This is a genomic window from Acidihalobacter sp. (assembly GCF_037381185.1).
Lineage (GTDB): Bacteria > Pseudomonadota > Gammaproteobacteria > DSM-5130 > Acidihalobacteraceae > Acidihalobacter_A.
In genome coordinates this window covers 1-88772 of record NZ_JARRQY010000031.1, presented here as the reverse complement: position 1 = coordinate 88772, position 88772 = coordinate 1, and the positions used below count along the sequence as shown (strand labels likewise).

At 63.7% G+C, this 88772-nt stretch carries 87 protein-coding genes, 1 tRNA gene and 1 pseudogene; 42 read left to right on the top strand and 47 right to left on the bottom strand.

The annotated features are described in order from the left end of the window. Nucleotides 1–386 precede the first annotated feature (386 nt). The 25 genes from P8014_RS11935 to rpoE form a co-directional block, all read right to left on the bottom strand. On the bottom strand, nt 387–602 hold the full coding sequence (locus P8014_RS11935) for a hypothetical protein (protein ID WP_337817554.1): 216 nt from the start codon (nt 600–602) through the stop codon (nt 387–389). Nucleotides 603–770: 168 nt separating this feature from the next. Continuing rightward, a complete protein-coding gene (locus P8014_RS11930; protein ID WP_337817553.1) occupies nt 771–2123 on the bottom strand; it encodes a TrpB-like pyridoxal phosphate-dependent enzyme in 1353 nt (450 codons plus the stop codon). After that, on the bottom strand, nt 2120–2518 hold the full coding sequence (locus P8014_RS11925; protein ID WP_337817552.1) for a DnaJ family domain-containing protein: 399 nt from the start codon (nt 2516–2518) through the stop codon (nt 2120–2122). The genes P8014_RS11930 and P8014_RS11925 overlap by 4 nt, the downstream gene beginning before the upstream one ends. A 136-nt stretch (nt 2519–2654) precedes the next feature. After that, nucleotides 2655–3107, bottom strand: a complete 453-nt coding sequence (locus tag P8014_RS11920) for a GNAT family N-acetyltransferase (RefSeq protein ID WP_337817551.1) — start codon at nt 3105–3107, stop codon at nt 2655–2657. Nucleotide 3108: 1 nt separating this feature from the next. Further along, nucleotides 3109–3756, bottom strand: coding sequence for a methyltransferase domain-containing protein (locus P8014_RS11915; RefSeq protein WP_337817550.1), 648 nt, complete (start codon nt 3754–3756; stop codon nt 3109–3111). 73 nt (nt 3757–3829) lie between these two features. After that, nucleotides 3830–4234 (bottom strand): LysR substrate-binding domain-containing protein, encoded by a 405-nt coding sequence (locus tag P8014_RS11910; protein ID WP_337817549.1) that lies wholly within the window; start codon nt 4232–4234, stop codon nt 3830–3832. Between the two features lie 159 nt (nt 4235–4393). After that, nucleotides 4394–5557, bottom strand: a complete 1164-nt coding sequence (locus tag P8014_RS11905; protein WP_337817548.1) for an MFS transporter — start codon at nt 5555–5557, stop codon at nt 4394–4396. Then, nucleotides 5554–5895 carry a hypothetical protein gene (locus tag P8014_RS11900; protein ID WP_337817547.1) on the bottom strand — a complete coding sequence of 114 codons (342 nt, stop codon included), beginning with the start codon at nt 5893–5895 and terminating at the stop codon, nt 5554–5556. The genes P8014_RS11905 and P8014_RS11900 overlap by 4 nt, the downstream gene beginning before the upstream one ends. Nucleotides 5896–5925: 30 nt before the next feature. Continuing rightward, nucleotides 5926–6795 (bottom strand): GNAT family N-acetyltransferase, encoded by an 870-nt coding sequence (locus P8014_RS11895; RefSeq protein WP_337817546.1) that lies wholly within the window; start codon nt 6793–6795, stop codon nt 5926–5928. Nucleotides 6796–6871: 76 nt separating this feature from the next. Beyond that, the gene (gene rlmD / locus P8014_RS11890; protein ID WP_337817545.1) at nt 6872–8200 is read right to left on the bottom strand and encodes a 23S rRNA (uracil(1939)-C(5))-methyltransferase RlmD; all 1329 of its coding nucleotides are present in this window, start codon (nt 8198–8200) and stop codon (nt 6872–6874) included. A 3-nt stretch (nt 8201–8203) separates the two neighbouring features. Next, on the bottom strand, nt 8204–8983 hold the full coding sequence (locus P8014_RS11885) for a 3'-5' exonuclease (RefSeq protein ID WP_337817544.1): 780 nt from the start codon (nt 8981–8983) through the stop codon (nt 8204–8206). Next, entirely contained in the window at nt 8980–9861 is an 882-nt protein-coding gene (cysM, locus tag P8014_RS11880; RefSeq protein WP_337817543.1) for a cysteine synthase CysM, read from the bottom strand. The genes P8014_RS11885 and cysM overlap by 4 nt, the downstream gene beginning before the upstream one ends. A gap of 102 nt (nt 9862–9963) precedes the next feature. Then, nucleotides 9964–10329 (bottom strand): SH3 domain-containing protein, encoded by a 366-nt coding sequence (locus tag P8014_RS11875; RefSeq protein ID WP_337817542.1) that lies wholly within the window; start codon nt 10327–10329, stop codon nt 9964–9966. 23 nt (nt 10330–10352) lie between these two features. Next, nucleotides 10353–10736, bottom strand: coding sequence for a holo-ACP synthase (gene acpS / locus P8014_RS11870; RefSeq protein ID WP_337817541.1), 384 nt, complete (start codon nt 10734–10736; stop codon nt 10353–10355). Beyond that, entirely contained in the window at nt 10733–11458 is a 726-nt protein-coding gene (locus P8014_RS11865; RefSeq protein ID WP_337817540.1) for a pyridoxine 5'-phosphate synthase, read from the bottom strand. The genes acpS and P8014_RS11865 overlap by 4 nt, the downstream gene beginning before the upstream one ends. A 12-nt stretch (nt 11459–11470) precedes the next feature. Then, nucleotides 11471–12205: a DNA repair protein RecO gene (recO, locus tag P8014_RS11860; protein WP_337817539.1), complete on the bottom strand. Its 735-nt coding sequence runs from the start codon at nt 12203–12205 to the stop codon at nt 11471–11473. Further along, nucleotides 12202–13113: a GTPase Era gene (gene era / locus P8014_RS11855; protein ID WP_337817538.1), complete on the bottom strand. Its 912-nt coding sequence runs from the start codon at nt 13111–13113 to the stop codon at nt 12202–12204. The genes recO and era overlap by 4 nt, the downstream gene beginning before the upstream one ends. Next, a complete protein-coding gene (gene rnc, locus P8014_RS11850) occupies nt 13113–13796 on the bottom strand; it encodes a ribonuclease III (protein WP_337817537.1) in 684 nt (227 codons plus the stop codon). The genes era and rnc overlap by 1 nt, the downstream gene beginning before the upstream one ends. Nucleotides 13797–13838: 42 nt before the next feature. Continuing rightward, nucleotides 13839–14225 (bottom strand): DUF4845 domain-containing protein, encoded by a 387-nt coding sequence (locus P8014_RS11845; RefSeq protein WP_337817536.1) that lies wholly within the window; start codon nt 14223–14225, stop codon nt 13839–13841. Between the two features lie 67 nt (nt 14226–14292). Then, nucleotides 14293–15132, bottom strand: coding sequence for a signal peptidase I (gene lepB, locus P8014_RS11840; protein ID WP_337817535.1), 840 nt, complete (start codon nt 15130–15132; stop codon nt 14293–14295). A gap of 37 nt (nt 15133–15169) precedes the next feature. Further along, nucleotides 15170–16972, bottom strand: coding sequence for a translation elongation factor 4 (gene lepA / locus P8014_RS11835; RefSeq protein ID WP_337817534.1), 1803 nt, complete (start codon nt 16970–16972; stop codon nt 15170–15172). Beyond that, nucleotides 16965–17204 carry a glutaredoxin family protein gene (locus P8014_RS11830; protein WP_337817533.1) on the bottom strand — a complete coding sequence of 80 codons (240 nt, stop codon included), beginning with the start codon at nt 17202–17204 and terminating at the stop codon, nt 16965–16967. Before P8014_RS11830 ends, lepA begins: the two co-directional genes overlap by 8 nt. A 135-nt stretch (nt 17205–17339) precedes the next feature. After that, the gene (locus P8014_RS11825) at nt 17340–18296 is read right to left on the bottom strand and encodes a MucB/RseB C-terminal domain-containing protein (protein ID WP_337817532.1); all 957 of its coding nucleotides are present in this window, start codon (nt 18294–18296) and stop codon (nt 17340–17342) included. Nucleotides 18297–18314: 18 nt separating this feature from the next. Continuing rightward, complete coding sequence (locus P8014_RS11820) at nt 18315–18863, bottom strand: sigma-E factor negative regulatory protein (RefSeq protein WP_337817531.1); 549 nt, start codon at nt 18861–18863, stop codon at nt 18315–18317. Nucleotides 18864–18925: 62 nt separating this feature from the next. After that, nucleotides 18926–19501 (bottom strand): RNA polymerase sigma factor RpoE, encoded by a 576-nt coding sequence (rpoE, locus tag P8014_RS11815; RefSeq protein WP_337817530.1) that lies wholly within the window; start codon nt 19499–19501, stop codon nt 18926–18928. Nucleotides 19502–19667: 166 nt separating this feature from the next. Between rpoE and nadB the strand changes: the two genes are divergently transcribed. From nadB to P8014_RS11800, 3 genes are read left to right on the top strand one after another with little or no spacing between them, the layout of a single operon-like run. Beyond that, complete coding sequence (nadB, locus tag P8014_RS11810) at nt 19668–21374, top strand: L-aspartate oxidase (protein ID WP_337817529.1); 1707 nt, start codon at nt 19668–19670, stop codon at nt 21372–21374. After that, on the top strand, nt 21346–22167 hold the full coding sequence (locus P8014_RS11805; protein ID WP_337817528.1) for a sulfurtransferase: 822 nt from the start codon (nt 21346–21348) through the stop codon (nt 22165–22167). Before nadB ends, P8014_RS11805 begins: the two co-directional genes overlap by 29 nt. Nucleotides 22168–22195: 28 nt before the next feature. After that, complete coding sequence (locus tag P8014_RS11800; RefSeq protein WP_337817527.1) at nt 22196–22495, top strand: hypothetical protein; 300 nt, start codon at nt 22196–22198, stop codon at nt 22493–22495. A 68-nt stretch (nt 22496–22563) separates the two neighbouring features. Here P8014_RS11800 and P8014_RS11795 read toward each other — a convergent pair whose 3' ends face one another. From P8014_RS11795 to P8014_RS11775, 5 genes are read right to left on the bottom strand one after another with little or no spacing between them, the layout of a single operon-like run. Continuing rightward, nucleotides 22564–23028, bottom strand: coding sequence for a hydrogenase maturation protease (locus P8014_RS11795; RefSeq protein ID WP_337817526.1), 465 nt, complete (start codon nt 23026–23028; stop codon nt 22564–22566). Further along, the gene (locus P8014_RS11790; RefSeq protein ID WP_337817525.1) at nt 23019–24323 is read right to left on the bottom strand and encodes a Ni/Fe hydrogenase subunit alpha; all 1305 of its coding nucleotides are present in this window, start codon (nt 24321–24323) and stop codon (nt 23019–23021) included. Before P8014_RS11790 ends, P8014_RS11795 begins: the two co-directional genes overlap by 10 nt. Then, entirely contained in the window at nt 24316–25128 is an 813-nt protein-coding gene (locus tag P8014_RS11785; RefSeq protein WP_337817524.1) for a sulfhydrogenase subunit delta, read from the bottom strand. Before P8014_RS11785 ends, P8014_RS11790 begins: the two co-directional genes overlap by 8 nt. Beyond that, nucleotides 25128–25973: an FAD/NAD(P)-binding protein gene (locus P8014_RS11780; RefSeq protein ID WP_337817523.1), complete on the bottom strand. Its 846-nt coding sequence runs from the start codon at nt 25971–25973 to the stop codon at nt 25128–25130. The genes P8014_RS11785 and P8014_RS11780 overlap by 1 nt, the downstream gene beginning before the upstream one ends. Further along, entirely contained in the window at nt 25970–27076 is a 1107-nt protein-coding gene (locus tag P8014_RS11775; protein ID WP_337817522.1) for a 4Fe-4S dicluster domain-containing protein, read from the bottom strand. Before P8014_RS11775 ends, P8014_RS11780 begins: the two co-directional genes overlap by 4 nt. Nucleotides 27077–27320: 244 nt before the next feature. Between P8014_RS11775 and P8014_RS11770 the strand changes: the two genes are divergently transcribed. The 28 genes and pseudogenes from P8014_RS11770 to P8014_RS11635 all read left to right on the top strand — a co-directional run bounded on the left by P8014_RS11770 (nt 27321) and on the right by P8014_RS11635 (nt 54781). After that, nucleotides 27321–28640 carry an ATP-binding protein gene (locus tag P8014_RS11770; RefSeq protein WP_337817521.1) on the top strand — a complete coding sequence of 440 codons (1320 nt, stop codon included), beginning with the start codon at nt 27321–27323 and terminating at the stop codon, nt 28638–28640. A gap of 37 nt (nt 28641–28677) precedes the next feature. Further along, nucleotides 28678–29679 (top strand): HupU protein, encoded by a 1002-nt coding sequence (locus P8014_RS11765; RefSeq protein ID WP_337817520.1) that lies wholly within the window; start codon nt 28678–28680, stop codon nt 29677–29679. A gap of 5 nt (nt 29680–29684) precedes the next feature. Next, nucleotides 29685–31136 (top strand): nickel-dependent hydrogenase large subunit, encoded by a 1452-nt coding sequence (locus P8014_RS11760; RefSeq protein WP_337817519.1) that lies wholly within the window; start codon nt 29685–29687, stop codon nt 31134–31136. Between the two features lie 247 nt (nt 31137–31383). Then, complete coding sequence (locus P8014_RS11755) at nt 31384–32490, top strand: hydrogenase small subunit (protein WP_337817518.1); 1107 nt, start codon at nt 31384–31386, stop codon at nt 32488–32490. Then, the gene (locus tag P8014_RS11750; RefSeq protein ID WP_337817517.1) at nt 32487–34283 is read left to right on the top strand and encodes a nickel-dependent hydrogenase large subunit; all 1797 of its coding nucleotides are present in this window, start codon (nt 32487–32489) and stop codon (nt 34281–34283) included. The genes P8014_RS11755 and P8014_RS11750 overlap by 4 nt, the downstream gene beginning before the upstream one ends. A gap of 56 nt (nt 34284–34339) precedes the next feature. Further along, nucleotides 34340–35029 (top strand): Ni/Fe-hydrogenase, b-type cytochrome subunit, encoded by a 690-nt coding sequence (gene cybH / locus P8014_RS11745; protein ID WP_337817516.1) that lies wholly within the window; start codon nt 34340–34342, stop codon nt 35027–35029. Between the two features lie 19 nt (nt 35030–35048). Beyond that, nucleotides 35049–35684 (top strand): HyaD/HybD family hydrogenase maturation endopeptidase, encoded by a 636-nt coding sequence (locus P8014_RS11740; RefSeq protein ID WP_337817515.1) that lies wholly within the window; start codon nt 35049–35051, stop codon nt 35682–35684. 10 nt (nt 35685–35694) lie between these two features. Further along, on the top strand, nt 35695–36060 hold the full coding sequence (hypC, locus tag P8014_RS11735) for a HypC/HybG/HupF family hydrogenase formation chaperone (protein ID WP_337817514.1): 366 nt from the start codon (nt 35695–35697) through the stop codon (nt 36058–36060). Continuing rightward, on the top strand, nt 36045–36479 hold the full coding sequence (locus P8014_RS11730) for a hypothetical protein (RefSeq protein WP_337817513.1): 435 nt from the start codon (nt 36045–36047) through the stop codon (nt 36477–36479). Before hypC ends, P8014_RS11730 begins: the two co-directional genes overlap by 16 nt. Then, on the top strand, nt 36476–37321 hold the full coding sequence (locus P8014_RS11725) for a hydrogenase expression/formation protein (protein WP_337817512.1): 846 nt from the start codon (nt 36476–36478) through the stop codon (nt 37319–37321). Before P8014_RS11730 ends, P8014_RS11725 begins: the two co-directional genes overlap by 4 nt. Then, nucleotides 37318–37548 (top strand): rubredoxin, encoded by a 231-nt coding sequence (locus P8014_RS11720; protein ID WP_337817511.1) that lies wholly within the window; start codon nt 37318–37320, stop codon nt 37546–37548. The genes P8014_RS11725 and P8014_RS11720 overlap by 4 nt, the downstream gene beginning before the upstream one ends. Beyond that, on the top strand, nt 37548–38027 hold the full coding sequence (gene hybE, locus P8014_RS11715) for a [NiFe]-hydrogenase assembly chaperone HybE (RefSeq protein WP_337817510.1): 480 nt from the start codon (nt 37548–37550) through the stop codon (nt 38025–38027). The genes P8014_RS11720 and hybE overlap by 1 nt, the downstream gene beginning before the upstream one ends. Continuing rightward, complete coding sequence (locus tag P8014_RS11710; RefSeq protein ID WP_337817509.1) at nt 38024–39172, top strand: nickel-dependent hydrogenase large subunit; 1149 nt, start codon at nt 38024–38026, stop codon at nt 39170–39172. The genes hybE and P8014_RS11710 overlap by 4 nt, the downstream gene beginning before the upstream one ends. Continuing rightward, nucleotides 39165–39506 (top strand): hydrogenase maturation nickel metallochaperone HypA, encoded by a 342-nt coding sequence (gene hypA / locus P8014_RS11705; protein WP_337817508.1) that lies wholly within the window; start codon nt 39165–39167, stop codon nt 39504–39506. The genes P8014_RS11710 and hypA overlap by 8 nt, the downstream gene beginning before the upstream one ends. 1 nt (nt 39507) lies before the next feature. After that, complete coding sequence (gene hypB / locus P8014_RS11700) at nt 39508–40404, top strand: hydrogenase nickel incorporation protein HypB (protein WP_337817507.1); 897 nt, start codon at nt 39508–39510, stop codon at nt 40402–40404. After that, nucleotides 40404–41873, top strand: coding sequence for a sigma-54 dependent transcriptional regulator (locus P8014_RS11695; RefSeq protein ID WP_337817506.1), 1470 nt, complete (start codon nt 40404–40406; stop codon nt 41871–41873). Before hypB ends, P8014_RS11695 begins: the two co-directional genes overlap by 1 nt. Before the next feature lie 17 nt (nt 41874–41890). After that, nucleotides 41891–42949, top strand: a complete 1059-nt coding sequence (locus P8014_RS11690; protein ID WP_337817505.1) for a HoxN/HupN/NixA family nickel/cobalt transporter — start codon at nt 41891–41893, stop codon at nt 42947–42949. A gap of 23 nt (nt 42950–42972) precedes the next feature. Beyond that, nucleotides 42973–43209 carry a HypC/HybG/HupF family hydrogenase formation chaperone gene (locus tag P8014_RS11685; protein WP_337817504.1) on the top strand — a complete coding sequence of 79 codons (237 nt, stop codon included), beginning with the start codon at nt 42973–42975 and terminating at the stop codon, nt 43207–43209. An 18-nt stretch (nt 43210–43227) separates the two neighbouring features. Continuing rightward, entirely contained in the window at nt 43228–44328 is a 1101-nt protein-coding gene (gene hypD, locus P8014_RS11680; protein WP_337817503.1) for a hydrogenase formation protein HypD, read from the top strand. Nucleotides 44329–44335: 7 nt separating this feature from the next. After that, a complete protein-coding gene (gene hypF, locus P8014_RS11675) occupies nt 44336–46588 on the top strand; it encodes a carbamoyltransferase HypF (protein ID WP_337817502.1) in 2253 nt (750 codons plus the stop codon). Nucleotides 46589–46671: 83 nt separating this feature from the next. Then, on the top strand, nt 46672–47679 hold the full coding sequence (hypE, locus tag P8014_RS11670; protein ID WP_337817501.1) for a hydrogenase expression/formation protein HypE: 1008 nt from the start codon (nt 46672–46674) through the stop codon (nt 47677–47679). Nucleotides 47680–47707: 28 nt separating this feature from the next. Next, on the top strand, nt 47708–48967 hold the full coding sequence (locus tag P8014_RS11665; RefSeq protein ID WP_337817500.1) for an MFS transporter: 1260 nt from the start codon (nt 47708–47710) through the stop codon (nt 48965–48967). Between the two features lie 241 nt (nt 48968–49208). Continuing rightward, complete coding sequence (locus tag P8014_RS11660) at nt 49209–49691, top strand: HyaD/HybD family hydrogenase maturation endopeptidase (protein WP_337817499.1); 483 nt, start codon at nt 49209–49211, stop codon at nt 49689–49691. Next, the gene (locus P8014_RS11655; RefSeq protein WP_337817498.1) at nt 49681–50106 is read left to right on the top strand and encodes a hydrogenase expression/formation C-terminal domain-containing protein; all 426 of its coding nucleotides are present in this window, start codon (nt 49681–49683) and stop codon (nt 50104–50106) included. Before P8014_RS11660 ends, P8014_RS11655 begins: the two co-directional genes overlap by 11 nt. A gap of 21 nt (nt 50107–50127) precedes the next feature. Next, on the top strand, nt 50128–51201 hold the full coding sequence (locus P8014_RS11650; RefSeq protein WP_337817497.1) for a hydrogenase small subunit: 1074 nt from the start codon (nt 50128–50130) through the stop codon (nt 51199–51201). Continuing rightward, complete coding sequence (locus P8014_RS11645) at nt 51201–51854, top strand: nitrate reductase (RefSeq protein ID WP_337817496.1); 654 nt, start codon at nt 51201–51203, stop codon at nt 51852–51854. The genes P8014_RS11650 and P8014_RS11645 overlap by 1 nt, the downstream gene beginning before the upstream one ends. Then, entirely contained in the window at nt 51851–53212 is a 1362-nt protein-coding gene (locus tag P8014_RS11640; protein WP_337817495.1) for a (Fe-S)-binding protein, read from the top strand. Before P8014_RS11645 ends, P8014_RS11640 begins: the two co-directional genes overlap by 4 nt. A 1-nt stretch (nt 53213) precedes the next feature. Continuing rightward, nucleotides 53214–54781: pseudogene (locus P8014_RS11635) on the top strand (nickel-dependent hydrogenase large subunit). Between the two features lie 47 nt (nt 54782–54828). Here the strand turns inward: P8014_RS11635 and P8014_RS11630 are convergent. From P8014_RS11630 to P8014_RS11570, 13 genes are all read right to left on the bottom strand, one after another. Next, on the bottom strand, nt 54829–55908 hold the full coding sequence (locus P8014_RS11630) for a chemotaxis response regulator protein-glutamate methylesterase (RefSeq protein WP_337817494.1): 1080 nt from the start codon (nt 55906–55908) through the stop codon (nt 54829–54831). Nucleotides 55909–55917: 9 nt separating this feature from the next. After that, nucleotides 55918–57744 carry an EAL domain-containing protein gene (locus P8014_RS11625; RefSeq protein ID WP_337817493.1) on the bottom strand — a complete coding sequence of 609 codons (1827 nt, stop codon included), beginning with the start codon at nt 57742–57744 and terminating at the stop codon, nt 55918–55920. Next, complete coding sequence (locus tag P8014_RS11620) at nt 57725–58210, bottom strand: hypothetical protein (protein WP_337817492.1); 486 nt, start codon at nt 58208–58210, stop codon at nt 57725–57727. Before P8014_RS11620 ends, P8014_RS11625 begins: the two co-directional genes overlap by 20 nt. Before the next feature lie 190 nt (nt 58211–58400). Further along, nucleotides 58401–58955, bottom strand: a complete 555-nt coding sequence (locus P8014_RS11615) for a CheR family methyltransferase (RefSeq protein ID WP_337817491.1) — start codon at nt 58953–58955, stop codon at nt 58401–58403. Nucleotides 58956–59199: 244 nt separating this feature from the next. Continuing rightward, nucleotides 59200–59712 carry a chemotaxis protein CheW gene (locus P8014_RS11610; RefSeq protein WP_337817490.1) on the bottom strand — a complete coding sequence of 171 codons (513 nt, stop codon included), beginning with the start codon at nt 59710–59712 and terminating at the stop codon, nt 59200–59202. 10 nt (nt 59713–59722) lie between these two features. Next, on the bottom strand, nt 59723–61891 hold the full coding sequence (locus tag P8014_RS11605; RefSeq protein ID WP_337817489.1) for a methyl-accepting chemotaxis protein: 2169 nt from the start codon (nt 61889–61891) through the stop codon (nt 59723–59725). Between the two features lie 67 nt (nt 61892–61958). Then, a complete protein-coding gene (locus P8014_RS11600) occupies nt 61959–64121 on the bottom strand; it encodes a chemotaxis protein CheA (RefSeq protein WP_337817488.1) in 2163 nt (720 codons plus the stop codon). An 11-nt stretch (nt 64122–64132) separates the two neighbouring features. Beyond that, nucleotides 64133–64459 (bottom strand): STAS domain-containing protein, encoded by a 327-nt coding sequence (locus P8014_RS11595; RefSeq protein ID WP_337817487.1) that lies wholly within the window; start codon nt 64457–64459, stop codon nt 64133–64135. Between the two features lie 10 nt (nt 64460–64469). Then, nucleotides 64470–64838, bottom strand: coding sequence for a response regulator (locus P8014_RS11590; protein WP_337817486.1), 369 nt, complete (start codon nt 64836–64838; stop codon nt 64470–64472). A 14-nt stretch (nt 64839–64852) separates the two neighbouring features. Next, a complete protein-coding gene (locus P8014_RS11585; protein ID WP_337817485.1) occupies nt 64853–66067 on the bottom strand; it encodes a methyl-accepting chemotaxis protein in 1215 nt (404 codons plus the stop codon). 309 nt (nt 66068–66376) lie between these two features. Continuing rightward, nucleotides 66377–66790, bottom strand: a complete 414-nt coding sequence (locus P8014_RS11580; protein ID WP_337817484.1) for a response regulator transcription factor — start codon at nt 66788–66790, stop codon at nt 66377–66379. A 212-nt stretch (nt 66791–67002) separates the two neighbouring features. Beyond that, complete coding sequence (locus P8014_RS11575; RefSeq protein ID WP_337817483.1) at nt 67003–67635, bottom strand: response regulator transcription factor; 633 nt, start codon at nt 67633–67635, stop codon at nt 67003–67005. After that, nucleotides 67632–69671: a PAS domain-containing protein gene (locus tag P8014_RS11570; protein WP_337817482.1), complete on the bottom strand. Its 2040-nt coding sequence runs from the start codon at nt 69669–69671 to the stop codon at nt 67632–67634. The genes P8014_RS11575 and P8014_RS11570 overlap by 4 nt, the downstream gene beginning before the upstream one ends. Before the next feature lie 87 nt (nt 69672–69758). Between P8014_RS11570 and P8014_RS11565 the strand changes: the two genes are divergently transcribed. From P8014_RS11565 to P8014_RS11540, 6 genes are all read left to right on the top strand, one after another. Further along, nucleotides 69759–69998, top strand: a complete 240-nt coding sequence (locus P8014_RS11565; protein WP_337817481.1) for a hypothetical protein — start codon at nt 69759–69761, stop codon at nt 69996–69998. A gap of 588 nt (nt 69999–70586) precedes the next feature. Next, nucleotides 70587–72095, top strand: a complete 1509-nt coding sequence (locus tag P8014_RS11560; RefSeq protein WP_337817480.1) for a DegQ family serine endoprotease — start codon at nt 70587–70589, stop codon at nt 72093–72095. A gap of 156 nt (nt 72096–72251) precedes the next feature. After that, complete coding sequence (gene gndA / locus P8014_RS11555; protein ID WP_337817479.1) at nt 72252–73703, top strand: NADP-dependent phosphogluconate dehydrogenase; 1452 nt, start codon at nt 72252–72254, stop codon at nt 73701–73703. After that, a complete protein-coding gene (gene zwf, locus P8014_RS11550) occupies nt 73700–75202 on the top strand; it encodes a glucose-6-phosphate dehydrogenase (protein ID WP_337817478.1) in 1503 nt (500 codons plus the stop codon). The genes gndA and zwf overlap by 4 nt, the downstream gene beginning before the upstream one ends. Nucleotides 75203–75255: 53 nt before the next feature. After that, nucleotides 75256–75873 carry a DedA family protein gene (locus tag P8014_RS11545; protein WP_337817477.1) on the top strand — a complete coding sequence of 206 codons (618 nt, stop codon included), beginning with the start codon at nt 75256–75258 and terminating at the stop codon, nt 75871–75873. A gap of 34 nt (nt 75874–75907) precedes the next feature. Continuing rightward, nucleotides 75908–76588: a YfdX family protein gene (locus tag P8014_RS11540; RefSeq protein WP_337817476.1), complete on the top strand. Its 681-nt coding sequence runs from the start codon at nt 75908–75910 to the stop codon at nt 76586–76588. A gap of 120 nt (nt 76589–76708) precedes the next feature. Here P8014_RS11540 and P8014_RS11535 read toward each other — a convergent pair whose 3' ends face one another. Genes P8014_RS11535 through P8014_RS11525 form a run of 3 tightly spaced genes read right to left on the bottom strand, consistent with a single transcriptional unit; the run spans nt 76709 to nt 82384 of the window. Further along, nucleotides 76709–79798, bottom strand: a complete 3090-nt coding sequence (locus tag P8014_RS11535; RefSeq protein WP_337817475.1) for an efflux RND transporter permease subunit — start codon at nt 79796–79798, stop codon at nt 76709–76711. Further along, a complete protein-coding gene (locus P8014_RS11530) occupies nt 79795–80955 on the bottom strand; it encodes an efflux RND transporter periplasmic adaptor subunit (protein WP_337817474.1) in 1161 nt (386 codons plus the stop codon). The genes P8014_RS11535 and P8014_RS11530 overlap by 4 nt, the downstream gene beginning before the upstream one ends. Further along, nucleotides 80945–82384 carry a TolC family protein gene (locus P8014_RS11525; RefSeq protein ID WP_337817473.1) on the bottom strand — a complete coding sequence of 480 codons (1440 nt, stop codon included), beginning with the start codon at nt 82382–82384 and terminating at the stop codon, nt 80945–80947. Before P8014_RS11525 ends, P8014_RS11530 begins: the two co-directional genes overlap by 11 nt. A 173-nt stretch (nt 82385–82557) precedes the next feature. On the opposite strand from P8014_RS11525, the gene P8014_RS11520 reads away from it, so the two are divergent. Both P8014_RS11520 and P8014_RS11515 read left to right on the top strand, forming a co-directional pair. After that, nucleotides 82558–83286, top strand: coding sequence for a response regulator (locus P8014_RS11520; RefSeq protein ID WP_337817472.1), 729 nt, complete (start codon nt 82558–82560; stop codon nt 83284–83286). Further along, the gene (locus P8014_RS11515; RefSeq protein ID WP_337817471.1) at nt 83283–84599 is read left to right on the top strand and encodes an ATP-binding protein; all 1317 of its coding nucleotides are present in this window, start codon (nt 83283–83285) and stop codon (nt 84597–84599) included. Before P8014_RS11520 ends, P8014_RS11515 begins: the two co-directional genes overlap by 4 nt. Nucleotides 84600–84768: 169 nt before the next feature. On the opposite strand, the gene P8014_RS11510 is transcribed toward P8014_RS11515, so the two are convergent. After that, complete coding sequence (locus P8014_RS11510; protein WP_337817470.1) at nt 84769–86184, bottom strand: diguanylate cyclase; 1416 nt, start codon at nt 86182–86184, stop codon at nt 84769–84771. A 144-nt stretch (nt 86185–86328) separates the two neighbouring features. Between P8014_RS11510 and P8014_RS11505 the strand changes: the two genes are divergently transcribed. From P8014_RS11505 to P8014_RS11495, 3 genes are all read left to right on the top strand, one after another. Next, a tRNA-Val gene (locus P8014_RS11505) sits at nt 86329–86403 on the top strand. An 802-nt stretch (nt 86404–87205) separates the two neighbouring features. After that, nucleotides 87206–87493, top strand: a complete 288-nt coding sequence (locus tag P8014_RS11500) for a helix-turn-helix domain-containing protein (RefSeq protein ID WP_337817469.1) — start codon at nt 87206–87208, stop codon at nt 87491–87493. A 27-nt stretch (nt 87494–87520) separates the two neighbouring features. After that, a complete protein-coding gene (locus P8014_RS11495; RefSeq protein ID WP_337817468.1) occupies nt 87521–88720 on the top strand; it encodes a replication initiation protein in 1200 nt (399 codons plus the stop codon). Nucleotides 88721–88772 lie beyond the last annotated feature (52 nt).

Here is an 88772-nt window from a genome sequence, read left to right as displayed (position 1 = left end):
GATGGAACCCCTGGGCTATATCCCGCCCGCAGAAGCTGAGGCAAACTACTACCGGCAACTCGGGCAGCCAATCCCCATTGCCGCTTAACTTAAACCCAACAGCCTCCGCGAAAACCGGGACGGTTCAGATACCCTCTTGGATTTCAAGCCCCCGCGCATCTAGGGTCACGCATCTAGGGTCACGCATCTAGGGTCACGCATCTAGGGTCACGCATCTAGGGTCTATACTTTAGACCGCTCACCCATTCACTGACTGCCCTGCTTTGCCTGCCGAACCACCTTCGCCATGGTGGTGAAGTGGACGCCAAAGTGCGCGCCGATTTGTTGGTAGCTATAGCGGCCACCATGGCTGCGTTGCGCTTGCCATGCTTGCGCTCGATCTCTTCCTAGGAAGGCGGTGGTGGGCGACGCTGCGCTCGGACGACACAGAACTCGCCATCAACCAATTCAACGATGGAGGGCATCTTCCAGCGTTCGAACGCATTCCAGTCCAGCTCGGCCTCGCGTGCCTTGAGCTGCAGTTCGTTGCCCGCAAGCAGCAGTTCGGACACGCCAACCGCGCTGCTCCATACCCAGTGCGTGAAGGAGCTGCTGAGGATCAACGACCAGCTACAGATCACTGCTGCAATAGCACAATGGATACTAAAGTTATCCAATGTGCGCCGCGACCCACACTCCCATGTGCTTATCAGTCAATGTAGACGGTAGCGGACCGGCAACATCCAGCCCCCCACCGTTTACACGCCGAGAACCGGAACGCTTAAACAGATCTATCCCACCTTCGGCAGGTTGTGCAGCGCCTCGTCTATCGCCTCGGCGGGATACTCGTAATCCTCAAGTTCGCCCGCGAAATAGCGATCGTATGCCGCCATATCGAAGTGACCGTGGCCGGAGAGGTTGAAGAACAGCGTCTTGGCCTCACCGCTCTCCTTGCAGCGCCTCGCCTCGTCGATACAGGCCGCAATAGCATGGTTGGATTCCGGCGCGGGCACGATGCCCTCGGCCTGGGCGAAGGCGACACCGGCCTCGAAGGTGGCGAGCTGTTTCACCGCCAGCGCCTCGACGATGCCTTCCTTGTGCAGCTGGCTGACCAGCGGCGAGTCGCCGTGGTAGCGCAGACCGCCGGCATGAATGCCGGGCGGCACGAAGTCGTGGCCCAGTGTGTACATCAGCATCAGAGGCGTCAGGCCGACGGAGTCGCCGAAATCATAGGCGTAGTGACCGCGGGTAAGCGTCGGGCAGGACGCGGGCTCGACCGCGACCAGGCGCACCTCGCGCCCGCCTGCCTTGGCTTCCAGAAACGGAAAGGCCACGCCGCCGAAGTTGGACCCGCCGCCGCAGGGCGCGAAGATCACGTCCGGGAAATCCCCCGCGAGTTCGAACTGCTTGCGCGCTTCCAGGCCAATTACGGTCTGATGCAGCAGCACGTGGTTGAGCACCGACCCCAGGGTGTAGTTCGTATCGGGCCGCGAGGCAGCCTCCTCCACCGCTTCGGAAATCGCAATACCAAGCGATCCGGGCGAATCCGGATGCTTGGCCAGAATGCCGCGCCCGGCCTCGGTCCTGTCGGTGGGACTGGCCAACACCTCCGCCCCCCAGGTCTGCATCATCGAGCGGCGGAACGGCTTCTGCTCGTAGCTGACCTTGACCATGTAGACCCGCACCTCGAGTCCGAACATCTGCCCGGCCAGCGCCAGCGAAGAACCCCACTGCCCGGCGCCGGTCTCGGTAGTCAAACGCTTGATGCCGGCCTGCTGGTTGTAATAGGCCTGCGCCACCGCGCTGTTGGGCTTGTGCGAACCGGCCGGGCTGACGCCTTCGTACTTGTAGTAGATACGCGCCGGCGTACCCAGCGCCTGCTCCAGACGATGTGCCCGAAACAACGGCGAGGGGCGCCACAAGCGGTAAATCTCGCGCACCGCATCGGGAATCTCGATCCAGCGCTCGGCCGACATCTCCTGCTCGATGATGGCCTCGGGGAAAATAGCCGCCAGCGCATCGGGGCCGACCGGCTGTCCGTCCGGGCCCAGCGGCGGCGCCGGCGGGTTCGGCATGTCCGCCATCACGTTGTACCAGTGCGTCGGAATCTCGGCTTCCGGCAACAGGATCTTGGTGTCGCTCATGCTTCCTCCTCGGTTTCGCGTGATGGCGCCTGCGGCGCATCGAAGCGCCGGCAAACGTCCTGGTAATAGGCTTCATCGAGCCGCAGGTCACGGTGCGCGGACGCATTCAGCCGCAGACGCAGCATCTCCAGGCGCCGGCGCGCCCGACTGCGCTCGCCCGGTTCGATGGCCGCCGCTATGAGCGCTTCGGTCTCGGTGATTTCGCGACGCAGTTGCAACTCGGGAGGCAGAAAGCCCGAGTTCTTCAGCAGCCGATATGCCGCGCGCAGCTCGGAGGGCACGTGAGCATCGTCGTCCAGGCACAAAGGACGGCCCGCGCCCGGCAGGTCTTCCAGTTCGCGGCGCTCCACAGCTTCGCGAATGCGCTGTTCGGCGATGGCGTCGACTGGGTCCAATGGTTTGCCCTGCGTGTGCGGTGATCTCAGAAGATAGGCGATACGAACCGGGAGGAAAAGCCGAAAGCACGGGCGCCGTCGATCCGCAGACCCTGCTCATCGCAGTATCCGCGGAGAAAAGGCGTGCCTGCATGCGTCAATCGCGGAGTTCGCGACAGAGGATAATCCGCTCGTCGTCCACGCTGTCGAGCCCAAGCTTTCGATACAGCGCAAGAGCCGGGCCGTTGTCCCGCCCGACCTCGACCTGCACCGCCCGGCATCCCTGCGCAGCGCAGGCATCCATTACACGCGCCAGCAACGCATTTCCCACGCCGCAACGGCGGTGATCCGGCCCGACGAACAGATCGTCAACAGAACCGGCGAGACCGCCGAACTCCATGGAATGGCGTACCGTCAGCACCACATATCCGACAGGAACGCCTGAAACGTCGGCAAGCCACACGCTCCCCAAGTGAGGCTGCGACAGCAACGCAGCAAACGACGTTGCCGCCCATGGCCGGTCCAGCGTCATATCGGATTCGGCGTAAAACGCCTCCATCAAGTCGACCAACGCGTCGACATCACCGGAAGTCGCACCGCGAATATCCATTTCAATCGCCCCGGTTCGCGAGAGGTTTCTCGAAATGCAGCGTATAGGCGATGCGGTTCCCGAAAAAGTCCCTTTCCCGCAGACCCGCCGTTTCCGCCAGCCGGGTTACGTGCCGCCGGGTCTGGAAATGCGGATCGAAAACGATTTCAGTGATCGACAGCACGCCGCCCGGTTTTAGCACGGCACACAATTTGGTCAGCGCCGCCGCCTGATCCGGGATTTCACCCAGGACGGTCACCAGCAGCGCGCGATCGAACTGCGCGGCGTCGAGGGGGGCATCCTCTAGCGCGGACTCGATGAAGCGGATGTTGTCCAGGCCCTGCTCCGCAGCCTTGTCTCCGACCTTGCGCAGCATTCCGGCCTGCACGTCCAGCGCCACGACTTCGCCCTGCGCGCCAACCGCCCTGGCCAGCGGCAGACTGAGCCGCCCCGGACCACAGCCGGCGTCCAGCACGCGCATACCCGGCTCGACTCCCAGGTGAGCGATGATCGTCGCGGCGCGATTGGTCTTGGTGAACGGATTGTCCACCTCCACCAGCCAGCTCAGCCACGACGGACAGGGCAGCGACTGACGGCGGGAAGCCAGACGCCACACGAGCGCGATCGACACGAACAGTACGAGCAGCGCTGCGATTGCGTAAGCAGACATGTTTCCGATCCTTCAGCAATGTGAGCCAGCGGGATGAGGTACAAGGCGCGTGCCCCCTGCGAGGGAGGACACATCAGGCGGCGAATTCGGCAACAAAATGACCGCGCAGAAATGCGACCCCGGGACAACTGATCGCATGGCGGTTCCAACCGAGCAGAAGTTCGTTGGACGATTCCGCCTCGGCATCCTTCAGGATCGCCACCTCGCCACGCATAACGGCGTCGGCGCAAAGATAGGCGGGAACGACGGAAACGCCAAGCCCATTCGCAACGGCAACAACAACAGCCCTCAGGTCCGGCGCGATGAGAGCGGGTTCGGCAACGATCTCGGCGGCAAAGGCGTCGCTCCAAAAGCGACGCAGGATCGGCAAGTCCCCCGCGTAGCTGACGATCGCTTCGGACGCGAGCTGGTCGAGAAACTCCCCGTCCGAAGAACAGTCGCGCATCCGCTCGGCCAGCGCCGGAGTTCCGAGCAACACAAAGCGCCCGCGGTACAACGTGAATCACGAAGTTGTCGTCTACGACGGCGTAGGCCACGGTTTCATGTTCGCTGGCCGGCCTACGTTCAACGCCGCCCGCGACGATACGTGGAAACGGATAGAGGATGTATTCGCCTCACATGACAAGGCAGGCGGTCCCTAAGCTCTCAGGCCCACCGCCCCGAGAATGGCACTCACCGCGAACAACATGGCGATCGCCGACAACAGGCCACTCAACCCTGTCGGCGCCAGCGCAACGGCAAGTCTCGGCCCCAGGCTCGCGCCGAGAAAAACAGCGAACGTATAGAGGGAAACCGCCGCGCCGCTCGCGTTCGCCGCCGACTGCGCGGCGCCCTGCACGATCGCTGGGGCGGCGATCAGAAGACCGGCGACACAGAACGAAAGCCCGGCGGCAAGTGCCCATGGGGATTCCGCCGCCGATGCGGCCGCGCCGAGCGCGATTGCGGACAACCCCAGACCGGCAATGATCCGCAGCGCAGGAGAAAGCCCCCTCAGCCGTACGGCAAGGAACGGCACCGCCACCATGACCGGCAAAGCCGATGCCCTGAGCAGAAACAGATGCTCCGGGGACGCTCGCAGAGCCGCAGGGCCATAGAGCGCGATGCCCGACAATACCGCGACGAAACCGCTCAGCAAGCTCAGCGCGGCGGCATAGAGCGCGAGCAGGCGCCCGCGCAGAAGAAGCCCCGGCAGCATCAGAACCGCTTTCTGCAGGCGATTCTCACGGGTAGCCGAAGATTCTGCCAACAATCGGTGCGCGGCATAGGCCATGAGAACGATCACGGGCGCGGCGAGGAAGAACACCGTACGCCAGCCGCACAGTCCTTCCGCGACCTGGGCGAAAAGCTGCATCAACACGGCCGACGACATTGCGGCGGCCATGACCGCGGTCGTCGCAAACACACGCGCGTCCTCCTCGAGGTCACGCGCGATATAGGCGAACACGGGTGCGGATAAAAAGCCGGCAGTCAGTCCCTGGAACGCGCGCAGCGACACCAGTTCCATGAAATCGGGAGCGAAGGCTACCGCAAGCGTCGTCAGTGCAGTCGCCAATAGCGAGAGGATGACGACCCTCTTGGCGCCCCAGGCGTCAGCTAGCGGACCCGCGATAAGTCCCGCACAAGCGTAGGGAAACCCGAATGCGCTTGAGACGATGACCATCTCTGCAGCAGGATGCCCCATCGCGCTCCCCATTGGGGCGAACAGGGGAATGACGACATACATCTGCCCCACCACCACGATGGTGAGCATCGCCAGTAAAATAATCTCCAACCGCGTCGTTCCGAGATGCACTTTGATCATGGCTCATCATCAAAACCAACCAAATGGTTGGAAACACTATAGCAACCAACCGAATGGTTGGAAACACGGAGATGCACATGCGCGATGCGGAAGCGACGCGGCGTCGGATTCTCGATGCCGCACGAGAGGAGTTCTCCAAATTCGGGCCGGCCGGCGCGCGGATCAACCGCATCGCCGCGGCCTCCGGGGCGAACAAGGAGCGGATTTACGCGAACTTCGGCTCGAAAGAAGGCCTGTTCGAGGCGGTCATGAGCGACACGCTTGCGGCCCACTCCGATACCGTCGGGAAGTGGGGAGAATCGGCCGCCGACCTCGTCGACCGCTTGCAGCAAACCCATGAACACTCGCCCGAGCTGCTGCGGCTGATGCTATGGGAGGCCCTGGAGTTCGGCAGTGACCCCGTACCCGACGAAGAAAAGCGCCGTGAATACTATCGCCAGCGGGTATCCGCCTTGCAGAAAGCCTTCGGGCTCGACTCGGAAGCCGATAGCGCTGCCGCGCTGATGATGCTGATCGGTCTCGCGGCATGGCCTGCGGCCATGCCGCAATTGAAGAAAATGCTCATTCCCGAAGGTCAGGCAGCGGCCTTCGAAACCGCACAATGCGAACTTGTGCACCGCATTGCCAAAACCGTACTGGGAAGCAAACGATAAGAACCTCGCGCACGGACAATGCGGAGAACGAATCGCCGTGGCCGACACTCGGCGCCCACCTACTGAGGTATACGGCCAAACCAGACTCATTTCGTAACGGACCGCCTTCAGCCGGGTGCCCGCATACTCGTCGAAGTCCTCACACGCAGGATTGAGCGCGAAACCCGCTGCGCGATAGAAGTCGACCGCACGTGCATTGTCGGCGAACACCCAGACGTACGCGTAGGCAAACCCACGATCCTGCAAACGCCTCTTGGCTTCCGACCAAAGCGCCCGGCCTATCCCGAGCGACCAGTATTCCGGCAGCAGATAGATCGCCTGCATCTCGCCGGTAAGCGGAGGAACATCCTCGTCTCGCGCGGCGGCGCATGCAACCCAACCGGCGATGATGCCGTCCACCTCGGCAAGCAGAACCTCGACGGCACCGCCGGGGATGGCCTTTTCCCAAAACGCTTCACGCTGTTCGACCGACAGCGCATCAAGATAGGACTGAGGCAGCAGATCGCGGTATGCCGCCTGCCAGCTTTTCACATGAACCTGGGCTATGCCGCGTGCGTCGTCCACGACAGCGCGCCGAATCTCCATGCCCGATCTCCCTGTGCAGCGATAAATGTCGAACGACTCTTCCGACCCTGTCCACAGAGATTTCGTTCAACGGCGATCAGCGCACGAACAGGGCAATGGACTCCACGTGCGCCGTGTGCGGGAACATGTCCATGACGCCGGCGGCCTCCAGTCGATAGCCGTGAACGTTCACCAGTTCGCCGGCGTCGCGCGCCAGCGTGGCCGGATCACAGGACACGTAGACGATGCGCGGCGATGCGATGCGGCCAATGTGCGGCAGCATTTCCTTCGCCCCCGAACGCGGCGGATCGAGCAGGACTTTGTCGTAGTCCCGCTTGAGCCACAGCGCCTTGGGATCGGGCGCCAGGAGGTCGGCGGCGTAGTGCTCTGCCGCCTCGAAGCCATTGGCGGCGACATTCTGCGCGGCCCGCTCGGTCATGGCCTGGTCGCCTTCGACGGCCGTAACCCGGGCACCGCGACTGAGCAAAGGCAGGGTGAAATTGCCCAACCCACTGAACAGTTCCAGCACGTGTTCGCCGGACTGCACATCCAGCAGTTCCAGCGCCTGCACGACCATCCGTCGGTTGATTCCGGCGTTGACCTGGATGAAGTCGCCGGCACGAAAATCGACGCGCGTGCCGAAATCCGGCTGCGCGTAGAACAACGGCTGCTGCTCGGGCCACAGCGGCGCGATGGTGTCCGGCCCGCCCGACTGCAGGGCCACGTACAGACCGCTCGCACGGGCGAATGCGGTCAGTTTCTCGCGGTCGTCGTCGCTCAGCGCTTCGAGATGGCGGAATACCAGACAGATGCCCTCGTCGCCGGCCATGACCTCGATCTGCGGAATCTGCTCGCGCACGCTCAGGCCGTCGATCAGTTCGGAAAGTTCGCCGAAACGCTCGCCCACCTCGGGCACCAGCACCTCGCAGCGCGACAGATCGGCCAGCAGGCGCCCCTGGCGTTCGCGGAAACCGATCAGCACCCGCCCCTTCTTCGGCACGTAGCGCACGCCCAGGCGCGCCTTGCGCCGATAGCCCCACACCGGGGCGGTGAGCGGCTCCAGCACGCGTTCGGGCTGCACGCCGCCGATGCGCTGCAGGGCGTCCAGCAGCGCGCGCTGCTTGGCCGCGATCTGCGCCGCCGGCGCCAGATGCTGGAGGCTACAGCCGCCGCACAGGCCGAAATGCGGGCACTTGGGCTCGACCCGCTCAGGCGAGGCCTCGAACACCTCCTCGACCTCGGCCTCGTCGTAGTCACGGTGGGCGCGGGTGAAAGCGGCGCGCACGCGCTCACCGGGCAGACCGCCGGCGACGAACACGGCCTTGCCGTCGAGATGGGCTACGCCGCGCCCGTCCTGGGCCAGGGATTCGATGCGCAGCTCCGCCGGCGCGCGCGGCGGACCGCGGCGCTTGTTTCTACGTGCCATGGATCAAACCTCGCTCGCCAACCAGGCCTGCAGGAATTCCTGCAGATGTCCCGCTTCGGATTCGTCGAGCATGCTGCGCACGCGCTCCTGCTCGTCGGCGTAGCCGGTGTCGTCCAGGCGTCCGCGCAGATGCTGGAAACGCAGATAGACGAGATAGGTGTTGAGCACGTCGGTCTCGCAGTAGTTGCGGATACCGGCCAGATCGCCGGCCTGGAAGGCGTCCCACACCTTGGCGCCGCTCATGCCCATCTTGCCCGGCAGGCCGATCATCGTGGCCACCTCGTCCAGCGGCGCGTTGGCGCGCGGCTGGTAGCCGGCGAGCACATCCATCAGGTCGACGTGGCGCCAGTGGTAGCGGCCGAGGTAGTTGTTGTAGCGGAACTCGCGGTCGTCATCGCCGACCTCCCAGTAACGCGGCGCGCTGACGCCGTGCAGCAGGGAACGGTAGTGCAGCACCGGCAGGTCGAAGCCGCCCCCGTTCCACGACACCAGCGTCGGCGTATAGCGTTCCAGCCCGTCGAAGAAGCGCGAGATCAGTTCGGCCTCGTCGGCCGCCTCGTCGCCCAGCGACCACACGCGTACGGCGTCACGGGTGCGGAACACCACCGAAATGGCGACGATGCGCTGCAGATGGTGAGGCAGGAAATCGCTACCGGTCTTGGCCATGCGCAACTGGAACATGGCCTGCGCGACGTCGGCGTCCGAAAGTCCGTCCAGATCATAGAGCCTCCGTCCGCTGGCAACGTCCGGCACGGTTTCGATGTCGAAGACCATCACGTTCACGCCGGGAACACTCCGGTGGAGATGTAGCGGTCGCCGCGGTCGCAGATGATCGACACGATGGTGGCGTTCTCGACTTCGGAGGACAAGCGCAGCGCGGCAGCCACCGCTCCGCCGGAGGAGACGCCGCAGAAGATGCCCTCCTCGGCCGCCAGGCGGCGCATGGTTTCCTCGGCCTCGGATTGCGAGACGTCGATGGTACGGTCCAGCCGCGCAGGGTCGAAGATCTTGGGCAGATAGGTTTCCGGCCAGCGGCGGATGCCGGGAATGCTCGAGCCTTCCTGCGGCTGCACGCCCACGATCTGCACCTCGGCGCTCTGCGTCTTGAGATAGGCCGAAGTGCCCATGATGGTGCCGGTGGTGCCCATGGAGCTGACGAAATGGGTGATCCCGCCGCCGGTGTCGCGCCAGATCTCGGGGCCGGTGCTCTCGTAGTGCGCCAGCGGATTGTCGGGGTTGGAGAACTGGTCGAGCACGCGGCCCTTGCCCTCGGCCTGCATCTGCAGGGCCAGATCGCGGGCGACCTCCATGCCTTCCACCAGGATGATCTCCGCACCGTAGGCCTTCATGCCCGCGCGGCGCTCGGCGCTCATGTTCGAGGGCATGATCAGGATCATGCGGTAACCGCGGATCGCCGCCACCATCGCCAGCGCGATGCCGGTATTGCCGCTGGTGGCCTCGATCAACGTGTCGCCGGGACGGATGTCACCGCGCTCCTCGGCGTGCATAATCATGCTCAGCGCCGGGCGATCCTTGACCGAACCCGCCGGATTGTTGCCTTCGAGCTTGACCAGCACGGTGTTGGAAGTGTCGCCGGGCATGCGCTGCAGACGCGCCAGCGGCGTGTTGCCGATGAACTTCTCGATGGTGGGGTATTCCATTGCACGGCTCCTTAGCCGGGGGACAGTCAGCGCCTGAGCTGCCGATGAAGGTAGGTGGTCCGTCTGTTATCAATCGCTAGATAATGACTGTCATGAGAAAAATCACGGGTCGACTTCCTGCAGATTCCTCAGAGGAATCCATCCAGATTCCGAATTTTTCGGATTGCTGCACCAGCACCAACCATTCAGAATTTTCAGGCCCAGAAGCGTATCCCCCGCGCGAACATTCAATTCTCTCGCCGTGTAGTCGTCGCTGGCGCGGGCGTTGCTGCCATTGATGATCTCAATAATCTGTGCCGGCACCCAACCGCCTCTTTGCCCCGGTGTGTCGCAGAAAAACCAGTCGTTCCAATCCTCCGGCCCCGCATACTTTTCACCTACGGTGAGCGGAGCGCCTTTTGCGAAGGTAATAGGTTCGGGATACTCGCTCGCATGAGCTTGGACAACCAGATATCTCTTCGTTTCCATATCCGAATCCTACAGCCGAACGGCTAATTGCCGTCCAATACGACGAAGGCGATCACCTGCTCGTGCTCGTCGCTCAGCGACAAATGCCAGTGCGTGGCGCCCAGCGCATGCGCCCGCTGCAGCGCCCCGTCGGCTAGGATCAGCTCCGGACGCCCCAGTGCGTCATGGCCTATACGAATGTCGTGCAGGCGTACGCCGTGGGCGATGCCGGTGCCCAACGCCTTGGCGCCGGCCTCCTTGGCCGCGAAGCGCTTGGCCAGATAGCGCGCCGGTTCGCGCTGTTTGCCCAGATCCACGCGCTCGTCGGGGTGCAGAATGCGCTCCACGGCACGCGGACCGTGGCGCTCGTACATGCGTTCGACGCGCTGCAATTCGACCAGGTCGACGCCGATGCCGCGAACGCTCACGAAGTCCACGCGTCCGACATCAGCGCCTTCATTTCGCGCGTGGCCTGCTCCAGGCCGACGAACAGCGCGCGGGCCACGATGGAGTGGCCGATGTTCAGCTCGACCAGCTCGGGAATCGCCGCGACGGCGGCGACGTTGGTGTAATCCAGGCCATGCCCCGCGTTGACCTGGATACCGGCGGCATGCGCGGCGGCGGTCATGGCGCGGATGCGTTCCAGTTCAGCCTCGCGAGCCGGAGTGTCGGCGGCATTGGCGTAAGTACCGGTATGCAGCTCGATGACCGGCGCACCCGTGGCGCGGATTGCCTCGAGCAGCCCGACGTCGGGCTCGACGAACAGCGACACGCGCACCCCGCCCTCGCCCAGGCGGCCGCAGGCGTCGATCAGGCGTTGCCCCATGCCGATCACGTCCAAGCCGCCTTCGGTGGTCAGCTCCTCGCGTTTCTCGGGCACGATGCAGCAGTCGCGGGGCTGCACCTGGAGGGCGATGCCGACCATTTCCTCGGTAGCCGCCATCTCCATGTTGAGACGCGTCGTGAGGTGATCGTGCGCGGTGAGGATGTCGGCATCCTGGATGTGGCGCCGGTCCTCGCGCAGGTGCATGGTGATGGCATCCGCACCACCGCGCTCGACGGTACGGATCGCGTCGGGGATGCTGGGGTACGGGGTGTGCCGCGCCTGCCGCAGGGTGGCCACGTGGTCGATGTTTACGCCGAGTTTCATGAGAGATACGACCTAGGAATCGGTGGGACTATTGTCGGACATTCGCCGCAGTCGTGCCAAGCCGCCGAGCAGCTCCCGCGTGCGCAGCCCGCGCGGACCCAGGTGCGCTTCCAGAGCGCCGCGCAGTATGTGCTTGGCCGCTCGCAAGGTCTCCGCGTCGCCCCAGTCCCGTGCGGCAATGCCGAGAAATATCGCGCCGGGAAAGGAACCGGCCGCGTTGTCGGCGACGCGTACGGCGCCATGCTGCTCGATATAACAGTAGCGTGCCTGCGGGTCCAGCGGCGCGCCGCCGTCCGCCTCGTAGTCGAGCGTCAGTCCGTAGCCCAGGCCTTCCAGCAGATCCAGCTCGAAATCGCGCAGCGCCGGCTCCAGGGCTTCGCCCGCGCTCATATGCTCCAGCGTGCGCACGTAAGCCGAGTAGATCTCGTGACAGTCCTCATGCCGCGTCAGCAGACGCATGAGCAGTTCGTTGAGGTACAGACCGGCCGGCAACGCCGCCGAGGTCAGGCGATGGCGAGCCACTTCCTCCGCCCCGGCCAGGGTGTGCAGTTCTCCGCGCGGACTCCAGCGCAATTGCAGGCGCTGAAACGGCTGCAGCGCACCGGCCTGTCCGCCACGCCCGCGCCGAGCCCCGCGCGCAATCAGCCCGAGCCGTCCGTGGTTGGCGGTAACGGCCTCGAGCAGCAGGCTGGTCTCCCGGTATGGCCGAGCGTGCAGCACATAGCCGTCGTCCTGCAGTTCCCTCACTTCAGATCGTCCAGCTCCAGGGACTGCAGGAAGCGCGGATCGTCCTGCCAACCTGCCCGCACCTTGACCCACAACTGCAGGAACACCTTGCGCTCGACCAGTTCCTCGATGGAGTGTCGCGCCTGGCTGCCGATCGACTTGAGGCGGCCACCGCCGCGGCCGATGAGTATGGCCTTCTGTCCGTCGCGCTCGACCCACACGGTGGCGATGATGCGCACCAGCGTCGGCGTTTCCTCGAACTGATCGATGGTGACCGCCGCCGCGTAGGGCACTTCCTCGCCCAGCGAGCGCATGATTTGCTCGCGAATGAACTCCGCGCTGATGAAGCGCAGGCTGCGGTCGGTGAGCTGATCCTCGGGATAGCGCGCACCGCCCTCGGGCAGATGCGCCAGGGTATGTTCGGCCAGGCGCTGCGCGTTGTCGCCCTTGAGCGCGGAAATGGGAAAAATTTCCGCAAAATCGTGCTTGGCCGCAACCTTTTCCAGAAACGGCAGCAATTCTTCGCGGCGCTTCAGACGATCGATCTTGTTGACCAGCAACATGACCGGCCGGCCCTCGCGCACCAGCGCAGCCAGAATGCGGTCCTCCGCCTCGTCCCATTGGCCGGCGACGACCATGAACCAGACCACATCGGCCTCCACGACCGCACCGATGGCTGCCCGGTTGAGCGCCTCGTTGAGTGCCCGTGCGCCGCGCATGCGGTGAATGCCGGGCGTGTCGAGCAGCGCCAACTGGCCGGCCGGCATTTCGACCACGCCGAGGATACGGTGGCGCGTGGTCTGTGGCTTGTCGGCCGTGATCGCCAGCTTCTGGCCCAGCAACTGGTTGAGCAGCGTCGATTTGCCGACGTTGGGACGGCCGACGATTGCGACGCTGCCGCCTCGGCGCACTTGCGGTGAGGTATCCATCAACGCTCTCCGTTCGCTTCGAGCGCCTTCAACGCGGCTTCCGCACCGGCCTGCTCGGCCTTGCGCCGGCTGCTACCGACGGCCTCGACGCTCAGGTCGCGCGCCGCCACCCGACAGGCGATGCGGAAGGTCTGCCTGTGCGCCTCGCCGCTGGTCTCCAGCAAAATGTATTCAGGTAGCGGCAAGCCACGCCCCTGCAGGAGTTCCTGCAGCCGGGTCTTGGGATCTTTGAGACTGTCCGCACTGGGCAGCGCTTGCAGACGCTCACCGTACAGCGCCAACACGAAGTCGCGCGTAGGCTCCATACCCAGCACCAGATAATGCGCGCCGATCAGCGCTTCTACGGTATCGGCGAGAATGGAATCGCGGCGAAAACCGCCGCTCTTGAGTTCGCCGGAACCAAGCCGCAGATGATCGCCCAGGCACCGTTCGCGCGCGATGGAAGCCAGGGTCTCGCGCTTGACCAGCGAGGCGCGCAAGCGGCTGAGTTCTCCCTCGCTGCCCTTGGGGAACTGCCGGTACAGGTGCTCGCCGATGACGAAACCGAGCAACGCATCGCCGAGGAACTCCAGCCGTTCGTAGTTCGAAGCCGAGGCGCTGCGGTGGGTGAGCGCCTGCTCGTACAGCGGCGAACTGCGCAGGGACTCGGGCAGCCAGTCCAGGGCGATCGTGCGCTGGCTCATCCCCGAGGATTCCTCACGACGCGCCGAACGAAAAACCGTGCATCAGCCACCGTTGTTCTTGCTTTCGTAGCTCACGGAATAATCGAAGCTCATCAGACCGTCGATGTTGGCGATCAGATGACGCTTGACCTGGTATTTGACTGTCAGCGTGGTCTGGTTGCCCACCGTCTTCATCTTGAAGTTCTTCTGCGTGATGTCGTTGATGTCGTTGATGTCCAGGCGCTTGGAGATGCCGTCCCACACGCCGTGGTAGTTCTTGCTGCCGATGCCGGGCGAATGCGCGACCTCGTTCATGATGGACTTGACGTTGTAGTAGTCCATGTACACCGGAAACAGGCGTATGCCGATAGTGAAGCCCACCCCGAGGATGGCCAGCAGCAGAAGCACCGAAATAAGAGAAACGCCACATTGGCTATTGCGCGTGCGCATCGCGATTGCTCCTCGATTGTCAGCCGCAAGCGGCCTCATTGTTGGAATTGGCAAATCATCGGTTCGTCTAGTGAATCATGTCGCCGATGCGGTGAAAGTCAACCCGATTGTCCTGGGAATCCCAATTCATCCAGATCAGAAAGGCTCTGCCGACCAGGTTGTTCTCGGGCACGAAGCCCCAGAAACGGCTATCGTTACTGTCGTCGCGGTTGTCGCCCATAACGAAGTAATGGCCCTTGGGCACGGTCACCGTTGCATCCGGCAGGCTGGAAACGGGAACCTGGGGCAGAATCAGGATTTCATGCTTGACGACGGTGCCGTTGCGCCGCGGAAGATATTCTATCTCCTTGTGCGCACCGCCCATCAGGTGGTTCGGTCCTTCGCCCTTGTAGATGCCGTCCGGCACGGTTTTGACCAGCTTGCCGTTGATGTAGAGCTTGTTGCCATCGTAGGTGATCTTGTCGCCCGGCAGGCCGATGATGCGCTTGATGTAGTCGATCGAAGGATTCTCCGGATAGCGGAACACGACCACATCGCCGCGCTGCGGCTCGCCCACGGGCACGATCTTGGTGTGGATCAACGGCAGGCGCAGGCCGAAGTCGAACTTGTTCACCAGGATGAAGTCGCCCACCAACAGGGTTGGCATCATAGAGCCGGAGGGAATGCGGAACGGTTCGGCTACGAAAGAGCGCAGAATGAGCACGACCAGCAGCACAGGAAAGAACGAGCGCGAGTATTCGACGTACCAGGGTTCCCTGATCGCATTGACGTTCTCGACCCCACCCTCCTGATCCGCCCCGTAGGCTTGCTTGCGACGCTTGGGGGCGACCCAGCGCGCATCGATCAACCAGACTAGGCCGGTGACCAGAACGGCGACGACCAGTACGAACTCCAGATCGAAACTCATGCGATAGTTTCCTCAACCTATGGCGCCCGCCGGGCGCTCAATTGTCTACGCGCAGCACGGCGAGAAAGGCCTCCTGCGGAATTTCCACCTTGCCGACCTGCTTCATGCGCTTCTTACCTGCTTTCTGTTTCTCCAGCAGCTTGCGCTTGCGCGACACGTCGCCACCATAGCATTTGGCCAACACGTTCTTGCGCAGCGCCTTGACCGAGGAACGCGCAATGATGTGCGTGCCGATCGCCGCCTGGATCGCCACTTCGAACATCTGACGCGGAATGAGTTCCTTCATGCGCTCGGTCAATTCGCGCCCGCGCGTCTGCGCGGCGTCGCGGTGCACGATCAGCGCCAGTGCGTCGACCCGGTCGCCGTTGATCAACACATCCACCCGCACCAGCGGAGCAGTCTGGAAACGTTCCATGTGATAGTCGAACGAGGCGTAGCCGCGGCTGACGGATTTCAGGCGATCGAAGAAATCGAGCACCACTTCGTTGAGCGGCAGCTCGTAGGCCAGCGAGACCTGTTTGCCCAGATACAGCATCTTGGCCTGCACGCCGCGCTTTTCGACGCACAGCGTGATCACCTGTCCGACGTATTCCTGCGGCACCAAGATGTTGGCGGTGATGATCGGCTCGCGAATCTCGGCGATCTCGTTGACCGGAGGCAGATCGCTCGGATTGTGGATCCGCACCACTTCCCCGCCGGTCGTCTGTACCTCGTAGATGACCGTAGGCGCGGTGGTGATGAGATCAAGGTCGTACTCGCGTTCCAGACGCTCCTGCACGATCTCCATGTGCAGCATGCCGAGAAAGCCGCAGCGGAAGCCGAAACCCAGCGCCTGCGAGGTCTCGGGCTCGTAGGCCAGCGCGGCGTCATTGAGCCGCAGCTTGTCCAGCGCGTCACGCAGGTCTTCGTAGTCATCCGATTCGACCGGGAAGATGCCGGCGAACACGCGCGGCTGCACTTCCTTGAAGCCCGGCAGCGGCTTGGCGGCGGGACGGTCGGCACCGGTGATGGTGTCGCCCACGCGCGCGCCGTCGATTTCCTTGATCGCGGCGATGACGTAGCCGACCTCGCCCGCCTCCAGGCTTTCGGTGACGAAAGGCTTGGGCTGGAACACGCCCACCTTGTCCACCTGCTGCGTACGCCCGGTCGACATCATCATGATCTTCTGCCGCGGCAGGATGCGCCCGGAGACGACACGCACCAGCGCGACCACGCCGACGTAGTTGTCGAACCAGGAGTCGATGATCAGAGCCTGCAGCGGTGCGTCGCGATCGCCCTCGGGCGGCGGGATCCGGGCGACCAACGTCTCGAGCAGGTCGGGCACGCCCTCTCCGGTCTTGGCGCTGATGCGCAGCGCATCCAGGGCTTCGATGCCGATGATCTCTTCGATCTCCTCGATCACCCGCTCCGGCTCGGCCGCCGGCAGGTCGATCTTGTTGAGCACCGGCACCACTTCCAGCCCCTGGTCGATGGCGGTATAGCAGTTGGCAACGCTCTGCGCCTCGACGCCCTGCGAAGCGTCCACCACCAGCAGCGCGCCCTCGCAGGCTGCCAGCGAGCGCGACACCTCGTAGGAGAAATCCACGTGGCCGGGCGTGTCGATGATGTTCAGCTGGTAGACCTCGCCGTCGGCGGCCTTGTAGTCCAGCGATACACTCTGCGCCTTGATGGTGATGCCGCGTTCACGCTCGATGTCCATGGAATCGAGCACCTGCGCGGACATTTCACGCTCGCTCAAACCACCGCAGAGCTGAATCAGGCGGTCCGCCAGCGTGGATTTGCCATGGTCGATATGCGCGATGATCGAAAAATTGCGAATGTTCTTGAGCGGCTTAGCCATCCGATAACGCCTGTCGCAGCACCCGCTCGTCGAGGCGATGACAGCAAATGATGTCCTCGCCCAGAGCCAGCACCGGTATTTTTTCGTTGAAGCGGCGCGCAAGCGCCGGGTCCGCGTCGATGTCGACGCGGCTGATCACGAAGCCGACATCCGGTCCCATACGCTCCAGTTCCTGCAGCATGTCGTCGCACAGATGACAACCTGCGCGGTGATATAGCGTAAGCGTATGCATTTAACGCGTCGGCGGAAACAGGGAACGGATTATGACGACGAAGACGCAAAAAGGCCATCCGCGGGCTGACGCGCCACAGCTCGCACGGGCTCGATTGAGCGACCCCTGGCCCGCGAATGCCCCCCGACGTGCTACCTACCCATTGCTTTGCCTGGCCAACGCGCCGGCGATATCACGGATAGTGCGCTGGGGCACCTCGCCCATCACGGTGACGTCATGACCATCCACCTTCGCGGCATACACGTTGAGCGCGCCGCTACGCAGAAAACTGCCATTTGCGGCAGCGTCCGCCGTCGCCGGCGCGATGAACACCGACACCGTGGAAACACCGTCGGACAACACCAGCTGACGCACCCGTTGGCCGCCGGCGGCGAGATTGCGTTCGCGTTCGGCGAACAGCTTGAAGCCCTCCGGCAGGCTGCTGAACCGCCAGGCGGAAGCATGCGTGGGCCCGGAGTCCTGCACCCGCTTGAGCGTATAGCCGGAACCAAGCACCGGAGGGGCGAACTCGCTGGCCGGCAGCGACCTGACCACCGTCAGCGAGGTGAACAGCATGCGTTCGACCACATTGCCATGCTGGTCGATGACCTCGGTTTCCAGGGGTAGATGATGCCGCAGGCCAACGCAAATACGCCGCGCATAGCGCAGCTTGTCCACCGGCTTCAGCACCACCTGGCGACAGGACATCCCCGCCACGCGGTGTGATCTGCCCAATTGCGGACGATAGTACGCACTCTTCCAGGAACCGGCGTCCAAGCCGCCGGGCAGCCCTGGATGGACGCTGCGCTGCATGATCACGATCGATTTGACCGAGGGGCGTACGTAGGTCACGCTGTTGCCGTCGATCAGCACCTCCCGGCGCGACCCATCCTTCGACACCAGCCGCTCGCGGACCCGCCCGGCATCCCATGCGTGCACCACCTTCAAGGTACTGAGCGCATTGCCGTTCTGATAGACGAAGATGCCTTCGTAATTCAGCTGCTTGACGGCCCTGTCCATACCCTGCAGGAGAGCCTCGGGAGATTCCTGCACATGCCCGGACGCCGACGCGTAGGCAGTGGAAACCAGGCCCAACGCCAAGCCCACAATCATCAACGTCCGCATACTCGGTCAGGAACTACCCGGCGCGTAGCCAACCATGCGTGCATAGGGCATCACGTCCTGGGCACCGCTTTGTTCCGCATGGCTGAGCAGATAGCCGTTCATGCGCATATAGCTCTCGAGCTGGTTCGGCACATGGTAACCGGGGTCGGACGCCTGATCCGCGGGAGCGACCGACGCCTCTATCGACGCCTGCTGCATACCGCCTTCCTCCGGCCCCAGCATCGACTGCAAACCGAAGACCATCGCACCAGCGACCGAGGCCGCCATCGCCAAGCCGAGCACCGGACGCACCCAGCGTCGACCCTGCCCTTGCGGCACAATCTGCTCGACGTCTTCTTCCCGAACCCGCTCCATCACCCGTGCGCTGAACGACGCGTCGGCCAGCATCGGCTGCTCCTGACGCAGCGCCTCGCCGATCAGATGATAACGCGCCCAGCGTCCACGCAACTCGGAGCTGTCGAGCAGCGCATCCACCCTGCGTCGGGTTTCGAAACGTTCCGTTTCCCCGTCCACCAGAGCAGAGAGATGTTCGTCTTGTCGGTTAGTCGTCTTCATGGTTTTCAATCCCGCCGGCACCAACGTGCCGGACTTCGAAAGTCCGTCAATCTCGCCTCCAGCTAGCCCAGTAAAGGACGCAACTGGCGGTCGATGGCTTCACGTGCGCGGAAAATCCGCGAACGCACCGTCCCGATCGGGCACTCCATCACCTGCGCGATCTCTTCGTAACTCATACCCTCAAGTTCGCGCAGTACGATTGCGCTTCTGAGGTCTTCGGGCAAATCCTCCATCGCCTTGAAAATTTGCTGCTTTATCTCTTCAGACAACAACTCCCTCTCGGGAGTTGCATATTCCTTCAAACCGGATTCGCCGTTCAGATGCTCGGCATCCTCGGCGTTGACCTCGTAATCCGGCGTTCGCCGCGATTCGGTCACCAGGAAATTCTTCGCCGTATTGATCGCGATCCTGTATAGCCATGTATAGAACGCGCTATCGCCCCGAAAGTTCCGTAGTCCGCGATAAGCTTTTATAAAGGCTTCCTGCGCGACATCCTGCGCCGCGACGGGATCGTGCACGTAACGCCCGATGAGATGCAGGATCTTGTGCTGATATTTCAGCACCAACAGATCGAAGGCGCGCGTATCCCCCGCCTGAACCCGGCGTACGAGTTCGACATCAGCGACCTCCTGGCTCATTGCACTATCCTAGACAAGCCTTTCCCAGGCCACCTGCGAAGCGCACATCAAGCCCCCGCAAAACCGATCAACCGACAAACGACTCAGAACAACGTCTCCACCCGCAAGCAGACCGAAGACAAACTAGACGGTCTGTTAGGAAAAGTGTGACAAAATAGCCCATCATATGACGAACACTCAAGGCAAACTCCCCCCCTTCGACGTACTGATCCTGGGCAGCGGCGCTGCAGGCCTAGGCCTCGCGCTACGCTTGGCCGACCACGCCCGAGTAGCCGTGCTCAGCAAAGGCGGCCTGGCTGAAGGCAGCACGTACTGGGCCCAGGGCGGCATTGCGGCCGTGCTCGACCCCGCCGATCGTCTCGACGCTCACGTCACCGACACCTTCGACGCCGGTGCCGGCCTGAACCGCCCGGAGACGGTACGCATGGTGGTCGAGCACGCCCCCGCGTGCATCGACTGGCTGGTGGAACTCGGCGTGCCCTTCAGCCGCGCCGGCGATGCCCCCGAGGCACTGCACCTCACGCGCGAAGGCGGACACAGCCATCGCCGCATAGCCCATGCCGAGGATGCCACCGGCCGGGCCATCGAGGAAACCCTGCTGCGCCACGCCCGCGCCAACCGCAACATCCATCTGTTCGAACAGCGCATCGCCGTCGACCTGATCACCGCACGCAAGCTCGGCGAAGCCGAGGACCGCGTGCTCGGCGCCTATGTACTGGACTGCGACAGCGGACAGGTCCAGATTTTCCGCGCTCCGATGGTCGTGCTGGCGACAGGCGGCGCCGGCAAGGTATACCTCTACACCTCCAACCCAGACACCGCTTCCGGCGACGGCATCGCCATGGCCTGGCGCGCAGGCTGCCGCGTGGCGGACATGGAGTTCATGCAGTTCCACCCGACCTGCCTGTACGACCCGCGCGCCAAGTCCTTCCTCATCAGCGAGGCGGTGCGCGGTGAAGGCGGCAGGCTGTTGCTGCCCGACGGCACGCGATTCATGCAGCGCTTCGATCCGCGCGGCGAACTCGCCCCGCGAGACATCGTCGCCCGCGCCATCGACCACGAAATGAAGCGCCTGGGCCTCGACTGCGTCTACCTCGACATCAGCCACCGCCCGCCCGAGTTCATCGCCGAACATTTCCCCAACATCCACCGCCGCTGCCTCGAACTCGGCTACGACATGACCCGCGAGCCCCTGCCCGTGGTGCCCGCCGCGCACTACACCTGCGGCGGGGTACTCACCGACCTCGACGGACGCACCGACATAGACGGCCTCTACGCCATCGGCGAAGTCGCCTGCACCGGCCTGCACGGCGCCAACCGGCTGGCCAGCAACTCGCTGCTCGAGTGCCTGGTATTCGCCGAAACCGCCGCCCAGGACATCCTGCGCCGACTGCCGTCGTCCCCGCGCGAGGCGCCGCAGATTCCGCACTGGGACGACAGCCGCGTCACCGACTCCGACGAGGAGGTCATCGTCACCCACAACTGGGAGGAACTGCGGCGCTTCATGTGGGACTACGTCGGCATCGTGCGCACGAACAAACGCCTGCAGCGCGCACAGCACCGCGCCGACCTGCTGCTCGGCGAGATCGACGAGTACTACAGCCACTTCCGCGTCAACTGCAATCTCATCGAGTTGCGCAATCTCGCCGTGGTGGCCAAACTGATCATCGTTTCCGCGCTGGCGCGGCACGAAAGCCGCGGCCTGCACTACAACCTCGACTACCCTGACGCCGACCCTGCCCTCGCCCAGGTCGACACCGTCCTCGCTCCCATCCCGGGGAGCCCCGGCATGGCGCCGCCCAGGGTCTGCTCTCCGTCCCCAGAAAAATCCGGAGGATCCGCCCATGGACAAGCCCCTGCCGCTGATCATTGAACCCGCCGACCTCGAGTCGCTGCTCGGAGATCCCGAACTGATCGTGGTCGACCTGTGCAAGCCGGAACTCTACGCCCGCATGCACGTGCCCGGTGCCGTGCACGTCAATTACTCCGATATCGTCTCGGCCCGCGAACCGATTGCCGGACTACTGCCCGACGAGGACCAGTTCAGCCGCGTCCTGTCCACGATCGGCTTCAGCGACGGCAAGCACATCGTCGCCTATGACGACGAGGGCGGCGGCAAGGCCGGACGGCTGCTGTGGACGCTGGCCGCCTTCGGCCTGGAAGGTCACACGCTGCTCAACGGCGGCCTGCACGCCTGGGCCAACGAAGGCCACCCGTTGGAGGAAACGCCCGCCTCGGCGCCGCCCAGCGACTACCGCGCGCACTACCACGGCGAAGTGGTCGCCGACCGCGACTACATCGCGGCGCATCTACAGGACGACAAAGTGCTGCTTATCGACGCCCGCTCGCTGCCCGAATACCACGGCCACGACGTGCGCGCAGCGCGCGGCGGACGCATTCCCGGCGCCAGGCACTTCGAATGGACCCGCGCCATGGATCAGGGACGCAACCTGCGCCTGCGCGAAGAACAGGAACTGCTCAGCGAACTGGAAGCCCTCGGCGCCACGCCCGACAAGGAAATCATCTGCTACTGCCAGACGCACCACCGTTCGGCGCACACCTGGGCCATGCTGCGCCACCTGGGCTACACCAACGTCAAGGGCTACGAAGGCGCCTGGTCGGACTGGGGCAACGCGCCGGACGTACCGGTCGAGGAAGGTTCCTGAGGCACGGTGGGAGGAGCGCGCCCGACTCATGGCAGGCATCGGAGTTTTGCTGCTGGTGGGATTCGCCTGGCTGTCCAGCGCCAACGGCAAACCGATCATGTTCGCCGCTCTGTATACCGCATTGGGCCTGGCGTTGTCGCTGGTCACCAGCGGCTTCGCGCCAGGCCATCTACTACTAGGCGGCGCGATCACCTTCATCTATTGCGCGGTCTATTTCGGTCTGATGCATCGGGTCAGCGACAGCCTGACCCTCACCTTCCTCGTCCTCATCGCCGGCGCCTTGCTTTGGTTCGGCTGGCCGCTGCTGCTCATGGCGGCGACCAAGTAACGCCTGAAAAAACGATCAACAATGCGAGCCGAAATCACCGGCTTCGCGCGCCGCACGCGACGGGGCGCTTATAACAGTGGCTCACCCAGGCTGTCGCGCAGTCGCATCGAGAGTTCATCAAGCGCCCGTGCCACACATGCCTGCGGCAGTTCGGCTTCGGGCTTGCAGCCGGCTTCAATCGCCAGCAGCCTGACCGCCGGCAACGGCTCGTTGAGGGCCGCCCCCAACGCCAGAGCGTCGGCCACACCCGCGCCATGGGTGGAAAAGCTCTCGCCCGCCAGCCCCAGATCCTCCGGCACCAACCAGCGTAGGTGACCAACTCGTCCGCCAGCCAGCGCGTCGACGATCCAGGCTTCATCACAATCGCGCAGCTGCTCGAGCAGGGCAACACCGGGGCGGTCGCAGCAACCGATGCGCAGTTCGCCGAGCGCATAGCGGCTGTGCGGATGACGCGCCCCCAGCGCTTCGACCACGTCCCAGCCGATGCGGTCGACGCCGAACGGCGAGCCGATGCCGAGAACCTTCAGTCGCAACCGCGGTCGACCTCGAGGCGCAGGAAATGCGTTGCACACGAAATGCACGGATCGTAATTGCGAATGACCATCTCGCCGTGCAACCGCAGCACGTCGTCCGCCTGTTCCAGGCCGCAGGCTTCCAGCGACAGGCGCAGATCCTCCTCGATGCGCGCCTGGTTCTGGCTGGTCGGCGGCACGATTCGCGCCGCGCTGATCAGGCCGTCCTCGCCGACGCCGTAGCGGTGCCACAGCAGGCCGCGCGGTGCCTCGCTGGCACCGGCCGCATTGCCGGCACGCACGCTGAACGGCGCGGCCGACTGATCCGGCAGCGCGTAGTCTTCCAGCAACCGGATCGCCTCGAAGATGACCAGATGGATTTCCACCGCACGCGCGACCACCGAATGGAAAGTATTGCGGCTGGGGAATTCGATGCCAGTGCGCTCCAACGCGGCGCGTACGGGTTCCGGCAGACGATCCAGGTTGAGGTTGAGCCGCGCCAGCGGGCCGACCAGATAGGGTTCTCCGTGCAACTTGGCGTGCAGTGCCGTGGAATGCGGCGCATGTTCTTCGACGAAATGCGCCTCGTATTCCTCCGCATCGATATCCAGCCCGGTACTGCTGACGATACGGCCGGAGTACAGCGGATACTCTTCCGGGTGGCGCAGCGACACGCTGACGAAGTCCTGGTCCGACTCGGGCAGCGGCAGCGACGCCGTCCACGCGACCAGGGCTTCAGCCTCTAGCAACGCCACGCGCAAGCGCTTCAGCATGCCGTCCACCGCGGTCTGCGTCGGCGCATGATGGAAACCGCCCACACGAACGCCGACCGGATGCACCGAACGGCCTCCGAACAGCGCGATCAGCGCGTTGCCCAGGGACTGCAGCCGCAGCCCGCGCTTGACCTCCTCGGGGTACGTCTGCGCCATGCCGAGCACGCTGTCGGTGCCGAGAAAATCGGGCGCCGCGAGCAGGTGCACGTGCAAGGCATGGCTTTGCAGCCATTCACCGCAGTAGAACACCCGTCGCATGCGCTCGGCCCAGACCGGCAGCTGCACGCCGAAAACGCGCTCCAGCGCCTGCGCCGCGCTCATCTGATACGCCACAGGACAGATGCCGCAGATGCGCGCCACGGCGTCGATCACGTCCTGATGATCGCGTCCTTCGAGGAATTTCTCGAAAAACCGCGGCGGTTCGTAGATACGCAGCTTCAGTTCGTCGATATGCCCGTCGCGCACGCTCAGCAGCAGCGCACCCTCGCCTTCGACCCGCGCCAGCACCGGCACTTCGATCCGCACGTTGCGCTTTTCAGTCATCGGCCTGCTCCTGCCAATACCGTCCTGCCTCGCGGAAGGCCGGCGCCTGGCTGTCGATAAAGGAGAAACGTCGCGACACCGCCGCGGGCGCGAGGCCCAGTTCGCGCAGGCGGCGCCCTTGCGCCGCCGTATTCGGGTTCTCTCCCGGACCGTAGCAGGCGTAGCAGTCGCGGCCATGCGTCGGGCACAGCGCGCCGCAGCCGGTCTGCGTCACCGGTCCCATGCACGGCAGCCCCTTCGCCACCATCACGCAGACCGCGCGCTGGCGCTTGCACTCCAGGCAGACCTTACCCTGTTCGCGCGCAGGCACGGCGCCTCCGAGCAGCGAGGCGATCGCCGCCAACACCTCGCGTCCGCTTACCGGACAACCCCAGATCTCGAAATCGACCTTGACGTGTTCGCCGATCGCAGTGGAGGTCGCCAGGCTCGAGATATGCTCCGGGCTGGCATAGACCGCACGCACCCAGGCGTCGGCGTCGGCCGTGTTGCGCAGGGCCTGCAGACCGCCGGCCGTGGCGCAGGCGCCGATGGTGATGAGATAGCGGCTGTTGGCGCGCACCCGCTGGATGCGCTCCACGTCCTCCGGCGTGGCGACGCTGCCTTCCACCAGCGCGATATCGGCCTCCGCCTCCGGGTCCACCGGGCCGGCCTCCGCGAAATGCACGAAATCCACCCGCCCGGCCAGACTCAGCAGATCCTCGCCGGCGTTGAGCAGGGCGAGCTGGCAACCATCGCAGGAACTGAACTTGTGCACCGCCACACGGGGGCGCGGTACCGTCATCGTACTGCTGTGAGAATCCGGCATCAGAACCCCCGATGTTCCAGGTAAGTACGAATTTCGGCGTAGGGAAACACCGGCCCCTCGCGGCACACGAAGGGCGCGCCGAGCTGGCAATGGCCGCAATGGCCCAGGGCGCACTGCATGTTGCGCTCCATGCTCAGCCACAGGCTCTCCTCGCCGACGCCCTGTTCTTCCAGGGCCTGCCCGGCGGCGCGCATCATCGGCTCAGGGCCGCACATCATGACCGCCGCCGCGGCACGGTCGAATTGCGCCTGCCCCAGCAACGTGGTGACCGGCCCGATCCCCCAGGCCCATTCAGGTCCGCCCACGTCGGCCGCCAGCAGCACCTGCGTGTCGGCCAGACCGGCCCACTCCTGGTAGCGATCTCTCCAGATCAGATCCGCACTGTGCTTGACGCCCTGCAGGATGACCAGACGCCGATAGTCGTCGCGCCGGCGCAGCACGTAGTGAATGACGGACACCACCGGCGCGCAACCCAGGCCCCCGGTGATCAGCACGACGTCCCTGCCGCGGACCTCCTGCAGGGGCCAGCCGCGGCCGTAAGGACCGCGCAGGCCGATGCGATCACCCGGGCCCAATGCAGCCATCGCCCGTGTCACCCGCCCCACCTCGCGCACGGTGTGGTCGATCAGATCCGGCCTGCGCGGATCGGAAACGATGGAGATCGGCACCTCGCCCAGGCCGTGCAGTCCCAGCATGTTGAACTGACCGGGCTGGAAGGCATAGTTCTCGCGGCGCTGCGGATCGGTCAGGCGCAGACTCAGAGTGAACACGCCCGGCGACTCCTCGACGCGCTCGACGATTTCCGCCTCGCTCGGGAGGTAGGGACTGACGGGCTGGCTACTCATGTCCGATCCGCGCACAAGGCATGCGCCTCCTCGGTGATGTCGATTCCCACCGGACACCAGGTCACGCAACGGCCGCAGCCGACGCAGCCGGACCGGCCGTACTGGTCATGCCAGGTGGCCAGCTTGTGCACCAGCCACTGGCGATAGCGCGTGCGCGTATCCGGCCTCACCACGAAACCGCTCAGCCGGCTGTGCCCCTCGGTGAAGCAGGAATCCCACTGCCGGTAGTGGTCGCTGCTCCGTCCGTCGATATCCGGCAACTCGACCTCGGCGTGGCAGAAGCAGGTCGGGCACACCGCGGTGCAGTTGCCGCAGGACAGGCAGCGCTCGGCAACCTCGGCCCAGCGCGGGTGCTCGAGGCGCTGCATCAGCGGCGTGCGCAGGTCCTGTCCGGGCAGACTGCGCTGCTGTCCCGCTGCAGCCTGATCCACCTCAGCCTCGGCGCTGACACAGAGATCCGCCGACGCCTCGCTCAGGGGCAGCATGCCGCAAAACGCATGGCCCGCAGGGCTTCCTGAACTAACGATGAAACCGCCGTCCAACTCGTGCAGCGCGACGTCGAAACCGGCTTCTGCACGCGGACCGTCACCGGTCGAGGCGCAGAAACAAGTATCGGCGGGATGCGTGCAATGCACTGCGACGAGAAACAGGCTCTCACGCCGCGCACGGTAGGATGGATCGGGGAACGTACCTTCCAGGAAATGCTGATCCTGCAGCGCCAGCGCAGCGAGATCACAGGCGCGCACCCCCAGCACGGCGGTCGGCTCGACAGACTCCGCCGACTCACGAAAGCGCAGCGCGCCATCCTCCGCGCGTTCGCTGGTCCACAAACGCTCCCGCGGGCTGAATACCAGCGGCTTGAGCGCCTGCGGCCCGTCCGCCCAGGCGAAACACCGCGGCGTGTCGGCCTGCTCAAGGCGATATCGTCCAGGGGCCTGCACATCGTGTAAACCATGCGGCAGTTGAGCCTCGCTCTCCAACGGCTCATAGACCACCGCACCGTCACGCACCTGCGGGCCGATCACACGGCGCCCGCCGGCGCCGAGCGCCGCAATCAGCTCGTGGAGTAAGGACCGCGCCAAAAACCCTTCCAATCTAGCCATCGCAAGCCGCCCGCTCCGTTGCCTTGAATGGAATCGGTTAACTCTAATTCAATCCGAACCGGAAGCACAAAGGCCACCCGCCGCCGCTACCCCCCAAGAGACCTCCGGATGATGGCGCCCCGAAGAAGTCTTGCGTGGAAGCAATAGACTACACCTCCCCTATACTTCAAATTCTGACCGCACGCAAACACAAATACCATATTTTTTGAATATAAATTTTATCCCTAACCGGACTCCCGTCTCCGTGAAACAGCCTGAAGACAGCGACAACCTGCCGGATGCCTCGGAAATCGTGTGGATGGACGTAATCCACAAGATGGACGAGACCTACGAGAATCTGGTCCGTCACCAGGTCGAACTCGAGCGCAAGAACACCGAACTCGAGGAGGTCCAGACCTTCATCGCCAGCGTGCAATCATCCATGACCGACGTGATGATCGTGTGCGACGCCGAAGGCTGCATCCAACAGGTCAACCGTTCGCTGGAGGCTCTCACCGGGCGCTCCGCCGCCGATTGGACAGGCCAGCCGCTCAGCGCACTGTTTGCACCGTCGTCCAAAAAACTGGCCGACTCTTTTCGAGAGCTTCTCCTCAAACAAACCGTCTACGACTGTGAAGTCAGCATGGTCGGGCGCGAGGAAGCCGTGCCTCTTTCGCTGAACTGCAGCACCCGCTTCGACCACCGGCGCCGCCCGGTAGGAGCCGTACTCATCGGCCGTCCGGTGGGCGAACTGCGCAAGGCCTACGAAGCCCTCAACCAGGCCCACGACCAGCTCAAGCAGGCCCAGAAGAGCCTGGTGCAGGCCGAGAAGATGGCCTCTCTCGGCCGCCTGGTCGCCGGCGTCGCGCACGAACTCAACAATCCGATCAGCTTCGTCTACGGCAACGTACACGTCCTGCAGGGCTACGTGCGCAAGCTCGACCGCTACCTCGCCACGGTGCACGGCGAAGGCCTGGGCGAAGCGCAGGAGGAACTGCGCCGGCAGCTGCGCATAGACAACGTCCTCAAGGATCTGGAGCCACTCATGGAAGGCACTCTGGAAGGCTCCGAGCGTGTCCGCGACATCGTCGAGGATCTGCGCCGCTTCTCAAGCGGACAAAAGGCCATGAACGCGAGTTTCGACTTCGCCCACGTGATCAGGACCGCGATGCACTGGGTGCTCAAAGGCGCGCGCCAGGACATCCGCACGGAGATCGAGCTGCCGGACGATTTCCACAGCACGGGGCACGCCGGACAGATGCATCAGGTGGTCATGAACCTCGTCCAAAACGCGGTCGACGCCACCGCCGAACTCGGCGCCCCCCACATCCGCGTCTGCGGCGGACAGGACGGCAAACGGCTCTGGCTCGAGGTGCACGACAACGGCCCAGGCGTTTCCGCCGAGGACCGCGAACGCGTGTTCGATCCCTTTTTCACCCATAAACCGGTGGGCCAGGGCACCGGCCTCGGACTGTCGATCAGCTACGGCATCGTCGCCGAGCATCGCGGTACACTGCGCGTCGGCGACAGCCCACTGGGCGGCGCGCTGTTCCGCATCGAGCTGCCGCTCGGTGACGGCGCCTAGCCGCCCGAGCCCATTTAAAGAGGAAATTACACCGGCCATGCCCAACTTCACCGTGATCTGGCTGCAATCCGGCGGCTGCGGCGGCTGCACCATGTCGCTGCTGTGCGCCGAAAACCCCGGCCTGACCGAGCGTCTCGAGGACGCCGGCATCGAGCTGCTGTGGCATCCCTCGCTGAGCCAGGCCACCGGCGGCGAAGCGCTGCAGCAGATCGAAGCCGTACTTGGCGGACAGCGCAGGCTCGACGCGCTCTGCGTCGAGGGCTCCCTGCTGCGCGGCCCCAACGGCACCGGACGCTTTCACGTGCTCGCCGGCACCGGACGCGCGATGATCGACTGGGTGCGGGAACTGGCCGCAGTGGCGCGCCACACCGTGGCCGTGGGCACCTGCGCGGCCTTCGGCGGCGTCACCGCCGGCGGTTCCAATCCGACCGATGCCTGTGGCCTGCAGTACGACGGCCGCTACCCGGGCGGCCTGCTGGGCACCGGCTACCGCTCCGGCGCGGGTCTGCCGGTGATCAACGTGGCCGGCTGTCCCACACACCCGGACTGGGTGCTGGACACGCTGCAGCTGCTGGCGCGCGACGAACTGGCCGCCGAGCATCTGGATCAGTTCGCCCGGCCGAGCATGTATACCGAGCACCTCGCCCACCACGGCTGCCCGCGCAACGAGTTCTACGAATACAAGGCCAGCGCCGTGCAACCCTCCGACCTCGGCTGCATGATGGAACATCTCGGCTGCCTCGGCACTCAGGCGCACGCCGACTGCAACACCCGCCCCTGGAACGGTGAAGGCTCCTGCACCCGCGGCGGCTATGCCTGCATCAACTGCGCCGCGCCGGAGTTCGAGGAACCCGGTCACCCCTTCCTGGAGACGCCGAACGTGGCCGGCATCCCGATCGGCCTGCCGACCGACATGCCCAAGGCCTGGTTCATCGCACTCAGCTCCCTGGCCAAGGCGGCAACACCCGCGCGCATCAAACAAAACGCCCGCGCCGATCACATCGTCGCCCGCCCGAGCCGCAAGACCAGGCGGAGCTGAGCGGCATGTCGCGACTGGTCATGGGGCCCTTCAACCGGGTCGAGGGCGATCTCGAAGTACAGATCGAAACCGCCGACGGGCGCGTTTCCAGCGCCTGGGTCAACTCGCCGCTGTACCGCGGCTTCGAACAGATCCTACTCGGCAAGGCCCCGGAAGACGCGCTGGTCTACGCCCCGCGGGTATGCGGCGTCTGCTCGATTTCACAGTCGGTGGCCGCCGCACACGCGCTGGCCGATGCCTACGGCGCCGAGACGCCGCCCAACGGCGTGCATGCCATCAACCTGATCCACGCCAACGAGAATCTGGTCGACCACCTGACCCATTTCTACCTGTTCTTCATGCCCGACTTCGCGCGCGAAGAGTATGCCGCGCGCCCCTGGCACGAAACGGTCGCACAGCGCTTTCGCGCGGTGCACGGCAGCGCCGCCGCCGAATTCCTGCAGGCACGGGCCGAGTTCATGCACCTGATGGGACTTCTCGCCGGCAAATGGCCGCACAGCCTCGCCATCCAGCCCGGCGGCTGCACCCGCGCCGTCACGCCACGCGAGCGCCTGCATCTAGGCAACATCGTCGGCAGCTTCCGCCGCTTCCTGGAGAAGCGCGTATTCGGCTCGCCGCTGGAGGAAATCGCAGCCCTGGACGACATCGCCGCGCTACGCCGCTGGCAGGAAACGCATGCCCCGTCCCGCAGCGACTTCGCCTGTTTTCTCGAACTCGCCGACGACACCGGGCTGGCCTCGCTGGGCCGCGCAGCCGATCGCTTCATGAGCTACGGCAGCTATCGCGGCCCGGAAGGGGCGACGCATTTCGCACGCGGCGTGTGGCACGACGGCCGGCACAGCAGGCTCGACATCGACGGCATCACCGAGGACGTCAGCCACAGCTGGATGGCCGGCGAAACCGAACCGCCTGCTCGCGGCCTGACCCAACCGGACCCGGAGCGCCAAGATGCCTACAGCTGGTGCAAGGCACCCCGCCTGCACGGCGGGACGGTCGAGGTCGGCGCCCTGGCGCGCCAGGTTGTGGACGGCCAGCCGCTGATTCGCGAACTGGTGACCGAATCCGGCGGCAACGTACGCAACCGGGTCATCGCCCGCCTGCTCGAAACCGCTCGCGTCACGCTGGCCATGGTGGCGTGGATCGACGCTCTGCGCCCGGGCGAGCCCTTCCATGTCCCCACCCGGTCGTTGGCGGAGTGTGCGGGCGTCGGCTTGACGGAGGCCGCGCGCGGCAGCCTCGGACACTGGCTGACGATCGAGGACGGCCGCATTCGCAACTACCAGATCATTTCACCGACCACCTGGAATTTCTCCCCGCGTGACGCGAACGGCAGGCCCGGCGCGCTCGAACAGGCACTGGAAAACACCCCCATAGACGATGACGGCGCGAACCAACCCATCGCCGTGCAGCACATCGTGCGCTCATTCGACCCCTGCATGGTCTGCACCGTACACTGAACGGTCGCGGCACAAAACGAAAAGTTACTTTCCAAATTCGCATCAAAATAGGAAATCAATCTTCCATATTGATCAATAGCCAGTTACCGGTATCTAGCCTATCCGCTTGATGTCAAAACGATTACTGATCCTGGCCTGATTTCTGCTCTTGCCCTCCCCCAAGGACGTCGGCCCCGGGCCGCGCCTGTACCAACAAGCCACATACGCCCACGCCCATCTGCCATGGGCGGCGCCGAGGGAGGAGTGCATGGCAATCGAAACCTTTTACGACGTGATGCGTCGCCAGGGCATCAGCCGCCGCAGTTTCCTGAAGTTCTGCAGCCTGACCGCCACCTCGCTGGGGCTCAGCCCCGCCTTCGTGCCCAAGATCGCCTGGGCCATGGAAAACAAGCCACGCACGCCCGTACTCTGGCTGCACGGCCTGGAATGCACCTGCTGCTCCGAGTCGTTCATCCGTTCGGGGCACCCGCTGGCCAAGGACGTCATCCTGTCGATGATCTCGCTGGACTACGACGACACGCTGATGGCCGCCGCCGGTCACCAGGCCGAAGCCTGCCTGCAGGAGACCATCGACAAGTACAAGGGCAACTACATCCTCGCGGTGGAAGGCAACCCGCCGCTCAACGAGGACGGCATGTACTGCATCATCGGCGGACAGCCTTTCGTCGACAAGTTGCGCTACGCCGCCCAGCACGCCAAGCACATCATCGCCTGGGGCGCCTGCGCCTCCTGGGGCTGCGTGCAGGCCGCGCGTCCCAATCCGACCCGAGCCACTCCCGTGCACAAGGTGATCACCGACAAGCCGGTGATCAAGGTGCCGGGCTGCCCGCCCATCGCCGAGGTCATGACCGGCGTCATCACCTACATGCTCACCTTCGGCCACCCGCCCGAACTCGACCGCCAGGGCCGGCCGAAGATGTTCTACGGCCAGCGCATCCACGACAAATGCTACCGCCGCCCGCACTTCGACGCCGGCGAATTCGTCGAATCCTGGGACGACCAGGCCGCGCGCGAGGGCTACTGCCTCTACAAGATGGGCTGCAAGGGCCCGACCACGTACAACGCCTGCTCCACCGTACGCTGGAACGGCGACACCTCCTTCCCCATCCAGTCCGGCCACGGCTGCATCGGCTGCTCCGAAGACGGTTTCTGGGACAAGGGTTCGTTCTACGACCGCCTGACCAACGTCAACGGCTTCGGCATCGAGGCCAACGCCGATCAGATCGGCGGCGTGGCCGCGGGCACCGTCGGCGCGGCTGCAGCAGCGCACGCCGCGGTCACCGCCGTAGTCCGCGCGCGCCGCAATTCCGCCGCGAAGAAGCAGGAAGAACAGCACGGAGATAAGAGCGAATGAGCGTCACCAAGACTCCCAACGGCTACACCCTGAACGACGGCGGGCGCCGCGTCGTCGTCGACCCGGTCACCCGCATCGAAGGACACATGCGCTGCGAGGTGAACGTCGACAACGACAACGTCATCCGCAACGCCGTTTCCACCGGCACCATGTGGCGCGGCCTCGAGGTCATCCTGCGCGGCCGCGACCCGCGCGACGCCTGGGCCTTCACCGAGAGGATATGCGGCGTGTGCACCGGCACGCACGCGCTCACCTCGGTGCGTGCGGTGGAGGACGCACTCAAGATCAAGATTCCCGAGAACGCCAACTCCATCCGCAACATCATGCAGCTGATGCTGCAGGTGCATGACCATCTGGTGCACTTCTACCACCTGCATGCGCTGGACTGGGTGGACGTGATCAGCGCGCTCAAGGCCGATCCCAAGGCGACTTCTGCGCTGGCGCAGAGTCTGTCGCCCTGGCCCAACTCCTCGCCGGGCTATTTCCGCGACGTGCAGAACCGTCTCAAGCGTTTCGTGGAAAGCGGCCAGCTCGGGCTGTTCAACAAGGGCTACTGGGGCAGCCCCGCCTACAAGCTGCCGCCCGAAGGCAACCTGATGGCGGTGACGCATTACCTGGAAGCGCTCGACTTCCAGCGCGAAATCGTCAAGATCCACACCGTTTACGGCGGCAAGAACCCGCATCCGAACTGGCTGGTCGGCGGTGTGCCCTGCGCCATCAACATGGACCAAACCATGGCCGCCGGCGCGCCGGTCAACATGGTGCGCCTGAACCAGGTCTCCGACATCATCAACCGCAGCATCGACTTCATCGATCAGGTCTACCTGCCCGACATCCGCGCCGTGGCCCTGTACTACAAGGACTGGCTGTACGGCGGCGGCCTCTCGGGCCAGAGCGTGCTCGCCTACGGCGACATTCCGGACAACGCCAACGACTATTCGCCGGACAACCTGATGATGCCCCACGGCGCGATCATCAACGGCGACCTCAAGCGCGTTTACGACGTCGACCTGCGCGACCCGAACCAGATCCAGGAATTCGTCGATCACTCCTGGTACAAGTATCCGCAGCCCAACGAGGGCCTGCATCCCTGGGACGGCATCACCGACCCCGACTACGTGCTCGGCCCCAACACCAAAGGCACACGCACCAACATCCAGCAGATCGACGAAGGTGCCAAGTACTCCTGGATCAAAGCGCCGCGCTGGAAGGGCCATGCCATGGAAGTCGGCCCTCTGGCGCGCCACGTGATCGGCTACGCCAAGAACATGCCCGAATTCAAGGAACCGGTGGACAAGTTCCTCAGCGACACCGGGCTGCCCTTCCAGGCGCTGTTCTCCACCCTCGGGCGCACGGCAGCGCGCGCCATCGAAGCCTCCTGGGCGGCGCAGAAGATGCGCTACTTCCAGGACAAGCTGGTAGCCAACCTCAAGGCCGGCGACTCCGCCACCGCCAACGTCGAGTACTGGGATCCGTCCAGCTGGCCCAAGGAAGCCAAGGGCGTCGGCTTCTCCGAAGCGCCGCGCGGCGCGCTGGGCCACTGGATCAAGATCCGCGACACCAAGATCGACAGCTACCAGGCGGTCGTGCCGACGACCTGGAACGGCTCTCCACGGGACGTCCAGGGCAACATCGGCGCCTTCGAGGCATCGCTCATGAACACGCCGATGGCCAACCCCGAGCAGCCGGTCGAAATCCTGCGCACGCTGCACAGCTTCGACCCCTGTCTGGCCTGCTCGACCCACGTAATGTCGCCCGAAGGCGAGGAACTCACGCAGGTCAAGGTGCGCTGATACCCACGAGGCAGGCCCGGGGCGCGCCGCGCTCCGGGCAGGAGGAGAGACATCACATGAGCGAATCCGCAACCCAGAAGCCGGTCTACGTCTACCAGGCGCCGCTGCGGCTGTGGCACTGGATCAACGCCGGCGCGATCACCGTGCTGGCGATCACCGGCTACCTGATCGGCAGCCCGCCGCCCTCGCTGTCCGGCGAGGCCAGCCAGCACTTTCTGATGGGCGATATCCGTTTCATCCACTTCACCGCCGCCTATATCTTCACCGTCGGCTTCCTCGGCCGCATCTACTGGGCCATCGTCGGAAATCACTACGCACGCGAACTGTTCGCGCCGCCGCTGTTCAGCCGCAAGTGGTGGGGCGGCCTGTTCTTCGAGCTGCGCTGGTATCTGTTCCTGGAGAAGGAACCGCGCACCTTCGTCGGCCACAACCCGCTCGCCCAGCTGTTCATGTTCCTCATGTTCGTGCTCGGCAGCCTGTTCATGATCTGCACCGGCTTCGCGCTGTACGCCGAGGGGCTGGGCAAGAACAGCTGGGCCGAGGCGATATTCGGCTGGGTCGTACCGCTGTTCGGCGGCAATCCGCAGACCGTGCACACATGGCATCACCTCGGCATGTGGTTCATCGTCTGCTTCGTAATCGTGCACATCTACGTCGCCGTTCGCGAAGACGTCGTCTCGCGCCAGACCATGGTCAGTACCATGATCAACGGCTGGCGCCTGTTCAAGGACAAGCGTGCGGGCTGAGCCCGCAGGGAGACGCAACATGGACGTCACCGACCACGAACCGCTGCGCGTGCTGCTGCTGGGCATCGGCAACGTACTGTGGGCCGACGAGGGCTTCGGCGTACGCACCGTCGAACACCTCCACCGGCACTACCGCTTTCCCGCCAACGTGCGCCTGCTCGACGGCGGCACGCAGGGACTCTACCTGCTCGAACACGTGCAGGACGCCGACCTGATGATCGTCTTCGACGCCATCGACTACGGCCTGCCGGGCGGCACGCTGAAGGTGATTCGCGACGCGGACGTGCCGCGCTTCATGGGGGCGAAGAAGATGAGCCTGCACCAGGCCGGTTTCGAGGAAGTGCTCAGCGTCGCCGAACTCACCGGGCGATTGCCCCCTCACCTGACGCTGATCGGCGTGCAGCCGGTCGAGCTTGAGGACTACGGCGGCAGCCTGCGCCCGGCGGTCAAGGCGCAGATCGAACCGGCCATACGCCGGGCGCTGGACTGCCTGGAAGCGTTCGGCATCGCTTTCGACGAGCGCGTGGAGCCGTTGCCGGCGGACGCCGGCCTGACCGGCCGCGAACTCGACATCGAAAGCTATGAAGCGAGCCGTCCCGACGCCGAACAGGCCTTCCGGCACGGCGATATCCGCTTTCTCTGCCCCGGCAGCTGAGGAGTCCGACATGTGCATCGGCATTCCCCTGCAGATCGCCGCCGTCGACGCCGACGGCACGACCTGGTGCCTGCGCGACGGCGCGCGCACCGCGGTCGACACCGACCTGGTCGGCCCGCAGCCGGTCGGAACCTGGCTGTTGGTCTTTCTCGACTCGGCGCGCGAAGTACTGGACGAGACGCGTGCCCGCGACATTTCGCAGGCGCTGGACGGACTGGCCGCCGCAATCGCCGGCGAGGAATTCGAACACTTCTTCCGCGACCTCATCGACCGCGAACCCCAGCTTCCGCCCCACCTGCGCCCGACCCAGCCGCCGGCCCCGTCCGACACCGACACCCTCATCCTGGAGAATCCGAGCCCATGGGCATGCAACTGATAGAACGGCTTACCGACACCCTCGGCTACGCCCTGCTCGACGCGGACAACTTCGAGCAGTTCGTCGCACACACACCGCAGTGCGTGCTGTTCTTCACCGAGAACCCGGCGAGCTTCCCCGAAAGCAGCGACGTCGCCGTGATCCTGCCCGAGATCGTGCGCCTGTTCGGCGACCGCCTGACGCCGGCAGTGGTGTCGCGCGGCCACGAGCGCGAAGTCAGCAAGCGCTACGGCGTGCGCGAATGGCCCACGCTGGTATTCCTGCGCCACGGCGAATACCTGGGCGCCATCGCCCGCGTGCAGGACTGGAACGACTACGTGCAGCAGATCCGGGACATTCTCGCCGGCGAAACGCGCCGACCACCGACCGTCGGCATCCCCGTCGTCGCCCAGGCCCAACTTCAGGAGACGCATCCATGAAACCCCTGAACATCCCCATCGTCGCCCTTGGACCCGGCAGCCAGACCGGCTCGGACGACGAGGAACTCATCTATCCCGACCTGCCCAAGGAGATGAACACCTATCTGCCCCCACCGCTTCCCGAACCGGAAGAACTGGCGCGCGCACCGCAGGCACTCGAGACCCTGCAACGGATATTCGAGCATCTGGAGAATTCGCGCACGGACACCACCGCGCGATTCATCGACGTCTCCGGCCTGGACGGCCCTCAGCGCGAATTGCTCAACCAGGTGCTCGGTGAAGGCGAGGTCAGTATCCGCCTGCACGGCGAGGACGAGTGGCTGATTCAGGAATCCGTGTTCGCCGGCGTCTGGCGCGTCAGCCATCCGGCATCCAAGCTGGACCGCATCGAGATCGGCAGCATCCCCACCGCCGTGCTGGAACATGGTCTGGTTGGCGCTGCGCCCGCGCTTGCCGTGCCCGATCAGGCGCCGCCCGATGGCGTGATCAACGCCCGCATGCTACTGGTCGAACTGGCCGGCAAGCAGGCGACCTATCGCTCCGGTGCACAGCCCCACGTCATCAATCTCAGCCTGCTGCCGCACACCGCCGAGGATCTCGGTTACCTGGAGACCACGCTGGGCCAGGGCCACACCGTGATCCTGTCGCGCGGCTACGGCAACTGCCGTATAACCGCCACCGGCGTTGCTCATATATGGTGGGTCCAGTACTTCAACTCCGTCGACGCCCTGATTCTCAACACACTGGAAGTCGTCGACGTGCCGTCGGCCGCGCTGGCCGCCCGAGAGGATCTGGAGGACACTGCCGTACGCCTGCGCGAGGTTCTGGAGGCCATGCAATGAGTGCCGCGATGAAGACTTTCGAGGGCTCCTTCCTGGGTGACGGCAGCAAGATCACCGACGACACCCTCATGGAGTGCAAGATCTGCTGGTACGTCTACGACCCGACGGACGGCGATCCCGTGTGGCAGATCCCTCAGGGCACGCCGTTCGCGCAACTGCCGGACCATTGGCGCTGCCCCGAATGCGACGGCAGCAAGGAACAGTTCATGGTTCTTTCGCAGACCTGATGTCCTCCCCGATCCCCGCCACCGTCCGCCTCGAGGAAGCATTCCGTCGCATCGAGAGCGACCGCATGCAGGGCATGGCTCTGCTCAACCCCGCCCTGCGCGTCGAAGCGGTCGGCTTCCAGGCACACGGCGACGGCTGGCTCGGCGTGCTCATCACGCCCTGGTTCATCAATCTGGTCATGTTGCCGCGCGACGCATCGCAATGGGGTGAACTCGCCCCCGCCCGCGCAACGACCGAGAGCTTTCCGCTAGGCGAGTTCGAATTCCTGGTCGGTCGCGACGAAACCCTCGGCGCCTACAAGAGCTGCACCCTGTTCTCCCCGGCTCTGGAATTCACCGATCAGGAGGCCGCCCGCAACGCCGCACTCGCGGCGCTGGAGGTCCTATATGCACAGCCCATTCCGGCCGAACCGCCCGCAGCCGAAACAGTCAGCCGCCGTGCCTTCCTGCGCGGAGAATTCCGCCGACAGCCGACATGAGCGTCGGCTCCGTCATCGAACCGGGTGGTCGTCTGCACCTCGCCCTTGCCCATTCGAATGGACGCATCGCGCAGGTCGACATCACCTCGAGCCGTCCCGTCGATGCCGCCCGTGTGCTCATAGGACGCACCCCGCGCGAAGCAGTGCGCCTGGTGCCGCTGTTGTTCAGCCTGTGCAGCGGCGCGCAGCGCATTGCTGCCCTCATCGCCTGCGAGCGCGCCCAGGATCTGGAGCCGACGCTCGCCGAACAGGCCGCTCGGGATTTCTCCCTGCAGCTGGAAACCATCCGCGAACACGCGCTGCGGATTCTCCTGGACTGGCCGGTCGCGCTGGGCATCGAGCCCGACCGCGACACCGCGGCACAACTGCTCGCCCAGCAGCGGCTGATTGCCAATAGCCTCACCCACGACCGGAGCGCCACCCACGACTCGACGCGACAACTGACCGCTTTGATCCGCGAGGCCGTACTGGGAGAAGGCTGGGAGGAAGTCACCGGAACCGGCACTTTCGGCTTGCGTCCCCACACCATGCTGCAGCGCTTGTTGCACACACTGTTCACCAACGACTGGCAGACTCTCGGCGCCGGTTGCTCCACCCGCCACCTGGAGAGCTTCAGCGACAGGGCTTGGCAGGCACGCCTTACGCATGCGGCCAGCGGCTATGCACAGCGGCCCGAAATAGACGGCCAGGCGCGAGAAACCACCCCGTATGCCCGCCAGTCCGACACGCCACTGATCAAAGCCGCCTTCCGCCGCTGGGGCGATGGTCTGGCGACACGGCTGCTCGCATTGGCCGGCGAGTTGAATTCAACCCTGCCGAAGCTGCAGGATTACCTGGAGCAAGCAGGTTCCGCCACGCCGGGGGAACCGCTCGACGACGATGCGGCAGCGGGCGACGGCATCGGCGTGGTGGAAGCCGCAAGGGGAAAACTGATGCATCGCATCACACTGTCGCAGGGACGGATTCAGGATTACGACATCGTCGCGCCAACGGAGTGGAACTTCCATCCGCGCGGCATCGCGGTGCAGGCCCTCGCGCAACTGACCTTTCGTTCGGAGGCCTCCTGCGCGGCCCAGGCGCGCGCGCTGATCTGCGCTATCGATCCGTGTGTGGCTTATGATCTGGATATCCGACGACATGCATGAAATGTCATTGTGCGAAGGCATCGTGCAGGTACTGGAACAGGAGGCCGAGCGCCAGTCGTTCCGCAAGGTCAACCGCGTACGCCTGGAGATCGGAGCGCTGGCCGGCGTGGAAATGTCCGCCTTGCGCTTCGGCTTCGACGTGGTCACGCGTGGCACACTCGCCGAGGGCGCCGCGCTGGAAATCATCGAACAACCTGCCACCGCCTGGTGCCTGATGTGCATGCGGCCGGTGACGATTCAGCAGCGTTACGACCCCTGCCCCGAGTGCGGCGCCTACCAATTGCAAGTCACCGAGGGCGAAGATTTGAAAATCAAGGATTTGGAGGTGGAATGACATGTGCACTGTATGCGGATGCGGCGAAGGCGAGACCACGCTGGAAGGCGGTACCCACTCCCACGAGCACGGGCCTGAGCACCACCACGACCATAGCCACGGACACGAACACGGCCACGACGGCGATGGGCACCTGCACTACGGCCAGGGACCCGCGCACGCCCATGCCCCCGGCCTCAGCCAATCGCGCATGGTGCAGATCGAGCGCGACATCCTGAGCAAGAACGCCGAATACGCCGAGGCCAACCGCGCGCGTTTCGCCGCACAGGGCACGCTGGCCCTGAATCTGGTCTCCAGCCCCGGCTCGGGCAAGACCACGCTGCTGGTGGAAACGCTCAAGCGCCTGCAGGACCGTTTCCCGCTGGGCGTGATCGAAGGCGACCAACAGACCAGCAACGACGCGGACCGCATCCGCGCCACCGGTGCCCCGGCCATTCAAGTCAATACCGGCAAGGGCTGCCACCTCGACGCGCACATGGTCGGCCACGCACTCGACCACCTGGGCTCGGCGGCGCAGGGCGTACTGTTCATCGAGAACGTCGGCAACCTGGTGTGCCCTGCGGGCTTCGACCTGGGAGAGGCGCACAAGGTGGTGATCCTGTCGGCCACCGAAGGCGAGGACAAGCCGCTCAAGTACCCGGACATGTTCCACGCCGCCGATCTGATGCTGCTGAACAAGACCGACCTGCTGCCCTACGTCGACTTCAATGTCGACAAGTGCATCGAATACGTACGCCGCATCAACCCCGACATCAGCATCATCCAGCTCTCGGCACGCAGCGGCGAGGGGGTGGACGACTGGCTGGCCTGGATCGAGGCCGAGCGCGCCGGCGCGCTGCGCGGGCGGCTGGCCACGCTTGAAGCGGAAATGGCCGCGCTCAAGGCCGAACTCGCCTGATGCACGCCGCACCCGATCCGCGTCCGCGCGTGCTCGTCGTCGACGACGAGCCGCGCTCGGTCGAGACCATCGCCAGGGTGCTGGACGAGGAATTCGAGGTACTGCCCGCGAACGACGCCGAGCAGGCCATGTTGATCATGGAAACTCAGCCCGTGCAGGTCGTACTGGCCGATCAGCGCATGCCGCAGACCACCGGCATCGAACTGCTCATGCGCCTGCGCGAACAGTGGCCGGAGGTGGTGCGCATCATCATTTCCGGCTTCACCGATGCGGCCGACATCATCGCCGGCGTCAACGAGGCGGGCATCTACCACTACATCACCAAGCCCTGGCATCCCGACGCGCTGCTGCTCACCGTGCGCAATGCCGCACGGCTGCACGGTCTGCAACACGAGAACGCGCGTCTCGCCCAGGAACTGCGCCTGAGTTCCGTCGATCTGGCGCGCCAGGCCGACGCCCGCCGCGAGGAGCTGCGTCGGCGCTTCCGTTTCGACGAAATCGTGCGCGGTGCCGGCAGCCCGCTGAACCTCGCCATCGAACAGGTCGAGCGCATGGCGCCGTTCGACGTCTCAGTGCTCATCACCGGCGAGTCAGGCACCGGCAAGGAGCTGTTCGCCCGCGCCCTGCATTACAACAGCCATCGCGCCGAACGCCCCTTCGTGGTCGAGAACTGCGGCGCCATCCCCAACGAGTTGCTCGAATCGGAGTTGTTCGGCCACACCCGCGGCGCCTACACCGGCGCGGTCGCCGACCACAGCGGACTGTTCGAAGAGGCCGACGGCGGCACGCTGTTTCTCGACGAGATCGGCGAAATCAGTCCGGAGTTTCAGGTCAAACTGCTGCGCGTGCTGCAGAGTGGCGAATTCCGCCCGGTCGGCAGCAACCGACAGCGCCATACCGACGTGCGCATCGTCGCCGCCACCAACCGCGACCTCGAACAGGAGGTGCGCGCCGGGCGCTTTCGCGCGGACCTGTACTACCGTATCGCAGAGATGAGCCTGCATCTTCCGCCCCTGCGCGAGCGTGCCATGGACATAGAACCGCTGGTCACCCATCTGGTCGACCGCCAGTCGAATGCACTGGGCAAGACCAGGCGTTACGTCTTCGATGCCGATACCCTCGTCTGCCTGCGCGAATACACCTGGCCGGGCAACGTGCGCGAACTCAACAACGTTCTTAAACAGATGCTGGTACTGTCCTCGGACGCGCGCCTCGGTCCCGAGCTACTGCCGCCACGCGTGTTGCAAGGCACGCCCTGCGGCGACATCACGATCGCCGACGCGGTCGACGAACTCCCAGGCGCCACGCTCAAGGAACGCGTGGAAAACCTCGAAGCCGCGATCCTGCGCGAGACGCTGCTGCGCCACCGCTGGAACAAGAGCCGCGCCGCAGAAGAACTCGGCTTGTCTCGCGTCGGCCTGCGCAGCAAACTCGACCGCTACGGCCTGGAACACAAACTCGATAGTTGAACGTCAAGGATGAAGCGATGAACTACCTGAACCATGCATTGCAGGGCATTCCACGCCGGCCGCTGGCCGTTTTACTGCTCACGCTGGCCGGCTTCAACCTGTTGTCATGGATAGGCGCTTTCGGCCTAGCCTCGATCCAACCCAGCATTCTCGGACTAGCCGGTCTGGCCTGGGTCTTCGGTGCACGCCACGCCTTCGACGTCGATCACATCGCCGCCATCGACAACGTCACCCGCAAGTTGCGCCAGGAGGGCAAGCAGCCCGTGGCGGTCGGCTTCTTCTTCGCCCTGGGCCACTCCACGATCGTCATCGCCCTGTCGGCCGTCGTCGCCCTCGGCGCGCGCGGCATGAAGGCCCAGTTCGGCGAATTCTCCGACTTCGGCGGCATTTTCGGCACCAGTGTATCGGCCACGTTTCTCACGCTGATCGGCCTGATCAACCTGGTGGTTCTGTGGCAGCTGGTCAAGGCCTGGCGAGACCACCGCCGCGGCCGCGACACCCGCGCGCTGCGCGAAGAGGACATCAACGCCCTGCTGGACCAGCGCGGTTTCTTCGCCAACATCTTCCGCTTCCTGTTCCGCCGCGTCAGCCGCAGCTGGCACATGTATCCGCTCGGCGTGCTGTTCGGTCTCGGCTTCGACACCGCCACCGAAATCGCCATCCTAGGCATCTCCGCCACCCTCGCCACCACCTCGGACTTCCCGCTCTGGGGCATCATGATCTTTCCCTTCCTGTTCACCGCCGGCATGACGCTGATGGACTCGCTGGACGGGCTGGTGATGCTGCGCGCCTATCACTGGGCGCTGTCGGATGCCGTGCGGCGGCTGTATTTCAACACCATCATCACCGCCATGGCGGTAGGCACCGCCCTGGTCATCGGCACGCTGGAATGGCTACAGTTGCTCGGCCCGCGCCTGGGCGCCGACGGGCCGTTCTGGAGCTGGCTGGATGGCCTGGATTTCGGCACCATCGGCGTAGCCGTGGTCCTGCTCATGCTCGCCACCTGGGCACTGGCCATCGTCTACTACCGCCTGCGCGTCGCGCCCGGCGCTGCACTCGCCGAACAAGGCGACTGAGTTCACTTGGCAGGAGATCGATCATGTGTCTCGGCATTCCCATGCAAATCGTCGAAATCGACGGCTACAACGCGCGCTGCGAAGCCAAGGGCGTGGAACGCGAAGTCAGCCTGTTCATGCTGCAGGACGATACCGTGGCAGTCGGCGACCACGTCATGGTGCACGTCGGCTATGCCCTGCAGAAACTCTCCCCCCAGGAGGCCCAATCGACCTGGGAACTGCTCGACCAGATCGTCGACAGCCAGGAAGCCCTGAGCTGACGCAGGAGGATTACGCCCATGAGCCAAACCTCGGCCAAAACGTGGCTCGCCCTCATCCGCGAGCTTGAGCTGCCGCGCCCGGTCAAGCTGATGAACGTGTGCGGCGGCCACGAGCGCAGCATCACCTTCTCGGGCATTCGCGGCGCGCTGCCACCCGACATCGAGATCATCCCCGGCCCCGGCTGCCCGGTCTGCATCTGCCCCGAGGAGGATCTGCATGAAGCCATCCGCCTGAGCCTGGAAGAGGACATCGTGCTGGTCGCCTTCGGCGACATGCTGCGCGTGCCCGCCAACGTGCCCAAGAACGAGCCGCGCTCGCTGGAGCAGGCCCGCGCCGCGGGTGCCGACATCCGCCCCATCGCCTCGCCGCAGGAAGCCGTGGCGATCGCCCGCGCCGACCCCGACAAGCCGGTGGTGTTCTTCGTCGCCGGCTTCGAGACCACCACCGCTCCGGTCGCCGCGATGCTGGCCGAAGGCGTGCCGGACAACCTGCTGATCCTGCTCGCCGCCCGCCTCACCTGGCCCGCGGTCGCCATGTTGCTGGACTCGGGCGAGGCGGCCTTCGACGCCCTCATCGCCCCCGGCCACGTCGCCACCGTCATGGGGCCGGAGGAATGGTCGTTCGTGGTGGACAAGCACCGCATGCCCGCCGCGGTCGCCGGCTTCACGCCGGAGAGCCTGCTCGCGGCCACCTATTCCGTATTGCGTCAGACCATCGAGGGCAAGCCCTTTCTCGACAACTGCTACCCGGAGCTGGTACGCCCCGGCGGCAACGCCACCGCCAAGCGCTGGCTGTCCGAGGTGATGGAAGTCGTACCGGCCAACTGGCGCGGCATCGGCGTCATTGCCGACTCCGGCTTCGCCCTGCGCCCGGCCTGGCAGCATCTGGATGCCCGCGGCGTCTTCCCCGCCCCGGTGGAGGAACGCCGCCGCGCCGGCCAGATGCCGCCGGGCTGCGACTGCGCCGGCGTGGTGCTGGGCAAGATCTATCCCGACCAGTGCCGCCTCTACGGCCGCGCCTGCACGCCGCGCAACCCCATCGGGCCGTGCATGGTGTCCGACGAAGGCGCCTGCCGCATCTGGTGGTCGTCCGGCCTGCGCGAACCGCGCGTTGCCTGAGCCCGCCATGGCGGCCGTCAGACTGCTGGTCGGCGGACGCGTACAAGGGGTCGGCTTCCGCCCCTTCGTCTACCGCCTGGCGCACCGCCATGGCCTGAACGGCTTCGTACGAAATGGATCGGGGGTGGTGGAAATCGAGGCCAGCGGTCCGAACGAGGCGCTCGAGACATTTACCGCGGCGGTTATCGCCGAGGCTCCCGCGATCGCCCGCCCGCAGCTACTCGAACACACCACGCGACCGGTTGGCGTGGACGATGCGCAGAACTTCCGTATCCTGCCCAGCAGTGCCGGCGATGCCCCCCGCAACCATGTTCCACCGGACTACTTCACCTGCCCGGACTGCCTGGCCGAACTCGCCGATCCGGCCAATCGCCGCTTCCGCTATCCCTTCATCAACTGCACCCAGTGCGGTCCGCGCTACACGCTGATCCGCACCCTGCCCTATGACCGGCCGAACACCACCATGGGGGATTTTCCGCTGTGTCCGGACTGTCTCGCGGAATACGAAAATCCGCTGGACCGGCGCTTCCACGCCGAACCGGTCGCCTGCCCCGTGTGCGGCCCCCGACTCGGCTTCGTTGCAGCCGGCAGGCGCGTGGACGGCAACGATGCAGCGCTCGCGGCAGCCGTCTCAGCTCTGCGTCACGGAGCGATCGTTGCGGTCAAGGGTGTGGGCGGCTACCACCTGCTGTGCGACGCGCGCAACGAGGATTCGGTCAGGCGCCTGCGCGCGCGCAAGCCACGCCCGCACAAGCCGCTGGCCGTGCTGTTCGCCGAAGACATGCGCGATCTGCGCGCCGCTGCGGACCCCGCCCCTGCTCACGAGGAACACCTGCGTTCGCCGGAGCGCCCGATCGTCCTCGTGCCGCTGCGCGAGGGGCACGGTCTGGCTCCATCCGTCGCTCCCGGTCTGGCGGAAATCGGCGCGCTGTTGCCCTACAGTCCATTGCACCATCTGCTGTGCGCGGATTTCGGCGCCCCCCTGATCGCGACCTCCGCCAATCCCAGCGGCGAACCCGTGCTCACCGACACCGCAGAAGCCGAAGCCCGCCTGACCGACGTGGCGGATGCATGGCTGCATCACGACCGCCGTATCGAACGCCCTGCCGACGATTCCGTACTGCGCGTCATCACCGGCCGAGCCAGATCGCTGCGCCTGGGCCGCGGGCTGGCTCCGCTCGAACTCGATCTGCCGCAGCGCCTCGAACGGCCGGTACTGGCGGTCGGCGGACACATGAAGAACACCGTCGCCCTGGCCTGGGAGAATCGGGTCGTCGTCTCGCCGCATCTGGGCGAACTCGACAGTCCGCGCAGCCGCGACCTGTTCACACGCACCATCGACGACCTGCAGCGCCTGTACGGCGTGACGGCCGAAATTCTGGTGTGCGACGCGCACCCCGACTACGCCGGCAGCCGCTGGGCGGCGGAACAGGGGCTGCCACTGCGCAGGGTATGGCACCACCACGCACACGCATCGGCCGTCGCGGGCGAATTCCCCGGCCCCGAGCACTGGTTGGCCTTCGCCTGGGATGGTGTGGGTCTTGGCCCGGACGGTACGCTGTGGGGCGGCGAAACCCTTTGCGGCGCTCCCGGCCGCTGGCAACGCGTAGGGCGCCTGCGCCCATTCCGCCTGCCCGGCGGCAACCGGGCCGGACGCGAGCCCTGGCGCAGTGCGGCCGCGCTGTGCTGGGAAGCGGGGCTGGAATGGCCGTGGAAGGACGATGAGATCGCCCCGGATGTCGCCTCGCTCACACGCCAGGCCTGGGAAGCGGACCTCAACTGCCATACCAGTACCGCTGCCGGGCGCGTCTTCGATGCTGTCGCCGCCCTGCTCGGCCTCGCGCGGCAGAGCAGCTTCGAGGGTCAGGGGCCGATGTATCTCGAAGCGCTGGCCGACGATGCCCCCGCCGACGCCCTGGAACTGCCGCTGGCATACGACGAAGACGGCTTGTGGACGACGGACTGGGCACCGCTGCTGGAGATGCTCCGCGACGCGCACCATTGCCCGGCGCGGCGCGCAGCCTGCGTCCACGAGAGTCTGGCCCTGGCAATGCTGTGGCAAGCCCGGGCATTGCGCGAACGATATGTCATCGAGGCGATCGCGCTGTGCGGTGGCGTATTCCAGAACCGCCGACTCGCCGAACGCACGCTGGAGCTACTGACCGCCGACGGCTTCGCTGTCCACCTGGGGGAAAAAATTCCCAGCAACGACGCAGGGCTAAGCTTCGGACAGGTCATCGAACACCTGGCGACACGCTAGAAACGATCTGAAAGTCGAAACACAAAAGAAAACAAAACAATTAGTTACATAAATATCTCAATAACTGATCAAAGGACATTAACATGCAGGACACCCACGTCTCGCTCGCCCATGGCAACGGCGGACGCTACATGCGCGAACTGATCGAGGAGTTATTCGCGCGCCACTTGGCCAATCCGCGCCTCGACGTTGGCGCGGACGCCGTGCACGTGCCGCTGCCGGCCGGCGACGTCATGGTGACCACGGACGGCTTCACCGTACAGCCGCTGGAGTTTCCCGGCGGCGACATTGGCGCCTTGGCCGTGCACGGTACTGTCAACGATCTGGCCGTCTCCGGCGCCCGTCCCCAATACCTGACGCTTAACGTCTTCGTCGAGGAGGGCTTCGAGATCGCCGCGCTGGATCGCATCGTCGCCAGCCTCGCTCGCGCGGCACAGGAAGCCGGCGTGGCGGTGGCCGCAGGCGACACCAAGGTACTGCGCCGTGGCGAGGGCGGCGGCCTCTATCTGGCGACCACCGGCGTCGGCGTACGCAAGCCAGGCATGCGCCTGGGCATGGGAGAGATCCGCCCGGGCGATCGGCTGCTGGTCAGCGGCCCGGTAGGCGACCACGGCGTGGCGGTCATGCTGGCGCGCGAACAGTTCGGCCTGCGCGGCGAACTGCGCTCGGATGCCGCCACCGTGCTGCCGCTGACCGAAGCCCTGCTCGGTCTCGACGGGCTGCGCTTCATGCGCGATCCGACCCGCGGCGGCCTCGCGACCGTGGCGAACGAGATCGTCCGGGCAACCGGCTACGGAGTGCGGCTCGAGGAAGAGAGCCTGCCTGTGCGCGACACGGTACGCTCGGTCTGCGAAATCCTGGGCTACGATCCGCTCTACCTCGCCTGCGAGGGCCGCGTGGTTGCGGCGCTATCTCCCGAAGCCGCCGAGCAGGCGCTGGCGGCATGGCGCTCCCTGCCGTCCGGCGAAGATGCGGCCATCATCGGAACAGTGGCCGATGGGACGAACCCTCGCGTCGTGTTGCACACGAACCTGGGCGGAGAACGTATACTGGAAGAGCTTGAGGACGACCCCTTGCCGCGCATTTGTTGAGGCGCGGCCTCACTCCCGCCCCTCCCGAATGACCGACGACATTGCAACGTCCGCCCCCGCTTCGCCGTGGGCCTATCCCGCTTTCGTGCGTTTCTGGGGTGCCCGGCTGGCCGCAGGCCTGGGTTTCCAGATGCTGTCCGTGGCGGTGGGCTGGCAGGTTTACGCCCTGACCGGCCGCGCTTTCGATCTCGGCCTGGTCGGTCTGGTGCAGTTCGTTCCGGCGCTGCTGCTGGCGCTTCCGGCCGGCCATATCGCCGACCAGTTCGACCGGCGGCGCGTGGTCGCGCTGTGTCAGGCCCTGGAACTGCTGGCGATCGTCCTGCTTGCGCTGGGCGGTGTCGCCGGATGGCTGGACGAGCGCGTGATTCTGGCGCTGGTGTTCCTGATCGGCGTCGGCCGGGCGCTGGCTTTTCCGGCCCGCAAGGCGATGCTGCCGGGGCTGGTCCCCGAGTCGGTGCTGCCCAGGGCTACGGCGGTGAACGCCAGCGCGTTTCAGCTGGCCATGATCACCGGGCCGGCGCTCGGCGGTTTTCTCTACGTCGCCGGACCCGATGCCGTCTATGCGGCAGCGGCCCTGCTGTATCTGGTCGCAGTCGTGCTGCTGGCCGCGGTGCGCTACGATCACACCCCGCCGCGACGAGAACCGGCGACGCTGCAGACGCTGTTCGCCGGCATCGCCTTCATCCGTGCACGCCCGGTCGTGCTGGGCGTCATCTCCCTGGACCTGTTCGCGGTACTGCTGGGCGGAGCGACCGCGCTGCTGCCGATCTTCGCCCGCGACATTCTGCATACCGGACCGTGGGGACTGGGGCTGCTGCGGGCGGCGCCGGCGGTCGGCGCGCTGGCGATATCGCTCTGGCTGTCGCGCCATGGCCTGCAGCGGCGCGTGGGCGCGATCATGTTCGCCTCGGTCGCCGGCTTCGGCGTGGGCACGCTGCTGTTCGCGCTGTCCAGCGCTCTGTGGCTGTCGCTGGCGGCCCTGGCCGCGCTGGGCGCCTTCGACATGGTCAGCGTGGTGATCCGCGGCGCACTGCTGCAGCTGGAAACGCCCGACCCCATGCGCGGGCGGGTCAGCGCGGTCAACGCCGTCTTCATCAACACCTCCAACCAGCTCGGCGAATTCGAGTCGGGCCTGCTGGCTGCCTGGGTCGGCGCAGTGCCGGCGATCGTGATCGGCGGGCTCGGCACGCTGGCCGTCGTCGGGCTATGGATGCTGTTGTTCCCCGAGCTGCGCCGGCGCCAGCGGCTGGAACCCGACCCCACGGAAGCGGCCACGCAAACCGCATGAACCCGCTGCGCTGCAGTGCGGGGAACGGTTGCCCCTTGTCGCCGCCGACGGGTCGCGCGCGACACTGATCCAGGTCAAGCGGACCGAAACTTCGCCTCGCCGCCGCGGCCCCCCGCTGTATTCTTGCGCTCATTGGTGCTATGAATCTGTGTGAATCGGCATAAGGCGCAATCCGGCACCCCGCCACCAAACGTCGGTGCCGGCCTCAAGAATTCATACAAAGCCAGGGGGCCTGTCCGCTATGAGCCATACCCTCGTGCTCGGTCTTGGCAACACCTTGCTCGGCGACGAAGGCGTCGGCATATACGCCGTGCAGCGCGTCGAGCAGGCGTTGGCCGGAGCCGGGAACGTGCGCTGCCTCGACGGCGGAACGCTCAGTTTCACCCTCGCCGGCCCGATCGAGGACAGCAACAGACTCATCGTCATCGACGCAGCCGAACTGCGCGACGCTCCCGGCAGCGTGCAGGTCTTCGAGGGCGAGGAGATGGACCGCTACGTCGGGACCGGTGGTAAACGCAGCGTGCACGAGGTCAGCCTGGCGGACCTGCTGGCCATCGCCTGCCTCGCCGGCCGCCTGCCTGAGCAGCGTGTTCTGATCGGCATTCAACCCGAGTTCGTCGAGTGGGCCGACGCGCCTACGCCGGCCGGTATGCGCGGCATCGGAGCCGCCTGCACGCTGGCTCTTGAGCTGATTCGCCGCTGGGAACAGCCCGATGCCGCTTGAGGACATTGCCGTCAGCGTCTACGACCCGCGACTCGACAACTCGCCCACGCCCAACGTCCAGGCTCTGCTGAACGAAATCGCCACCCATCTCGTGGCCCTGCTCGAGGACGGAGAAGGCAGTTCTATCGACCTGCGCGGGCTGCCGCTGATGCCCGGCGAGCGCGAGGCGCTGCGCAATGCGCTGGGACGGGGCGAAATCAGCGCCCGCGTCGAGACTCTGGGCGAGGCCGAAATCCACGAAACCGCGTTTCCCGGTGTGTGGTGGAGCCAGCACCGCGACGAAAGCGGTGACACCGTGGCCGAACTCATCGAGATATGCCTGCAGCCGGCGATGCTCACCAGTCATCCGGCGGACGTCGGCAACGGCCTCGAACGCCTGCACAGACTCATCGATTCCGACACCACCACCGTCTGACACCGAAGCAGAGGATCCGTGATGGCCGAACACGACGAATACACGATCGGACAACACCTGCAGAGCCAAGGCATCAGCCGACGCGCTTTCCTCAAGTTCTGCACCGCCATGGCTTCCGCGCTGGCGCTGCCGCCCAGCGCGGCGCTGGCCATGGCCAGCGAGCTGCCCGGCAAGCGGCGGCCGTCGGTGATCTACATGTCCTACCAGGAATGCACCGGCTGCCTCGAATCGCTGACCCGCTCGTTCTCGCCGACGCTCGAGAACCTGATGTTCAACGTCATGTCGCTGGACTATGACGACACCCTGCAGGCCGCCGCCGGCTTCCAGGCCGAGCAGGCGCGCGAAGCGGCGATGAAGGCGAACTGGGGCAAGTACCTGATGATCGTCGACGGCGCCATTCCCAACGCCAACAACGGCTACTGCACCGCGGCCGGCAAATCCGCCCTGGATTCGATTCGGGAAACCGCCAAGGGCGCCGCCGCGGTGGTCGCCGTCGGCACCTGCGCCGCCTTCGGCGGCCTGCCGATCGCGAACCCCAACCCAACCGGGGCCACCATGGTCAGCGACATCGTCACCGACAAGCCGGTGATCAACGTGCCCGGCTGCCCACCGATCCCCGCCGTCATCACCGGCACGCTGGCGCATTTTCTCACCTTCGGCAAGCTGCCCGAACTCGATCAGCTCAAGCGGCCGATCGCCTTCTACGGCAACACCATCCACGACCGCTGCTATCGCCGGCCGTTCTACGACCAGGGCAAGTTCGCCAAGACCTTCGACGACGAGGGCGCGCGCAACGGCTGGTGTCTGTACGAACTCGGCTGCAAGGGACCGACCACCTACAACGCCTGCGCCACGGTGAAATGGAACGGCGGCACCAGCTTCCCCATCCAGTCCGGCCACGGCTGCTTCGGCTGCTCCGAACCGGGCTTCTGGGACCGTGGCGACCTCTACAAGCCGCTGTCCGCCGGACTCTGGCATGGAAACATGGCCGCCGAACTGGGCACCGCAGCCGTGGCCGGCATCGCCATCGGCGGCGCCGCGGCCATGGCCGCCCGCCATCGCCAGGACGCTCACCAGAAGAAGGAGACCAAGTGATGGATCTACTCACCTTCGCCCGCGGCCCCGCGCTGCAATGGTCGCTGATCATCTTCGCCGTCGGCATGCTCTGGCGCCTGACGGGCATCCTGTTGCTGCGCCGCAAACCCGACCACAGCGAGCCACGCCACACCGGAACCTGGCGCGGCGCGCTGAAACTCATCGCCACCCGGTCCGTGCCCAAGCGCGAGTTCTGGGCCACCACCGCCTTCGGCCAGATCATCGGCTACGTGTTTCACATCGGCCTGGTCATCGTCATCTTCGGCTTCGTGCCGCACATCCTGTTCATCCGCAGCTTGACCGGACTCGACTGGCCCGGCCTGCCGAACAGCCTGATCTACCTGAGCGGGGCGATCACCGTCGCCGCCCTGATCGCGGTTCTCATCCGCCGCGTGAGCAACCCGGTGCTGCGCATGCTGTCGAATTTCGACGACTACTTCAGCTGGCTCGTGACCACCGCTCCGGTCGTCACCGGCCTGCTGGCCGTGGCTCATCTGGGCGCGCGCTATGAGACCCTGCTCGCGATCCACATCCTCAGCATCTGCCTGCTGCTGATCTGGATGCCGTTCGGCAAGCTGTTCCACACCGTCATGATCTTCGTCTCCCGCGGCACCACCGGCGCCCTGTTCGCACGCAAAGGAGCCAGCACATGAGCGAGGCCACGCTTCCCCCCCTGGACACCGAGAGCCCGCGGCTCAGCGTCGAGAAGCCCGGACAGCGCTACGACGTGCAGGGCGACATCCCCGATCCGGAGCGCATCGACATCGCCATGCGCAGCTTCGTGCGCGACTTCGGCGCCGTCGCCGCGACCTACATGGAATCCTGCATTCACTGCGGCATGTGCGCCGAAGCCTGCCACTTCTACGTGCAGACCGGCGATCCCAAATACACGCCGATCTGGAAGATCGAGCCCTTCAAGCAGGCCTACAAGCGCGAGGTCGGCCCCTTCGCGCCGTTCATGCGTGCGCTCAACCTCAAGCGCAAGGTCACCGTCGAAGAACTCGAGGAATGGCAGGAGCTGCTGTACGACTCCTGCACCATGTGCGGGCGTTGCACCATGATCTGTCCCATGGGCATCGACATCGCATCGCTGGTCGGCCTCGCCCGCCACGGCATGCACAAGGCCGGGCTGGTGCCGCACGAGCTGTGGGCCGTAGCCGAACGCGCCGAGCGCGAGGGCAGCCCGCTGGGCGCTACCGCGCAGGTGTTCGAGGACCGCGTCGAGTGGATGGGCGACGAACACGACGTCGACATGCACATGAACCTCGACGAAGCCGAGGTGCTGGTGACAATGTCCTCCATCGAGATCCAGAAATACCCCGAATCGATGGCGGCCGTGGCCAAGGTACTCAATCACATGGGCCTGAGCTGGACCTTCCGCACTGATGGCTACGAAGCCACCAACTTCGGCCTGCTGTCGGGCAACGCGGACTGGCAGAAGGACATGAGCATGAAGCTCATTGAAGCGGCCATCGCGTGCAAGGCCAAGATCCTGCTGCTGCCCGAATGCGGCCACGCCTACAGCGCCATGCGCTGGGCCGGCGCCAACCTCTACGGCAAGCCGCTACCCTTCAAGGTGCGTCACATCTCGGAGTTCCTCGGCGAACACGTCGCCGACGGCAGCATCCGCGTGAAGAAGGGACTCGGCACCAGCGTCACCTTCCACGATCCCTGCCAGATAGTGCGGCGTGGAGGGGCGATCGAAGCGCCGCGCATCGTGCTCGAAGCCCTGGGCGCGGAGATTCACGAGATGGAGGAAAACCGCGGCATGAACTGGTGTTGCGGCGGAGGAGGCGGCGTCATCACCATCCATCGAGCCGACGCGCTGCGCTACAAGGCGTTTCAGATCAAGATGCAGCAGGTCGAAAAGACCGGCGCGGACATGCTGGTCACGAGCTGCTCCAACTGCCGTCAAACCTTCGACGACGGACAGGCGCACTTCCACTGGGACAAGACCGCGCACAGCCTGCTGGAAGCCGTGGCGGACAACTTAATCGACGAGGAGAGCTGACGTGGCGCAACAAACCGTCGTGGTAGACCCCATCACCCGCATCGAGGGACACCTGCGCATCGAGGCCGAAACCGACGACAGCGGCCTGATCACCCGCGCCTCCAGCAGCGGCACCATGGTGCGCGGGATCGAAATCATCCTGCGCGGGCGCGACCCGCGCGAAGCCTGGGCCTTCGCCCAGCGCATCTGCGGCGTATGCACGCTGGTGCACGGTATCGCCTCTGTGCGTTCGGTGGAGAATGCCCTCGCCTACCCGATCCCGCACAACGCCGAGCTGATCCGCAATCTCATGATCGCCGCTCAGTTCGTGCACGATCACGTCATGCATTTCTACCATCTGCACGCGCTGGACTGGGTGGACGTGGTCTCCGCGCTCAAGGCCGATCCACGCAAGACTGCCGAACTCGCGCAGTCGCTGAGCAGCTACGCGATGTCCTCGCCCGGGCACTTCGCCGACGTGCAGAAAAAGGTCAAAGGACTGGTCGAATCGGGCCAGTTGGGCATCTTCGCCAACGGATACTGGGGCCACCCGGCCTACAAACTTCCGCCCGAAGCCAACCTCATGGCCGTCGCCCACTACCTCGACGCACTCGCCTGGCAACGCGAAGTGGTCAAACTGCACACCATCTTCGGCGGCAAGAACCCGCACCCCAACTTCGTCGTCGGCGGCGTGCCCTGCGCCATCAGCGTGGACGCTCAGGCCACTGGCGCCACCGCTGGTGCGACCGCCGTCAACATGGTCGGCCTGGCCGAGGTCGCCAACGTCATCGAACGCATGCAGCAGTTCGTCGACCAGGTCTATCTACCCGACACGCTGGCCATCGCCGGTTTCTACAAGGACTGGGCCACGCGCGGCGAAGGCATCGGCAACTTCATGACCTACGGCGAGTTCCCGTCCAAGAGCATCAACGATCCGAGCCCCCCCCGCCCTACGAACACCTGGACGTCGATGCGAGCTACTCCTGGCTGAAGTCGCCGCGCTGGAAGGGCAAACCGGTCGAGGTCGGCCCACTGGCACGCGTGCTGATGCTCTACGCCAGCGGCAACGAAGCCACCCGTGGCCTGGTCGACGGCGCCTTGCGCACGCTCGACCTGCCGGTGCAGGGCCTGTACTCCACCTTGGGGCGTACCGCCGCGCGCACGCTGGAATCCAAGCTCATCGTCGACCAGATGCGTGGCTGGTACGACCAGCTCATCGCCAACATCAAGGCCGGCGACCTGCGCACCTTCAACGAAGCCAAATGGGACCCGACATCCTGGCCGTCCACGGCCAAGGGCGTCGGCTTCATGGAAGCGCCGCGCGGCGCGCTGGGTCACTGGATCGTGATCAAGGATGGCCTCATCGACAACTACCAGGCGGTGGTTCCAAGCACCTGGAACGCCGGCCCGCGCGACGTCGGCGGCCTGGACGGCCCCTACGAAGCGGCGCTCAAGGGCACTCAGATGTCCGATACTCAGCAGCCACTGGAGATCCTGCGCACGATCCACAGCTTCGACCCCTGCATCGCCTGCGCGGTGCACCTGGTCGACGATGATGGCGAGGAAATGATGGCGGTGAAGGTGCGGTGAACGCGTGTCGCGGACCCACCGTCCGCGACTTTTCGCCAAGCCTTCGCTTATCCTTTGAAGGATGTGCCCTGCATGATGGCTCCGGGGATTTCGTACAGCGGCAGAGAATGGTCGACCCCGCCGAGTTTCACCGCCTCTTTCGGCATGCCGTAGACCACGCAGGTACGTTCGCTTTCGGCCAGCGTCTTCGCCCCGGCCTCATGCATCTCCTTGAGGCCGCGCGCACCGTCGTCCCCCATCCCCGTCATGATGATGCCGAGTGCGTTCCGGCCCGCCGCCTTGGACACGGACCGAAACAGCACATCCACCGACGGACGATGCCGGCTGACCGGCGGCCCGTCGACGACATCGACCCGGTATTGGGCCCCGCTGCGCTTTAGCAGCATGTGGCGTCCGCCCGGCGCGATCAGAACCCGCCCCGGAATCACACGGTCTCCATTGGCGGCCTCGCGCACTTCCATTTCACATATACCGTCCAGGCGTTTCGCGAACGCCGCGGTGAATTTCTCCGGCATGTGCTGGACCACGACGATACCGGGACAGACCCGGGGCAACGCCGTCAGCACGACTTCCAGCGCCTGGGTTCCACCGGTAGAGGTGCCGATCGCCACCACGGTATCCGTGGTTTGGGCCATGGCGGTGGCGCCCGCCGCCAACACCGCGTCGGCCGATAGCTTGGCCGGCACCTTGGGGGCAGCAGTCGCTGTCGCAGCCAGACGCATATGATTGGCGCGGGCAGCGGCCTTGACCGCGCTGACAAGATCATCCGAGGCATCGTGCAGATACTGTTTCAGCCCCATCTTGGGTTTGGCGACGATGCTGACAGCACCGGCGGCAAGCGCCTGCATCGTGGTTTCCGCGCCCTTTTCGGTCAAGGTGGAACAAATCACCACCGGCGTGGGATGCTCGGCCATGATTTTACGCAGGAAGGTGATGCCGTCCATGCGCGGCATCTCCACGTCGAGGACGATCACGTCCGGCCACTGCCGGGCCATCCGTTCCATGGCGAACAGAGGGTCCGCCGCCGCCCCGATGACATCGATGCCGGCATCGCCGCCGAGCGTGGCGGATAGAACCTGCCGCACCACGGCAGAGTCATCGACAATCATAACTTTGATTTTGGACATAGCGATTCCTTAATGACCTTGTCTCGGCCAAACGCTGCTGAATTCGAGAAATTCCCTTTCGGGCATCGGCCGAGCGTAAAAATATCCCTGCGCCATATCGCAACCGGCCTGCGACAACAAGATTGCCTGATCGCGTGTTTCGACCCCTTCGGCAATGAGTCTGATACCCAACCGCCGAGCCATCGTGATGATCGATTCGACGATGACCCAAACTCTCGGATCACTGACAATGCCGCGAATGAACGAACGGTCGATCTTGAGATAATCGATTTCGAATTTCTTGAGATAGGACAGAGCAGAATAGCCTGTACCGAAATCGTCCAACGCTACCTTCATGCCCATTGCACGGATCTGGCGTAACTGTTCGTGCACTCCATATCGATCGTCCAGCAGCAAACTCTCTGTAATCTCGACGCTCAGATACTCTCCGGGAATCTGCTGCGCGGCCAGACATTCGCTCCAACGCTCGATATCTTCTTCGGCGAAAAACTGAGTCGGAGAGCGATTGATGCAGATACGGTGCGGGACGTCGCTCCCACTTCTGCGGTTCCATTCCAGCGCCACGCGCGCAGCCTCCCGAAACACCCAGTTACCGATCTCATGGATGAGCCCGTTCGCCTCCGCAATAGGGATGAAGAGCGCAGGCGATACCTCACCCAACTGTGGATGCCGCCAGCGCAGCAGCGCTTCGGCCTTACAAATTTTTTCATGCACATAATCGAAAATCGGCTGATAGTGTAAGGACAGTTGACCTTCCCGCAACGCCACGCTTAAGTCTTTGGCCAAACGCCTATGCATGAGCGTACTTTCCTGCATTGACCGTTCGAAAACACGCACCCTGCTGTAGCCGCCTCCCTTTGCGGCGATCAAAGCCTGATTGGCGTAGCTCAACAACTCACTTGCCTCTTCTCCATGATCTGGATAGAGCGCGACGCCGACGCTGACCGATGTCCATAATCGCCCACCGCCTTCCAGCACGTAGTAACCGGACACAGCCCTACGCATGCATTCAGCCATACGTTTTACATAAGGCAGATCGCCTATATGCCGTAGAGCCACGACGAGTTCGTCATTACCTGTCTGCGCAAGGAATTCAGTCTCCCCCATAGCCAACCGTAAACGGCGCACGGAATCCTTCAAAATGCGATCAGCCGCACCGCGTCCCAACGAGTCACTGACCTGATGGAGATTGTCTAGCGCAACGATGAACAGAACCAGAGGACAGTCCCAGTCAAGCACCGATGCCAAATTTTGGGATAGAACATCGCGATCAGACATTCTGGGTAGCGGATCATTAGCAGACTCAAGCCCGACGCCAGCTACGGCCCGACAACGGTCGACGACATTTCGAACCAACTCGTAGATCTCCTCTGCATCGGGCGCTGCGCCGATCTCCGCCTCGGGCATTTCAGGTCCCTTGACGACAAAAACGCAGACAACCTCGCCCTCGCCACCGAGCACCGGGACTACCCTGCAGGGCACCACATCATGGAAGCTACCGATTTCCGAGTGGAGCGAAAAATCCGTCCCACCCAGGCAAACCTCCTGTATATGCTGGGCACCGATGCCACCCCCTATATCCATTAACGTGAAGCCAGACTGTTCGTCCGCAGCACGGCATCTGAGCGGCAGCCAGGAACCTATCCCACTCAGAGTCAAGCTGCCCCACTCGTCGGGAATCAGGATCCGGCAGGACAGGCTGGGAAAGGACAATTCGACGACAGAAGCCGTCTTGTTCAGCACCTCGGCCAATTCGGCGCCGTCCGTCAACCGTTCGGATAGCTCCGCCCTTGCAGTTCCCAGCAACTCCCGCCGTTTACACATCAATGATGTCACGACCCACCGCCAGCACACCGGTCCCGCAACCATTGGCATCGCATTCGACCAACGCTCTGATCTGCGTATACCGCCCACTAGCGCCGTCAGGTTTCCCAGCCGGTTCGCATTTGGCGTCTTCGCCGATATCGAACACCGTGCGAATGCAACGTTCGTAACGCCCCCACTGCTCGCTTCCCGGATAAACGCACCGGCGGCTATCGATCAATGGTGCATCTGGCTTTGACAGCTTGAGCAGTCCAAGGTCGACATAGACTCTTCCGCATGCCGGATCGTAGCGAGCCACATAATCAGAAAACCGTTCTGAGTGAACCCACTCAACGGCATTCTTCGTGCGCTTATCTTCGACCTCAAGGTGGTTTACCGTAGACATGGTCTTTCCGTTCGTTCCGGCTACACCTCGAATCCATCGCATATTCCCCGGCACTCTTCGATCCGCAGGTTTAGAAATACGAATTCTGTTCATGCCCAATTCTTCTCCTGTCCATAGGATGTAGACCTCGCGCCATACCAGCATGAGGAATACATATTGTTGTTTTCTCAGAACAGCCTCCGCACATTCGCATGCTGTAAATCCGAGAATCACCTATCGGCCATACCACGCTTGTCACCCCGTTGACATAGAACCGCATGAAGAGTCACTCGGAGCCCACGGCTCAGACACCCGGCTTCCTATAGATAGAAGGTCTGACCATCTTCAACTCGTCGTTGACACCGTTCAGGGTTTCCGAGTGGCTGATGAAGAAATAACCTCCCGCGCGAAGCAACGGCAAAAGGCTGCGCACCACCCGCCGCTTCGTCTCCATGTCGAAATAAATCATTACATTGCGCAGGAAGATCGCATCGAACTGGCCCAGTGCCGGCAAAGGCTTGATCAAGTTAACCTGATGAAACGATACGTGGCGGCACAGCTCCGGCTTGACCAGAAAAGTGCCTTCTTGCCTGCCCGTCCCCTTGAGACAAAATCGCTTCAGATACGGACCTGGAATGCCTTCCACCCGTTCCAGCGCATAATGGGCCTGTCTGGCCTTGTCCAGCACTCGGGTACTGATATCCGAACCAAGCACCTCCCAGCGCCCTTCTCCCAACTTGTCCGCCAACACCATTGCCAGGGTGTAAGACTCTTCTCCGGAGGAACTGGCGGCACTCCAGACCCGGAACGTACGTTGCTCGCCGTGCTGGGGAAGCACATGATCGGCAAGAAAGTCCATGTGCCCGGGTTCGCGGAAAAAATATGTCTCGTCGGTTCCGACAAGCTGATGCCGGCAATCCGATGAATCATTGTCTGAAACTGCTTGAATTCACGGTCGTCGAGAGGAGCGACGTTCATGTCCAATTCAATTAGCCTCTTATAGCTGGGGCACCGAACCCCAAGCTTTGAAATCCACCGTGCGACGCTCGGTGCGGGAAGCTAACACTCGCCTCCCGCACCGTTGAGTCAATGCCGCCGTGCCCTCACGACGCTGCGGCAAAATCAGCGATATCGCGCAGTGAAAGCACTCGGTCCATATCCAGCAGGATTACGAACCGACCGGCAACCTTGCCCATACCCCGGATAAAATCGGTTCGTATTCTGGTTCCGAACGTCGGCGCCGCCTCGATCTCCGACAAAGGTATTTCCAGGACCTCGTTCACGGCGTCCACCATCACTCCGATCACTTCGGTATCCTGACCGTTGGCGACTTCGACAATCACGATGCAGGTTCGGCGCCCGACCTTCGTCGCCGGCTTCTCGAAGCGCAGCGCCAGATCCACCACAGGCACCACAGTTCCGCGCAGATTGATCACGCCACGGATGAAGTCAGGCATCATCGGCACTTCGGTCAGAATTCCGCACTCGATGATCTCTTTGATCCTCAGAATCCCGATGGCATACACCTCTCCGGCCAGCATGAAGGTCAGTAACTGATCCGCCTCGGTTTCGGCGGCTGCCTCCCCGACAGCTTCGGCATTAGTCAGTGCATTCATGTCGCATTCCTCAGAAGCTGACGAACTCATCATCGATGGCCAGATTCGAGGCGGTGCGTACCGTCTTGACCGGCTGCGACGCGGGCATCTTCGCGGTCGTGTTGGCAGCGTCTCCGGCATGCCGAGCGGATACCCCATCCTCCACCACCGTGAAGAACCCCATCAACTGCAGCAACTGTTCAGACTGACCGCTCATCTCCTCGGCAGTCGCCGCCAATTCCTCCGAACTGCTGGCATTCTGCTGCGTGATCTGATTGAGTTGATTCATCGCCGTGTTGACTTGACCAACACCTACCGACTGCTCCTGCGATGCCGCGGTGATTTCCTGCACGAGATCCGCTGTCTTGTTGATGCCGGGTACGATCTCATCCAGCAGCGCGCCGGCCTTTTCCGCCAGTTCGACACTACCCTTGGCAACCTCCCCAATTTCCTGCGCCGCCACCTGACTGCGTTCGGCCAATTTGCGCACCTCAGCGGCCACTACGGCGAAACCCTTGCCGTGTTCACCCGCCCGCGCCGCTTCGATAGCCGCATTCAGCGCCAGTAGATTGGTCTGGTACGCGATGTCGTCGATGATGCCTATCTTCTCCGCAATGGTATTCATCGCCGAGACCGTTTCCTTAACCGCCGTTCCACCTTCGTTGGCCTGATTCGCGGCCGTTCCGGCGATACCTTCCGTGACCTTGGCGTTTTCCGTGTTCTGGTTGACCGACGCGCCCATTTGCTCTATCGATGCCGTCGTCTCCTCCACGGACGCGGCCTGCTCGCTCGATGCCTGCGACAGGGCCTGCGCCGTCGAGCTGACCTGCTCTGAAGCCGAGGCCAGTGAATCGGCTGCTCCCCGCACTTCGCCGATCACCTTGGCGAGCCTGGCGATGGTGTTATTGACGGTATCCTTCAGCTCCTTGAGCTGTCCCTTGTAGTCGCCTTTGACGTCCCGGCTGAAATCACCCTTTTCCATTTCCATCAACACGGAAATGGCCTCGTTAACAGGAAGGGTGATGTCGTCCAGCGTCTTGTTGATACCGACGATGATCTTGTGGAAGTCGCCCTTGTGCCTGTTCGCATCGGCTCGAACGTCAAGCCGACCTTCGGCAGCGGCTTGGATCAGCGTATCCGTGTCGGACGCCAGCGCCTTGAGATTTGCACGCACCTGCTCGACGATTTCGTTGATGAAGGCCTTCTTCCCCGGGAACTGCTCCAACGGCGTTTCGAAATCACCCTCGCCGAATCCCTTGACGCAAGCCATAGCTTTCTTCTTGACCGCGATGTGGCCGAACACCATATTGTTCACGCCATCGGCCATCGTCTTGAACGCGCCCTCGAACTTGTCCGAGTCGATCCTGACGTCGATATCGCCCTTCTCGTGCTCCTCCGACACGCGGTTCAGTTCTGCGATCAGTGACTGCAGTGTCTGACTCATGCTTTGCATGGCGGCCATCAGACTTGTGCTGTCGCCGGCTTTGAGATCAATTTTGGTCGACAGGTCACCAACCGCAATTCGGCCGGCAACATCGGCCGCGAGCTGCGGTTCACCGCCCAATTGACGGACGAGGCTGCGTACCAGGAGCACGCCCATGATCACCATGATCGCAATCAGAATCACTCCGATCGCCAGCGACATGAAAATGGCCCGCTGCTTGACGGCTTCAGCCTTCACGGCACTTTCCTTCGCAAACTTGACGTTGTATGCCATATGTGCTTGCAGCGCTTCGTCGAGTTTTTTGGCGGAAGTCTCGGCCGCGTGATTCGCGAGATTGCGCGCCTGAACGTTCATATTGGCTTTCGACAACTCGAGCACCTTGTCGTAGTCACGTTCATAAGCGGTTAGAGCGGCCATATCCGCTTCCAGCATCTGCTTGTCCTTCGCATTGCCGAGCATGCCGGAGTATTGCTTGAGTGAATTTTCAAGCGCTGCGCGCGACTGCTTGATCGACGCTTCGATCTCTACCATTTTTGAGCTGTCGCTAGTGGTGATATGCCTATAGAGCTTCACTCTCAATTGGCCGAACTCTACCAGGACCTTATCCAGCAGCACGATTGATGGAACCGTTTTGGAATTGGCATAACTGGCCTCGTCGTAGACCCTGCCCATCTGGTTCAGATTGATTACGGCCACGGTCAGCAAACCAGCCACGGCCACGAAAACCAGTAGATACAAACGTTTTGCGACTGTCATTTCCGTCACTTCCTTTGTTGGATACCACTTACTGAAAGATTTCCGGCCGTTACCGGCCGCGACCCATTCAACCCACCGCAGTGAGCTGCCCCGGAGCTTCCACTCCGCCACCGGTTAACTGGCGGACAAGTCCGCCCACGTCCATGATCAACGCCACTTCGCCACTACCCAGGATGGAAAACCCACCGATACCGCGAACTCTGTCGAACAACTTGCCGAGCGGTTTGATGACGACCTGGGATTCACCGATCAGACGATCGACCACAAGCCCCACCTTCGTCCCGGCGTAACTGACGACCACGATGCTTTCGCGCTGACCCGGTCCGCCGGAGACCGCGAACTGATCGCGCAGACGCACATAAGGCAGCACCTCACCGCGCAGATTGATGCAGTTGCCGGAGGCCGACTCCTGCTCCTGTTTGGTGAGTTCCAGACACTCGACCACCATCTCGAGAGGCACGACGTAGGCCCAGTCGCCGACGCCAACCTGGAATCCGTCGATGATCGCCAGAGTGAGAGGAAGACGTACCCGTACCGTGGTGCCACAGCCCGGCACACTTTCCAGGTCGACACTGCCACGCAGGGCCTGGATGTTGCGCCGCACCACGTCCATCCCGACCCCGCGTCCGGACAGGTTGCTGACCGCATCGGCGGTAGAAAAACCGGGCTCGAAGATGAGGTTGTAGATCTCGTTGTCGCTGAGCTGTTGATCCGGCTTGACCAGGCCCCGTTCAATGGCCTTCTGCAGTATCCTGTCGCGGTCGAGCCCACCGCCGTCGTCGGCGACCTCGATAACGATGCTTCCGGATTCGTGATAGGCGTGAAGGCTCATCGTTCCATGGGCCGGCTTGCCCCTGGCGATACGCGTCTCGGCCGCCTCGATGCCGTGATCCATCGAATTTCGCACCAGGTGGGTCAGCGGATCGCCGATCTTTTCCACCACGGTCTTGTCCAACTCGGTTTCGGCGCCGCTGATCTGCAGGCGGATGTCCTTGCCGAGTTCCTTGCTGACGTCGCGCACCACTCGGTTGAAGCGGCTGAAGGTGGCTCCGATCTGCACCATGCGCAAATTGAGCGCGGAATCGCGAACCTCCTCCACCAGGAGGGAGACATTCGCAGTGTCCTCGATCATTTCCGTCACGCCGGAGTTCTTGGCCGACAGATTGGCGCCGGCAGCCGCTATGATGAGTTCGCCGACCAGATTGATCAGTTGGTCGAGCTTGCCCGCATCGACGCGTATGAAGCCGGCTTCGCCGGCGCGACCCCGCCCCCCCGACTGCGACCTCGTCGCTGCGGTGCTTGCCGGCACCGCAGCAGCAGGCGGCAAGTCGACGGCCGAAGGCGGGAGCGGCTCTTCATCGGCACCCGCGGCTAACACACCCTCCAACTCTGCAGGCGTGAGCGTGCCGCAACGCACCAGAACCTCGCCGATCTGCGCTGCCTCCTCGGGCAATTCGCCGAGCAGAGCCGCATACTCGTCGACACTGCTGTGCGGAGGCAGAATGTGTAGAACGCAATCCTCGCGCACGAACTCGAAAACGCTTTCGATCTCGTCCTGGTCCTCCTGACTTTCGAAAGCGATCTCGAAACCGAGATAGCAGCATTCAGGATCCATCTCCTCGGCAGCCGGAATACGATCGGTCAGGGTGACGATACGGACGATTCGCCCCAGACCGGACAGGTAGCGAAGGAACGATGCGGGATCCATGCCGTTGCGGATCGCATCCGGACTGAAACGCAGGGAAATATGCCAATGTCCGGCGATCACTCCACCGCCGGACGTGCCTGCCGGCGCGTTCGCCGGCCCGGACGTGACGTCGTCCGGCAGGTCCGCCGGGGAGTCCCCCATATAGCCGCCGAGCCGCTGGGCCAGGACGTCGCCCAGCTCCTGTACGGATGCATCGGCCTCGCTACCTTCGGCCACCTGATCGACCAGAACGCCGATGTGGTCGCAGCTCTCGAGCAACAGTGCGGCCAGTTCCCCATCTATCGACAGAGCACCGCCGCGCACTCGGTCCAGCACGCTTTCTGCAGCGTGCGTGAACTTGACCACGTGATCCAGACCGAACAGACCGGCCGAGCCCTTAATGGTATGTGCCGCCCGGAAAATGGCATTGATGGTTTCCGGATCATCGTCGGCCTGCTCAAGGCGCAGCAGCGCGTCCTCCATCTGCTGTAGCAGATCCCGGCTCTCGGCGATGAAGGTATTAAAAGCGTCGTCCATGCTCATGACGAACCTCGTCAAGCGGATTGCAGTTGCGGAGCGTTACCGGATTCCTCGAAGAATCCGGCCAGACCGAACAAATCGACGATTTCCGCAACTACGGGATTGAGTTCGCCGAAGCAAAGCCTCTTGCCCTCGGTCGTCGCCTCCAACCTGGCCATGATCAGCAGTTGCATCCCCGCCGTGTCGATCTCTCCCACGCCATCGAGACAGCATTCGACGGCGTCATGCTTTTTCAGTGCCTCGATCAGAGTCGGTTTGACCTCGGCGACTTCATACACCGTCAGATCGCCTTCGAATTCCAGCCGACAGGTGCTCCCCTCGATCTTTTCGCGGATATCCATCACAAGCTCCTCAAGGCAGGATCAATTTGGAAACGGCGTCGAGCATCTGCTCCGGACGGAACGGCTTGGCGACCCAGGCTTTCACACCCGCCGCCCGGCCAGCCGCCTTCTTGTCGTCACCGGTTTCGGTGGTGAGCATGATCACCGGGGCGAACTTGTACGCTGCCATGCTCTTCATCTGCTTCACGAAACTGATGCCGTCCATGTTCGGCATGTTCACGTCGCTGATGACCAGATGCAGCTTGCGGCCGTCCAGCTTGCTCAACGCGTCCTTACCGTCGCACGCTTCGATGACTTCGTAGCCGGCGCTTTTTAGGGCGATGGCCACGACCTGCCGCAGCGATGCGGAGTCGTCGACTATCATGATATTTTTCGCCATGTCTCTGTCCTTCCTCAAAAAAAGGTGATATCTGACTCCGTGTCCTGCAATTTCTTCGTGGACTCGCCGCCATGAAGGGCATGCTGCTCCGGAGTGGTGTACGTACAAGCGAGTTCTTCCAGCCAAACGTCCACGTCGATCGGTTCAACTCTCAGCCCGGCGGTGATCGCGGCAAGTCGCTCGTCGAGATGACTCTGAAGCTTCCCGAGGTCTCCTTGCACATGACCCAGGATCTGGCTTACCCGGTCCTGAAACTGGAGGGAGACCAGCACTTGCGCAATCTCGTCCCTCACCGACCGGCTGTCTCGGCGCAGCGTTTCAGCCGATGCCGAAGCGCTCTCGGCGGCAGCATGGAAACGCTCCAGAATGCGACGGATCACCTGTTCGGATTCACTCACCATCACCCCGTCGCGTTCGGCGAATTCGCGGGAGACCTGCATCGTGTTGGCGATGGCGTTGTTGACCGAAGTCACCGTTTCGCCGATGTTCTTGCCCGTTTCACCGGAAAGCGCCGAGAGCTTGCGGACTTCATCCGCCACCACGGCGAACCCACGCCCCGCATCGCCGGCGCGTGCCGCTTCGATGGCGGCGTTCAAGGCCAGCAAATTCGTCTGATCAGCGAGCTTCCCCACGCTATTCGCCATGTGCTTGAGGTCCTCGGTCAAATCAGCCAGGGCGCCGATCTCGCGGACCATCCGCTCCTTCTCGTCGAGCGCGGTTCGCAACGAGGACACGATCTGGTTCAGCTCAGCCTCGGTGCCGTCCAGCAACTCCACCAACTGCTCCTGCCCATCCGTGTCGGAGGCGGCTATCGTGTCGGAGATGCGCTGGGACAACTGCGCGAAACGATCAGCGAGCGCGGTAACCGACTCTTCGGTGTGTCCCCGCACAATCTCGAGCTGTCCCGCCCAAATGGGCAGAACGGGTTTCATGAGCCGCGCCAGGCTTTCGTTGGAGCCGGCGATATCGCGCCCTTCAGCGTCACCGGCTTCCTGTAACGAAGCCACCAGGGAATCCCATCTGCGGCCAAACCGACGCATCAGAGACCATCCCAGGACAATGCCGCCGACAAGCAGCGCTGCTGCCAGCGCCCAGGCGAGACCTTCAGCATTACCGACGAAAATCGTCGCACCCGCCCCAGCCAGAGCCATGATCAGAGGCCCGGCTGAAACTTCGGCGCCGGGCCCGTTCGCGCGGGCAATCGATTCCCTTTTCGCTTCGTGGTTCATGTCCCGTCCTGTCACTGGTTCTGCCGAAATACTCCGGAGCCTCGGTACTCCAGGCTTGCAGAGCACTGCGTTCCCGTTGTTCTCAAGATTGAACTGAGACAGTTATTTCAGCGATCGGCTGGGGACGATTTGCCTGTAGGAATTTGCAGCCGGCTTGTAGTCCCAGACCTACACGGTGTCGCCGCGCAGGCTCGCACACACAAAAACGGCATCCAGGAGAAGTCCGACGGGATGGGGAAAACGCCAAGACCAAAGGCGAAAGATTCCGCGGAATCGGAGACGGCGAACACGCGCCGGTGTCGTACAGCGCTACCGCAAATCGAGTGCGGGCTCTGCAACGGAGGAGTCGAGGAAGCGTTCTCCGGCGGCCACCCGGTGCAACACGTCCACCAGGGTATCCGGATCGCCGCCCTTAACCAGGAACCCATTGGCCCCGGCCCGCAGGGCACGACGCGCCACCGCAGGGTGGTTGAGAAGACTGAAGACAAGAATGGGCAATTCGGGATACAGGGCGCGAATGCGGGCGATCAACTTCTCGCCGGAAAGATCTGGCATGTTCATATCCATCAGCACCAGATCGACCTCCAGCGCACTCAGCAGTTCCATGACCTCGACGCCGTTGGCCGCCTCACCTACAGGAAGCAGCCCCCCGTACACGGCGCACAGATGCTTGAGGCTTTCCCGCACGAGGAGATGATCGTCCGCGATCAGAAGGCGGATCATAGCCACTGCCGCCCCGGCGCTGCGCAGAGCCGCACCACAGCCACGCCAGATGGATCGATTCCGCCAACTACGCTGAAAACCAACATGAACCAATACCCCTGCGTGACGCTGCTATGCACCTCAGGGACAAGAATGCGAGAACCGCTCCTGCAGCGGTATTGGTATCAGGCTGATTCTTGGGTAGGGATATCCTTACACAGCGCCGGACGCGCTCAGTCGATCAATCCCTCGTCGAGGGCGTAACGCATCAGATCGGCATTGTTCCGGAAACCCATTTTTTCCATCATCCGCGCCTTGTGCGTGCTCACCGTCTTGCTGCTGATGCACAGTTCGGCAGCGATCTCGTTGACACTCTTGCCCTGCGCCAACAGACGCAAGACCTGAAGCTCTCGTTCGGAGAGCCGCCCGTGGTCCGGTGCGGGTGTCAGCCCACTGGCTTCGAAAGCCATACTTTGCGCTACGACGGGGTCGATGAAGCGGCCCCCGGCGGCCACCTTGCGTACCGCCGTTAACAGGGTCTCGGGCTCGGCATCCTTGCTGACGTAACCATTGGCGCCGGCGCGCAACGCACGCTGCGCGATCAAAGGCTGATCGTGCATGCTTACGACCAAAATGGGCAAAGCCGGGAAGTGGGCTTTCACCCGGACGATAAGATCGCCGCCGCTGATGCCTGGCATGCTCATGTCGAGCAGGACGAGATCGGCCTCGGCGGCACGCAGCCGGTCCATCAGCTCCGCTCCGTCCGCAGCTTCGCCCGCCACCGTCAAGTCACTGAACAGCGCGAACAGCTGCTTCAAGCCCTCGCGCATGAGTTTGTGATCGTCAGCAATCAACAGCCTGATCATGAATGTCCTCTTTCGCTCGTATCCGAAGGCAGGCTATCGAGGTCGCCGCACGGCAATTTCAGATCGATACGGGATCCTCGACCGGGCCTACTGCCGATGACGACCTCTCCACCGATGCGCCTTGCCCGCTCTCGGATGCCCAACAACCCGAACGATTTTCGCCCCACCGCTTCGGGATCGAATCCCCGCCCATCATCGGACAACTGCAGCCTACATAGACTATCAGCCCAGCTCAGTTTGATGTCGACGCGCTGAGCGCCGGCGTGACGCGCCACGTTCGTCAGCCCTTCCTGAACAGCCCGGAACAACACCATGGCCTGCTCTTCGCTCAGCGGCGGCTTGCCGTCCTGCGCTTCAAGACGGCACGGAATACCGCTGTTGCGCGTAAATTCCTCTCCCAGCCATTCCAACGCAGGTACTACACCGACCTCCAGAGCAGCCGGCCGCAAGCGGTAAGCGACATCGCGCACGACCTGGATACTCCGATCGGAAAGCTCCAACAGCTTGGCGATACGCTCGCCCAGCACAGGCGCATCGCCGCCGGGCACCATTCGCAGGGTGGAAATGCCCAGCTTCATGGCCGTCAGCACCTGCCCGAGTTCATCATGGACTTCATGGGCAATGGAGTTTCGCTCTTCATCCCGTGCCCGATCGCGCAAAGCACTCATTTCACGCAACTGGCGCTGCGACTCTTCCAAGCGCTGCTTGGCTTTGGTCAGATCGGTAATATCGTGTCCGACGGCAAGCGCGCCGCTGACCTGCCCCTGCGCATCACGTTCCGCCACGATGTGCACTGAATAATAGCTCTTGTTCCCCGCCACCCCCTGGCCCGCTTCATCACCACCGATACTGAGGACGATATCGGCAGGTTCGCCCGTCTCTATCACCGTCCGCAGATACGCTTCGTACACCTCGGCGGACATGCTAACTCCAGCACTCCACAGATCTCCAACGGCGACGTTGGACACGCTTTCACGTTGCATAGAAGCCTTCTCTTCATAGGCGGGATTGACGTAAACCCTTCGGCATTCCAGGTCGTAGCGGATGATGATGTCGGGCGCGTTCTCCGCCAGCGTGCGGAATTCCCGCTCGCTGGCTCGCAGGGCCTGCTCGGCAAGCCTCAGACGCGTAATAGTATGTGCAATCCCCAGCACGCTGACGATTCTGCCGCTGGTATCCCGTTCAGGGACATGGCGGATTTCGAACACCTCGGTCCCATCCGGCGTCCGCCAACGCGCCTCACATTCATTGGCCTCACCGGTGGCAAACGCTTTGCGAATGCATTCCTCCAATGCCTCGGCCTGTCCCTCGGGTCCGCGCTGATCCAGTTCCATCTGGCGCTTGCCAATGAGGCTTTCGGCCGGCATCTGGAACGCGTGCTCGACGACCGGATTCGCATAGATGAAACGACATTCGTGGTCGAACCGGGCCAGAAAATTCGGCAGATTCTCGCTCAGCGTACGGAAACGCAGTTCGTTTTCCTTAAGTTCGTGTATATCCCGGGCGATGGCGAGCACGCTGCTCACCGCACCGTCAGCGCCCAGCTCCGGCACGATACGCAGATGGTGCCAGCGGATATCGCCAGTCGACGCCCGATAGACGACGTCGTCATGGCTCTGCTCCTTCCCGGTCGTCGCGGCGTGCCTGATCCTTTCCATGTAGCGATTCACATCGACCACCGGCGAATACCCATCTGCCGGTGTCCTGCCCAGCAATTCCGCCTCGGGATGCCCGATTAGCCTCAGCATGGCTGGATTCAGGTAGACCAGCCGACACGACAGATCGTAACGGACGATGGCGTCCGGCGAATGCTCGACCAATGCACGGAAGGCCTGTTCGCTGGCATCGAGACGGTCTTCGGCCAATTTACTCGCCGTGATATTCCGAGACAGCACCACAAAACGCGGAGGCTCCCCCGGAGGAACGCGCTTGCGGGCAACCGACAGTTCAAACCACTCGCGACCGCTGGGCAGCGGCCGCTGGATTCGCACCCCGACGGACCGGCCTGTTTCTTCTGCCTCGCACAGCGCCGCCATGCATCTCTCGGCCGTCGCTCGCGGCAGATAGTCATTCAAATTCCTCACGTCGTGATACCGGCCGTCGCGCCGCACCGACCTGTAGTCATGGCAATCCCCGTCGCGCCCGGTTTCGAACAACGCATCCGGCAACGCCTCGAGTATCGCCTGCTGATCGCGCCGGGTTTTCTGCAGTTCGGCGTTGATCAGGGCCAGCCGCCGGTTGTCCCGGCGCTGACGCAGCAAAAACAGCGTGATGCTCAGCAGAAGAAGGATACCTCCGGCTACCAACGTCAACAGCCAGCGCCGCTGCGCTTCGAGTATCGAGTCTTCGTGTTCCAACGCTGAAATGTGTTGCTCCATCGAAGCCTCGGGCACCGGACCGCGTGCGACCGGACTGACGTCAGCGACAGGCGTCACCAACGAATAACGCTCCTCTGCATGCGCCAACCGCCAACTGCCTTTTGCCCTGTTCCACCCCGAATCGGCCTGCATCCGCCAACCGTGGATCGGGGCTACGGCAGCCGCCTGCGGAACAGGGCACGCAAACAGCAGAAACACGGCCAATGCCATCGGCAAGCGATTCACTTCAAAACCTCGATCCGACATTTTTCGATTTCCCAATCAAGCGTCCAATTTTCATCATCATGATAAGGAATATAGAATTCTCCACCCTCTCGAACCACAGGTACAAAACGCCCCCCAGACACCGGACTCGAGATTGTCACGTCGGCCCGAAACCGACAGAACCCGCGTAAAACCACGTAAACCGCACTAAACCCGGCTTAAAGCGGCCCCCTCCGATGCGCTATGCTCAAGACCTGTTCATGCGCGACAGGAACTCGGACGGCTTGCGCACAGTCCTAACTTGCTAGACTCATTCGCGCCCCGCGCCGCCGGCCGAGCCATCCAACTATCAGTTATGGAATCCGTTTTATGACGCACGCACTTTCCCGACTCAGCCGACGCTGGGCTGCGCTGAGCCTGGTCACCTTGCTCGCTCTCGCCACCCAGGCCTGCGCCAAAAGCGACGACCAGAATTCCCAGCAGCCGGCGCAGACTCAAAGCAGTTCCCAAAGCGCGGCCGCCCTGAGCAGCCTGCCGAACTTCAGCAAGCTGGTCGAACACGCCGCACCGGCTGTGGTCAGCATCACCGGCGTGCGCACCATCAACAACGGCTCCGCGGCCAGCCAAATCATGCCAAACCTGCCGCCCGACAGCCCGTTCCGGCAGTTCTTCAAGCACTTCTTCGACCAGCAGGGACCCAACAGCCAGCAGCCGCAGAGCAAGGAGCGGATTCTCGGCTCGGGCTTCATCATCTCATCCGACGGCTACATCGTGACCAACCGCCACGTCGTAGTCGGCGACACTGAACTCAAAGTGCGCCTGCTCGACCGCCACGAATACTCGGCCAAAGTCATCGGCATGGACAAGCGGACCGACCTCGCCCTACTGAAAATCGATGCCAAGGGCTTGCCCACGCTGTCCCTCGGCGACTCTAGCAAACTCAAGGTCGGACAATGGATACTCGCCATCGGCAACCCGTTCGGTTTCGACTACAGCGCCACCCAGGGCATCATCAGCGCGTTGTCGCGCAACCTGCCCAATGAAAACTACGTACCTTTCATCCAGACCGACGCCGCCGTCAACCCCGGCAACTCCGGTGGTCCTCTGCTTGACCTCAAGGGCCAAGTCATCGGCGTGAACTCGCAGATATACACCAATTCCGGCGGTTTCATGGGACTGTCCTTCGCCATCCCGATCAACATCGTCAAAGACGTCGTCGCGCAGATCAAAGCGCACGGCAAGGTCAGCTACGGCTGGCTCGGCGTGATGGTCCAGGACATGAACCAGAGCCTCGCGCAGTCCTTCGGTCTGCAGCAGCCGGAGGGCGCACTGATCGCCCAGGTCGAGCCCCATAGCCCGGCATCCAAGGCCGGACTCCAGGCCGGTGATATCATCCTCAAATTCAACGGCAGCACTATCGGGCGTTCCGGCGACCTGCCCCCGCTGGTCGGCTCCACCCCGGTCGGTACCAGCGTGCCGGTGGTCATACTGCGCAACGGCAAACGCCTCACCTTGGACGTCACCATCGCCGCGCTCAAGGAGCCCAAGGCTTCGAAACAGGCCCGGTCCTCCGAACACGCCGACAAGGGTGGACGCCTCGGCATCATCCTCGAAAACCTTACCGCCGATCAGCGCAAGCAACTCGGCGTTGGCAAACACGGCGTCCTGATCAGCGGCATCGATCCAAACGGCATCGCCGCCCAGAGCGGACTGGAGCCGGGCGACGTCATCCTGCAGTTCGGCCACATCCAGATCGACGATGCCGCGCAGCTTGCCAAACAGGTGCACAATGCCCCGACCGGACGCCCCATCCCCGTGCTGATACTGCGTGAGAAAACGCCGCTGTACACCACGATCACCATTCCCAAGGGTAAATAGCACCGCGTCAGGGCCCACTCCGGTGTAGCCCTGACGCTTTGCAAGCCGGGCGCGACATTCAGCGAAACAGCTATCCGGGGGGTTGCAAGACGCACGAAGCGCTGCACTGCCCTTCGTTCAGTGTATCCCCACCGATCATCCAAGGAAGGAGGACGTATGCAACACGCACACTACGATCTGGGAATTGTTGGCCTGGGGGTCATGGGCGCCAACCTGGGGCTCAATATCGCCAGCCGCGGGCGCAGCGTCGCCGGATACGACCCCGACTCCGCCAAAGGCCAGGCCTTCGACCGACGAGGAACGTCCGAGCTGGGTGACATCGACGGCGCCGAAACTGCAGCCAGCGCAGAGGTGGAAGCGTTCGTAAGCGCGTTAAAGAGCCCGCGAGTGATGATCCTGCTGGTGCCCGCCAACGTCGTCGACAGCGCCCTCGATAACCTCGTCCCTCATCTGGGCGAAGGGGACATCGTCATCGATGGCGGCAACTCCCACTACCCGGACAGCGAACGCCGCCAGCGGCGCCTGGCCGAGCGCGGCCTGCACTTCATCGGCATGGGCGTCTCCGGAGGTGAGGAAGGCGCCCGCCACGGTCCCAGCATGATGCCGGGCGGCGACACTGCAGCCTGGGAGCGGATCCGGCCTCTGCTGGAGCCGGCTGCCGCGCATGCCGGGGATGGAGCGCCGTGCGTCGCATGGATCGGCTCGGGCGGCTCCGGACACTTCGTAAAAATGGTGCACAACGGCATCGAATACGGGCTGATGCAGCTCATCGCCGAAACCTATGACGTGCTTTCGCGCGGACTCGCGCTGCCCCTGGAGGAAATTCGCGACCATTTCGCCGCGTGGAGCGAGCGCCACCTGTCCGGCTACCTGATCGAAATCACCGCCGACATTCTCGTCCAACAGGACGCAGACGGCGGCCACCTGCTCGAACGCATTCGCGATGCTGCGCGTCAGAAAGGCACCGGACGTTGGACCACCGAAGCCGCTCTGGCGCTTGCTATCCCCACGCCGACCATCGACGCCGCCGTCACCGCACGCGGCCTGTCGAACTTCTACGACCTGCGCCAGAGCGGCGCCGAAGTTCTCCCCGGACCCCGGCCCGGCGAAGAACAAACGGCCCTCACGGAGGCCGGTCTGCCGCAGGCGCTCGAGGGCGCCCTGGAAGCGGCTATGCTCCTGACCTATGCCCAGGGCATGCACCTGATCGCCGCGGCCAACGCCGAATACGACTACGGCCTGCACTGCGGCACGGTGGCACGCATTTGGCGCGGCGGCTGCATCATTCGCGCCGCACTGCTCGATGACCTCAGCGCCGCCTACGAGCGCCAGCCCGAGCTTCAAAACCCGCTATTCGATCCGGCGCTGGGTTCACGGATCGGCGAGTTGCAGAGCAGCCTACGCAAAGCTGTCGCGGCAGCGGCCACCGCCGGTATCCCATCGCCGGCAATGAGTTCGGCCCTGGCCTACTACGACGCGCTGCGCAGCGCGCGCCTGCCGGCCAACCTGATCCAGGCCCAGCGCGACTATTTCGGCTCGCACACCTACGAGCGCCTCGATCGAGGAGGCAGCTTCCACACGCAGTGGGCACAGGCAACGAAGTCATGAAAACGCAACCGGTCCGCAACCCCTTCACACTGGTGCTGTTCGGCGCGGGCGGAGATCTCGTCTGGCGCCTCGTGGTGCCGGCGCTGTTCGCCCTGTTCCGCAAGAGTCACCTCTCCGAGGGCTTCCGCCTGCTCGGCGTCGATCGGCTCGAGTATGGACGCGAGGAGTTCTGCGCCCATCTTGGCGAACACTTCGACAGCGAGACGCCTGAGCAATGGAAGGCCTTTTGCGAACACGTCGACTACCTGCGCGGCGATTTTCTCGAACACGAGACCTACCAGCGCATAGACGAGCAACTACAGGGATACGAACGGGAGTTCGGCGATCAGGCCGAGCGTGTGTTCTATCTCGCCACGCCGCCCGCGCTGTTCGCCCCGATCTCCGTGCGCCTGGGACAGGCCGGATTGGGCGAAGCGCGCGAACACGCCCGTCTCGTGGTCGAAAAACCGCTCGGTCACGATCTCGCATCGTTCCGCGAAATCAATGGAAGCCTGACCCAGCACTTCGTCGAGGAACAGATTTTCCGCATCGACCATTTCCTGGGCAAGGAGACGGTGCAGAACATCCTCGCCCTGCGCTTCGCCAACCCGCTGTTCGAGCCGGTCTGGAACCGCAGCTACATCGATCACGTCGCCATCACCGTCGCCGAGTCGCTGGGTGTCGAAAATCGCGCCGGCTACTACGAAGGCTCCGGGGCCTTGCGCGACATGCTGCAGAACCACCTCATGCAGCTGCTCTGCCTGGTCGCCATGGAACCTCCGGTCGCCTACGACGCCAACGACATCCGCAACCGCAAAATGGACGTCATGCACGCCCTGCGCCCGATCACGCCAGACCGCGTCCATGAATACGCCGCCCGAGGCCAGTACGGAGCCGGTTGGATTTCAGGTCAGTCGGTGCCCGGATACCGTCAGGAACCCAAGGTCGCCGACGACTCGGAAACCGAAACCTACGCGGCTTTGAAGCTGCACATCGACAACTGGCGCTGGCAGGACGTGCCGTTCTACCTGCGCACCGGCAAACGCATGCCCGCCAAGATTTCGGAGATTTCCATACGTTTCAAGCCCGTGCCGCACCATGCCTTCCCAGTCTGGGCAGACCAGGAGAATCAGCCCGTGCGGCTGACCCTGCAGATCCAACCCGACGAAGCAATCCGCCTGCGCTTCATGGTCAAGGAACCCGGCATGCAGTTGCGCCTGCGTCCGGCCGATCTTGTCTTCAACTATGCCGACGGCTTTCGCGGCAGCAGCCCCAGCGCCTACGAAACGCTGCTCTACGAGGTGTTGGTCGGAGACGCCAGTCTGTTCATGCGCGCTGATCAGGTCGAAGCGGCCTGGAGCCTCGTACAGCCGGTGCTGGACGTATGGGAAGCCACGCCACCGAGCGATTTCCCGAACTATCAGGCCGGCAGCTGGGGACCGGAAACGGCCGAAATGCTGACCGCACGCGATGGCCGCAGTTGGCTTACGCCCGCGGCGGCACGCGATCAGAGCGGGTGAAGCCGGCGCATACGGCACCGCCTCCGTGCCGGCGCTGGTAGAATCACGCCAACATGGACATTCTAAATCATGCCCTGATCGTCGCCGAACCCTATTTGCGCCAATACGGCTACGCCGCCGTGGTCGTTGGCCTGTTCGTGGAGGGCATCGGCATACCGGCACCGGGGCTTACCCTACTGATCGCCGCATCGCTGCTCGCCGGGCGCGGCGAGATGGACCTGCCCGCGGTTGTTCTCAGCGCCATGGGCGGGGCGCTGGCCGGCTACAACCTGGGCTACCGCATCGGCAGTTTCGGAGGTCACCGGCTGCTGCTGCGTACCCGCCTGATCAACCGCCATCACCTACGCCGCCTGCGGCAGCTCTACCGCCGCTGGGGCGTGCCGGTCGTGATCATCGCTCCGTTCTTCGACGGCCTGCGCCAACTCAACGGTCCCGTGGCCGGCATCATCGACATGCCATGGACGCGTTTCGCACTCGCCAACGCCCTCGGCTGCGCACTGTGGATCGGCTTCTGGGCCATCGCCGCCTATACGTTGAGCGAACACGCCAACACCGCGTTAGCACTCGTTCGCCAATTCAGACCCTGGCTCATCACCGCCGCCGCCGCACTCTTCCTCGGCCTGCTGGTCTATCTGTTCGTCCGCGACCGCAAAGGCAACGGCAACACCTGAGACGCCCAACGCTTCACAGGAGCACTGCACAGCCATGTTTTCGAAAACCTCCATTGTCCGCCTGATGCTGATTTTCCTCTTCAGCCTCGCCACCCACGCACAGGCGGCTCCCGCAGCGCCTTTGAAACCCGGCGTGGCCGCACTCAACCAAATGCAGGTATACGCAGCGCAGGCGCTGGCCGACGTCGAGAGTGCGCGCTCTGCGCTGCACGACGGCTCCACCGCCAGAGTCGCCGACAACCTGGACAAGACCCGTACGATGCTCGTTCTGCTCCGCTCGCGCATGCCTGCAGCCGAATTCCACGCCATGCTCAATGCCGTGCGTTCGCTGATGGACTTCGAGGACAACAAGCAGGTACTACCGCTGTTTCCCAAGCTTTTCTACGCCTTGGACGACCTCCCCAAGACCCCTGCCTCCGAAAAAGCGCGAAAAGCCCTGAAACAGGCCGAAAATGCCCTGCGCAAACCGGATCGGGCAACCGCCCTGCGCGCGCTCGACCGGGCCGACTCGGACTTCAGCGATCCGTTCCTGACGCCGCCGCTGGACGCTGCCGAGCACGATCTGACGGCGGCCATCACATCACTGACCCAAAGCGGCAGCTCACTGAACGACGCGGCTCTCAAAAAACTCGCCGGCGACCTGATCAGTCTGCACCGGGCGCTGGCGACCTACCCGCTGGACATGTCGCCCAACGCGCCGGCCTCGCTTGGCTGAGCGGGATGCACCTCCCCGGGATCGGCAGACAGTGGACTACCGAGTGCCTACTTCATCAGTGGAGGCAGTGCGATTACCACTCCGAACGCCGCCCATCCTGCGTTCGGAGTGGCTTCACTATCACTGTCCCCCGGCCTCGTTCACTTCGCTCTGCGCCCGCCGCCCGAACCAGCGTTCCGCACTGACGTAGAACGCCGGCGTCACATACAGCGTCAGTAACTGCGAGAACAGCAAACCGCCGACCACGGCGATACCGAGCGGCATGCGGGAACTGGCATCGCCACCGAGACCCAACGCGATCGGCAGCGTACCGAGTATCGCCGCCGCCGTGGTCATCATGATTGGACGGAAACGCACCCGGCAGGCTTCTTCGATGGCCGCCTGCGCGTCCAAACCTTCGCGTCGGCGCTCGATGGCGAAGTCGATCATGATGATGCCGTTCTTTTTGACCAGCCCCACCAGCATGATGATACCGACGAAGCTGAACACATCGAGCGGCTGGCGAAACAGGTAGAGCGACAGCAACGCACCGAATCCGGCCAACGGCAGCGCAGTCAGAATGGTCAGCGGATGCACGAAGTTCTCGTAGAGAATGGCCAGGATCACGTAGATCACCAGGATGGTGGCCAGCAGCATCAGGGGCAGGGTCACCAGCGATTGCTTGAAGAACTGCGCCGAACCGGCGAACTGCCCGCTCACGCCCGCCGGCAGCGTACGCTGAGCCAGCGATTCAACCGCCTGCGTGACCTGCTCCAGTGAACGCGAACCATCGAGATTGAACGATACGGTGATCGAGGGGAACTGTCCGTAGTGCTCGATGCTCAGCGGGCCGATGCCGTAGCCCATGCGGGTGATCGATCCCAGCGGCACCAGCGTGCTGCCGTTGCCCGGCACGGTAAGCGCCTGCAGCGCCGCCATGTCTGTCTGGAAACGTGACTCCAGCTCGGCAATGATTTCGTACTGATCCGTCGCGCCGTATATCGTGCCGATGTTGGCTCCGCCGTAGGCCAGATTCAGCGTCTTCTCCAGGTTCTTCGGCGTAACGCCGAGCGCGGCGGCGCGGTCGCGCAGAATGTTGATCCTGATCTCCGGATTACTGAGCTGCAGGCTGGAATTCACCCCCACCAGCCCGGGCACCTGCCTCAGCTTGGGCAGGAATGCCTTGACGGCCTTCTCCAGGCTCGCCTCGTCGGGTCCCTGCAGTACGAACTGATAGTTCGCGTTGCTGCTCATCGCGCCGAATTGGATCGCCGGCAATTCCATGAAAAAGGCCCGCACCGTCGGATATGCCTGCATTTCGCGGCGCAGCCTAGCGATGATCTTAGCCACGCTGCCGCGCTCGCCGGCCGGTTTCAGATGGATGATGATGCGACCGATGTTGCTGCCGCCGAAACCGCCTCCGCCCTGCCCGGCGTTGGACATGATGTTCTCAACTCCCGGAGTCTTGAGCACGGCGTCGGCGATCTGCTGCTGTTCGCGCTTGAGCTGCTCGAAACTGATACCTTCCGGATACTGCAGGTTGGCGAACACCATGCCGCTGTCGCCATTGGGGATGAAGCCTTTCTCCAACTTCCCGAACAAACCGAATGCCGCGACCAGACTGAGTGCCGCCGCCGCGAGTACCAGACGGCGATGGCGCAGCGACCAGACTAGGCTGCGCACGTAGCCGCGCGTCAACGCTTCGAAGCCGCGCTGGAAACGTGAGACCCGCACCTGCTTCTCGGCCCCGGCAGGCGCTGCACGCAGGCGCGACAGCAGCATGGGCGTCAGGCTCAACGCGACCACGCCGGAAAACAGAATCACTACAGCGATGGTCACGCCGAACTGCAGGAACAGCCTCCCGAGCAGCCCGCCCATGAAGATGAGCGGCAGGAACACAGCCGCCAGCGACAAGGTCATGGAAAGAATGGTGAATCCGATCTCCCGGCTGCCGGCCAGCGCTGCCTGCAGCGGAGATTCACCAGCCTCGCGATGCCGTGCGATGTTCTCCAGCATGACCACCGCATCGTCGACCACGAAGCCCACCGACAACGTCAGCGCAAGCAGGCTCAACACGTTCAGGCTGTAGCCCAGCACATGCATGACAACGAAGGTACCCAGGATCGAGACCGGAATCGCAAGCACCGCAACCAGCGTCTGGCGACGCTCGCCGAGAAACAGCCAGATCACGCCAGCCACCAGCAAGCTAGCCAGCACCAACGTCATTGCCACTTCCTCGACCGCCGCGCGCACGTAGGTCGACTTGTCATAGAGGATATGTAGCTGAGCCCCGGCCGGCAGTGCCCGTTCCAGGCCCGGCAGCAGCGCGCGGATGCGATCGACGACCTGCACCGTGTTGCTGTTCGGCTCGCGCACCACGGCGAGCACGATGCCGCGCTGCTTGTTGATCCAGGTCGCTCTCGTGTTCTGCTGCGCGCCGTCGACGGCATGGCCTACCTGGTTCAGCGTCACCGCGGCGCCGTTGCTGTAGGCCAGCACCATATGATTGAAGGCCTTGGCGTCGCCCAACTGGCCGTCGACGTTGAGGCTGTAGTTGCGCGCGCTGCCCTGCAGCGTGCCCTGCGGGAGGTTGACGTTCTGCGACCCCACCGCATCGCTCACGTCGGTGAGCGAAATGCCGCGCGCCTGCAGCTTGTAGGGATTCAGATACAGGCGCACGGCATAGGTCTGGCCGCCGAACACCAGTACGTTGGAAACGCCTTGCACGCCGGACAGTTTCGTCGCCAGACGGTTCTCGGCGTAGTCGTCCAGTTTGTACAGCGGCATGTTCGGCGCCGACAGGCCGATGAACAGGATCGGACTCGCCGACGGATTTTGCTGCCGCACGGTCGGTGTCGAGGTCATGGTCGAAGGCAGAAACCGCGTCGCCAGATTTACTGCGGCCTGCACGTCCTGCGTCGCCGCGTCGATGTTGCGGCTCAGATCGAACTGCAGCGTGATGCGCGTGCTGCCCGTGCTGCTGGTCGAATTCATCGACAGCAGGCCGGGGATGCTGGAAAACTGCTTCTCCAGCGGGGAGGCCACCGCCGAAGCCATGGTCTGCGCACTAGCGCCGGACAGCGAGGCGGACACCATGATCGTGGGAAACGACACGGAAGGCAGCAGCGCCACCGGCAGTCCACGTACTGCGAACACGCCGAACAGCACCAGCGCCATGGTCAGAACCGTGGTCGCGACCGGGCGGCGGATGAACGGTTCGGCCAGATTCATGGCCTGGCGGCTCCATTCGGCTTGTTACCAGCTCCGCTGGCGCTGCCCTGCCCGTCCGCCTGCAGCACCCTGACTGGCGCGTTCGGCCGGATGCGTGCCGGCAGCGGATAGATCACTTCATCGCCGCTTTTCACACCCTTGCCGATCACGGCCTTGTCCGCAGTTGTCAGCGCCACCGTCACCGGCTGCACCACCGCCTTGCCGCTTTTGACCAGATAAACGAAATTGCCGTCCTGCCCCGGCTGCACCGCGCCGCCCGGCACCACCAGCGCGTCCTGCAACGATCCCAAGCGCAGGCGCACCGTCACGAACTGCCCTGGCCAGAGCTTACCGTTCGCGTTATCCACCTGGCCCTGCAGGGAAATCGTTCCCGTGCTGGAACTCACACCATTGTCCACCACGGTGAGGTGTCCCTTGCCGATGACCTGAGTCGCATCCTCGTGCAGCACCTCCAACGAACCCTTGTTGCCACTTTTCGGCAGGGCCAGCACCTGCGACAGCATCGACTGCGGCAGCGCGAAGTTCACCAGCAGCGGCGACATCTGCTTGAGCGTCACCAGATCCGTCGAGTTCGCCTGCACCATGTTTCCCGGCTGCAGCGCGATCACGCCCAAGCGTCCGGCAATTGGTGCGCGCAGCGTCGTGTACGCCAGATTCAGTTTGGCGGTCTCGATCGCCGCACGGTCCTGCTCGACCTGCGCCCTGTCGGCCTGCGCCGTGGCGACCGCCTGATCATAGGTCTGACGCGTCACGTACTGCTTGGCCACCAGCGGTTTGAGCGACTCCACCTGCCCCGCGGAATAACGCGCCTGCGCCTCGTCGCCCTTGAGTTTGGCCTCAGCCTCGAGCAGTGCTGCACGATAGGAGGCGGAGTCCAGTGAGAACAGCCGCTGTCCCTTGCTCACCATCTGCCCGGAGTGCACCCAGACTTTGTCCAACCGGGCGGTGACCTGCGCGGCGATCGTCACGCTGTGCGGACTGCTCATGGTTCCCGCGGCCATGGTGGTAACAGGCACCGTCTCGATCGTCGGGCGCACCACTTGCACCGCAAGTTCCTGCCCTTCGCGGCCCCCCCGTTGCTGGCCGTTGTGCTGCCCGCAGGCCGACAGCACGACGGCCAGCAAGGGCAACAGCCCCAATACCACTCTATTGCGCATTCATCGCTCCTTCGGGCGGCGTCAGCGTGCCTATGGCGGCGCTCAGATTCGCCAATGCCTGATAACTGTCGATCGCATCACGCGTCACCGCCACGCGAGCGCTAGTCACCGTCGCCTGCGCCGACAGCAGATCCTGCATGGTCGCCAGGCCGACCTTGTACTGTGCCTGCACCGCGTCCAGGGCCTTGAGCGCGTTGTCCAGCTGCGCGCGCGCGCTGGGCAGCGCCGCCGTGGCGCTGCGAAAGGCGTAATAGTCCTGCCAGACGCTCAACTGCGTGGACTGCACCCCGACCCTCAGATTCGCCTTAGCCTCGGCCAGCGAGGCGCGCGCCTGCGCCTCCTCGTAATGGCGCTTGAAACCGCTGAACAGCGGCACGCTCAGCGTCAGAGCGAGGCTGTACTGCCGGCTGGGCGACTGCTCGTTCTGCGCGCGCCAGGTCTGCGTTGCGCCGAACGTAATACTTGGCAGAGCACTGCGCTGTGCCGCACGCAGATCGGCACGCGCCGCGTCGACCTGCGAGCGTGTGCTCTGCAGCGTGGGATTGGCGCGCAGGGCCTGCTGCATCAATGCCTGGACCGAAGCGCGCAGCTTCGGCGGCATGCCAAGATCCAGCGGTACAAGCTGCAGCTTCGTGCCCAACGGCAGACCGACGACGCTTGCCAGCGTACCTTCGTCGCTGGCCACCGTCTGCTTGCCGGCGGCCAGCGCCGCCTGTGCGGAAGCGACCGAGGCCCGCGCCTGATAGACATCGGCGATGGTCGCCTGGCCAGCGCGGCGCTTGGCCTCGGCCGCCTGTAACGCGGCCTTGGACGAGGCCAGCGCCTCGGTATAGGACTGCACTAGCGCGCGGTCGCCCAGCAGCTGGTAATAGGCCTGTTGCACGCCCGACAAAACGGACTGCACCGAGGCGTTCTGGGTAAATATCGCAGCGTTGAACTGAGCCTGGGAAGCATCCACCGAAGCCTTCGTCTGACCAAAATCCCAAACCAGCCAGGACAGCGTCAGATTCGGCCTGAGCGTATTCTGCGGCGGCACGTTCGCACCGGAAGCGGTTGTCGACTGTGACCGCGCCAACGGCAGGCTCAGATCCAGCGTAGGCCACCATGCGCTCTTGGCCTGCCCCAAAACCGCGGCCTGTGCTCGCAGTTTCTCCCAAGCCGCCCGCGTGCTCGGATTATTGCGTAGCGCCAGGGCACTGAGCTGGGCAAGCGTCAGCGCTCGCCCCCTCCATGCCGACGGCAGTTGCGTACCCAGCGGCGAGAGCGGCTGCGCGGGGGCCTGGATCAACCTACCGGACGTATTGTTTAGGCCCTCGTACACACCAAGAGGATCGCCGCCGGCATATGCAGAGGGCGAAGCGAGGCCCAGGCCGGCGAGAAGCATGCCCAGCCTCATGAAACCGATCGACGCTCTTCGTATGTCGTCCATGCGTGCACTCTAGGCCGGGCGCCGCGATTGCGGCGAACTAAATTGTTGCAATGTATTAACGCGTATCGTCCTGTTCATATCTGTTCACAAACTTTGGTCACCGCGAGAAGCCACCGGTAGTATAAGTTTTCCCTGACCCGCCCCGTTCATGAAACACTGAAATACACAGCCCGATGTCCAAGCTGCTCATCGTCGATGACGACCCCAGACTGCGCGCCATGCTGCAGCGCTACCTCGAAAGCCAGGGCTTCGAAATCCGCGCCGTCGACAACACCGCCCACATGGACAGACTGCTGCAGCGCGAGCATTTCGACCTGCTGCTGCTCGACGTACTCATGCCGGACGAGGATGGCCTGAGCGCCTGCCGGCGCCTGCGTGCAAACGGATTCGCTCGCCCCATTATCATGCTAACGGCCCGCGGCGAGCTGCCAGACAAGGTACTCGGCCTGGAACTCGGTGCGGACGACTATCTCGCGAAACCCTTCGAACCACGCGAGTTGGTCGCGCGTATCCGCGCTGTGCTACGGCGCAGCGAAGACCATACGACACCGGCGGCACCGGCCCCGGGAGAGATTCGTTTCGGGCGTTTCCGGCTCGCGCTCGACGAACGCCGGCTCTACGAGGACGAACGCGTCATCGAGCTGACCAGCGGCGAGTTCGCCCTGCTCAACGTGCTGGCGAACCACCCCTTCGAGGTGCTGTCGCGCGAGCGTCTGCAGACCCAGATCCACGGCGGCGATCATCCGCCCGTCGGCGAACGCGGCATAGACGTACTGGTCTCACGCCTGCGCCGCGTGCTCGAAGACAACCCGCGCCGGCCGCGCTACCTGCAAACCGTCTGGGGTCTCGGCTACGCCTTCGCGCCCGATGGGCAACCTCATGCCGCAGGCCCTCAGCGATGATCGGCTCCAGACTGTTACGCAGATTTTGGCCCGACACTCTGTTCGCGCGCATGGTCGTACTCATAGCGACGCTGTTCCTGCTCGGCCAACTGGCGATCTACGCCGTACTGCACTTCTACGGGTTTCCTCCCCATACGCACCGCATCGCCCAGCGCTGGGCGCAATTGCTGACGCTGGCCGCCACCCAGCCCTCTGCGCGGGCTTCGGCCCTGCCCTCGCGACTGGCCGAACTCGGATTGCGTTACGAACCGGGCGACATCGCCCCCTTGCCCGGACACCCGCCCGACGACGCCGCCCTCAAAGCGATTCTCACCGAACTGCGCAGGCTGCTCGGCCCGTCGGCCGAGATCACCGTCGATCCCACGCATAAGCTGCTATGGCTGCGCTGGGACGGCCCGCACCCGGTAACGCTGGCCATCCCCGCCAAGCAGGACATCCCCATCCCCCTTCCATACATCCAGCTCATCGCCCTGATCGCGATCGCCCTGATCGGCGGGGTCATTGCGGCGCGCCAGATAAATCGGCCACTCAAGAGCCTGGTCGACAGCGTCAGCCGTTTCAGCGACGGACAGCTGCCCCGTCCACTGCGCGTGCAGGGACCGCGCGACGTACGCGAACTGGCGGCCCGTTTCAACCGCTTGCTGGAAGACCTGGAACGCCTATTGCGAGAGCGCGAACTGGTACTGGTCGGCGTATCTCACGATCTGCGCACGCCACTCACGCGCACACGACTCGCAGCGGAATTCATACCTGCCCAAGCGGTGGACGTCTGCGACGAAATCGTCGCCAACATCCAAGAAATGGACGCGATCATCGAGCAGTTCATGAACTACGCCCGCGAAGGCCAGGAAGAGCAGAGCAGTCAGGTCGATCTTGCCACCGTGGTCCGCGACACGGTGGAGCGCTACCGTGACGGCCCCCAGGCCTACCCGGTCGAGATCGACGTCCCGGCATCCCTGTCCGCCCATACGCAGCCTCTGGCCATCTCCCGCGCCCTACGCAACCTACTCGAGAACGCGACCAAACACGGCGCCCCTCCGATCGAGGTCAGCCTGCGGCATCGGAACGACGAAATCCGGCTATGCGTGCGCGATCATGGCCCCGGCATACCACCGCAGCGCCTGTCCGAACTACCCAAGCCGTTCACACTGAGCCGCTCGGGAGGCGCGGGTCTGGGGCTGGCCATTGTCGAAGGCATCGCCCGCCGCCTACGCGGCAAGCTGGTGCTCGCGAACGCCGAGAACGGCGGTTTTCTGGTCTGCCTGGAACTGCCTGCCGGCGACCTTCCCCGGGACATACCCGAACGCTCTTAGGGAGACGCTGATTAAATGGCTACGCGGGCGATCTGCTACCTTGCACGCTCCTTCGCCCATCCACTTGATATGTCTTACTCACTGCGCTGCGTACGCCTTGCGGCTCATCCCGTTCGCTCACTTATATCAGCGTCTCCCTGGCAGACTGTCATCACCGCACGGTAGTCCGCTAACCCTCGACATCCTCACCCTGCGGTTCCACCCGGTTGCGTCCGGCCTGCTTCGCGGCGTACAGCCGCTTGTCGGCCCGCTGCAGGCAGGCCTCTACATCCTCACCAGGGTGCGCATGTGCGACCCCGATGCTGAGAGTGATCGTCAGCGGTCCCGCCGGCGTCACGATAGGTTCGTCGGCCAGCGACGCACGCAGCCGCTCGGCGATCGCCATGGCTTCCGCGAACGGCGTGGCGGTCAGCACGGCGAGAAACTCATCGCCTCCCCAGCGCGCCAGGCGGTCTTGGCCGCGCAACACCGCGCGCAGCCGTCGCGAAAATTCACGTAGCACCGCATCGCCCGCGGCATGCCCATGGGTGTCGTTGACCTCCTTGAAAATATCCACGTCGATCAACACCAGCGTATAAGCCGCGTCCCCCTGACGCCGCCCCTCCTCGTCAAGCCGCTTGAGCATGCGCAGCATCGCCCGGCGGTTATAGAGACCGGTCAGGTCGTCCGTACGCGCCTCGCGGGCATGGTTCAAGGCAGCCGTGTGATGCGTCACCACCAGCTCGCGCAGGCGCGCATTGGCCTCGCCCAGTTCACGCGTGCGTTCCTTGACCCGTAATTCCAGGCTCTGGCGGGTATGCTCCACTTCGGTCTGGCTCTCCACCAGGCGCTTCGCCATGTCGTTGTAGGCGTCAACGAGCCGCCGCATTTCACCGTCTGCGCGAACCCGTACCGGCGCCGGAGTGTGGCCGTAGCCCATCGCCTCGATCGACTCGGTCAGTTGCTCCACCGGACGGTTCAAGCGGCGCGAAAGATAGTCTGAGAACAATAGTGCGAGCATCACTGAAAAACCCAGCGACACCATTCCGGCAATATCAATGCGCTGGAATTTGTGCTTCACCTCGTCGGCGCGCATGTCCATGCCGACCAGATAGCGCCCGTCGCCATGAATAAGTGGCGCATAGCCGGAAAGAAAGGTTCCCCACTGATCGCTGTAAACCTGATCGTCGACCGAGGTGTGTTCGAAGCCTTCCAGCAATGTGGGTACCACGTCCTCGTATACAGTACCCGGCAGGGCCTGCTCCTCGGTGCTGTCCGAATCGACAACGAAATACACCTTGTCGCCGACTCGGCGCATGATATAGAGATACGCGATATCCGGATTGGTTGCGCGCAGCTTGCGCAAGCGACTTAGATAGTCGAGATAGACCGGATCGGTGACCTGCTGCGGCGACACGATGCTGTCCAGTCCGCGCGCATCCAGCGAACACCCAACCAGCGCCGCACTGTTGCTCAAACGCCCTTGCAGCCCCTTGAGCACCGTATCGCGTGCACTGAAGTAGAAATACGTCCCGACGCTTCCCGAAACCATCAGGATGGCCGCGAAATGGGATAGAAACAGTTTGGCCCGCAGGGTTGAACGCATTGTTCCCGACTGCCCATCTTGTTGTTATTGAATGCCCTCTCGCACTATAATCCTATTTTTTCGAACGAACCTACCGACGCGCGACAATTCTCCATCGACGGCGTTGACGCTTTCCGGATATCCGGCTAATATTCGCGCCTCACTGGGCGGTTAGCTCAGCGGTAGAGCACTGCCTTCACACGGCAGGGGTCACTAGTTCGATCCTAGTACCGCCCACCAAATAAGCGCTTGGAATACAGCGAGTTATTGAAAAAGACCACCTCTTTCAGGTGGTCTTTTTTTGTCCAAAATTCACCTCATGGACAGTGCGAGTGTCCACGTAGTGTCCACGAAATCCCTTTATATCCTTCTATGTCTGTCCATGGATTGTCCACGGACGGTGAGTTCATGGCCGCGAATATCGATCTGAGCCTTATGGTACCTAGCAAATACCGAAAAACATTATAATGTTTTGTAATTCAATGTCTTATATAACAAATCAGACCTCAAAAGGTTATACTGGCCTCATAATGAACATTGCGACCACCATCAACGCGAAGGCAACCAGGACAGCGCACGCTAGAGTCTGGCAGCGTCGTGACGTGACCGCCGACCCTGCATTCCGTGCGTCCGGGGGATGGTGGCTGATCGGAGCAACCGCCGCGACTTGGCTGTTCGTCGCCCTAGCCGGCGGCATGGCCGGGCTGGTGGTGGGCATCGGTGGCCTGATCGGGACGGTAGCGTACGTATGCATACCGATGATCCGCAGCCTATCGCGATACGCAGTTCGCCAAACGGAGAAAATAGCCCGGCGTCGCACCTATCGGGCGAGCTGGCTGCCCTATATCGCAGAACGTCCTGCCGCCCTGCCGTCTATCCCCTCCCCCCCTCACGTACCCTCCTCGCGTCACCCCGACCGCCTGACCTGTCGCGCCCGCCGGCTGTGCGGGCACCGGAAGTCACGCGGTCGGGGATGCTGAGGCACAACCTGACCTAATCTGATCTGCCTGCATCCCTGATCGCCCCTCACGGGGATCGCATCATGGATCACGTCGCCATACAGGCTCTGCCCGATCTACTCACCACAGAAGAGGTTGCCGACCTCTTACGAATCGCTCCCAAAACCTTGCGGCGCAGCATCGCGGACGGCTCGATCCCGCTTCGCACCGCAAAAGCTGGTGGTCGCCGGCTGCTGTTTCGTAGAACCGAAGTAATCAGCTATATCGACGAGCAATTCGGGGTTGTGACGACTGCCGGCATCAGCGAGCAGCTCGACTCACCAACTCCAGCCAGACGCGGCCGTGGCCGTCCTCGTCTGCAGTCGTCGTGATCGGCATACGCAACCGAAGATCATACGGTGCGTACGCCGACGCCCACGGGCGCCGGGCGGTGGCTAAGTGCGTTCAAAAAATTCCGATCACGGAAATACAACCCCCACAACGAAGACAATCTAAAGAGGGCCATACAATGGGCGCAGGACGACGATGAACGTAACGATCTTCTCCAGGCGTTGGCGCGCCTGGAGAAGAGGAAACGAAAACCGCAGGGTGGTGGTTCTCGAACGCAGCTCAGCAACGAGCTGCTAGACGGGTTTGCTGGCTTTTACCAAACTGCTCCCCGGAGGCCTTATTGTACTAACGATCCAAGGTACGGCCAACACATTCGCCCATTGCATACTGCCGTAAAGATGAGCCACATGCAGCCCAATCCGCCTGGCATGGTTCATTGGTTGGTTTTCGATATTGACCACTCGGATGCAGTAGACGCGTGGCAACGTGCCGGGCTGCTGCAGCCTCAGTTGGTGATGAGGAATACAGAAAATGGACACGCTCATGCAGCGTGGCGGTTGAGCTCCCCAGTTTGCTCGACCGACATCGGCCGCGCGAAACCTATGAGATACGCGCGAGCGGTACAGCGGGCCATGCTCAAAGCACTCGATGCCGATTCAGGCTATTCCGGCGGCTTGCTAAAAACGCCTGGTCATAAAGCGTGGGAAACGATCGTGGCGGCTGATATTGTGCCATATTCATTGTCAGATCTAGCGCAGAGTCTAGACCTTCGAGCCACAGCCAATCGTACCGCATCAGAAGACATCGACACCGCGGGCTTGGGCCGAAACTGCACCATGTTCGAGATCGGGCGAAAATGGGCTTACACCGCGATATCAGGCTACTGGGGACCGGCCGGCTACGATGTATGGCGACAAGCGGTCACCGCACGCCTAAGCGACATTAACGCGCAGTTCCCAGTGCCGTTGTTGGATTCCGAAGTGCGGGCCACAGCCAAATCCATCGCGCGCTGGACGTGGCGCAACATAACTCCTGCGAGCCGTGCCAACCTGATCGCGCGCACTCACACATCTGAGCAACAAGCCGAGCGCGGACGGCGGGCGCAGAATCAGGCCGCTGCTGGGCGCGCATCCGCAAAGATCCGCAGAGCCGTCACAGCAGGTCTGAGAGCCTTGGCACACCAGTTAGTCCTCCAGGGGCTCAGCACCCGCGAAATCGCACACGAACTCGATGTGAACCAGTCTACGGTTGTCCGTTGGCTGAGGTGATGCACGAACGGCCTAGATCAGATAGCAGCGCCTCCAGGCGGCGGCGGTGGGC

Bases quoted from the DNA above. Each gene is read 5' to 3' on its own strand.
- P8014_RS11930 (WP_337817553.1), bottom strand. From the start codon at position 2,123: ATGAGCGACACCAAGATCCTGTTGCCGGAAGCCGAGATTCCGACGCAC.
- P8014_RS11920 (WP_337817551.1), bottom strand. From the start codon at position 3,107: ATGGATATTCGCGGTGCGACTTCCGGTGATGTCGACGCGTTGGTCGAC.
- P8014_RS11915 (WP_337817550.1), bottom strand. From the start codon at position 3,756: ATGTCTGCTTACGCAATCGCAGCGCTGCTCGTACTGTTCGTGTCGATC.
- P8014_RS11905 (WP_337817548.1), bottom strand. From the start codon at position 5,557: ATGATCAAAGTGCATCTCGGAACGACGCGGTTGGAGATTATTTTACTG.
- P8014_RS11900 (WP_337817547.1), bottom strand. From the start codon at position 5,895: ATGGGTTTGCTGCAAGCGGTCGACGAGGTCGGCGGCCGATTCTCCCCA.
- P8014_RS11895 (WP_337817546.1), bottom strand. From the start codon at position 6,795: ATGGAGATTCGGCGCGCTGTCGTGGACGACGCACGCGGCATAGCCCAG.
- rlmD (WP_337817545.1), bottom strand. From the start codon at position 8,200: ATGGCACGTAGAAACAAGCGCCGCGGTCCGCCGCGCGCGCCGGCGGAG.
- cysM (WP_337817543.1), bottom strand. From the start codon at position 9,861: ATGGAATACCCCACCATCGAGAAGTTCATCGGCAACACGCCGCTGGCG.
- P8014_RS11875 (WP_337817542.1), bottom strand. From the start codon at position 10,329: ATGGAAACGAAGAGATATCTGGTTGTCCAAGCTCATGCGAGCGAGTAT.
- P8014_RS11865 (WP_337817540.1), bottom strand. From the start codon at position 11,458: ATGAAACTCGGCGTAAACATCGACCACGTGGCCACCCTGCGGCAGGCG.
- era (WP_337817538.1), bottom strand. From the start codon at position 13,113: ATGGATACCTCACCGCAAGTGCGCCGAGGCGGCAGCGTCGCAATCGTC.
- rnc (WP_337817537.1), bottom strand. From the start codon at position 13,796: ATGAGCCAGCGCACGATCGCCCTGGACTGGCTGCCCGAGTCCCTGCGC.
- P8014_RS11845 (WP_337817536.1), bottom strand. From the start codon at position 14,225: ATGCGCACGCGCAATAGCCAATGTGGCGTTTCTCTTATTTCGGTGCTT.
- lepB (WP_337817535.1), bottom strand. From the start codon at position 15,132: ATGAGTTTCGATCTGGAGTTCGTACTGGTCGTCGCCGTTCTGGTCACC.
- lepA (WP_337817534.1), bottom strand. From the start codon at position 16,972: ATGGCTAAGCCGCTCAAGAACATTCGCAATTTTTCGATCATCGCGCAT.
- P8014_RS11830 (WP_337817533.1), bottom strand. From the start codon at position 17,204: ATGCATACGCTTACGCTATATCACCGCGCAGGTTGTCATCTGTGCGAC.
- P8014_RS11825 (WP_337817532.1), bottom strand. From the start codon at position 18,296: ATGATTGTGGGCTTGGCGTTGGGCCTGGTTTCCACTGCCTACGCGTCG.
- P8014_RS11820 (WP_337817531.1), bottom strand. From the start codon at position 18,863: ATGAAGACGACTAACCGACAAGACGAACATCTCTCTGCTCTGGTGGAC.
- rpoE (WP_337817530.1), bottom strand. From the start codon at position 19,501: ATGAGCCAGGAGGTCGCTGATGTCGAACTCGTACGCCGGGTTCAGGCG.
- nadB (WP_337817529.1), top strand. From the start codon at position 19,668: ATGACGAACACTCAAGGCAAACTCCCCCCCTTCGACGTACTGATCCTG.
- P8014_RS11805 (WP_337817528.1), top strand. From the start codon at position 21,346: ATGGACAAGCCCCTGCCGCTGATCATTGAACCCGCCGACCTCGAGTCG.
- P8014_RS11800 (WP_337817527.1), top strand. From the start codon at position 22,196: ATGGCAGGCATCGGAGTTTTGCTGCTGGTGGGATTCGCCTGGCTGTCC.
- P8014_RS11790 (WP_337817525.1), bottom strand. From the start codon at position 24,323: ATGACTGAAAAGCGCAACGTGCGGATCGAAGTGCCGGTGCTGGCGCGG.
- P8014_RS11785 (WP_337817524.1), bottom strand. From the start codon at position 25,128: ATGCCGGATTCTCACAGCAGTACGATGACGGTACCGCGCCCCCGTGTG.
- P8014_RS11780 (WP_337817523.1), bottom strand. From the start codon at position 25,973: ATGAGTAGCCAGCCCGTCAGTCCCTACCTCCCGAGCGAGGCGGAAATC.
- P8014_RS11775 (WP_337817522.1), bottom strand. From the start codon at position 27,076: ATGGCTAGATTGGAAGGGTTTTTGGCGCGGTCCTTACTCCACGAGCTG.
- P8014_RS11765 (WP_337817520.1), top strand. From the start codon at position 28,678: ATGCCCAACTTCACCGTGATCTGGCTGCAATCCGGCGGCTGCGGCGGC.
- P8014_RS11760 (WP_337817519.1), top strand. From the start codon at position 29,685: ATGTCGCGACTGGTCATGGGGCCCTTCAACCGGGTCGAGGGCGATCTC.
- P8014_RS11755 (WP_337817518.1), top strand. From the start codon at position 31,384: ATGGCAATCGAAACCTTTTACGACGTGATGCGTCGCCAGGGCATCAGC.
- P8014_RS11750 (WP_337817517.1), top strand. From the start codon at position 32,487: ATGAGCGTCACCAAGACTCCCAACGGCTACACCCTGAACGACGGCGGG.
- cybH (WP_337817516.1), top strand. From the start codon at position 34,340: ATGAGCGAATCCGCAACCCAGAAGCCGGTCTACGTCTACCAGGCGCCG.
- P8014_RS11740 (WP_337817515.1), top strand. From the start codon at position 35,049: ATGGACGTCACCGACCACGAACCGCTGCGCGTGCTGCTGCTGGGCATC.
- hypC (WP_337817514.1), top strand. From the start codon at position 35,695: ATGTGCATCGGCATTCCCCTGCAGATCGCCGCCGTCGACGCCGACGGC.
- P8014_RS11730 (WP_337817513.1), top strand. From the start codon at position 36,045: ATGGGCATGCAACTGATAGAACGGCTTACCGACACCCTCGGCTACGCC.
- P8014_RS11725 (WP_337817512.1), top strand. From the start codon at position 36,476: ATGAAACCCCTGAACATCCCCATCGTCGCCCTTGGACCCGGCAGCCAG.
- P8014_RS11720 (WP_337817511.1), top strand. From the start codon at position 37,318: ATGAGTGCCGCGATGAAGACTTTCGAGGGCTCCTTCCTGGGTGACGGC.
- hybE (WP_337817510.1), top strand. From the start codon at position 37,548: ATGTCCTCCCCGATCCCCGCCACCGTCCGCCTCGAGGAAGCATTCCGT.
- P8014_RS11710 (WP_337817509.1), top strand. From the start codon at position 38,024: ATGAGCGTCGGCTCCGTCATCGAACCGGGTGGTCGTCTGCACCTCGCC.
- hypA (WP_337817508.1), top strand. From the start codon at position 39,165: ATGCATGAAATGTCATTGTGCGAAGGCATCGTGCAGGTACTGGAACAG.
- hypB (WP_337817507.1), top strand. From the start codon at position 39,508: ATGTGCACTGTATGCGGATGCGGCGAAGGCGAGACCACGCTGGAAGGC.
- P8014_RS11695 (WP_337817506.1), top strand. From the start codon at position 40,404: ATGCACGCCGCACCCGATCCGCGTCCGCGCGTGCTCGTCGTCGACGAC.
- P8014_RS11690 (WP_337817505.1), top strand. From the start codon at position 41,891: ATGAACTACCTGAACCATGCATTGCAGGGCATTCCACGCCGGCCGCTG.
- P8014_RS11685 (WP_337817504.1), top strand. From the start codon at position 42,973: ATGTGTCTCGGCATTCCCATGCAAATCGTCGAAATCGACGGCTACAAC.
- hypD (WP_337817503.1), top strand. From the start codon at position 43,228: ATGAGCCAAACCTCGGCCAAAACGTGGCTCGCCCTCATCCGCGAGCTT.
- hypF (WP_337817502.1), top strand. From the start codon at position 44,336: ATGGCGGCCGTCAGACTGCTGGTCGGCGGACGCGTACAAGGGGTCGGC.
- hypE (WP_337817501.1), top strand. From the start codon at position 46,672: ATGCAGGACACCCACGTCTCGCTCGCCCATGGCAACGGCGGACGCTAC.
- P8014_RS11665 (WP_337817500.1), top strand. From the start codon at position 47,708: ATGACCGACGACATTGCAACGTCCGCCCCCGCTTCGCCGTGGGCCTAT.
- P8014_RS11660 (WP_337817499.1), top strand. From the start codon at position 49,209: ATGAGCCATACCCTCGTGCTCGGTCTTGGCAACACCTTGCTCGGCGAC.
- P8014_RS11655 (WP_337817498.1), top strand. From the start codon at position 49,681: ATGCCGCTTGAGGACATTGCCGTCAGCGTCTACGACCCGCGACTCGAC.
- P8014_RS11650 (WP_337817497.1), top strand. From the start codon at position 50,128: ATGGCCGAACACGACGAATACACGATCGGACAACACCTGCAGAGCCAA.
- P8014_RS11645 (WP_337817496.1), top strand. From the start codon at position 51,201: ATGGATCTACTCACCTTCGCCCGCGGCCCCGCGCTGCAATGGTCGCTG.
- P8014_RS11640 (WP_337817495.1), top strand. From the start codon at position 51,851: ATGAGCGAGGCCACGCTTCCCCCCCTGGACACCGAGAGCCCGCGGCTC.
- P8014_RS11630 (WP_337817494.1), bottom strand. From the start codon at position 55,908: ATGTCCAAAATCAAAGTTATGATTGTCGATGACTCTGCCGTGGTGCGG.
- P8014_RS11620 (WP_337817492.1), bottom strand. From the start codon at position 58,210: ATGAACAGAATTCGTATTTCTAAACCTGCGGATCGAAGAGTGCCGGGG.
- P8014_RS11615 (WP_337817491.1), bottom strand. From the start codon at position 58,955: ATGGACTTTCTTGCCGATCATGTGCTTCCCCAGCACGGCGAGCAACGT.
- P8014_RS11610 (WP_337817490.1), bottom strand. From the start codon at position 59,712: ATGAATGCACTGACTAATGCCGAAGCTGTCGGGGAGGCAGCCGCCGAA.
- P8014_RS11605 (WP_337817489.1), bottom strand. From the start codon at position 61,891: ATGACAGTCGCAAAACGTTTGTATCTACTGGTTTTCGTGGCCGTGGCT.
- P8014_RS11600 (WP_337817488.1), bottom strand. From the start codon at position 64,121: ATGAGCATGGACGACGCTTTTAATACCTTCATCGCCGAGAGCCGGGAT.
- P8014_RS11595 (WP_337817487.1), bottom strand. From the start codon at position 64,459: ATGGATATCCGCGAAAAGATCGAGGGGAGCACCTGTCGGCTGGAATTC.
- P8014_RS11590 (WP_337817486.1), bottom strand. From the start codon at position 64,838: ATGGCGAAAAATATCATGATAGTCGACGACTCCGCATCGCTGCGGCAG.
- P8014_RS11585 (WP_337817485.1), bottom strand. From the start codon at position 66,067: ATGAACCACGAAGCGAAAAGGGAATCGATTGCCCGCGCGAACGGGCCC.
- P8014_RS11580 (WP_337817484.1), bottom strand. From the start codon at position 66,790: ATGATCCGCCTTCTGATCGCGGACGATCATCTCCTCGTGCGGGAAAGC.
- P8014_RS11575 (WP_337817483.1), bottom strand. From the start codon at position 67,635: ATGATCAGGCTGTTGATTGCTGACGATCACAAACTCATGCGCGAGGGC.
- P8014_RS11570 (WP_337817482.1), bottom strand. From the start codon at position 69,671: ATGGCGGCGCTGTGCGAGGCAGAAGAAACAGGCCGGTCCGTCGGGGTG.
- P8014_RS11565 (WP_337817481.1), top strand. From the start codon at position 69,759: ATGGCAATCCCCGTCGCGCCCGGTTTCGAACAACGCATCCGGCAACGC.
- P8014_RS11560 (WP_337817480.1), top strand. From the start codon at position 70,587: ATGACGCACGCACTTTCCCGACTCAGCCGACGCTGGGCTGCGCTGAGC.
- gndA (WP_337817479.1), top strand. From the start codon at position 72,252: ATGCAACACGCACACTACGATCTGGGAATTGTTGGCCTGGGGGTCATG.
- zwf (WP_337817478.1), top strand. From the start codon at position 73,700: ATGAAAACGCAACCGGTCCGCAACCCCTTCACACTGGTGCTGTTCGGC.
- P8014_RS11545 (WP_337817477.1), top strand. From the start codon at position 75,256: ATGGACATTCTAAATCATGCCCTGATCGTCGCCGAACCCTATTTGCGC.
- P8014_RS11540 (WP_337817476.1), top strand. From the start codon at position 75,908: ATGTTTTCGAAAACCTCCATTGTCCGCCTGATGCTGATTTTCCTCTTC.
- P8014_RS11535 (WP_337817475.1), bottom strand. From the start codon at position 79,798: ATGAATCTGGCCGAACCGTTCATCCGCCGCCCGGTCGCGACCACGGTT.
- P8014_RS11530 (WP_337817474.1), bottom strand. From the start codon at position 80,955: ATGCGCAATAGAGTGGTATTGGGGCTGTTGCCCTTGCTGGCCGTCGTG.
- P8014_RS11525 (WP_337817473.1), bottom strand. From the start codon at position 82,384: ATGGACGACATACGAAGAGCGTCGATCGGTTTCATGAGGCTGGGCATG.
- P8014_RS11520 (WP_337817472.1), top strand. From the start codon at position 82,558: ATGTCCAAGCTGCTCATCGTCGATGACGACCCCAGACTGCGCGCCATG.
- P8014_RS11515 (WP_337817471.1), top strand. From the start codon at position 83,283: ATGATCGGCTCCAGACTGTTACGCAGATTTTGGCCCGACACTCTGTTC.
- P8014_RS11510 (WP_337817470.1), bottom strand. From the start codon at position 86,184: ATGCGTTCAACCCTGCGGGCCAAACTGTTTCTATCCCATTTCGCGGCC.
- P8014_RS11500 (WP_337817469.1), top strand. From the start codon at position 87,206: ATGGATCACGTCGCCATACAGGCTCTGCCCGATCTACTCACCACAGAA.